Origin of the sequence: Pseudomonas asuensis (assembly GCF_014646755.1) — a bacterium.
Taxonomy (GTDB): Bacteria; Pseudomonadota; Gammaproteobacteria; order Pseudomonadales; family Pseudomonadaceae; genus Chryseomonas; species Chryseomonas asuensis.
The window spans coordinates 229,707-327,856 of record NZ_BMNW01000008.1 but is presented as its reverse complement, the minus strand read 5'-3'; the positions used below and the strand labels follow the sequence as shown (position 1 = coordinate 327,856).

The window sequence follows — 98,150 nt, the reverse complement described above, 5'->3', positions numbered from 1 at the left end:
CTTGACCATATAACACCCAAACAATCTGTTGTTTGGTAGACACAGCCGAAAGCTTGTTGAACCGCAAAACCAGATCACATACCCAATTCGGGGAAGCGACTAAATACCGATTCCCCACCTGAATTGCTTGACGATCATAGAGCGTTGGAACCACCTGATCCCTTTTCATCGTCAAGCACCTATACCCAAAACCCCCAGGCTCAATGGCCCGGGGGTTTTGCTTTTGGGCGCATAAAAAGGGCGTAGGCCAAGGTTTTTCCACCGTAGACTGCTTCTTACCTATATAACAGTAGGTAAAAAAGGGGGAAGTGTTGATAACACTTCCCCCTTTTCAAATAGAAATACTGAACCTATTGGTTTAATGAGCACATTATGAGCCTTGCTCTGTATCCTCATTGGTTACGCCATTGAAATTTAAGCCATGCTTTTTCAACTTATCTGAGAGCGTTTTACGTGGGAGTCCCAGAGCTTCTGCTACGCTACGAAGCGAGTTATGTGGCCGGCTTAGCTCCTGTGTAATTAGTACTCGCTCGAATGATTCGACTTGCTCACTTAGGTTGCTACCCAAGCCTGGAATTTCTACGACATGATTAGATGTTGTAGGTGTATGAGTATCATTGTTATCCAATGCTAACTCTAGCCCAAGCGCAAAGCGCTCAGCTGCATTTTGTAACTCTCTAACGTTACCTGGCCAGCGGTGGGCTATGAGTGCAGTACGTTGTAAACCGTCTAATTCTCGTAATGAGAGATGATGCCGAGCTGCCGCTGCTTCTGCGAAGTGGTGAAAAAGCGTGAGGATGTCTTCACTTCGCTCGCGAAGGGGCGGAATTCTTAGGCTGGCGACGTTTAACCGATAATAGAGATCTGCCCGAAAGCGACCTTGATCCGCTGCTTGCCTTAGATCTTCTTTAGTGGCCGCTATTACTCGAATATCTAATGGAATCTGCTGGTTAGAACCAAGCCGTTCGACAACACGCTCTTGGAGTAACCGTAATAGCTTGACCTGAATATCCAGGCTCATGCTTTCTATTTCATCTAGAAATACAGTTCCACCGTTAGCATATTCGAACTTTCCGATACGCCGCTTCTGCGCACCAGTGAATGCTCCCTGCTCGTGGCCAAAAAGTTCGCTTTCGACAACCGACTCAGCCAGTGCACCAGCATTGATAGCGACAAAAGGGCCATCTTTGCGTGCAGAAAGATCATGTAATGCCCGCGCCACTACTTCTTTACCAGCACCCGTTTCCCCTACGATAAGCACATCTGCATAGGTAGACGCCAACGCTCCGATTTGGTCGCGTAGGCGGCCCATGCTGGGGGCTTGGCCGATCAGTCGTGTTTGTAGCTCTTTGCGTTCGGCTAGTGCCAATCGAAGGCTACGGTTTTCCAAAACAAGGCGGCGAACCTCAAGCGCGCGGCGCACGCTGTCGAGCAGAGCGTCGTTAGCAAAAGGCTTTTCCAAAAAGTCGTAGGCTCCAGCACGCATGGCCTGAACAGCCAAAGGAACGTCTCCATGGCCTGTAATCAATACCACTGGTAGCTCAGCATCCTGGGTATGTAATTGCCCCAGTAGCTCAATGCCATCGATACCAGGCATACGAATATCACTGACAACGACTCCTGGCCAGTCGCGCGCAGACGCCATATCAAGCATACGCGCATCTGCTAGTGCTATAACCTTGAGGCCTGCCAAGTCCAATGTCTGACTTAAAGCCTGACGAAGGTGCGGGTCATCATCGATTAAAAGCACTTGGCTATTAGTATCGAAGGGCAAAGGGGAATTCATGGATAGCTTAAAACCTGATTTCTGTTAGACGCGAATAAGAGGCTCGCGTCTCTATAAGTTTTGCATAAACCGGGCAATCAGCCACGTACTTCCTCTTGTGGAACTGATGCTACGCCAGGTTTGCCATGCAGAAGGAACAGTCGTATTTCCGCGCCGCCTTCCACATGGTTGGACAAATGCAGGTGCCCACCCAGCGCGCGTAAGAGGGTGTCGCAGATGGCTAGGCCCAATCCAAGCCCTTGAGTCGTTGCCTTCGTCGTAAAGAACGGCTCGTGGGCTCTTGCTAGGGCCTCGGCTGAAAAGCCAGGGCCATTGTCGCGAATAATCAGTGTTACGCCTTTCTCATCTTGATTAGCAATTAGCCAAAGTCGGCGGGGCGGCCCTTTTTCAATTAGCGCATCTAAAGCATTAGTGAGGAGATTATTTATGATTTGACGCAGCCGCGTTTCGCCAGCCTGCACCCACAGCGGAGCATCAGGTAGATCTCGAATCAGTTCCACATTCATCGCGCGTCGACGTGCAGCCAGTAATGCTAATGCGTCTTCCAGCGCTGCTTGTAGTGCCACGCTTTCTGGTGCTCGTCGTGCACCACGTGCGTATGCCTTGAGATGAGAGATGATATTAGCCATACGCGTCGTCAGCTCGCCAATAAGCCTTAAATTACTCCGGGCGTCATCAACGCGACCATGATCCAACAGTACCGCTGCGTTTTCGGCATAACTGCGAATGGCTGCTAGCGGCTGGTTTAATTCATGGCTAATACTGGCTGACATGGTACCTAAAGCTGAAAGCTTTCCAGCCTGAACGACTTCATCTTGTGCTCGCATAAGCTCGCGCTGAGCTTGTTCACGATCATGTACCTCCTGCTGCAAGCGTTGGTTCAGTGTCTGAAGGTCCTGGGTGCGCTCTTGTACATTTAGTTCCAGATCGCGCTTGGCACGAGCATCTAGCGCGATTCGCTCAAGATAATGCCGGCGTCTTAACGTCATGACGGCCAATAGGAGAAGTAAGGCAAGAAGCGTAGCGCCACCAATGTAGAGGACGCTACGTACCTGACGTTCAAGCAAGTCACGAGGGGCTAGGATTTGCGCTGTCCAGCCAATTTCGTCCAGAAAGCGTTGCTGGATTAACCATTGGTTATCGCTGATTTCCAGTGGCTCAAGTGAGCCTCTGGGGTAGGGGAGGTTACGCGCAATGATTTCACGCTGTTGATCATTGAGCGGGCGGCTGGCCCGGAAGCGCCACTCATTGCGAGAGGTCAGAATCACTACCCCAAAGCTATCGGTAACTAAAAGTTGTTCAGGCGTCCGGCCCCATAGCTTTTCTGGTCCATCTAGGTCTACCTTGACCACGACCACGCCGATGACTTTTCCTCCATCATGTACTGGAGCTGCAAAGTAATAGCCTCGTTTACCTGAGGTGGTCCCAAGCCCAAAAAAACGACCGGACTTGTTTTGCATAGCTTCCTGATAATAGGGGCGAAAGGAAAAATCACGTCCAACAAAGCTATCCGACTCATTCCAGTTCGAGGTGGCTTGGCAGTATCCATCGGCTCGCATCAGGTAAATCACGTCTGCCCCAGTACGCTGCCGAATCCTTTCCAGCAGTTGATTGGCTGACTTTTGCACACCTGCATCGATTGGCTCATGCAGCGAGGCACGAAGCGCTGGCATATCACCCAGCAGATCCGGTAAGACCTCATAGCGCCGCAGCGTACCTAATAGGTTTGCCACATAGAGATCAAGTGTTTGCCGATTCTGCTCAGCCAACTGTCCGCTGTAATACCGCTGCGCTATGTAGTGCAACGGCCAAAGTAATGGGCCAAGAAGTAGGGCCAGTAAGGCGAGGGTGCGCCAGCGGGGACGTCTAAGAGGAGCGATCGAATAAGTCATTGATCTATATTACAGGTAGTAAGATATATCTGTAATATATACATATTGATAACTAGTCGTCTTACTAACAGGACTATCCCCAGGAGGGATAGTCCTGTCGATTAGGCGTATTTTATACCCACTCGCTTTGTCCAACTATTTGTATAAACCCTGCGCTTCCTTCCGTAATCAAGTGATTTTCAGTAGAATTAGTGAACTGGATCATCGCATCACCACGGGTCATTCCATGATCAAGTGCATTCGTCCAGGTTGCAAGTCCTGCAGTATCACCCTGTCGGCCTAAAATAATGTTGTATAACTGATTGGCAAAGCCATAATTGTCTACAGCATTATATCGGAGGGCAAATTCCTGCGATTGAGAAAAGCTGTTGGCGATTGTATTAAATGACATGCCATGTGAGCTAGCGTTCAGCCAGTTTTGTAAACCATTATAGTCAGGTGTACGATCAAATACAGTATACAAACGAGCTATTTGCGCCTGCTCTTCACTTAGCACATAAACATCCTTATCTTTGAAACTAAGCATGTTTATATCATTAAGATTAAAAGTTGCATTTGTAGTGTTATTGGTTAAATGCAGGACGCTAGAGTCTGAGTTATCGACTTGACGTAGGTAGTCAGTTGAAACTCCGTTTAGATGGAAAACATCTCCGCCTCTAGATGTACGGATGTCGCTAAAGTTTTGGTCGTTTAGGACGATTGAGCTTTCGTATAGGTGGTCAGCGTATGATGTTCCAAGGGCATAGCCTTTTTGTATGACGCTATCGGTGTCTGCCCAAGCATTGTTACCCACTATATTAATGAAGCCCGAAGGCCCTTCTGTAATAGCTTTGTTTTCAGCCGAATTAGTAAATTGAATCATCGCGTCACCACGGGTTAAACCGTTGTTAAGCGCATTGGTCCAATTGGCAATGCCTGCGTCGTCACCTTGGCGACCCAGGATTATACTATAAAGTTGGCCTGCAAAGCCTAAGTTATCGACTGCATTATAGCGAAGCGCAAACTCCTGCGACTGAGAAAAGCTATTGGCGATTGTATTAAACGATGTGCCATGTGCATAACTTGTCAGCCAATTATTTAGGCCGTCATAGTCAGGTGCTCGATCAAATACGGTATAGAGGCGAGCTATCTTTGCCTGTTCTTCAGTTAGCACATAAACAGTTTTATCTTGGTAAACAAGAGCGTTTATATCGTGTAGAGAAATAAAGGTTTCATTGTAAGTGTTAAACAGGATGACTGCGTTAGGATCGGTTCTATCCATGTAATACTGGTAATAACTTGAATCTAGACCCAGTTTAATAATATCTCCGCCATTGTAGCCGTATACTTCGCTTATTCCATTGTTGTCAAATGAAAGATTTAATTCGTAAAACAGATCACTATGCTCGCTTCCGCTTGTTATGCCTTGTCCAATAGGACGATACGCATTTTCGGAGAGATAAATGTCATTAGAGGCGGAGGTTTGGTTATACCAATTTTGTTTAAGCGCTCCAGAAAGGCCTGCATAATTTGAAAAATAGTCACTGCCAGTTGAGAGTACTCCACGAATAACAGGTGATCCGCCACCGCTATAGTCTAGTAAGGGGCCACCAGAGGCTCCCGCACCTAGTGCAACATTCAGTCGATAGACATCCAGACCATATAGCGAGTTATAGATAGATGATGCACTTCCAGTGTCTTCCATAAGACCTGTACCTTGGGCGGGATACCCCAGCACTGTGCCTTGGAAGTTGTTAATGCTTGTAAATGATGTATCAAGTATTCCTGTTAGAGAGCCTAAATTTACATTTAGACCAATGATGGCTAAGTCTACGCTGGCTTCTTCTAAGGTAAGTCTATGGTCACCTTCAGGATCCTGGCTACTTGTATAGCCAATCCAGTTACTCGCTGAATAAGTGCCAAAAGGTGCTGAAAAGCTATAAGTACTGTCATTGACAAAAGCGCCAGGAGTTACCATGACTTGGGAAGCCCATCCGCCATGAGCACTGTCGTAAACAGTATGCATCGCGGTCAGTACATCATTAGAGCCAACTACGCTGCCTGAGGCTCGACTTATATACCCATCAGCAAAATAGCTCTCTATATAGCAGACAGCTTTGTAAGGGGAGATTCTAGAAGTTATCTCGATCATTACTACTCGACCAGTTGGGTGAAAAATATTAAATATGATACGTGCGGCTTATCGTAAGACGAAGAAGTTAATACTACGCTCGTCCATCCAATAAGACCGTTTGGTTAGTCTATTAGTGATGCCGGCTCTCTCTAATGGGCTATAAAACATTTTGGATCATTCAGATTTTTCCCAAATGTAGTCAGGGAATAAAAAGCCGGATAGTTTATCGGCTGCACTTAACAGAGCTTGAGGTTGATACGAAGTAATAGAGCTAAGGGAGTTTTGCTCTATCGTTAAGAGAAACAATAACTGGCTTGTTTATTGCTGAGATATGCGTGTGCCATTTTTTTGGCTGTCTTTCATAGCAATATCAACTTATTCCATGTCTTCTTGTTGGTGTAACTGATGCAGTCCAAGCCCCTAACTGATCTTCAGCGCGTATTAATTGTCTGCAAAGGCAGTTTTTTGACGGTTGGTTTTTTTAGCCTTTTCATCAATCTGCTGCTGCTAGTGCCTTCTTTCTACATGCTGCAGGTCTACGATCGGGTGCTTACTAGCAGCAGCATTATGACGCTAAGCATGCTCTCGCTTATTATGATTCTGCTAATGGCGACTTATGGGGCGCTAGAGTGGGTTCGCTCGCGGATTTTGGTCAGAGTATCGACGCGTTTGGATTTGATGCTCAATGAACGGCTGTATGACGCTAGTTTTAAACAGGCTTTGTATAGTGGTGGTGCCAAGGCTTCGGCACAGCCTTTGAATGATCTGACGGGGCTTCGTCAGTTTTTGACCAGCAACGGCTTGTTTGCTTTTTTTGATGCGCCTTGGTTACCCATTTATGTCGGCGTGATGTTCTTCTTCCATCCTTGGTATGGCTGGCTGGCTGTACTGGGAGCTGCTGTATTGCTTGTATTGGCAATCATTAATGAAAGGCTTACCAGCAAGCCTTTGGCAGACGCCAACAGAGAAAATATTAGCGCTACAAGCTTTACCAGCAAGAGCCTACGTAATGCGGAAGTAGTGGCTTCTATGGGGATGCTTCCTAATCTGTTTTCCCTTTGGAGAAAGAAAAACAATACAGTACTGGCTTTGCAAGCTACTGCTAGCGAGCATGGTGGTGCATTTAGCAATGCCTCCAAGACACTCCGTATGCTGCTTCAGTCAGCTATTTTAGGAGTAGGTGCATATTTGGTGATTGATCACCAAATTACTCCAGGTCTCATGACTGCAGGTTCCTTGTTATTAGGGCGCGCTCTGGCGCCTATCGATATGCTGATTGGCAGTTGGAAAGGATTTGTTACTGCTAGAGATCAATACCTGCGTTTGAATGAGCTGCTTTATATCGTACAAACTGAGCCCGAGCGTATGGCATTACCTGCCCCTAAAGGCCAGGTTTCGTTGGAACAGGTGGTACTCGCACCCCCTGGTGCTTTTCAACCATCTTTAAAAGGTGTGTCTTTTAGCGTTGCCTCAGGAGCTTCAGTTGGCATCTTAGGGGCGAGCGCAGCAGGCAAATCTTCTTTGGCCCGGGCCCTATTAGGTATCTGGCCTGCCCAGAATGGCAAGGTTCGCCTTGATGGGGCTGACATTCTAACTTGGCGGCGTGAAGAGCTAGGTCCCTATCTAGGCTATTTACCGCAAGATATCGAACTCTTTGATGGAAGCATAAGTGAGAACATTGCCCGCTTTGGTGTGATTGACCCTGCAGCTGTAGTTGAGGCCGCGCAGCTGGCAGGCGTCCATGAAATGATTCTTCGCCTACCTCAGGGCTATGACACAGTAATTGGAGCTAATGGCTCTTTATCTGGCGGTCAGCGTCAGCGCATAGGATTGGCGCGAGCAGTCTATGGTAAGCCACGTCTTATTGTTCTGGATGAGCCTAACTCCAACCTTGATGAGCATGGCGAAAAAGCTCTGGGGGAAGCGCTGATGAAGATCAAAGCAACAGGGGCTACCTTGTTTATTATCTCCCATCGTCCGGGCATTCTTGCGTACGTAGATACCCTTGTAGTAATGAGCGAAGGGCAAGTGGTCGCAGTTGGGCCGCGTGATCAAGTTTTGATGCAATTACAGGCATCAGCACAGGGTAAGCGTCCAGACGCTACCTCTGCTTCTACCTCAACCGTTAACACTTCTTGGGCCCCACGTATGCCATCCAAAGTAGGGCGTTCGGAGGGCTATCGCTAATGAATACGCAATCGTTAGACCTTGGGAGCCAAGAACTCAAGGTTTCGGACACTTCTTTGCGCCGCTTAGGCTACCTGATTTTGATTGTTGTATTTGGGGTAGGTGGGCTCTGGGCAAGCCTAGCGCCTCTTGACAGTGCTGCCTTGGCTTCAGGCTATGTGGCTGTAAAAAGCTACCGCAAGACGGTACAGCATCTGGAAGGAGGAATCGTTAAAGAGCTGTACGTGCACGATGGTGACAGGGTGAAAGAGGGTGATCTTCTTCTGGCATTAGATGACACACAGGCCCGTGCCCAACTAGAGGCAGCACGTAGCCAACTCGTAGCGGCCCAAGCTTTGGAGGCTCGTTTGATCGCCGAGCGCGATGACAAGGATGAAATAGTGTTTGGCAGCGTCGACTTTCCTGAGGAGGACATACGTATACGGGAGGCTCGTAATAGTGAAAGGCATATTTTCGTGGCTCAAAGAAATACCCGACTAGGGGAGGTGGAGGTTTTAAAAAGCAAAAGTGCAGAGCTTGAGCAGCAGATACGTGGATTCAATGCGGTTATCCAAAGCAAGCTGCAGCTTTCTAAGTCTTATGACAATGAGATCAAGGATCTTAATGCTCTGCTTAAAGAGGGTTTTGTCAGTAATGAAAGATTGCGCGATCAGGAACGTAATCAGTCGCGCTTGCAGGCAGAAATTGTTGATCAGCAGTCTGCTGCTGCCCGTGCACGCGTTCAAATAGGGGAAAATAAGCTGCAAATCCTGCAGCTTAAGCAGAAATTCAAATCCGATGTGGCAGGTAAGTTAGCAGAAACACAGTCACGTATTTATGAGTTACGGGAGCGTCTAGGCGCAATACAGGACATGGTTAATCGCTTACTTGTCAGGGCTCCTGTTAACGGCATGATCATGGGTCTTTCTGTACATACGGTGGGAGGTGTAATTTCCCCAGGCACTCATTTACTGGATATCGTCCCGGCTGGCGATGATCTTATCGTTGAGGTGCAAATTCAGCCTAATGACATTAACCGCATTGAGATAGGTAAAAAAGCAGAAGTACGTTTTAGTGCCTTTAAAAATGCTACGACGCCTATCTTGGAAGGCGTCCTTGTCTACGTTTCCGCTGACCGGCTGGTGAATGAGAAAACCGGAGAGCCATATTACCTGGGGCGTGTCGCATTAACAGACAAAGGACAGTCTGAGCTAGGTTCTCGTGAGCTAGTGCCAGGCATGCCGGCAGAAGTATTGATCAATACTGGCTCTCGTACTTTTCTTAATTACTTACTTAAGCCTGCACAAAATGCCATGGCTCGCTCTATGATCGAGGAATAAGCCATGCGCTATGCCATTATTCTTTTAAGTTTGTTTGCTTATATTTCTTCTGCTGCTATGGCTCAAAGTCGTTTGGAGACAGAGGCCGCAATGGATTTATGGCAGTTATACCTACAGTCACGTCTTTCTGATCCTCGTATTTTGAGTGCAGAGGCGCAGATTCGTAGCGGAGCGGGAGAGCAACGCGCTGCCTTGGGTCAAATGCTGCCGCAACTGAGTGCTAACAGTGCTTATAGTAAGGTTCGGCGTGTTGAGCAGGGCTTACAAGGGCCTCGTCCCGATAACGAAGCGTTTAGCGGAGAGACCTATACTCTGAGCCTAAGCCAGGCTATCTATAATCCTGCGGCCTGGAGAAGCTTCAAGAAATATTCTGAACTTACGGAGCAATATCGTTCACAGTACGACGACGTCAAGATTCAGTCTGCCGTTGATTTGGTGCAACGTTATTTTGCTGCGTTGGCTGCTGAAGATGAGTTAGAGCTGGCTATTGCTGAACGGAAAACGACACAGCGAAACCTTGATCGGGCTAAGGCGCTATTTGATCGACAACTGGCTACTATTACGGATGTGCTTCAAATTTCTGCTCGCGTTGATAGTTTGAAAACAGCCGAAATAGAGGCCAAAAATCAAATTCAGGTCACTCGAGAGTCCCTTGCTGAATTGGTTGGGCGCGACGTTTATCAACCCTTCAAGCGAATTGACAGCAATGCTCGCTTTGAGATGCCTTCTAGCGACGAAGCTTCATGGGTAAACGCTGCACTAACTAATAATCCTGCTTTAAAGGCCAAGCAGAGGGCTGTAGATGCTAGTAACTATGCTATCGAAGAGGCCCGTGCGGGGCATTTGCCTACGCTTAGCTTTGGTCTTGGCGCACAGCGTAGTGACTTTGCTTATGAAAATGTTCCCTCCCCACGCACTGATACCTATTCCGCCAATATCTCTCTACAGATACCTATTTATAGCGGCGGCTCTACGCGTGCCCGAGTAGAGGGACTATATGGCTCCAGAGATGCTGCAGAGCAGGATTACGAATCCATTCGCAGACAGGTCATCAAAGAGACACGTACGGCCTATATGAAGAGCGCTTCTAATCTAAGCAAGATTGCTTCTTCTCACCGTGCCCTGGATTCAGCTATCAAGTCCCGAGAGGCTAATGAGCGATCCTTGTCGCTAGGGGTTGCAACTGCTGTAGACGTTCTGAATGCTGTGCAGCAAGAATACTCCTCCCGGCGAGACTACTTAAAAGCGCAGTATGACTTTATTACTAACCAGCTCGTTTTGCTTCGCTGGCGTGGTGATCTAGCTGATGCCGATATTCGTAAAATCAATGACTGGTTAAGCGTGCCCGTACCAGGAGAAACGCGCAGTACAGGCGTCAAGGAAGGCGAAGTACCAAAGAATGGATAACGCTGCCTCCAGGCGGCCTTGAGGCGATCCGGCCGCCTGGAAGTGTGGTTAACCTTTTCTGCTAAGTGCAGTATCCAGACGCCGCCATTGGCCCTGGTCTTTTACAAAGGTCACAACCCGGTTACCTCTCTCAACAACAGTTGCCTTGGTATATTCGGGCAGGTCGACCTGAAAGTCCTTGCCTTCCAGATAGACTCCACCGCAATTGCTGGGATCTCTTTGAAAGTCCACTGGCTGTGGGCGCAGCTCATAAACACCGCGATGGAAGAGCAGATTTGTATAGCCGCGAACGCTCATATCGGTAGATAACACAGCGCATTTTATATCCAGCTCCTGCTCGACCAGCGACGCCAGCTGCTTGTTTTGTTGATCGATCAAGGGCCATGCGGCATAGGTCGCAATGTCTTTCTTGTAGGTCATGCAGCCTTGTATTGCTGCCAGAGCGATCAGCCCAGCAAGTACTGCTCTGCCTTTAGTCCTGAAGTAAAGCAGGGATAATCCAAGTAGCAGGGCTGCAGGAAAGATGAACTTCAAGCGATCGAATGAAAATTGCGTGGCATGCTGAAGCATGACCAGGTTTTCCAGTAGCGGTACGCTGGCCGCGATGAGTACAACTAACGTGATTGATAGCGCTCTGTTCGGTGCTTTCTGACTTTTCCTCAGCCAGATGAGCGCTGCTCCTGTTATCACCAGGGCTGCGATGAAGTAGCCGTAAGAAAGCAGATAGGCATGTAGCAGGTCAGACAAGCTGCCAGCACCGGCACTACGGGCCAGAAAGCGTCTGGCGAAGGCTTTGAGCGTAGGCAGCAAGCCCGCAGCAAGGCTGTAATGCAAAATGGTAATGACGCCAGCCAGGATGGTGGCTATGCAGATCTTCTTTGATAGCCATCGGGAGCCATCAATCTTCAGGGTGTTGACCCACAGGATGCAGAAAAGCCCGAAATTAAAGAAGTAACCCGTCCATTCGGTGAGCGCGCCCAAAAAGGCCAGAACACACAGCGCCCAGGCATAGCGCTGGCGGCTTTGCGCACCTGTGGTTGAGCAGTATTTGAACAAGACAAAAAGGGAGGACAGCAGGATTAACTGGTAGAAGCTTTGTACCCAATAAATCACACCATGGGAAAGCAAAGCCTCGCGGCTGAAGATACCGATAGCACTCCCTAATAACGCACCGGAGACGGCTGACCAGGCGTTTAACCCATTGAAACGCAGGACCTTGAATAAAAAAGTAAACAGCAACAAGGTGATAACGGAGCCCAAGACAAAGTTGAAAAAGGCCAAGCTTTCCAAGGAGATAGGCTGGCCAGACACTTTCAATGCAAAGTAGGGCGCCAGGAATCCATAGGGTGTAAAGCTGGTATAGACGTAATCACCTGTTCGCGTAGGGATAGTTGCGCCCCAGGCAATGTGTTTGTCCTTTTCTTCGCCTAGCGAAATCGTAGGCAGATACCAATGACGTGCTACGTCAGATTCGTTGAGAGCATTTAATGTGATCAAGACATGGTAGCTAGCTTCCAGGTTCTGGGAGCCTGTTACTTTCTCAAAATCATGCAGTCTGAAAAAAAGAGAAATGGCCAGAAAGGCACAGACGATCAATATCCCCAAATAAAAAGGTTTCTGCTCCGAGTAGGTGGGCGTTTCCAACGAATAATCCAAGCTCTTCATCCTTACCTCCTTTGGCATAGCTGAAAGGTCTTCAAAAGGCCGGGCAAAATGAACAATTAATGAACAATTGAAGACAGCCCGGCAGGTAGCAGGCATTCCATGCATATGTCAGGACGGCAATAGCAGCAGGCCATAAACGTCAGGCGGAAGACGCGTCTGGAGCGGGCGCTCCGATGGCTACGCACACTGCTGTAAATCAGAGTTTCTCTGACGAAGTGGCGGGTCGATCCTAAAAGCAGTGACCCTTATAGATGGCACTAAACAATACAGACGATTTCAGAGCGCCATCGGCAAGTCTAGAAAGCCAAGGGTAGACGTCAAGTTGTAGTCGGGATTAACCATATCCAAGTCTTTAATATTTGAACTTGCCCATAAAACGGCCAAGCTTTTACATCAGACTTGAGAAATAAGGTAGAAACTATCGAAGCCGCTTATGTAGCAGGCTTTTTCTCTTGGGCGGAGCGCTTGCTATAGCGCTCAAATAAACCATATCGCCATTGTCGTACCGCCAGTACGGTCGTAGTGCCAAAACGTTGCTCTATCGGCAGGTCTGCTTCCTCCGCGCACAAGTTGTTGAACTTTCTTCCTAGGCGTTGAAGCTTTTGCTGCCATTGCCTATTTCCGGCCCGTGACAGCAGGCCGTTGAACACCAAAAGCTGTTCTGATTCGCCTTCAAAGCGTGAATGAAAGAAGTCCTTGGCAACCTGCTCCTGAAAAAGCTGCTGAATTGGTCCGCCTGGACGCCAGCGGAAGTTTCGGCTTATCAATAGCTTGATACGGTTATTGGGTAACAACTCGATGAGCTTCAAGCGATCCAGCCGTACCAGTAATCGGGTGCATTCGGCGGTTGTTAGCTGATACTGCTCAATAATGTTGGTAAAGCTATAGCCGTTGATTACGCATACGGCCACGAGCAGGAGCAGGCCATCACTGGCAATCTCCTGCTCCTGAGCCTCACTCAGTTCATCGGTTTGTCGCTGCTGCACGGACATAGCCTGGACGAGTTCAGTAATGTCCATGTTGATCACATTGCATACGAGCGCTAGGCGCTGCAGGGTAAAGCTCTCGTCGGCGAACAGGCGTTTGACCGAGGCTTCACTCAGGTCAAGTGCTGCTGCCACATCTGCATAGGTCTTGCCGTGTGCTTTAAGCTGTTTTTTAAGGGTATCGATCAGGGAAGAAACTTGGGCCATCTTGGCACCTCGAAAGGAGTAAGCAGTAACAGCTAAAAGTATCGAGAAATAATACCTTAAACATCCTTTAACGCTACGTTTTGCATTTTAGTTGTGGATTCTGAAGCGCCCCGGCAGTCTGCCTGCACTTCCATCCCGTTTCAGAGACTTGTTATGGACAAACTGCACCGGCTATCGGGCGCCTGGCCTTATCTGATCGCGATCTTTCTGAACGCATTCGTCGATCTGGGCCACAAAATCATTATTCAAAATACCGTCTTCAAAATTTATGACGGCTCTACTCAGGTGGTGCTGACGGCCTTGGTGAACGGGCTGATGCTTTTGCCATTCATTTTACTATTCAGTCCTTCCGGCTACGTCGCGGATACCTTTCGCAAGCTATCGGTCATGCGGATGTCTGCCTGGGCAGCTGTTGCTATCACCGGGCTGATCACCTGGTCGTATTATGCCGGTTGGTTCTGGCTGGCTTTTGCCATGACCCTGCTGTTGGCGGTGCAGGCTACCTTTTATTCGCCAGCCAAATACGGCTATATCAAGACCCTATTTGGAAAGGCGCGGCTCGCAGAGGCCAATGGTCTGGTTCAGGCCGTCTCGATTGTGGCAATTTTAGCCGGGACGTTTGTCTTTACAGCACTCTTTGAAAACAGTCTTTCTGCCGAATCGAAAACCGCTGATGAGATGCTACGGGATATCGCGCCGCTCGGATGGCTGCTGGTGATAAATAGCGTCATTGAGCTGGCACTGCTCTATTGCCTGCCTACCAAGGAAGCGCCAGCGTCTAGCCGCCCGTTCAATTGGCAGGATTACCTTCATGGTCGTGCCGCTGTAGCAAACCTGCAAACGGTCAAAGCGCAATCAGCTATTCGCCTGGCTATTGTTGGCTTGGCAACATTTTGGTCGGTAGGCCAAGTCATGCTGGCAGCGTTTCCGTCCTACGCCAAAGACAGTTTGGGCGTTGATAACGCTCTTGTTGTGCAGGGCATCCTGGCGTGTAGCGGCATCGGTATTGCGCTCGGGTCAGCTCTGGCGAGTGGCCTGTCACGCAACCGGATCGAGACAGGACTTGTTCCGCTAGGGGCACTGGGGATCGCCATAGGGCTAGGCGGCTTGCTGCTGTTGGATTCACCGCTTTCTCACGCACTTAACTTCATTTTTATCGGGGTCATGGGCGGGCTGTTCATCGTGCCACTCAACGCGTTGATTCAGTTCCATGCGCCTGAGAAAGAGCTGGGAACAGTATTGGCGGCCAGCAACTGGATCCAGAATCTGGCCATGCTGGGTTTCCTGATCCTGACAGCAGTCTTTGCACTGGCCGGTGTTGATAGTCGTTATCTGCTGGGGCTGATTGCTCTGGTTGCGCTAGTAGGGGGTGCTTATACCGTAGGCAAGCTGCCGCAAAGTCTGGTGCGCTTTCTGCTCGGCTTTTTCATGACCCGCCATTACAAGGTAGAGGTACATGGCCTGCAAAATCTGCCCGCACAGGGCGGCGTATTACTGCTGGGCAACCACATCAGCTGGATTGACTGGGCGATCGTACAGATTGCCTGCCCTCGACCTGTCCGCTTCGTGATGCTCAAGAATATTTATAACCTATGGTTCATGCGGTGGTTCTTCAAATCCCTGGGCTGTATTCCAATTCAGCCGGGTGCAGGGGCTGCCCAAGCATTGGAGCAGGTAGCAGAACTGCTTAACGCGGGCGAAGTGGTCTGCCTGTTCCCTGAGGGGGCTATCAGTCGCAATGGCCAGTTAGGTGAGTTCCGTAAAGGATATGAGCGGGCCTGCGAAAAAGCCAATGATGATGTTCTCATCGTTCCGTTCTACCTGCGTGGTTTGTGGGGCAGTCAGTTCTCTCGTTCCTCCAGCAAGCTGAAGGAATTACGCGACTCAGCGCTTCATCGCTCTGTAGTCGTCGCCTTTGGCAAGACCTTGCCCAAAGACACGCCTGCCGATGTTCTCAAGCGCCGGATATTCGACCAGACCATTCGCTCCTGGCAGATCTATATGGAAGACCTGCCAACCCTGGCCGATGCCTGGATCGAAACCGTCAAGCGCCGCAGCGGTCAGTTGGCGATTGCCGATAGCCTCGGTAAGCCAATGAAGGCGGCTCAGGCGTTAGCAGCCAGTAGTGCCATGGCGCGGCGTATCACCAAGCTCAGCCCCGAGCAGAACGTAGGGCTGTTGCTACCGACCAGTGCCGGTGGCGTATTGGCCAACATGGCAACCCTGCTGGCTGGCAAGACGCTGGTCAACCTCAACTATACGGCAAGTCAGGAAGCCCTACGCTCAGCGCTGGAGCAGGCTGGCATCCAGACGGTCTACAGTTCAAAACGATTTGTAGAAAAGCTCGAGCAGCGTGGCTTGCCAGTCAAGGCAGTGCTGGAAGGGCGCCGGGTTGTTTATCTGGAAGATATGCGGCAGGAGTTCAGTAAGACTGAGCTTATGGCAACTTGGCTAGCGATCCGTCTATTGCCGGCCTGGGCGCTACGCCCATTGCTTAGCCGCGCTCACAATCCTGAGGCAACAGCGGCCATTCTGTTCTCTAGCGGCAGTGAGGGAGCGCCTAAAGGGGTCATGCTCAGCCATCGCAATATCATGGCGAACCTGAAGCAGACATCCGATGTGCTTAACACTGAAAATGACGATGTTGTCATGGCCTCGCTGCCGCTGTTCCATGCGTTTGGTTTGACGGTTACACAATTCCTGCCATTGATCGAAGGGCTCCCCATGGTCTGCCATGCAGACCCGACCGATGTCATGGGCATTGCCAAGGCTGTCACGACATACCGTGCAACCATCATGTGCGGCACATCTACCTTCCTGCGGCTTTTTACGCGTAACCGCAAGGTGCACCCGCTCATGCTGGACAGCCTTCGTATTATCGTGGCGGGAGCTGAAAAGCTCAGTGATGACGTACGTGAGTCCTTCAAGCTCAAGTTCAACAAGGAGATCTATGAAGGCTACGGTGCAACTGAAACGGCTCCTGTAGCGTCGGTTAACCTGCCGGACGCCATCGATGTGGCCTACATGCAGGTGCAGTGCGGCGGTAAGCAGGGCACGGTAGGGATGCCGCTGCCAGGCACCAGTCTCAAGATTGTTGATCCAGAAAGCTTTGAAGAACTACCTACAGGCCAGGAGGGCATGATCCTTATCGGCGGCCCTCAAGTGATGCAGGGCTATCTGAATAACCCTGCCAAGACAGCGAGTGCCATTCATGAGCTTGACGGCGTGCGCTGGTACGTGACGGGTGACAAGGGCCGGTTAGATGAAGATGGTTTCCTGACTATCGTCGATCGTTACTCACGGTTTGCGAAAATTGGTGGTGAAATGGTTAGCTTGGGCTCTGTCGAACAGGCTCTTATCAAGCTGATCGATAACCCTGAAATTGAAGTCATGGCTGTCAACGTGCCGGATGCCAAGAAGGGCGAGCGCATTGTCATTCTTCATGAGCAGCCCTTAGAAACGGGCGTGCTGGAAAAACGCATGCTTGAAGCTGGTCATAACCCACTCATGCTGCCTTCGACCTGGGTACAGGTCGAAGCACTGCCCAAGCTAGGTTCCGGCAAGGCAGATATTGCCTCGGCCAAGAGGCTAGCGTTGACATCCCTAGTAGAAACCAGTGCCTCTGAATAGCCCAGGTACTCCCGTTAAGGCCTGCTTATGCGGGCCTTTTTGTTTTAGACGACGGCTGTCTATTAGACTCTAAAGGGTCCGTCCGAACATCGTGAGAGCTGTTGATGAACGAAAAAGAGCTGATTGCTATCGTTACCCGTGCGATTGATTCTGGCGAGTTACCGGATTTCAGCCCATCAATGACAGGCGCCTTACTCTTTGAAACGCTGATTGATGAGTGGGAGGTGCTAGGCGAAGAGAGCCGTGGAAACCTGTTGCTTGTCCTGAGCATTTTGGCTAAGGAGCTTTCGAGCGAGGCCAAGGCGGATAGAGAGACGCAAAAGATTCTGGATCGATTGCGTAAAAACTAACGTGGGAATGCCCCTTGTTATCACACGCTGACGCTAAACATTCTTGGTTTGCCTAATGGCTATAGAGATAACAAAGGCTCGTAATCTGCGAGCCGCGGCCGTTTCATTGGCTAGTTGAGTCGCTGCTGATCTTCCGCCTTCTTTATAGATGCACGTTCTGGAGCATGCAACAGGCAGAATTTGCCCGTTTCTGTTTAAAGAGAATCACGCTAGGTAGCCATGGTAAATAGCCTTAGAAACTAAATCTCGATGCAGATATTAATCAAGATGATGGCTTATTAATATCGTCTGGTTTCTTTGTATTAACCAATCCTGTCTCTTCCTATCAAGTTGAGTGACTTAGCTCCTTAGAAACTGTAATCATTATGGGATGTCTCTTGCGTCTAGTTCGTTGGGGGCTTAATGAGGTAATCCAATCCTCTATTCGCCGCTCCTGACGGGTTTAGATTAAAAGCATTATCATCTAGGCGGTTTGAGCTCTTCTCTGGCCTGTCCCGGTGACTGGACGGCCTTTATAAATCCAAGGTAATGGTTCTAATGAAATTAATTCCTGTCATCATGGCCGGAGGGGTGGGAAGCCGCCTGTGGCCTGTCTCTCGTGAAACCCATCCCAAACCATTCATGCCCCTCCCGGATGGTGAAAACCTTATACGTAAAACGTTTAAAAGAGCAGCAAGCCTTGGTGATGTTACCGAGGTGCTTACTGTCACCAATCGCGACCTCTTTTTCAAAACCGAAGACGAATACCGTCTTGTAGGCCGTAAAGAGCTTGCTCAAAGCTTTATTCTTGAGCCGTTTGGCCGTAATACCGCCGCCGCTGTAGCCGCTGCTGCCTTGCAGGTTGAGCAAGCCCATGGCGCTGAAGCGCTGATGCTGGTTCTGGCTGCCGATCATCTGATCCAGAACGAAGCTGCCTTCACTGCCGCCGTAGAAAAAGCCAAGATCCTGGCCGCCCAGGGATGGCTCGTGACATTTGGTATTCAGTCGCAATACCCCGAAACCGGTTATGGCTATATTGATGCCAATCCAGACAAGCCGCTTGAAGGCGGGTTGAAAGTTAATCGCTTCGTTGAGAAGCCAGATCTGGAAACCGCTAAGCAATATGTTGAAGCAGGCAACTATTTCTGGAACTCGGGCATGTTCTGTTTTGAGGTAGGCTCGCTGCTTAGCGAACTGCGTCGTTATGCTCCTGAGGTTATGGCAGAAGTTCACGCGACGCTAGATCAGTCTCGTGTCGCGGAAAGTGGTCAAAACCGCTATGTCACATTGGAAGCCGATGCTTTTGGCAGGGTGCCTGATATTTCTATCGACTATGCACTCATGGAGCGCTCTGAAAAGGTTGCTGTCATCCCATGTGATATTGGCTGGAGCGATATTGGTTCCTGGAATGCCATGAGCGAGCTGACACAGTCCAATAATGACGGCAATCGCTTCGAAGGTGAAGTGCTGGCGCACAAGGCTACCAATAACTATGTGAACAGCCCTGAGCGTTTGGCGGCACTGGTCGGCGTGCAGGACTTGCTGGTCATCGATACGCCTGATGCAGTCTTGATTGCACACAAGGACCATGCGCAGGACGTTAAGCACATTGTCAGCCAGCTCAAGAGTTCGGGTCACGAAGCGCATCTGCTGCATCGCACCGTGCACCGTCCCTGGGGCTCCTACACCACTTTGGAAGAGGGCGAACGCTTCAAGATTAAGCGGATCGTCGTCAAGCCAGGCGCATCCTTATCCCTACAGATGCATCATCACCGTAGCGAGCATTGGATTGTAGTTACTGGTATGGCTCGTGTCTTCAACGATGACCGTGAGTTCATGCTCAATACCAATGAGTCCACCTTTATCTCTGCTGGCCATAAGCATCGCTTGGAAAACCCTGGTGTTATCGATCTGGTGATGATCGAAGTGCAGAGCGGTGACTATCTCGGCGAAGATGACATTGTGCGCTTTCAAGATATTTATGGGCGTGCTGACGGTTAACCTGACTAACTAATAGTCATTCCATGAGCGGCTCTGTTAGACCGCTCATGACTAAGCAGAGGTATAAATGTTTGGTTTATTGAGAAGTCTTTGGGCTTATCGGGGATTTGTTATCTCCTCAATAAAAAACGAATTCGTTACCCGCTTTGCTCGTAGTCGACTCGGCGGGCTATGGATGATTATCCATCCATTGGCTCAGGTGGCGATCTATGCTGTCATCCTGTCCAATGTATTAGCTGCCAAGCTGCCAGGCATCGAGAGCAAGTACGCTTACGCCATTTACCTCATGGCAGGAATTCTCGCATGGAACCTATTCTCTGAAATCATTGGACGCTGTCTAACGGTTTTCATTGAACAAGGCAACCTGATGAAAAAAATGCGCTTTCCGCGCATTACATTGCCGGTGATAGTGGTCGGTTCCTGCTTACTTAACAATATGCTACTACTCGTCTCGATGCTGGTTGTATTCGCGATCCTTGGGCATATGCCGGGACTCGAAATGCTCTGGCTAGCCCCCCTAACATTAATCGTTGTTGCGCTTGGGGTTGGTATCGGACTTATTCTAGGTGTACTCAACGTCTTTGTGCGGGACATCGGTCAGGTCGTCCCTATCGTGCTGCAGGTATTGTTCTGGTTCACTCCAATCGTTTACCCGCTAAATATCATTCCTGTCGAGTTGAAAGGCGCTATCGAGAGCAACCCCATGTATCCCGTTGTGACGGCTTATCATGATGTGCTCGTTTATTCCACTTCGCCGGACTTACAACACATAGTCATTACTGGAGCCATTGCGATTGGTCTTTTACTTTTCGGACTGTTCCTGTTCCGTCGGGCTTCTCCAGAGATGGTGGACGCACTATGAGCCTTATGACTGTTACTCAGCTTGGTAAGGCCTATCGCCGTTATGCTTCTGAATGGCAACGCTTCGCTCGTTGGTTTGGTTTGTCGGTAAAGCCTAGTGAGGAGCATTGGGTTTTACGAAATATCGATTTTTCCATTGAGCCTGGAAAGGCTATTGGTATTGTTGGGCAGAATGGTGCCGGTAAATCGACCTTGCTCAAAATGATCACTGGTACGCTTCAGCCGACCGAGGGAAGCGTTCAAGTTAATGGCCGCATAGCGGCCATTCTCGAGCTTGGCATGGGCTTCAATCCAGAACTGACGGGGCGGCAAAATGCTTTGCATGCTGCAGGACTCATGGGGTACACCATGGAGCAGATACAGCAGGCCATGCCCGACATTGAGGAATTCGCAGAAATTGGCGAGTATTTCAATGAGGCGGTCCGTACTTATTCCAGCGGTATGCAAATGCGAGTGGCATTTGCTGTTGCAACTGCGTTCCGCCCAGAAATATTGATTGTGGACGAAGCGCTTTCTGTCGGTGACGCTTATTTCCAGCACAAGAGTTTTGATCGCATTAAAGCGTTTCAAAAAGAGGGGACCACACTCCTCATCGTTACTCACGATCGAAGCTCAATCCAGGCACTTTGTGACCGTGCAATTCTGCTTGAGGCCGGAAGCGTCATTAAAGACGGCAAACCTGAAGAAGTAATGGACTATTACAACGCCATTATTGCCGAAAAAGAAAACTCCACAGTTACTATCCGTAAACTGGATGATGGAACCGTTCAGACCAGTTCCGGGTCGGGCGAGGCTAGTATCGCCTCGGTCAGTCTGCATAACTCACGGGGTGAGATGATCGAATTTGCTTCTGTGGGCGAGCCGGTAAGTCTACGCGTAAAGATTGATATCAAGCAGGACATACCTGAGCTGGTAGTGGGTTACATGATAAAAGACCGGTTAGGACAATCGGTTTTTGGTACGAACACACATCACTTAGGATGCGTTCTAAAAGATCTAAAGGCCGGCGAGTCGCCCCAATACGATTTTAAATTTCTGGCTAATTTAGGGGTGGGGTCATTTTCAGTTGCAATTGCTTTGCATGCCCATGATACCCACCTTGTTTCTAATTACGAATGGCGTGATCTGGCATTGGTCTTCAACGTAATCAATGTTGCTAAAGATCAGTTTGTTGGCTTGACCTGGATGCCGCCGCAAGTGGAGTACAGCCGATGAGTGGTTCTTTTTACCGAGCTTTCGAAGATCGTTATCGTGGCTCGAGAGAGCTAATCAAAAATCGGCAAGAGGTCTACCTTCCATTCATCCAGCCGTTGAAGGAGCTCTATAAAGAATGTTCAGCGCTTGATATAGGATGTGGCCGGGGTGAATGGCTTGAACTTCTGATGGAAAAAGGTTTCCAGGCTCGAGGAATCGATCTTGATGAAGGGATGTTGGAGGCTTGCCGTGTATTAGAGCTACCTGCAGAACAAGGAGACGCTCTAGAGACACTAAAAGCCCTACCAGAGAGTAGTCAAGCTATTGTTTCGGGATTTCATGTTGCTGAACACATTCCTTTTCCTATTTTGCAGGACATCGTGACGGAGGCAGTGCGGGTGTTAAAGCCTGCGGGCTTGCTTATACTTGAGACGCCGAATGCAGAAAATATTGTTGTAGGGACAAACAACTTTTATCTTGACCCTACACATGAGCGGCCTATTCCGCATTTATTGCTTAGTTTTTTGACTGAATATAGTGGCTTTGCACGTACCAAACTATTGCGTTTGCAAGAAAATCTAGAAGAAGACTTAGCATCTGTTGGACTAAAAAGTGTTTTAGCTGGTGTGAGTCAGGACTATGCCGTTATTGCGCAAAAAGCAGGTGATGCGGAGAGCCTAGGTTTGTTTGACCATGTTTTTGCGGAGGAATATGGCGTTTCTTTGGATTTTCTTGCTCAGCAGTACGATGCTCGCATCAGGGAAACGATTCAAAGTATCGAAATCCGATTAAATGAGGGTTTAGAAAAAGAACTTTTGATAGGTGATAAGTTAAAGCAGCTTCAAGATGATTCGAGTCGTTTAGCAGAGGAAGTTAAGTCCGCAATTTTGAATGAATTTAATGTTAAATTTACTACTGTGGAAAAAAGGCTTGATGAGGTTCTGAGTAGTCAGAATGAATTTATAAACAAGCAGGTTTCCATCTATAAAAAGAGCATTGAAGACCTGCAGGTAGACTATAAAAAGAGCATTGAAGAGCTTCAGGCAGAGCTGCAGGCTGTTAGTAGTAGAAATAACTACCTTGAGGGTCTGAAAAATGAATTGCAGGCGCAAGAGGAGAAAAATAATTCTATTCAGCATCAGCTTAATGAGTCTTTAAGTAATGCGCACAATTGGTATTTAAGAGCTATAGATTATCAAGGGCAGATAGAGAAGCTTAAAGGGAGTTCTTCCTGGAAGGTTACTGCCCCGCTACGTTATATGGCGCTTAAGTTTGATACTGCAGGTGAGGCCGAGGTTTCTTTTCCAAGAAAATTCATAGTAATAACCAAGAAGCTAGCTCGCAATATTCTTGTAAAGACAATGCGCGGTGTTATTAATAATTCTGAATATAAGCGGCATGCTAAATCTTTTTTGGTTCGCTATCCAAGTTTATATAATAAACTAGTAAATATAGCTTATGGGGCAGGTTTGGTTGGCGGAAATAATTTTGTAAACAAGCCTTCCGTTACAGTTCCTTTTAATCCAAATTCATTTATTCAGGGCTTGGAACCTGATGATTCGGATTTGAGTGAAAGCGCAAAAATTTACTACCAGCGCTTGAAAAAAGCCATTCAGGAAAACAGTGAGGAAGCACGCTAATGCGTATTGTGCTTGACCTTCAAGGAGCTCAAACTGAAAGCCGCTTTAGAGGGATAGGCAGATATAGTCTATCTCTAGCGCAAGGTATTGTGCGTAATAAAGGTGAACATGAAGTAATCATTCTTTTGAACGGCCAGCTTCAGGACTCTATAGAGCCTATACGGGCAGCATTTGAAGATTTATTACCTCAAGAAAACATAGTAGTTTGGTACGGGCCTTCCTCTGTTGCTGAATGTATTACAGGAACCTCATGGCGCCGGCAAGCCGCTCAGCATCTTAGAGAAGCTTTTATAAAAAGCTTAAATCCTGATTTAGTGCATATAAGTACTTTGTTTGAAGGAGCTTACGATGACTGTGTTTGCTCTATCGGAGGCATAAGCAGAGAAATACCAACTGTCGTAACTCTTTATGACCTTATTCCTTTTATAAACTCAAATATCTATTTAGATCCATACCCTGTGTATAAAGAGTATTATCTAAATAGAATTGAGACTCTGAAGAAAGCTCAAGGCTGGTTAGCTATTTCAGAGTCATCCATGAAGGAAGCGATCGAGGTTTTATCACTTTCTAATTCATCCATATTTAACATATCGACAGCAGCGGATGAACGCTTAGCAGAGGTTAAGCTCTCTGATTTCGAAAAAAATCTGTTGCTTGAAAAGTACAGTATTCAGAAAGAGTTTGTTCTTTACACAGGAGGGGCGGACTCTCGAAAAAATCTAGATAGGCTTATAGAAGCCTATGCATTGTTGCCAAATAGTATTAGAGAACATCACCAGCTTGTATTGGCTGGTAAAATGCCTGCCGAAAATATTGCCAGTTTAAAGGCCCATGCAAAATCATATGGCCTGTTTGAGTCAGATCTAGTGTTTACTGGCTATATTACTGATGCTGAACTGGCTTCTTTATATGGTTGCTGCAAAACATTTATATTTCCTTCCTGGCATGAAGGGTTTGGCCTGCCAGCTCTAGAGGCGATGTGCTGTGGCGCGCCTGTTATTGGATCAAATACATCAAGTATTCCTGAAGTTATAGGCCTTGAGGAGGCTCTTTTTGATCCTTTGGATGCGAAGCAAATAAAGGCAAAGCTATATGAAGCGTTGTCTGATGGTGAGTTTCGTGCTCGTCTAAGAGCGCATGGCGTAGAGCAAATTAAAAAGTTCTCATGGGATCAAAGTGCAAAACTGGCTTTGGCTGCTTTTGAAGAGATTTCTCGTGCAAATGCCAAAGGTGAATCATTTTCTACTGATAAGGAAGATTTAATTCGGCTGGTTGAGCATGAAATATCCACAATAAAAGATGAGTTTCCCACTTATGATGATATAAAGCACTGCGCAGTAGCTATGGCAAGTAATTTTCGGGAAAGCAAAAAGAGAAGGCTCTTTATTGATATTTCCCAGCTTGTTCACGTTGATGCCAAGAGCGGTATACAGCGAGTAGTGAGAAGCATACTCAAAGAACTTTTAGATTCTCCGCCGGAAGGATTTGTCAGTGAACCTGTGTACGCAACGATGGATACACTAGGTTATAAATACGCACGAGAATTTATTGCTAGTCACTTTTCTGAGCATGCGGCTCTTGGCGGCGAAATTGATAGTTTTATTGAGTATGGTAATGGGGATGTATTTTTAGGTTTAGATCTACAGCATCATGTGGTTCTAAGGCAACAACCTACTTATAGCCTTATGCGTAATGCAGGTGTAAATGTCTACTTTGTTGTTTATGACTTATTGCCTGTATTGATGCCGGAGGTTTTTGTTGGCCCAATGGCGGACCTTCATAGCCGTTGGCTAAAGGCAATTTCTGAAAATAATGGCCTCTTGTGTATTTCACGTGCAGTTGCTAGTGAAATGGAGACTTGGCTTAAGCAGAATCCAGTAGAACGTCACCGCCCGCTTCATATTGACTGGTTCCATCTTGGTGCAGATGTAGAAAATTCTATACCGACTAAGGGGCTTCCCGATAATGCGGCGGAGGTTCTGGCCAAACTCAAGGAATGTCCGACATTCCTATCAGTGGGTACCATTGAGCCGCGTAAAGGGCACGATCAGACCTTAAAAGCCTTTGATCGACTCTGGCAGGAAGGTATTGAGGCCAACCTCGTATTGGTAGGTCAGGCTGGGTGGAATGTTGATGAACTTATCCATGACATCACGAGCCATAAGTTGCTTGGAAAAAGACTGTTCTGGCTGAAAGGCATCAGCGATGAGTATTTGGAAAAAATTTACCAGAACGCTACTTGTCTAGTATTCAGCTCCAAAGGCGAAGGGTTTGGCCTGCCTCTGATCGAAGCGGCCCAATTTGGACTGCCTATCATCGCCAGGGATATTCCTGTTTTTAGAGAGATCGCAGAGGATAACGCTCATTATTTTAAAGGAAGCAAAGCCGAAGATTTGAGTAAAGAGGTCAAGGCTTGGCTTGATTTAAGAAAGAGCGGCTTGCATCCATCGTCCAGTAATATGAAATGGCTGACATGGAAGCAGAGTGCAGAACAAATAAAAGCTAGGCTGACCTCAACGGCCTGATGCCAAAAGGTTGGTCTTGAAATAATGAGTTTAGTTTTTACCAAGGGAGCAGAAATGAAAGCGATCATTACCGGCATTACCGGCCAAGACGGAGCATATCTGGCAGAGCTGCTGCTGGAAAAAGGCTATACAGTTTACGGCACCTACCGTCGTACGAGTTCAGTGAATTTCTGGCGCATCGAAGAGCTGGGTATTGATAAGAATCCAAACCTGCACTTGGTTGAGTACGACCTAACCGACTTGGCTTCCAGTATCCGTCTGCTAGAGCGCACCGAGGCAACAGAAGTCTACAACTTGGCAGCGCAGAGCTTCGTGGGCGTGTCGTTTGATCAGCCGCTGACGACAGCAAATATCACTGGTCTGGGTGCGGTTAACCTGCTGGAAGCGATTCGTATCGTTAATCCGAAAATTCGCTTTTACCAAGCCTCTACTTCGGAGATGTTTGGCAAAGTCCAGGAAATTCCCCAAGTAGAAACCACACCATTCTACCCACGTAGTCCTTATGGTGTTGCTAAGCTGTACGCCCACTGGATGACTATCAACTACCGAGAGTCCTATGACATTTTCGGTACGAGCGGCATTCTGTTCAACCATGAGTCCCCGCTGCGTGGTCGCGAGTTTGTAACCCGTAAGATCACTGACTCGGTTGCCAAGATCAAGCTTGGTAAGCAGGAGGTTCTTGAGCTCGGCAATATGGACGCTAAGCGTGACTGGGGCTTTGCCAAGGAATACGTGGAAGGAATGTGGCACATGTTGCAAGCCAACCAACCAGATACGTTTGTTCTAGCTACAAATAGAACCGAAACGGTACGCGACTTCGTAAAGATGGCATTCAAAGCCGTCAATATCGAACTGCGCTTCCAAGGTAGTGATGAAAATGAAGTGGCTGTAGATGTCGAAACTGGCAAGACCATAGTGCGCATCAATCCTGCATTCTATCGTCCGGCCGAAGTAGAGTTGCTCATCGGTGATGCCAGCAAGGCCAAGGCTGTATTGGGCTGGGAACCTAAGACGACGCTTGAGCAGCTATGCCAGATGATGGTCGAAGCCGATCTGCGTCGTAACGAGATAGGATTCTCTTTCTGATGAACACAGCCAGTAAGCGTGTGCTTGTTACAGGAGTGAACGGTTTCACCGGGCGTTATATGCGGGCGGAGCTGGAAGCTAACGGATACGAGGTATTCGGTCTAGGAACGCATCCTAGTGATGATCCTAATTACCGCCAGGTAAGATTAACCGATGCCCAGGCGCTGCACACCGTACTGGCTGAAATCCAGCCGAACGCCGTGGTCCATTTGGCGGCCTTGGCGTTTGTAGCTCATGGCGATGCCAATGCATTTTACGAAACCAACTTGGTTGGTACTCGTAATCTATTGGAAGCAATTCATGCCTCGGGCTGTACGCCTGAGTGCGTGCTGCTTGCCAGTAGCGCCAATGTATACGGCAATGCCTCAGAAGGTGTACTGAATGAGCAAACAACACCTGCACCGGCTAATGACTATGCCGTAAGCAAGCTGGCTATGGAATATATGGCCAAGCTGTGGACGAACCGCCTACCTATTGTGATTGCAAGACCGTTTAACTATACCGGGCAGGGGCAGGCTCCCAGTTTTCTTCTCCCCAAGATTACCTCACATTTCATCCGCAAAGCTGAACGCATTGAGTTGGGTAATCTTGATGTATGGAGAGACTTTAGCGATGTACGTGCTGTAGTCCAAGCCTACCGTCGTTTGCTAGAGGTTAAGTCAGCTGGACTTACCGTTAATGTTTGTTCCGGTAATCTTTATTCGTTGAGAGAAGTGTTGTCGTTGTGTGAAACCATCACAGCTCATTCTCTAACTGTTGAAGTCAATCCCGCCTTTGTTCGAGCGAATGAGGTCAAAAAGTTGTGTGGCGACTCAACATTGCTTCGCTCTTTAATAGGCGAATGGAGCACGCCTTCGCTAGAGGAAACCCTACGTTGGATGTTGGCGGCACGTGAATGAAGGTTATTCTGTCTGTTGAGCCTGTGCGTTATCCGCTGACGGGTATAGGACGTTACACCTATGAACTGGCTCGACATCTACAAGCAAATGCAGCTATTGAGGACCTAAAGCTCTTTGCAGGGCGCTCTTTCCGATCGGAACTATCTGTGCCTCAGGCGACGCCGGGAGGAAGCCATCTCGTTAAACGTGCCATACAAAAAAATACCCTGTTTATCGAGGCCTATCGCGTCCTGAGCCAATATCTTAAAGGAAAAGCGCTCAAGGAGATGGGGGACTATCTTTATCACGGCCCCAATTTTTTCCTGCCACCTTTCCCAGGTCCTAGCGTAGTAACCTTCCATGACCTTTCACCATTTACCTGGAAAAATTGTCACCAGCCCCAGCTGCTTTCTTTTATGGAAAAAGGCATCAGCTACTCGCTTCGCACAGCCTCAGAGCTAATTACTGATTCTGAATACACACGACGCGAGTTGGCGAACTATTTCTCTTGGCCGCTTGATCGTATTCACGCTGTACCTTTGGCCAGTTCTGGCGAATTCAGCCCTAGAACCAACGCTGAAATAGAGCCCTTGCTAAGCAAGTACAGATTACAGTGGCAAGGTTATAGCCTGTTTGTCAGTACAATTGAGCCGCGCAAGAATATTGAAACGTTACTCGCCGCATATAGCCGCTTGCCCCAATCTTTACGGCTTCGTTATCCATTAATCCTAACGGGTTACGAAGGCTGGCAAAATGAAACCATCATGCAGCGGATCTCTGAGGCCGAGCGCGAGGGATGGGCACGTTATCTGGGGTTTCTGCCTAGTAGTGAACTCCCACTGTTATTCGCTGGGGCACGCCTGTTTACCTTTCCATCCCATTACGAAGGCTTCGGTTTGCCCGTACTTGAAGCAATGAGTTCTGGTATTCCAGTAGTTTGCTCAAACTCATCCTCATTGCCAGAGGTAGCAGGTGAGGCTGCCCTGATGTGTGAGCCAATGGATGTTGATGGCTTCACAGGCATACTCATGCGCGGTCTGGAAGATAATATATGGCGAGAGCAGTCAGTAATCGCAGGTCTTGCGCGCGCTGCTGAGTTCTCTTGGGCACGGTGCGCAAATGAAACCGTTCAGGTGTACGAGAAGGTTTTGTCTGTCAGATGATTAAAGTTCTTCATTTTTTCAAAACCTATCGTCCACAAACCTTTGGCGGTATTGAACAGGTTATTTATCAACTTGCAGAAGGTGGACTGCAATATGGTATTGAGTCGGAAGTTCTCTACTTAAGTTCTCAGGGCGCCACGCGTGATGAGAAGAATGGTCGGCATATCAGCCACCGCTCAAAGCTTGATTTTCATGTGGCCTCGACAGGCTTCTCATTGTCAGCTTTCCGTGATTTCGCTCAGTTGGCGAAGGCTGCTGACATTGTGCACTATCATTTTCCATGGCCGTTCATGGATGTGGCTCACTATGTTTCACGCATTGATAGGCCTACAGTAGTGAGTTATCACTCTGACATTGTTAAGCAAAAGACGCTGTTTAAACTATATCAACCTCTGATGAGGCGTTTTTTGGGAGATGTAGATAGTATTGTAGCGTCCTCTCCAGCCTATGCAGAGTCAAGCCCGGTGTTACGCCGGTATAGGGAAAAAGTATCTGTTATCCCTTATGGCTTAGATAAGGCTACTTATCCTGAACCTACTGTGGAGCGCCTAACCTATTGGCGCGGTGTTCTAAAAGAACCTTTTTTTCTTTTTGTAGGCGCCCTTAGGTATTACAAAGGGATTAACTTTCTCCTTCAAGCACTTCAAAGGACAGATATTACTTGTGTGATCGCGGGGGAGGGTTTCGAAGAGCAGGCACTTAAACAGCAGGCTAAACAGTTAGGTTTAAAGAAGGTTATATTTCCCGGCCTTTTGTCCGAAGAGGACAAAGCCGCTCTTCTGACATTGTGCTATGCCTTTGTATTTCCATCACATCTTCGCTCAGAGGCTTTTGGTATATCGTTGCTAGAAGCTGCAATGTATGGAAAACCTATGATTTCTTGTGAAATCAGTACTGGTACGAGTTTTATCAATTTGAATCAAGAGACTGGAATAGTGATTCCTCCAACTGACCCGCTCGCTTTACGGCAAGCTATGCTGACCTTATTGGGTAACCCTGAACAAGCAATCAGAATGGGTGAGAGAGCAGCAAAGCGTTATGAAGATGTTTTCTCAAGCGGCAAGATGTTGGAATCTTACGCTCAACTCTATAAGAGCCTACTCGCGAAGGATGCTCGCGGCTAGGGTGAGACTAGTTATAGTGTTGTGGCCTGCAAGCGCTTGACTGGGCTCCCTAGAGCTAGCTCGACCAGTTGCGCTATCGACGTTTCGAACGCGATCTTAGAAGTATCTAGCGTAAGATCGGGGCGAGTTGGCGGTTCATAAGGTGAGGAAAGTCCGGTGAACTCCTGAAGATTGCCCTTGCGTGCTTTGGCATATAGCCCCTTGGGGTCACGTGCTTCGCAAACTCTGAGCGGCGTACTGATATATACCTCACGAAAGCAATCTTTGCCAATAATAAGCCGGGCGCTTTCACGGTCTGCAATAAAGGGAGAAATGAAAGCTGTTATAACGATCAGGCCTGCCTCATTCATCAGCTTTGCAACTTCAGCGACGCGGCGAATATTCTCAGTGCGTGCCTGGACACTAAAGTTTAGATCTTTGTTAAGGCCATGACGGATATTGTCTCCGTCTAGCACAAAACATGCTTTACCCAAATCGATAAGCGCTTTCTCTAATGCAAAAGCAAGAGTGGATTTGCCCGCGGCGCTAAGGCCAGTCAACCACAAGGTTGAGGCATTCTGGCACAGCAGCTCCTCCCTTTCACGTTGACTAACCTTTCCTTGATGCCATACCACATCATGCTTGGCCTTGCTCATTCCTTCGGCACCTTCAGCGCTTTAAAAAAGATATCACTGGCCATGAATGTTACTCGACTGTAAGTTCGATATCGGCGAAAGCCTGGCTGTCGTCAAACCATGCGACACCTTCCTGTACCAGCGTCACTCGTAAAGTATAGACACCCTTTTGCTCCGGCGCCTGAACGTGCATTAGAGCAGTGATTGTTTGCTGCGGTCCCAGCGACTGAGGCAGAGGAGTCCGTAAGCCCTCGAACACCGTTATTGAGCCTTCAAAATCCAGCCAGTGATAGGACAGGTTAATCGGCGCGGGTGGTCGGCTGGCAATGGTGAAGCGGGAAATATTAAAGATATCGAGAGTGATGGTGAGGCTTTCGGAGGGAATTACCCTGTCAGGATATCCATTGATTTTAAGCTGAAAAAGGGCGCGGTCAGCTAAGGAGAGCGGCTTTTGCCAAGATGCTATACGGCTATTTGGGTTATGCAGGCAACGTTCGATTAATAAGAGTTCAATCATGTGCTTGAAACGGTGATCGAATTGCTGACATGCCCATTCATATAGCTCTTGATCGAGCGGAGTTAGCGCTTTTATCGCATCAATGACATCGGGCGAGATTTCTTTGTCAGCTGGCCGGTTGGCTGATGTGTTGAGCCGCTCTTTTGAAGTGCTTGGGTAGGTATTCAACGCATAAGACAATAACAGCATAGAGTCTTGCATTCGCTCGGTGATGCCGACGAAGTCGAAGACTTCGAGTCGTTGCTTGGCAAGCTCTAGAAGGCTACGGTCATCCCGTCTCTTAGCATACTGTTGAATAGCGGCTCTTCCATAGCCGACGGGGTCCTTCGACAAACGATCAAAGTCGAGATCAGCAGCCAAGAAGAGAGTTTGTGTATTGATCAGATCCCATTGGGTCTCTTTGTCTTGGATAAAATCCAGTAGAGACCAGTTTTCCTCTACTACTTGCTGATGCCGGTAGGCGTTAACCTCGCGTCTGACGTGGGCGTACCATGAAATGGTGCGCTGCACTGGGTCTCTCAGCATAGTAATGTAATTAAGCTTCCTATTTAGGTAGGTATCGAGTCCATACCAGAGATGGCCTCGGTAAAAGTTGTATTGCGACAGTTGCTCTTTGGGTATCGTAAAAAGCTCTGGCAGAAGCTGTGCAGGGCATATCTCGGCGGTCTCGAATTGATTGTCAAGGAATGAAATTAAAGAAGTTCCACCGGTTTTTGGAATATGCAAATAGTAAAAAGGCTTATTCATATTTTAGGGCTTCATGGCAGGGCTAGATTGAATAGTCCACTAAGGCCTTTAGAAACACAATCGGCGCTAAAATATCTTAAGGGAACGCTATAAGTACTCGGCTCATTACAAGTAGATATTAAGTGATTCTAAAAAGCCATATCTATTGGCAATAATCGAACTTGCAAGTCTGTAAGAGAGTATTGAAACTTCTATAATTTATTGAAAAAAGAGGGTTGTAGAAAAGTCGAGTCCGCTTTGCTGGGAGTCATTCTGTGTTTTGATTGGCATGGAGTTTGAATGTCAGTCAAGACAGAGACGAACATAGTCATTGTTCCGTCTACTTTTAACTCCTACCAGACGCCCTGACCTAATACAGGAGACGTCTTGTCGCTGGCAGCTTGGTGATAATGAACATATTTGATCGTTTGAGAAAAGCCTCGACGTTGACAGCCTTTTCAGTGTCGGTTTTCTTGACGCTTGGCTACTTGGGCGCTGCTCGGGCCGAGCAGGTTAATCTAGTCGGTTTGAATCTTTCGGGTGCGGGTTTTGCACCACAGATACTGCCTGGTATCAACGGAACCAACTACATCTTTCCAGTGGAGGCTTACTTTCAGCAATGGAGCGCCCGCGGTGTCAGACTGATACGATTCCCTATCATTTGGGAGCGTTTACAACCGACCTTGGGTAGTGCGCTAGACCCTGCCTATGCGGCATTGATTGATCGGACATTCAGTTATGCTAGTAAGCACAACATCCGAATCATTCTCGACCTGCATAACTATGCTCGCTATCGTGGACAAATCATTGGTGCCGGTAGCGTCACCTATGACCACTACCAAGATGTTATGACAAAGATTGCCCAGCGTTGGAGTGGGCAATCGTCTCTGTATGCTTATGACATCATGAATGAACCTAACGGTGCGTTGGCGTATTGGCCGACTGCTGCGCAGTACGGTATCAATGGCGTACGTGCCATTGATAAAGTCCGTCCAATTATTGTTGAAGGCAATGGTTGGGCAGAAGCGACCCGTTGGGCACAGTGGAATGAGCCTCTGCTCAAGCTGATCGACCCATCCAATAACATTATCTTTTCTGCACATACTTATTTCGATGCGAATGCGGGCGGTAATTACGATTCGATCGATGTGAGTACGCTTGACCCGATGTACGGTGTCCAACGGGTCAAGCCTTTTATTGAATGGCTCAAGAAGAACGGAAAGCGCGGTTATATTGGTGAATTTGGTGTGCCGGATAACGATCCACGCTGGTTCACTATGATGGATAACATGTTGGCTTACCTTCAGCAGAATTGCATACCGGCAACTTATTGGGCGGCAGGACCTGGTTGGGGCAATTACTTTATGTCCGTTGAGCCCATTAATGGGCAAGAGCGTCCTCAATGGCCAACGCTTAAGAAATACCTTAACGATACTAGTTGCACAAGTATTGGGCCATTGACTGGTGGACAGACTCAAGGCAGCAGAGCCACTGAAGCCCAACTCAATACTATCAAGCAGCTATATCTAACATATTTGGGACGCGAAGCAGACGTGGCAGGACTGACCAACTGGGCAGGCCAATTAGCTAATGGAACTATGACAGCCGAATCGATTGCCGCTGCGCTAATGCAAAGTAAAGAGTATCAAACACGTAATGCAGTTCAGCAGCTTTATCAGACTTATCTGGGACGTGATGCTGACGCGTCAGGACTTTCTACTTGGACAAGCCAAGTTATGGCGGGCAGCATGACAACTGACGCTGTCGCTGCGGCCCTGACTAAGAGTGCAGAATATCAATCGCGTGTTGTACAGCAACTTTATTACACGTATTTAGGGCGTGCCGCAGATGCAGCGGGCCTAGCCAGTTGGACCAGTCAGCTCACGAGTGGCAGTATGACGGTTGACTCGGTGGCCTCTGCTCTAAAGCAGAGCAGGGAATACCAGACCCGAGTAGCTGTGCAGCAGCTATACCATACCTACCTGAGGCGTGCGGCAGATGTGTCAGGTTTGGCACTTTGGACGGGGCAAATTTTGGCGGGCAACATGACAGTTGAGTCTGTGGCTGCCGCTTTTTCTAGCAGCGCCGAATATCGCAGTCTCAATGGTATTTGATTAGGGACTAACAATTTAAGTTTGAATGCAAAGACCAGGAGTAATAGTTACCATCCTGGTCTTTTGCTTTGGTACGTATGGATTGAAACACAAATAAGACTCGCAGGTGATAGCTATGTAGCTTTGATGAGCTTGCTCATTGTTACTCCAGCGGCCCTCCCTCAACTGTCTTTTCAATTCCTTTTAAAACTGCTTCTCCTGTTTCATAGGCCAATTCCCGATACCACGCCTGCGTTACCACAGGGTCATGTCCATGGGTGGTTTCGGCGCGTTTGCGGGCGCGGGTGACGATGGAGGCGACGCGCTCCAAGCGGGCCTCATCGTAGGCCTTGAGCGCTCTTGATAGGTCTTCGTGTTGGGTCAGAAGTTGGGCTAAGACCCAGGCATCTTCCATGGCTTGGCAGCCGCCTTGGCCAAGGTCTGGGGCCATGGCGTGTGCCGAGTCGCCTAAGAGAACCAGGCGATTGTTAATCAGAGAGGTGAGCGGCTCAATGTCATGAATTTCTACCCGCGCTATGGTGGCCGGATCGAGGCGCTCGACTAACCGGCGTACAGGCTCGGCCCAGCCTTGAAAGTGTTCGCTTAGCTCTTCTTTGTAGTGGCTGCGCTCATTTGGTGTGCCTGCTGGAAGGGGAACGTCAAAGAAGAAATAAAACAGACCGCCACCCATGGGCATCAGGGACACGCGTTTATGATCACCTACAAACTGTGCCCATTCAGTAAGCGGAGCGAGATCTGAAGTCGCTTCGATTCGACCGTTCCAATTGACGTAGCCGCAGTAACGGCGCTCGGTTTTCTGTCCTGTAACCAGATCACGTAATTTGGAATGTGTGCCATCGGCGGCTATCAGTAGATCGGCCGCAAGCTGGCTACCATCTGAAAAATGAGCGATAGTTTTTCCATCGCGTTGCTCGGCAAAGTCGCAGCTTATACCCAGTGTCACGTTATGCTCACCTGCTGTTGCTAACAGGATGCGTTGCAGTGCTGTACGGGCAATAGGGCGGGCAGTTTGATTAACGGTTTCGTACAAGGGTTGAAGGCTGAAACGGGTTAGAAGTTTGCCCTCTCGGTCGCTATAGCTCATCGTCTGCATATCACCACTGGCGGCAGCAATAGCATCGCCCAGGCCGAGGGCATTAAGAACTTTTACGCCGTTGGGCCATATCGAGATGGCTGAGCCTGCCGGAGTCAACTCTGGCTTGCGATCGAACAGGCGAACCCGATGTCCCTGTTGCTGTAACGCAATGGCTGCGGTAAGGCCGCCGATACCCGCTCCGATGATTATAATGTCCAGCGAATTCATGGCGTGCCCTCATGAAAGGCTTGTGGCGAGCCTTAGCACGCCATCCAAGTCGTTACGTCGGAGTATTACTTACTTTAAGGCGATCACCAAAGCACAGAATATCGCTCACGCTGTTGCCAAAACGGCATCAGGATTTAACTCATTTCTGTTTTAGTAGGCCTTCCCTATGGGTGATTTCTTCGCTTAGGGCGCGCACAAACGCATCGACGGCAACAGGAAGGTGGCGATTATTACGGACATACACGCCAAGATCGCTTTGTAGACCCCCATTGTCGCTTAAGGGGAGATGTATTAGGGTCTTGGCTGCTAAGTCAGCCTCTATTCCAATACGTGTCTGAAAAGCAATGCCAGCCCCTCGCCGTGCGAGTTGTCGTGCCAGCTCCAGAGAGCTGGTTTCCAAGGCGGGCTTATGGGGCAGGGCGGTTTTCCGAATTAACGTGCTTAGTAAATGATGGATTGAAAGATCTGGCTTGGCCAGGATCAGGCGGTGTTCGGCACAGGTTGCAAAACTGACCTCTGTTCTAGACGCCAGAGGATGATCAGGGGCCATAATCGCGCCAACGTGAAAATGCCCGACCCTCATCTGCTGTAGATCAGGATGGCGCTGCAGACCAAATGCCAATCCGATATCCACGGCACCGCTGGTAATGGCTTCCGGTACAGCCTGCGAGCCTAACGTCATAACACCTACCGTGACGCGCGGATAACGGGCATATAGCGCATCCAGTACACAAGGCAGTAAATCGCTTGTCAGTCCTTCAACGGTGGCAATCTCTACATGGCCGGTTCTAATGCCCGCCATGGCATCCAGCTCTGAGCTAACCCGTTCGACATCCTGCAGCACGACGGTAACATGACGAGCAAATACCTCGCCTGCGGAGGTCAGCTGAAGCCCACCCGGCAATCTTTCAAATAGCGGCGCGCCAAGTTCGTCTTCCAGTTTAAGTATTTGCCGGTTTACCGCGGATGACGCCACGTTCAGGCGGCGGGCGGCTTCGCGAATGGAGCGGCAGCGACGCACCATGTCGAAGTAATGAATAGCGGACGAGTGAACGCGAAGTTTACGGCTCATGGCAGAGGTTAACGGCAAGCGACAGGTGGTTGTATCACCTGAGCTTGCCATTGTCCTGCATTTTAACGAGGTAGCATCTAGTGGCCTACAGGCTGCTTACGGCGGAACAGCCTGCTGACGATTCCAACAAGAATCATGACCACTGCGCCAGCCAGAATACCGAAGATGATATTGAAAAGAGTAGGCGTCAGTGCGCCTAGAACGGGGCCGATTGCCGGCACGCCTGCGGCCGTATGTTCCAGGGCTTCGATCAGATGATGCAGGGCTGGGATGCCATGAGTCAGAATGCCACCGCCCACCATGAACATGGCGATCGTTCCGACAACGGACAGGCCCTTCATCAACATTGGGGCCGCACTAACAAGGCCTCGCCCTATCGCCTGTACAGCCGAGCCGCCGCGCTTGGATAAATAAAGTCCAAGATCGTCCAGCTTTACAATGCCAGCGACCAGACCATACACGCCAACAGTCATTGCTATCGCAATCAGGGACATGACCACAACTTGTTGCATGAGCGATGCTTCAGCCACAATACCCAAGGTAATGGCGATAATTTCTGCGCTCAGAATAAAGTCTGTCCGAACGGCCCCGCGGATTTTTTCTTTTTCGTAGGCCACAAGATCAATGTTCGGATCGGCAACGGCTTTTACGTGCTCTGAAGCGTCATGGTCGTGAGAGGGCAGAAATTTGTGCGCAAGCTTTTCAGTGCCCTCGAAGCAGAGGTACGCACCGCCAAGCATTAAAAGAGGCGTTACTAGCCAGGGCGCAAAGGCGCTGATGAGCAGCGCGGCGGGAACCAGAATGGCTTTGTTAATCAGAGAGCCTTTACCTACGGCCCAGACAACAGGCAGCTCTCGCTCTGCCTTAATGCCGGTAACCTGCTGCGCATTGAGTGCAAGATCATCACCCAATACGCCGGCTGTCTTTTTTGCAGCCACCTTGGACATGACAGCGACGTCATCTAGCACTGTGGCGATGTCGTCGAAAAGGGCAAAAAAACTACCTGCGGCCACAACAGTTTCCTTCTAAGTTGAATGTTCTTTCACTCTGCAACCAGCCAGCGATGGCTTTGGCGCTCACTTGATAGCGAGGCGGCGCCAGTATAAGTGAGCCGGGCAGTGGAGATACTCAAGAAACAGAAGCGGAGGAGTGAGGGCTGATCGGGTGAGGCACGGCTATTGCTACGTGCTGCTTACTCCCAATGCTTGAACAGCGCCTCGCTCAGTAGGAGCGTTATTCGTGGCGTCCTTCTATATCGCCTAACCAGTCGAATGCAGCATTATCGACAGGTGTTTTCAGGAACCTCAATATTGCTTTAAACATCGCTAACCTCTCTTCTTCTTGTATCTCAATACACCTGAGTGCGATACACAGGGCGAGGTTTCAATAGATAAGGACGTAGCGTCTGCAAGATGAAACAAAATGTTTCATCTATGAAAAAAAGCGGCCGAACCGAAATTTTTAAGTGGTTTGGCTTATTTAGACGCAAAATAAAAAGGCCCGCATTTCTGCGAGCCTTTGAATTTGATGGTGCCGGCACCAAGAGTCGAACTCGGGACCTACTGATTACAAGTCAGTTGCTCTACCAGCTGAGCTATACCGGCATCAATGGAGCGCATTATAAGGATTCTAAATCAGTTGTAAACCGGTGAATTTACTTTATTTTCTATTTTTTCGCTTTGAGCTGATGCTTGGCGTACTGGAGCACCGTTTGCCGTGTAGTAGGAGGCCGTACTACGGGCCAGTGGCTGGCGACCGCGAATATGATCTGCAATCTTTTCACCGATCATGATGGTAGTAGCGTTGAGGTTGCCGGTGATAATCAGCGGCATGATCGACGCATCCACCACGCGCAGGCCTTCAAGGCCATGTACACGGCCTTGCCCATCGACTACGGCCATGTCATCGGTACCCATCTTATTGGTACAGGAGGGGTGGTAGGCCGTTTCAGCGTGCTGACGCACAAATTCATCCAATTGGGCATCTGTTACACAATCTGCACCTGGGTTCAGCTCGCGGCCACGATAGGGATCGAGTGCCGGCTGGTGCATGATCTCGCGGGTGAGACGAATGCTGTCACGGAATTCCTGCCAGTCCTGCTCGCTGCTCATGTAGTTGAACAGGATGCTGGGGTGTTGGCGCGGATCGCGTGACTTCAGGTGGACGCGGCCACGGCTCGGCGAGCGCATGGAGCCAACGTGAGCCTGGAAGCCATGAGCCTCGATAGCATTGCTACCGTTGTAGTTAATGGCGATTGGCAGGAAGTGATACTGAATATTCGGCCACTCGAATTCATCACTGGAGCGAATAAAACCGCCTGCCTCGAAGTGGTTACTGGCGCCAATGCCTGTACCTTTGAGCATCCATTCCAGCCCAATCTGCGGCTGGTTGTACCACTTGAGCGCCGGGTACAAGGAAACGGGCTGCTTGCACTCGTATTGCAGATACATTTCCAGGTGGTCTTGCAGGTTTTGGCCAACTCCTGGCAAATCATGCACAAGCGGAATATCGAACTGGCGTAGCAGGTCGCTGGCGCCTACACCGGAGCGCTGGAGGATCTGCGGCGAGGCGATGGCGCCAGCGCAGAGCAATACCTCGCGGGTTGCATGGACGGTAGTGATCTCATTGCTGTTACCTTCCAGGAAGGCAACGCCGGTGGCGCGCTTGCCACTAAATAGAATACGGTCTGTAGTGGCATGAGTGATGATGGTCAGGTTCGGGCAGCCCTTCGCCTGATCCAGGTACCCACGTGCAGTACTGGCGCGACGGCCATTAGGCGTCACAGTGCGGTCCATTGGACCAAAGCCTTCCTGCTGATAACCGTTCAGGTCTTCTGTACGAGGATAGCCGGCCTGTACGCCAGCCTCGATCATGGCTTCGAATAGAGGATTCACGCCGGGCTTGGACGTCGTAACTGATACGGGGCCGTCGCCGCCGTGGTAGTCGTTGGGGCCGACATCACGGGTTTCCGCCTTGCGGAAATAGGGCAGGCAGTCGAGGTATGTCCAGTCTTCCAGGCCATCAAGCTTGGCCCAACCGTCGAAGTCCATCGCGTTGCCACGGATGTAACACATGCCGTTGATTAGCGAGGAGCCACCTAGACCTTTGCCACGGCCGCACTCCATCCGGCGATTGTTCATATACGGCTCGGGGTCAGTTTGGTATGCCCAATTGTACTGGGTCCCCTGCAGTGGATAAGCCAATGCGGCCGGCATCTGGGTGCGGAAATCGAGGCGATAGTCAGGGCCACCCGCTTCCAGCAGCAGGACGTTTACGTCCTTGTCTTCGGTCAGACGGGTTGCCAGGACATTACCAGCAGAACCAGCACCGATGATGATGTAGTCGAACTCTTTAGCCATGGTGGCATTCCTCCGTAAAGAGCGGCGAGATTGACTGCATGACGCAGCGGCTCGCTCGAAAACGGTGGGTTATGCCCTTGGGCCAACCCACCCTACGGGTAGCAATGATGCGGTTTAGAAGATCGAGGCGTAGTCGCCTAGCTCAACTTGTACGGACTTGATGCGGGTGTAGTTGCCTAGGGTAACAAGGCCATTCTCTCGGCCTACGCCGGAATGCTTGTAACCACCGACTGGCATCTCGGCTGGGGACTCGCCCCAGGTGTTGATCCAGCAGATACCGGCTTCCAGGCGATGAATGACGCGATGAGCACGGGCGAGGTCCTTGGTAACCAGGCCGGCCGCCAAGCCATATTCAGTATCGTTGGCGCGGCGGATCACTTCTTCCTCGGTGTCGTACGCCAGGATGCTCATGACGGGACCAAAGATTTCTTCACGAGCAATGGTCATGTCATCACGGCAGTCTGTGAAGACAGTTGGCGCGACGTAGCAGCCGTTGGCAAACTCGCCGGTGGTAACACGCTCACCACCACACAGCAAACGCGCACCTTCGCTGCGACCATGCTCGATATAACGCAGAACGTTTTCCATATGAGCGGTGCTGACCAGCGGGCCGAAGTTGGTGTTTGGGTCCTGCGGGTCGCCCAGACGAACGCGTTGTACACGCTCCAGGATCTTGGCCTCGAAACGCTCCTTGAGGGCGCTCGGCACAAAGACGCGGGTGCCGTTGGTGCATACCTGCCCAGTGCTGAAAAAATTGGCCATCATGGCAATGTCGGCCGCGCGATCGAGGTCGGCATCCTCGAAGATGATCAACGGCGACTTACCGCCCAGCTCCATGGTGACTTCCTTGAGCGTCGAGCCGGCAGCACTGGCCATGACCTTCTTGCCGGTGGATACGCCGCCGGTAAAGGAGATCTTCTCGATACCCGGGTGCTCGGTCAGGGCTACGCCTACTTCGGCGCCGGCACCATTAAGCACGTTGAATACACCATCGGGTACACCTGCTTCCGTGTAAATCTCAGCCAGCTTTAGCGCTGTCAGGGGCGTGACTTCGCTGGGCTTGAAGATCATGGCGTTGCCCGCGGCCAGGGCCGGGGCGGATTTCCACAGGGCGATCTGGATCGGGTAGTTCCAGGCGCCAATGCCTGCGACCACGCCCAGCGGCTCGCGGCGGGTATAGACGAATGAGGTATCGCGCAGCGGGATCTGTTCGCCTTCCAGTGCCGGGATCAGGCCCGCGTAGTATTCGAGTACATCGGCACCGGTCACGATGTCTACGGCTTGGGTTTCAGTCAGCGGCTTGCCGGTGTCCAGGGTTTCCAGAGCAGCCAGCTCGTCGTTGCGCTCGCGAAGGATATCCACAGCCTTGCGTAAGATGCGGGAACGCTGCATAGCCGTCATGGCGGCCCAGACCTTTTGGCCCTCGGCAGCACTGGCCACGGCACGATCAACGTCTTCCCGGCTGGCCTGTTGGACCTCGGCAATGATTTCGCCGTTAGCCGGATTGATAGCCTGGAAGGTTTTGCCGCTGGTGGCGTCGACGTAACCGCCACCGATATAGAGCTTTTGAGTGTCGAGCTGGGTCATGATGATTCTCTCCCTTTTCAGTCGGCCGTACGGGCCAGCTGCTGGTCTAGATAATCGAAGGCAATGCGTAGCGCTTCGTCGATATCGAACTTGCCGCCAGCCAGTGCGCCGCGCAGCCAAAGACCATCGATGATGGCGGCCAGGCCACGAGCGGCACGACGGGCTTCCCGGGCGGGGAGCGCCTTGTGGAATTCACAGCACAAGTTTGAATACAGCCGTGCATCGTTGATACGTTGCAGGCGATGCAGGGACGGCTGGTGCATGCTGCTGGCCCAGAAGGCCAACCAGGTTTTCATGGCTGGGCCGTTAACCTGGGTATCGTCGAAATTGCCTTCGATGATGGCGCGCAGGTGGGCGCGCGGGCTGTTATCGGTCAGCGTGGCGCGACGCTCGCGAACCGCAGTGCGCAATGCTGACATCAGATGGCGCATGGTCGCTTCGAGCAGGCCGTTCTTGTCCTGGAAGTAGTGACTGATGATCCCGTTGGATACACCGGCCTTCTTGGCAATGAGGGCGATGCTCGCCTCGCTCATTCCGACTTCGTCAACCGCTTCCAGCGTGGCAGCAATCAGCTGGGAACGACGGATAGGTTGCATGCCGACTTTTGGCATTGCGGTTATCTCCTCGCATTCACGCATCACCTGAGTTATTTTCAGTCTACTGTTTTTTAATTGAACGATCAATCAATAAAAACCTTGAGGCGTGCGTAGACTGACTTTGGGCCCTGTAGATACAAGGCCCAGAGTCATCGAAAAGCTTATGTCAGAAGGATTGAAGCCGCCCTGGCGAGCGGCAAATCAAGGGTCAGCCTGCTTGGGAAAAGGTGGTGGGTAGAGGAGTCACCTCGGACTCCTCATGACCTTTTTCCAGGTTTTTACCCAAGAGGGCATGATAGAGCTCGGTATCTCCAAGAATACCTACCACGCAGCCATTTTGTTGAAGGATCAGCTTGTTGCCGGTGTGGTAACGGATCTCCAGCGCATCACGCATCCGGATACTGGCGTCGACCAGGGTAGGCTGGCGCTTGAGCGCCTCGACTGGCTCGCCCGGCGTCCAGCGCTGCACGCTGACACTGTCGCCGCTGCGACGCAGTGATTTGACATTGCGCGCATCGCTCAGGCTGGCCCAATAGTCACGGGTGCTATCCAGGCAGAGTTCGTTACCCTCGCGACGGCACTGCTCGATCGGCTTCATAAGGCTGTAGCCACACAGCACGTTAAGCGGGTTGGTGTGGGCTACAAAGGTCCGCACGTAGTCGTCTGCCGGGTTGAGTACGATATCCTCGGGTCTGCCGTGCTGAATGATGCGTCCATCCTTCATGATGGCGATGTTGGTGCCGAGCTTGAGCGCTTCATCAAGGTCGTGGCTGACAAACACAATGGTTTTGTTGACCTTGCTTTGCAGGGCCAGCAGCTCATCCTGGAGTTGCTGACGAATCAGTGGGTCGAGTGCAGAGAAAGGCTCATCCATCAATAGGATGTCGGCATCCATGGCCAGGGCGCGTGCCAGTCCTACGCGCTGCTGCATGCCACCCGACAGGGCAGAGGGCTTGCTGTTGCGCCACTGGGAGAGGCCCACCAGCTCCAACTTTTCATCGATGATTTTCTTGCGCTCGGCATTGGAGCGGCCCTGCATTTCCAGACCGAATCCAACATTTTCCGCGACGGTCAGCCAGGGCATGAGGGCAAATTTCTGGAATACCATGGCAATGCGCGAGGTGCGCATTTCTTTAAGGGTTGAGGGCGAGCAGTTGGCGATGTCCACTTCATTGCCGTTGTGCTCGATGAGCAGGCGTCCGCGACTGACGGTATTAAGGCCGTTGATGCAGCGCAGCAGGCTGGATTTACCCGAGCCCGACAGCCCCATAAGGACGCAGATCTCACCTTTCTGAACCTCCAGACAGGCATTTTCTACACCTAGTACCTGACCGGTCTTCTCGAAGATCTCAGCTCGGCCAAGCCCCTTAGCCAGCAGTTCGACGGCCTGCTTGGGCTGCTTGCCGAAGATGACATCGACATTCTCGAAACGGATTGCGCTCATCAATGTTCTCCTCTGGCATTACGCTGCTTGCAGACACGGTCGAGCAGAATGGCCAGCAGTACGATGGCCAGGCCCGCTTCGAAGCCTAGGGCGATATCAGCGGTATTCAGGGCATTTACCACGGGTTTACCGAGGCCGTCAGCGCCCACGAGGGCCGCAATAACCACCATCGACAGTGACAGCATGATGCATTGCGTGATGCCTGCACCGATGCTGGGCATGGCGTAAGGCAGCTCGATGCGTGTCAGGAGCTGCCAGCGTGAGCAGCCAAAGGCCTTGCCGGCATCCATCAGCTCTTCGGGAACATCCTGAATGCCCAGGCAGGTCAGGCGGATCGGGGCGGCGATGGCGAAGATCACAGTAGAGATCAGGCCCGGTACGACGCCCAGACCAAATAGGGTCAGTGTTGGGATCAGGTACACGAAGGTCGGTACGGTCTGCATAAGGTCCAGCAATGGACGTATCGCGGCAGAGAACCAGGGTTTGTGGGCGGCTACGATGCCCAGCGGTACGCCAATGGCAATGCACACAAGCGTTGCGAAGATGACTTGCGACAGGGTTTCGATGGTTTCCTGCCAGTAGCCCAGGTTAATGATCAGGAGTAGTGAAGCGGCGGCAAACAGCGCGAGGGCAATGCTGCGTTGAATGAAATAGACCAGCGCCACGAGGATGGCGGTCAGGGCCAGGGGATTAAACCAGAGCAGGGCTCCCGTGGTGCTTGAGATGACGGTGGAAAGGGCATCGGAAATAAGATCGAAGAATCCCGAGAAGTTCATGATCAGCCAGTCGACAAAATCGGAAATGGCTTGCCCCAGCGGGAGCTTATGGTCGGTAAGGAACATAGATAGAATCCCTGGAGTTGAGTATCAACAATCCAGCGACCTGGATAGCCCGCCTTTAGCGGCCGGGCTGTCCAGGTCGTTGGGGTGGTTACTGCGTGAGCTTGGCCATGACGTCGGAGGCGGGCTTGCCGTCTCGAGTCGTTACCCCGGCCAGCCAGGTACTCACTACCTGGGCGTTTGCCTTTAGCCATGCTTTCGCGGCGGCATCTGGCTTCTTTCCTCCATTGAGTACGTCGTCCATGAGCTGGTTCTCCATATCCAGCGAGAAGTTAAGGTTGGTCAGTAGCTTGCCGACGTTCGGGCATTCCTGGACGTAACCCTTGCGCACATTGGTGTAAATCGTGGCGCCGCCCAGGTTTGGACCAAAGTATTCGTCACCGCCCTCCAGGTACTTCATGTTGAAGCGCGTATTCATGGGATGCGGCTCCCAGCCCAGGAAAACGACCCACTGCTTGCGTCGCTCGGCGCGCTGCACCTGGGAAAGCATGCCTGCTTCGCTGGACTCGACCATTTTGAACGTGCCCAGATCAAAGGCATTCTTTTCGATCATGCTTTGAATGAGGCGATTACCGTCATTGCCTGGTTCAATGCCATAGATCTTGCCGTCAAACTTGTCGGCATTCTTGGCGATATCGGCAAAGGTCTTTACACCGGCGTCGTACACGTACTGCGGTACTGCCAGGGTGTATTTGGCTCCTTCGAGGTTGGCGCGGAGGGTTTCGACACTGCCGTTGTCACTGTAGGGCTTGATATCGGCCGCCATGCTTGGCATCCAGTTACCCAGGAAGACATCGATATCCTTGTTTTGCATCGACTTGTAAGTGACAGGAACGGAGATCATGTTGGTCTTGGTCTTGTAGCCCAGCGACTGCAGGATTTCGGACGTTACAGCGGTGGTAACGGTAATGTCGGTCCAGCCGACATCGGCAAAGCGAACGGTGGCGCAAGACTCGGGCTCGGCCGCCTGGGCCAGAAGCGGGGCGCCTAAGCTCAGGGCCAGTAGTAACGCATTGCAACCTTTCATGGTGAATGTCTCCTTCCTGATGCTGCCGCGCATGCACAAGGCACAGGGCGGCAAATCATGGCAAACGGGCGTGGTTCGGCGCGGGTTGGGCCGATGTGCTCCGCTGCGTGATGGGTTATCTGTAACCGATCGTTCATCGACCGCCTACTAGTCACGTCGCATCCAGTGCAGGCGGCGTCGTAACCAGAGGTCGAGGCGTCGCAGCCAGCACAGTTGTGCCGTATGGCAGACCTTGACCGCGGCAATTTCACAATCGGAGCGTTCGTTAAAACAACAGGTGAAACAGGGCGGCCGGAAAGAGCCGTGCCTGAGGTGGCGGGAAGCGGTCCAGAGGTGAGGGCTTCCGCCTCCTGGGTGACCTCACGAATGAGAGAGAATCCATTCAGTGAGGGAGAGGGTCTACCGGTAAGCGGCAGGGCACCTGAGTGGCCTGCCTGATAAACACAGGTTTCACGCATCAAAGCGCGAGCGCTTCCCTGTGACCAAGGGAGCATGCCTGGGCGTTTCCGGTTTCTACCGGGAAAGCGACGGCGGCCTTTGCCCTGAAGCTGGCGCAAAGGTAAAGCGAGAGGGTCTCCGGTTCGGTGCCGAGTAGTTTTATCGTTTTAATAGCCATGGCAGCCAAGCTGTCTGGTTCATCCAGTTACATCGAGCCGGCAAGCCGTGCTCGAAACAGAGATAGCGTCTTGCGAGATGGCCGGTCGCCATGCTCAGTCATTCAGGTTACCCAACATCCAGGCAGCCGACAATGTTGCAACCTGTTGCTGCGCCTGTTATGTCCCAAACGCTTTTTTTGCCTCTACGCGTACCTGCTAAATACATGCAGACTATGGCTTATAGGCGCTGTAGGCGATAGGACAACCGATAGTTCTTTTTATTGATTGCCGGGGCGGCCGATGGCAATTAGATGTGCTTTTTGAGGGGTCTTTCACGTTAGATCACGGGCGCTCCCGTAATACGATCCGTGAGTCATCAGCCAATGCTGAACTGAATTTGCACACGTCGAGAAAGTTTTGCCACCTTTTGGCGCATCTTTCTGGAGGAAGCTAACTGACAGGGAGAGAAGTCGATCTGCCATCTGTTACTACAGAAAGCTTTTTCCGCGCACGCGGGCTCTTCGAATTGCTACAGATTTGCTCACGGATACAGCCTGTTATGACTCATCGGTCACTAATGGCTTTTGGCTTTATCTGCCTGGAAACGCTTTACCAAGCCACTTCCCGCTTTTTAATTGAATAGCTGTTCAAGGTAGGCATGACATTTGCGATGGCCTTTGTCAGGGTCATACGGCCTGGCGATGTTACATCCCGTGACAACGGGTGCTTCCGTCAGCAGCTGAACACGACTCACGACGATAAAAAGAGCCTCGATGAGGCCATACCGGGCTTAGCGTGAAGAGGGCGTTCCAATGTCATCGAATCAAAGTCAGCCACAACATCGTGTTCCGCAATCCATCGGGTTTCTGCTGCTAGACAACTTCACCCTGATCTCACTAGCGTCGGCGATAGAGCCGCTGCGGATGGCCAATCAGCTCTCGGGCCGTGAGTTGTTCCGATGGTCTACGCTCAGCCTGGATGGCCGTCCGGTCCGTGCCAGTGATGGTCTTCAGATCACGCCCGATAGTGCTGTCACTGCGGCACCGGCCATGGACATGGTCATTGTTTGTGGCGGGGTAGGCATCCAGCGAAGCATCATGCGCGAGCATTTGAGCTGGCTGCAGATACAGGCTCGGCAGGGGCGCAAGTTAGGTGCTGTGTGCACCGGCAGCTGGGCGCTAGCCAAGGCCGGGCTGCTCGATGGTTATGAGTGCAGTGTGCATTGGGAAATGCTGGCCTCGATGCAGGAAGCCTTCCCGCGTGTGTCGCTGACAACGCGACTGTTTTCCATTGACCGGAACCGCTTTACATCCTCCGGCGGCACTGCGCCCATGGACATGATGTTGCATCTGATCGGCCGCGAGCATGGTCGTGAGCTATGCGCCGCGATTTCCGAGATGTTTATCTACGAGCGCATCCGTAACGAGCAGGATCACCAGCGTGTGCCACTTAAGCATATGCTGGGCACTAATCAGCCAAAGCTTCAGGAAATCGTCGCATTGATGGAGGCGAACCTGGAGGAGCCCATCGATCTGGATGAGCTGGCTGTCTACGTAACTGTTTCGCGTCGACAGTTGGAGCGGCTGTTTCAGAAGTATCTACACTGCTCGCCGTCGCGCTATTACCTGAAGCTGCGCCTGATTCGAGCAAGGCAGCTGCTCAAGCAGACCACCATGTCCATTATTGAAGTGGCATCTGTATGCGGGTTCGTTTCCACGCCCCATTTCTCGAAGTGTTATCGGGAGTACTTTGGTATCCCTCCTCGTGACGAGCGGCAGGGTGTATCAATGGGGCAGCCTGTCATGCGGATGCCGATTCCCCAGGAGCTGACCTTGCTACCCACGTCGTCTGCCCTGTCGGCGTTAAGTCAGGCGCAAGGGGAGTCGACGTTTGCCAGTGTAAGGCTTAGCTGATATCAGGACCGTCCTGGCCTAATGGTGCTGGGCCAGGGCGGGCAGCAGTTGGCGGGCAATAGCCTCACGAACGGAGGGGAGCAGTGTTACACGACCCGACAAGAGTTCTTCTACTAGGTGCCGTAGCGCAGTAACCCGCTCCGGGCTCAGGCCGCACAAGGCTTGCTGGCAGGCTTGTTCGGGTGTGGTGCCCAATGGCATGGCGATACCTAGCGCAACCAGGCGGTCCCTGAAGTCATCTTGGTCGATCAAGTCTGCGTACATCATGGTAGATCCTCCCATAAGGTCTCATAGCGATTCTTGGCAGTAGCGGTTGGCAAGACAAGTCGGCAGGGCGGTACTGGATACGAGAGAGTCGCTTTTCGAAAAGCAGTGCGCTTGCGCTGTTACGTATTTGTAATAAAACGAAAGTCTAATCGCGTGAGGGAGGGCAATATGTCACAGGGTAGTTTTAGAGAGGTGCTGCTAAAGTAGCGCTTCTTGTCGAGTTGAGCCGCTTAGCTCCTCGAATATCTGGGAAAAGCGCCCTTACGCTTGGCCTAGAGGAAACACACTGAGGCCCAACAGGGCATTTTAACCCCGCGTGCTTATAGGCATTGTGGGGTTTTTTTTCGACATTTTTAGGCGTCTGCCCTTTTTATTCGACTCCCCATGAGTCGAGTGTCTGATTTAGTCTTCGTCGGAAGCCAAAGAGAAAACTTGCCGCCAGCCACTGACTGAACATGGCTTGACGCTTCTGGTGATACCCCTGTCGTTTTTGCACGATGGTGCAGAAATTCTGAGGGATATGCTCCTCTCAACGCGTCGATGACTGATTCGGCGCATCACAGCTGGGAGCGGCCCTGATGAATGCCACTGAACTGCATGCGGATAGCATCGTCATTGACGGACTGATCATTGCCAAATGGAACCGGGAGCTGTTTGAAGACATGCGTAAGGGCGGTCTGACAGCAGCCAACTGCACCGTGTCGGTCTGGGAAGGCTTCCAGGCCACCATGAACAGCATTGCGGCGCAAAAGAAATTGATGCGCGAAAACAGTGACCTGGTCATGCCGGTCTACACCATCGGCGACATTCGCCAAGCCAAGGCCCAAGGTAAAACCGGCATTATCTTCGGTTTTCAAAATGCCCATGCTTATGAGGACCAGATCGGGTACGTCGAGCTTTTCAAGCAGCTGGGCGTAGGCATCGTGCAGATGTGCTACAACACCCAGAATCTAGTGGGCACTGGCTGTTATGAGCGCGACGGTGGTTTATCCGGTTTTGGTCGGGAAATCGTTGGTGAGATGAACCGTGTGGGGGTCATGTGTGACTTGTCCCACGTGGGCAGCAAAACCTCTGAAGAGGTCATTCTCGAATCCAGAAAGCCGGTCTGCTATTCCCACTGCTTGCCGTCCGGCCTGAAAGAGCATCCCCGCAACAAGTCTGATGAAGAACTTAAGTTCATTGCCGACCATGGTGGTTTTGTTGGCGTGACCATGTTTGCCCCGTTTCTGGCCAAGGGCATCGAATCCACTATCGATGATTACGCCGAAGCCATCGAGTACGTCATGAACATCGTTGGCGAAGACGCTATCGGTATTGGCACTGACTTTACCCAGGGCCACGGGCAGGACTTTTTCGAATACCTCACCCATGACAAGGGCTACGCCCGCCGGCTGACTAACTTCGGCAAGATCGTGAATCCGTTGGGTATCCGCACGGTAGGCGAATTTCCCAACCTGACCGAGACGCTGCTAAGACGCGGCATGTCCGAGCGTACCGTGCGTAAGGTGATGGGAGAGAACTGGGTGAGAGTACTCAGCGATGTGTGGGGCGAATAGATCGGACGAGGCCTGCTGCGCTTCTTGAGAGCGATAGCAGGAACGCACAGTCGAGGCGCTTGCCGCCTTGATCGACCAAAGTCCCCCTTTCATGCAGGCCGAACGGCCTCTGGCAAACCTATCTGGAGCACCACCATGGCCACTCATGCCCCCGAAATGCCGATTCAGGTCGACGACGAAACTGGCGTCTGGACCACCGATGCGCTGCCGATGCTGTACGTGCCGCGGCACTTTTTCGTCAACAACCATATGGGTATCGAAGAGGTGCTTGGCGCAGAAAAGTACGCCGAGATTCTCTACAAGGCAGGCTACAAGTCTGCCTGGCATTGGTGCGAGAAGGAGGCCGAATGCCACGGGCTGGTCGGCGTCGAGGTATACGCACATTACATGAAGCGCCTCTCCCAGCGCGGCTGGGGACTGTTTGATATCGAACAGATCGATGTCGACGCAGGCACGGCCCAGGTCCGCCTGCGTCACTCGGCCTTTGTCTATGTGTACGGCAAGATCAACCGCAAGGTGGACTACATGTTTACCGGCTGGTTTGCCGGTGCGATGGACCAGATCCTGGCCGCCAAGGGCAGCGCGGTCCGTACCGTAGCCGAGCAGGTGTACAGCGGCGCGGAAGAAGGCCACGACGACGGCCTATTTGTGGTCAAGCCGCTGTAAAGCCTTGCCTTGCGTCGTTCATGGCGCAGTGGACGATAACAAGATTGTGCGTGATTCGCTGAGATGAGGTGCCGTGATGGCCTTTGAAGCAATGTTCCAACCAATCCAGATCGGCAAGCTGACTATTCGCAACCGCGTACTCAGCACCGCGCACGCCGAGGTGTATGCCACCGACGGCGGCATGACCACCGAGCGGTACGTCAAGTATTACGAGGAAAAGGCCAAGGGCGGTATCGGCCTCGCCATTTGTGGTGGTTCCTCGGTCGTGGCGATCGACAGCCCGCAGCACTGGTGGAGTTCGGTGAACCTTGCCACCGATCGCATCATTCCACATTTCCAGAATCTGGCCGATGCCATGCACAAGCACGGCGCCAAGATCATGATTCAGATTACCCACATGGGGCGGCGCTCCCGTTGGGATGGCGGCCATTGGCCGACCCTGATGTCGCCGTCGGGTATCCGCGAGCCTGTGCACCGGGCTACCTGCAAGACCATCGAGCCCGAAGAGATCCAGCGTATCATCAAAAATTTCGCCCAGGCCGCACGTCGGGCAAAGGCGGGTGGGCTGGACGGTGTAGAGTTGTCAGCGGTGCACCAGCACATGATCGACCAGTTCTGGTCGCCCCGTGTGAACAAGCGTACCGATGAGTGGGGTGGCAGTTTTGAAAACCGCATGCGCTTTGGCTTGGAAGTGCTCAAGGCCGTGCGGGCTGAGGTAGGCGATGACTTCTGCGTAGGCATGCGGATCTGTGGGGATGAATTCCATCCGGACGGCCTGACCCATGATGATATGAAACAGATCGCCAAGTATTACAACGACACCGGCATGGTGGACTTCTTTGGCGTGATCGGCTCCGGCTGCGACACTCACAATACCTTGGCCAACGTGATTCCGAACATGACCTACCCGCCGGAGCCGTTCCTGCATCTGGCGGCCGGTATCAAGGAGGTGGTCAGCGTGCCCGTGCTGCACGCGCAGAACATCAAGGACCCGAACCAGGCTACACGCATCCTTGAAGGTGGCTATGTAGACATGGTCGGTATGACCCGTGCCCACATCGCCGATCCGCATCTGATCGCCAAGATCAAGATGGGACAGGTGGACCAGATTCGCCAGTGCGTGGGCGCCAACTACTGTATCGACCGCCAGTATCAAGGTCTGGACGTGCTGTGCATTCAGAATGCCGCGACCAGCCGTGAGTACATGGGCGTACCCCATATCATCGAGAAATCCACCGGGCCCAAGCGCAAAATCGTAGTGGTTGGGGGTGGCCCGGCAGGAATGGAGGCGGCGCGCGTCTCAGCCGAGCGTGGACACGACGTGACCCTGTTCGAGAAGCAGGAGCAGCTGGGCGGACAGATTACCCTCGCCTCGAAAGCGCCGCAGCGTGATCAGATTGCGGGTATCACGCGGTGGTATCAACTGGAGCTGGCCCGCCTGAATATTGATCTGCGGCTGGGGACGGCAGCTGATCCTGACACCCTCATGGATTTGCGTCCGGACATCGTGGTCCTGGCCAATGGTGGCCATCCGTTCATGGAGCAGAACGAGCACTGGGGCGCGGCCGAAGGCCTGGTGGTGAGCAGCTGGGACATTCTTTCCGGTAAGGTCGAGCCGGGTAAGAACGTGCTGGTCTACGACACCATTTGCGAGTTTTCCGGTATGTCTGTGGCTGACTATCTGGCCGACAAGGGCGCCCAGGTGGAGATCGTCACCGATGACATCAAGCCGGGCGTAGCCATTGGCGGAACGACATTCCCAACCTATTACCGCAGCCTCTACCCCAAAGAGGTGATCATGACTGGCGATCTTATGCTGGAAAAGGTGTATCCCGAGGGCGACAAGAAGATTGCTGTGCTGGAAAACGAATACACCGGTGCCAAGGAGGAGCGAGTCGTCGATCAGATCGTCATTGAGAACGGCGTGCGCCCGGACGAAGCCTTGTATTACGCCCTGAAGGAAGGCGCGCGGAATAAAGGCCAAATCGACATTGAGGCTCTGTTCGCCATTGAGCCTCAGCCTGCCCTGGCGGAACAGGGGAGCGGTTATTTGCTGTACCGAATCGGCGACTGCGTAGCCCAGCGCAACACGCACGCTGCAATCTATGACGCGTTGCGGTTGTGCAAGGATTTTTAACGGCTGTACGCAGGAGCAGGGCATCGCTCTGCCCCACTGATCCCAAAGCGGGTTAGTCCCTTGGCGGATGGCCTCAGCGCCACGCATCGGCATGCAGGCATCAGTCCGCAGGATAGGTTGGGCAAAGCGCTATCCACAGGGCTGGATTCGATCTGTATCACTCGATCAGCCCCGCCGATGGCGGTCTGCTCTGCTTGAAACAACGTGGTGGTTTGCCTACGGCGGACCCACCCTACGAGGTTCCGGTATGTTGAACACTCTGCTCCCGATCCTACTCTTTACCGCCCTGGCACTGGCCGTACTGGGTGCCTGCCGGCGCGTCATGCTTTGGCGGCAGGGGCGACCTACGCACGTTGACCTGCTTCGAGGTTTGTTGGCCATGCCGCGCCGTTATCTGGTGGATCTGCACCATGTAGTCGAGCGTGACCGATACATGTCCAGGACTCACGTCGCGACGGCCGGCGGTTTTGTGCTGGCAGCAGTGCTGGCCGTGCTGGTTCACGGTTTCGGCCTGCATAATCGTCTTCTGGGTTGGGCGCTGTTGGCCGCAACCGCTTGCATGTTCATCGGTGCGCTGTTTGTGGCCAAGCGACGGCGCAACCCACCGGCACGTCTGTCCAAAGGGCCTTGGATGCGCTTGCCCAAAAGCCTGCTGATGTTCTCGGCAAGCTTTTTCATTGCCACATTACCCATCGCTGGCATTCTCCCGGACGACTTTGGCGGTTGGGTGCTGGCGGCTGTCCTGACCGTAGGTGTTGTCTGGGGCGTGTCTGAACTGTTCTTTGGCATGACCTGGGGCGGCCCAATGAAGCACGCGTTTGCTGGCGCGCTGCATCTGGCCTTTCACCGCCGCCCTGAGCGCTTCCGTACACCGTTCAACGCCAGCGCAGCACGGTCTAGTGGCTTGAAAGCACTGGACTTAGGTGATGCTACCGCTCCGCTGGGTGTAGAAAAACCAAAGGACTTTACTTGGAATCAGCTGCTCGGCTTTGACTCCTGTGTGCAGTGCGGCCGCTGCGAGGCCATGTGCCCCGCCTATGCGGCTGGTCAGCCACTCAACCCGAAAAAACTGATCCAGGACATGGTTATCGGCATGGCTGGGGGGACCGACGCGCGCTACTTTGGCTCTCCGTATCCGGGCAAACCAATTGGCGAGCACGGCGGTAATGCCCACTCGCCTATCGTGTCCTTCGAGGGTAAAGCGTTGGTAGATGCCGAGACGCTATGGTCCTGTACGACCTGCCGCGCCTGTGTCGAGGAATGCCCAATGATGATTGAGCACGTCGATGCCATTGTTGATATGCGCCGTCATCTAACCCTGGAAAAGGGAGCAACCCCAAACAAGGGCGCCGAGGTGCTGGACAACCTGATCGCCACCGACAACCCCAACGGCTTTAACCCCGTCAACCGGATGAACTGGGCAGCGGATCTGGATCTGCCTCTGATGGCTGAAAAACACCATGCAGACGTCCTGTTTTGGGTGGGCGATGGTGCGTTCGACATGCGTAATCAGCGGACTTTGCGAGCATTCGTTAAAGTCTTAAAGGCTGCCAAGGTGGACTTTGCCGTGCTTGGCCTGGAGGAGCGCGACAGTGGTGATGTGGCTCGGCGCTTGGGTGACGAGGCTACGTTCCAGCAACTGGCCCGTCGCAATATTGGTACGCTGTCACGGTATCGATTTAACCGCATCGTGACGTGCGATCCGCACAGCTTCCATGTGCTCAGGAACGAGTACGGCGCCCTGGGCGGTACGTACACAGTTTTCCATCACAGCACTTTTCTGGCTGAGCTGATAGACGCACAGATGCTCAAGCTCGGTCAGCACCCTCTGGCTCTCCAAACAAGCGGTGGGTTGACCTATCACGACCCATGCTACCTCGGTCGTTACAACGGCGAGTATGAAGCACCGCGCAAGGTACTCAAGGCCATTGGGATTGAGGTCAGGGAAATGGAGCGCTCCGGTTTTCGTGCGCGCTGTTGTGGCGGGGGCGGGGGCGCGCCAATTACCGATATTCCCGGAGTGCAGCGGATCCCGGATATGCGTATGGCGGATATCAAGACAACCGGCGTCGAGGTGGTGGCGGTGGGCTGCCCTCAATGTACCGCTATGCTGGAAGGCGTCGTTGCGCCGCGCCCGGAGGTAAGGGACATCGCCGAACTGGTCGCAGAGGTATTGATTGAGAGCTCTGTTGCTCCGGCAAAGCCATCGGCCACACCCAGGCGTAAAGCAGAGGAGGTGTTGTAATGAGCCTGTCTCAATCGCGCATGCTGCACAAGGGCAGTGGCTGGATATCACAGTGCTCTGCCAGGGCTGCGAAATCGTGCCTGCCCCTGACACGCGGTGTGGGATTGGGCAAAACGATACCTCGCACGACACCCGCGTTTTTCGGAGGAGCAAGGCATGGCTGACATTATCCGCCGCGATCCGCATGCTGAATGGATCGCTCGTAACCGGCTTCATCCTCTGCACGCCTTGATACAGACGAATATGCACGGTGAACACGCGCGCTGGATGGGACCCAACGGTATCATTCGCAAAAATCCCCATGCTGCGCTGGGCTTTAGCGGCCCTAATGGTCTGCGCCGCATTGATCGCAGCGGCAGCCAGCAGGGCGGTGCGGTTCGTCGGCAGGGTGAGCAACAGGCATCTCAGCTGCTGCTGCATCGAGTGGAGGAACCTGCCTTCATAATTGCCGTGGTGCCTGATCTCATTGGTGGGCGGCTTTCCAGTCATGACCGCGATCTCCTGGGGCTGGCGCGGCAATTGGCGGGCTCGTCAGGGGCTGTCCTGGCTGTTGTCTTTGGTGAACACAGGGAAACCGGGTTTGATATCGCCGGTGTTGATCGGTTGTTGCAACTGAGCGGTCATGAATACGAGGGATACTCACCAGAGCAGCGGGTCGTGGCTTTACGTGCAATAGAAGGCCAGTTCCTACCGCGTCACTGGTTGTTGCCGGACAGCCGGACCGGAGGCGGCGAGCTGGGACGTCGTTTCGCTGCTACGCTACATGAGCGGCCTGCAACACGTGTCTGGCAGGTGAAAGAGGGGCAGTGTATCGGCCGTGCGGGCGCTGGCAGCGAAGATCTGGCCCGGCCGCTACCCAAGGTAGTATTGGCCTGTGCTGAGTGTGCAGAGCCAGTCAGCGAAGCGCGTTACGAAGCGCGTGCTGTCACACTGGCTGACATCCACTCGCTGCGGGTATTGGCACGTATTGAGGACATGGGCGCTGTGGCAGTCGATCCGGCACGGGTTCCCATGGCCGAGGCTGAATTTATCCTGTCTGGCGGTAATGGTGTGCAGGATTGGGACCTCTTTCATCGAGCCGCTCAGGTGCTCGGGGCAACAGAGGGCGCTTCACGGGTAGCAGTAGATGAGGGGCATATGCCCCGCCATCGTCAGGTAGGTGCTACAGGAACATGGGTTACGGCGCGGGTTTATTTGGCTGTAGGGATTTCCGGTGCGGTACAGCACCTGCAGGGCATAAGCGCCTGCGACAAGGTCATTGCCATCAATCTGAACCCTGGTTGCGACATGGTCAAACGAGCAGACCTGTCGATAGTTGCAGATTCAAATGCCGTGCTGCAGGCTCTGATCGATCTGGTCGAGGCCTACCGCCGCGGTGAGCAGAGGGAAGCGGCCTGAAGCGGTCGTCCGCAGGACTACCGCCTCAGCAACGCAATGTGAGTCTTGAAGGAGATAAACGGTATGTCCGACGCCCTATTAGACGTTATTACATTAGTGTCAGTGGGGTCGCATCCGATGTCGGCCCGCGCCCGTCGCGCAGAGCAAGATGCCCGTGCCGTCGAATTGGGTCTGCACCTGGTGGGTGATCGACTCACGGTGCTTCATGCGGGTAATCCTTATGAGGAGTCGCTGCGGGCCTATCTGGGTATGGGGCTGCCCGCTCTGCATGTGCTTGAGCAGCCCAAGGGAGCCGATGCCTTGCCAGTGCTTGCCAACTATCTTCAGGAGGCTCACGTGCAGGTGGTATTGACCGGCACTCAGGCTGAGACAGGCGAGGGGTCGGGTATGCTGCCTTATCTTCTGGCTGAGGCATTGGGCTGGCCGCTGGTGGTTGGGCTGGCTGATGTCGAATCGGTAGAAGCCGGGTATGCCCAGGTGCTTCAGGCCTTGCCGCGTGGACAAAGGCGACGATTGAAAGTACGGCTGCCTTTTATCGGTAGTGTGGATAACGCTGCTCCAGCTGCCCGCCAGAGCGCCTTTGGGCCAGCCAGACGTGGGGAAATTACGCTCGAAGACGTGGAAGTCGTTGATGACCTTCTATGGCATGAGGCTGCCCTACAACCGGCTCGCCCACGTCCAAAGCGGCTAAAGGTCATCAAGGCTAAAACCGCTGCAGATCGTTTTCGTGCCGCCACGGCCAAGGCGACAGGGGAGGGCGGACAAATTCTAAGGGATGTCAGCCCACAGGCAGGTGCAGAAGCCATCTTTAAAGTGTTGTGCGAGGAAGGCGTCATCCGTTAAGGCCGCTTCTACCGGCCTGCTTCTTTTCTGCTTGTCGGAGGCATCCGGCTACCCGTCTTTTTGTCCTGGCAAACCCACAAATTGTGTGCACGAGCCTGTGGATAATCTGTTGGATAATTATTCAACCCTAGTAACCATGCGGCTTTAGCTGAGGTGATCACTTTTTGATCAAAACAACAGGTGTGGCTTTTCCTGTAATCACAACAACTTGTGGATAAGTTTGTGAGTAATATGTTTGGAAGAGGCTGTAAGCCTTGATTTTAAAGGGATAGAGGCAACTACTGTATTGTTGATCAGTGTTGACAAGGCTAATGAGCCCTCTATTTCAGCACCGTATGAAGAGCGTGCGCCTCACTGAGTTATCCACCCGATAAAAAGCTAAAAATGCCCTGAAAAGGTGAATGAGCCGTGGGAAGAGCTGTGGATAAGCTGTTGCTGAGGGTTGGTTAACTCATCTGTCAATGACTTGGATGACAAAACTCTGTCATCCAGAAAGGCCACTATTAAGCTATTACAGGTAAATTATAAGACGGTTTAGCCTGTCATTCAGGCAGAGCCCATCCGAAGGGCTCGCTCGCTCAAGCTACACCTAACCGCTTTCCCACAATTACTGTGCGTCTGGCTGTGGACAGCATGTTCGTTAATGTCGCCAGGCCTTGTGCTATGCGGCGCCCAGGCAGTTGCTCATTTATTGATCAATCAATTCAAGAGTGATTTTTCTACTCACTATTACTGTGGTTTCGCTTGTGGATACAGTGTTCATGATTGTCTGGAGGCCACGAGATACAAGGCCTCCAGAAGATTGATCAATTTTTGAACAGTTTTGTCGATCAGCGAAGCTTGATGGTAATGGCCTGAATAGCATCGTTGAGCTCGAAGCGTGTTTCCTCAAACGTGGCCTTACGCATCTTTAGTGGAGGATTCTGGCTGTAGCCATACTGCTCGATCGGCATCCCGATAAAGTTCGTATCGAGCCTCTGGTTGCCGTTGGCATCTCGAATGACCGATACCGCATAGGTGCTGGGCTTCAGATCCTTGAAGGTATGCTGCACCGTGGTCCCTGTAACCGGGATATGGGCGGATGCCACCAGCGGTTTGTCGTTATCCCACGCGTCGGCCGAGTCGAATACGGCTATCAGCAATTCACCTTTGGCCTCCTCGATATCGGTAAAGGTTACGTTAAGATCAGCAGCATGGGCATGGCCTAGTGTCCAGATAAGGCCGAAAACGCAAAGGGGCAAGCGCTTCATGCAAGCTCCGTTGTAGGGTGAGAGACAAGGGTGTAAGTGATAGCGTCGAGGCGCTCGAAAAAGCAGTCGGGTCCGGCTCTGCGTAACGCCTCCGGACTGGCATACCCCCAGCTGACCGCGCCGCAGGCAATGCCTGCCTTGCGCGCCGCCTGAATGTCCCGCAACTCATCGCCAATGCAGATCGTGGCATCGGGCGAGACATTACAGCGGGCAGCTACCTGTTTAAGGCGTGAGCTTTTACCCAGCAGGGGGGCGTTACACTCGACACGGTCCAGATAGCGAGCTGACGGGCCAAGAATGCGCTCGACATTTTCAAGTGAATTGGACGTGACCAGCGCCAACTGCATTCCGGCATGATGCAGGGCCTCCAGCATGGCCGGTACGCCTTCGAAGGGCTGTATGGTATGGCCGCCGTGCGCCATCAAGCGTTGAAAGTGGCGCGCGACACGTGGGATTTTCCACAAGGGAATACCAAAGTAACGCAGCAGCTGACGGGTGTCGTAGCTGCGGATGCGATCAAAGTCGGCCGGGTCGTACCGGTTGAAGCAATGTGCCTGAGCCAGCGTGTCGAGCGACTCGAGAAAAAATGGAAAGCTGTCGGCCAGGGTGCCATCAAAGTCGAAAATGACGAGTTGGTAGCGCATGGGCGGGGCGGCTGGCCGTGATAGGAAAAGAAGAGAGTAGCCGGGGCAGACGCCTGCGACAAATACAACCGGTGCCAAGTGTGATGGCACCGGTTGTATCAGGGTTACAGCGAGAAGCGACGCACCAGACCGTTGAGGTCTACGGCCAAACGAGAGAGTTCTTGTGTCGCAACGCTGGTTTGCTGCGCACCGGCTGCTGTTTGCACCGACAGGTCACGGATGCTGACCAGGCTGCGGTCCACTTCACGAGCCACCTGAGCCTGTTGCTCGGAAGCGCTGGCAATCAGCAGGTTACGGTCGTTGATGTCCGCCACGTTCGATGTGATGGTCGACAGGGCTTCGCCGGCCGCATTGGCTTTTTCCAGTGTGCTGCGCGCACGCTCGGCACTTGCTTGCAAGGCATCTACCGTTTGATCGGTACCCTGCTGGATATTACCGATCATGGACTCGATTTCACGCGTTGACTCACCGGTGCGATGGGCCAGAGCGCGGACCTCATCCGCCACAACCGCAAAGCCGCGGCCGGCATCGCCTGCGCGAGCAGCTTCAATGGCGGCGTTGAGCGCCAAGAGGTTGGTTTGCTCGGCTACAGCACGAATCACATCAAGCACCTTGCTGATGTTACGGGTCTGCTCGGCCAGTTCTTCAGCGCTCTGAGAGGCGCCCAGGACATCGCTGGTCAGTGCCTGAATAGAGTTGATGGCCTCGGTCAGTTGAGTGCGGCCTTGTGCAGCAGACTGGCTGGCAGCTCGGGAGGCTTCTGACGTCGAAACGGCATTGCCAGCAACATCTTCCACCGCAGCGGTCATCTCGTTCACCGCGGTGGCGGCTTGCTCGATCTCATCGTTCTGACGCTGCAGGCCTCGAGTGCTCTCGTCCATGACGGCGTTCATTTCTTCCGCAGCGCTGGAGAGTTGATGGGCAGAATCGTTGATCTGACCAATCGTGGAGCGCAGATTGCTCTGCATGGTGGAAAGGGCGCCCAGCAATTCGGCAGCCTCATCCTGGCCCTTCACTGTAATAACATTGTTCAGATTGCCTCCAGCGATGTGCTTGGCAACCCCAACCGCTTGGCGGATAGGCGTAACAATGCTACTGATCATGATCCAGGCCAATACGCCGGTAATAGCAAGGGCTGCCAGAATCACCAGAACCGATACCCACTGGACGTGCCCATACAGCGTACTGGCTACGGTGCCGGATTTGCCTGCTTCGTCGAGATTATATTGCTGCGCTTTTGACAGACTCTCAGCCAGACTACGGCCTGCAGTTATCATCTTTTCTGCTACGAGCTGACGCGCCTGTTCTATTTGCTGCTGTGCTACCAACCCCTGAAGGGTAACAACACCTGCCATGTAGTCCTTGTAGTGAGCTTGGACTTCATTGAACAACTGGCGATCTTCTTCAAGGAAAATGGTTTTTTCATAGGCTACTAACTGAACTTGCACATCAGCAGCCAGTTTTTCGATCAGGGTATTCGATGTTTTTAAGGTGGCCGGATCGCCATTGGTAATGAGCCGTAGCGCTTCAAGGCGAATGGTGCCGATATTGATTGCTATCTTATCAACACTGGCCAACCCCGGTAGCCAGCTCTGCTCGATTTCACCCCCTGCTTCGCGAATCTTGGACAGTTGGGTCAAGTTGAATGTACCCAATGCCAGCAGGAGCGCAGCGATGACGCCAAAGCAGAGCAAGGTTCGATGGGCGATCTTTAGATTTCTCATAACAAGCTCTCCTGACAGGCACAATCAACAACGTACCTAGACAGTGGGATAAGGGGGTATGACGAGACTTATCGGAGCGGTTTGTTATTTCTGGAGGCTCAGATGATCAACGGTTGGCATGAGGTTGCTACAAAAGATGAATCGGTTCATCTGTAACCGAGCCGAGCCCTTGAGAATGACAAGCCCTAGGCCCTGGGTGGCTGTCATGATCGTGTGGCTTAGCGTAGGGCGAAACTGCCCCTAGAGGCTTCAACAAGCAGTCAAGAAGTTTGCTTTAGTCGCGCAAGTCCGGGCGGTTTTTTCATGGGTGTTTGGTAATGCTTGCCCGCTTTTCTAGTTGATGAAGTGATTCGTGCCAGACTTATAAGCCTATGGCTATAGGCTCCGTGATAAGCCTTGGCATTGATAGCTAAACTCGTTTCTTTAATGAACGTGTATAGCTCTATTGATTGGCATCACAGACCTGTTTAGAGCTTCATATCGTGGTCACTCTACCCGCTAGTATTTGAGAGTGAACATTTGATGCAAAGGTCTACAAACATAGGCCTTTGCATGCTGTGTACTCATAACCACAGCGGCATTCGCCAGGGGCAGGCATGGATTGTTTAAGTCCCCAGACGTCACTCCGCAACGTTCAGCCATTCGCACCATGCCAAAAGGCGCTGATGCTTATCCCGCTTTACTGAGTAGACAACGAAACGGGATAGCGGAAAGAGGTTGGTTTGAAGCGAGGGAGCCGGGAACATCCGGCCCCCTTGTCATAATTACAGCGAGAAGCGGCGCACCAGACCCTTAAGGTCTACGGCAAGGCGGGAGAGTTCTTGTGTCGCAACGCTGGTCTGCTGTGCGCCGGCTGCCGTTTGCACCGACAGGTCACGGATGCTGACCAGGCTGCGGTCTACTTCACGAGCCACTTGAGCCTGTTGCTCGGAAGCGCTGGCAATCAGCAAGTTACGGTCGTTGATGTCAGCCACGTTCGATGTGATGGTCGACAGGGCTTCGCCGGCCGCATTGGCTTTTTCCAGTGTGCTGCGGGCACGCTCGGCACTTGCTTGCAAGGCATCTACCGTTTGATCGGTACCCTGCTGGATATTGCCGATCATGGACTCGATTTCACGCGTTGACTCACCGGTGCGATGGGCCAGAGCGCGGACTTCATCCGCCACAACCGCAAAGCCGCGACCGGCATCGCCTGCCCGAGCGGCTTCAATGGCGGCGTTGAGCGCTAGGAGGTTGGTTTGCTCGGCTACAGCACGAATCACGTCAAGCACCTTGCTGATGTTGCGGGTCTGCTCGGCCAGCTCTTCAGCGCTCTGAGAGGCGCCCAGGACATCGCTGGTCAGTGCCTGGATAGAGTTGATGGCCTCGCTCAGTTGGGCGCGGCCCTGTTGAGCTGAGTGACTGGATGCCTGCGATGCTTCGGAGGTGCTGATAGCATTGCTGGCAACGCCTTCTACTGCCGATGTCATCTCGTTCACCGCAGTGGCGGCTTGCTCGATCTCATCGTTCTGGCGCTGCAGGCCGCGAGTAGATTCCTCCATGACGGCGCTCATTTCATCAGCAGAGGAGGATAGCTGAGTAGCCGAGTCGCTGATCTGCCCAATGGTCTGACGTAGATTGGCCTGCATGGCGGCCAATGCCTGAAGCAGCTCTGCCGTTTCGTCCCGACCCTCAGCTTTTACGTTCTGGCTGAGGTCGCCACTGGCGATCTGCTTGGCAACGGTGACCGCCTGACTAACCGGCTTGACGATACTGGCGGTTAGCAATAGCGCCAACACGACCGTAACGACTACCCCCAGTACGATAATGCCAACTACGATCATCTGGGCATGCTGATAGCTTTCAGCTGCAGCCTGACCGGCTATGGCAGCCGACTCCTGATTGATCTTTTGCAGCAATAGATTCTGGTCGTTAACAATAGCACCACGGGGTGCCAGTTCAGCATTGATCAACTTGTTGGCTGAGGGTATGTCTTCTTTGGCCACAAACGTTTGAACACTCGCCAGGATGCTCATGTACTCCTGAAACGTTGTCTTGAGCGTATCGACTGCCTTACGCTCCTGGTCACTGGACAAGAGCGTTTCGTATTTCTGGAATGACTCCTTGATCTTTTCGCTCAGTGTAACGATGGTCTGGTTGCTCTTGGCTTGAACGGCCTTATCCGGATTTGCTACCAAGCGCAGTACTTCGACGCGAAGGCGTGTGATGTTCAAGGCAATTTCATCGGCCGTTGCAAGGCTCGGCATGGAATTGTTTTCGATGACTTGTCCGGCATGGCGGATTTCAGCCATTTGCATCAGGTTGGAGATGCCAAGGATGACTAGCAGCAGGGCTACCGCACCAAAACTCAAAAGGGTTCGGTAGGAAATCTTCAAATGTTTGAACATGATTGGTCCTGTTGAAAAGAGAAAGGCAGACGGTCCTTCGCTCTGTAAGGGATGCCTTCGTATCGGACACAATCACAAATGCTTAAGGGTAGCAGTCGACTGGAAACTGACTGTTTACAAAGAGATAGAAAGAAATAGCCGCTTGCAGCAGCCCTGGTACAGATCAGTGATCGCCTAGAACGCGCTGTACCAGTGCACTGTGGGCGGCCTCGTCTTTTCGGTCGGACAAGAGCTGGACAACGGCAACCCGGGCATCGGCTTCGGCAATAAAGGCGGTGCTGCGCATGGGCGTACCGTTCATGACTGACGTGGTATCCAGCTGCTGCACGGTCAGGCCATCGTGTTTGATTGTCTTTTCCTTGAGCACCTTGAATGTGCTCCCACTCAACTTTTGCCGCGCATAGAAATCAGCCTTGACCTTGGCAAGCAGGGCTCGGCTATTCGCCTTTTGATCGGTCGGGGCAGGGGTCTCAGCCATAACAATCAGTTGTTGGTTAGCCTTGTTGATGTACAACGCACCCCGTGCTGAGGGGTCTTTGGCAGCAGTGCTGGGCGGTAGAGCGCTGATCTCAAAGCCTTTGGGTAACGACAGTTTCAGCTGATCATTCAGCAGGGAGATACGGTGGCTAGGCGCTGCCTGGGAAGTCATGTTCTCGCTGGCTGCCTGGGCCGGTAGGGCTGTGAGGCCGAATAGAAGGGCGGCCGAAACCAGGGCTATTTTCAGGCTGTTGTTGTTCATGTCGTATCCTTGCTGGAGAGCGTTGAGTCCTTTAAAGGCCGAAAGGCTGTAGCCGGTACGGCCAACGACTGGCTGGATTATTTCATGGCAACAGGCCTGCATTGGGCTATGCCTTCCTGAAGCGTGCAGCGCTTGGCAGTTGAAATTGCAACGGATTTTGACCGGGCAAAAGAAACCCCGCCGAAGCGGGGTTAGGATAGAAACTTGCTCAGTCAGCCATCGGCGGCCACCTGTCGCAGATGGGATACAGGCTGCTGCTCCTCGCCCAGGTTGACCAGCAGGCGTTCGCTATACCAGTCAATGAAGTTAATGACGCCAAATTCGTAGGTCTGTGAATACGGGCCGGGCTGGTAGGCCTTGGAGTTGATGCCGCGCTGATTTTCCTCGGCAAGCATTCGGTCCTGTTGGTTGGTGGCATCCCAGACCTTGCGCAGATTTTCCACCTCATAATCGACGCCCTCTACCGCATCCTTGTGCACCAGCCACTTGGTGGTAACGACAGTCTGTTGAGCACTGATTGGCCAGACAGTGAACACGATCAGGTGATCTCCCATGGCATGATTCCAAGAGTGTGGAAGGTGCAGAATGCGCATGGAGCCAAGCTCCGGGTTCTTGATCCGCCCCATCAACTTCTTGCAGCCGGGCTTGCCGTCCAGGGTCATGGAAGCGGTGCCTTTGAGCAGCGGCATACGCACAATACGGTTACGCAGCCCAAAGCTTGCGTGAGCATACGGGATCTGTTCGGCCTCCCAGGCAGCTGCGCTTTCGGCTACGTGATCCTTGAATGCCTGGTTGGCGCGTGGATCGGTCACGTCGTCCCATTCCAGTAGGGTTTTAAGCAGCTCCGGGTGCGAGCCATTGCAGTGGTAGCACTCTCGGTTGTTTTCGAGCACCAGCTTCCAGTTGGCGGCTTCCATCAGGTCCGTACGGGCCACGACCTTGGTGTTCTCCATGTCGTACGGCTCCATGTAATGGTCGAGCGTACGCAGGAAGTCATCGATGGCGGGGGGCTCGTCGGCCAGGCAGATAAAGATATATCCGCCCGCGGTTTTCACATGCACCGGCTTCAGGTTGAAGTCCGCCATGTTGAAATCGGTCCCCATTTCTGTACCGGCAAACAGCAGGCGGCCGTCCAGCTCGTAGGTCCATTGATGATAGGGGCATACCAGCTTGGCGACCTTGCCTTTCTCGCTGACGCACAGGCGAGAACCGCGGTGGCGGCAAACATTATGGAAGGCATGGATCTTACCTTCGGCACCGCGCACCACCATGACAGGGTTATCACCAATTTGCAGGGTAAGGAAATTACCTTTGGCAGGAATTTCACACGTCATTCCGGCAATCAACCATTCCTTGCCGAAAATTTCCTGCATGTCGATCTGAAACAGCCGCTCATCGTTATAGAACGGCTGCGGCATTGAGTAAGTGCGTTCACGGGTACGCAGCATTTCAGCGGTAGCCTTGCGAGCCCACTCCAGCGGGTCGCCCAAACTCAGGGGGTAGGTAACGTCCATCGGTATCCTCATGCGACGGCTTACAGGCGCGTCGGCAAAAAAGTGGCTGACAGGGTTTAACGCAAGGCAATTCGGAGAGCCTGTCCGACGCTTTCCGTGTGGTTGGTGAAATCAGTGTGGGGCTGCGTCTGGACGAGACCTTATCTACGCGCGACATGACCGAATCATTTCCCGACGCGGCAAGTCCCGTGACCGCTGGGCTGGTCGCTCTAAGCATGCCGATGTCGCTGGCAGGTAAGTGCCGACGAAAGGGCCTCTCCACAATCGGCCCATCACCGCCTGATGATGCGGCGGGTTTCCATGCGTGAGGGCACGTGCATGAATAATTTCCTGAATCCGGTTACTACCCAGACCTGGGCCAACGGTCGCCATGCGGTACGTTGCGTTAAGGCGATTCAGGAAACATGGGATGTGCGAACCTTTTGCTTCATGGCTGATGTGCCCCTGATGTATTTTTTCAAACCCGGGCAGTTCGTGACGCTGGAGCTTGAGATCGACGGTCAGCAGGTGATGCGCTCCTATACGATTTCCAGCTCGCCCTCAGTGCCTTATAGCTTCTCGATTACGGTCAAGCGTGTCCCTGGCGGCAAGGTATCGAACTGGCTGCATGACAACCTGCGTGAAGGACAGGAGCTTGCGGTGCATGGACCGGTGGGGCTGTTCAACGCCATTGACTACCCGTCCGACAAGGTCCTGCTGCTCTCCGGTGGCGTAGGTATCACACCGGTGATGTCCATGGCCCGCTGGTTCTTCGACACGAACGCTAACGTGGACATGGTCTTCGTTCACAGTGCCCGTACGCCTAAGGACATCATCTATCACCGCGAGCTGGAGCATATGGCCTCGCGCGTCTCGAATTTCTCACTGCACCTGGTTTGCGAGCGGAGCGATTTGGGAGAGGCCTGGGCAGGGTATCGAGGGTTTTTCGACCGGCGCATGCTAGAGCTGATGGCCCCGGACTTTCGCGAGCGTGAGGTGTTTTGCTGTGGCCCGACACCGTATATGAATGCCGTAAAGATTATGCTGCGCGAGCTCGGCTACGACATGGCGCGCTATCACGAAGAGTCATTTGGCGCGACGCCGGCCGATGTGAAGGAAGAGGTGCTTGAACAGGCCGGCCTTGCAGCCGATACGCCTCCGGTCCCATTGGCGGATCAGTGTGAGGTCTCGTTCACTGGCAGTGGCATGAGTGTTCGTGTCGGGCCGGGAGAAACCGTGCATGGGGCTGCGGCCAAGCTGGGATTGCACATACCCAAGGCATGTGGCATGGGCATCTGTGGAACCTGCAAGGTCTTCAAGACCCGTGGCTCGGTTGTCATGGAGCATAACGGCGGCATTACAGAAGACGATGAGGCCGAAGGCTATATCCTGTCCTGTTGCAGCGTCCCGCAGGGCGATGTTGAAATCGATTTTTAATCATTCTACCGGTAGGGATGTCGACATGAAGCATGTCCGCTTCCCGCCTGTTGTCGATGATCGTGCTTACTTCCTTCCGGTTACTCATCGGTCCGTCAAAAAGGGATATCAACTTACCGTAGGCTGTGTCGATACAGGTGTATAAGACGTGTCCTATTGGGGGGTGCGTCAGCCACCAGACCGCTACCTGTCATGACTTTCGCTGCGCTCACTTCCGATAGAGAGTCTCAACTCCGAGGCCTGCTCGATGCTATACAAGAGTTCATTGTCCTCAAGGATGGAGAGGGACGCTGGCTGATCACAAACAAGATCGTGCTTGATACCTATCATCTGCAAGGCGTTGACTACGTTGGCAAGACCGATATGGAGCTGGCGTTGATTCGGCCAGAGCTGCATGACGCCTTTATCTACAACATACAGACCGACGAACAGGCCTGGCAAAAGAAGGCAACGCTGCGTATCCAGAAATCCTTTATGGGACTGGACGGCCGCATCAATACGTGGGAAGTGATCAAGACACCCACCTTTGATGAAGCGGGTAACCGGCATCAGCTGGTGATTGTCAGCCGAAACATTACTGAACGTCGTATTGCTGAACAGGCACTTGAAACCAGCGAACAGCGTTATCGGCTGATTGCTGACAACATGTTCGATATCATCGGTGTATTCAAGCCGGAGGTGGGCATTGAGTATGTCTCACCGTCCTTTGAGCATGTCTTGGGACATCGGGCTGCCACCTACCTGGGTAGCGACCTGTTCGAGCTGATTCATCCTGACGATAATGACCCTCTGCGACGCGCATTTCGGTTGCTTCTGGATGGCACTGCCTCGCATACGACCATTGAGTGCCGCTGTCTTCATGCACAGGGGCATTACATCTGGTTCGAAGCGAACCTCTCTAGTACCTACACGGCCGAAGGCAGGCTGGATAACGTCGTCTTTTCCTGCCGCGATATATCGACACGTAAGGCCTACAATGAGCACCTGCAAGCACTGGCCTATCATGACCCTCTGACGGGTGCCCCTAACAGACGATTCCTGATGGATCAGGCTCAGCTCATGATCGACCGGGTATCTGCCGGTTCAACGTTTGCCGTGCTGTATCTGGATCTCGACCGGTTCAAGCCCATCAATGATGAAATGGGCCACGAGGTGGGTGACGAGCTACTGACCCAGTTTGCGTGCAGGCTCAGGCAGCACTTGCGTACTGATGACGTGTACGCCCGTATCGGTGGGGATGAGTTTGTAATCGTGTTGGCTCATGTGAACGAAGCCCAGGCCGTAACAATAGCCGAACGGCTGTGCCTGGTCTTACAGGAACCATGGTCACTGCCTTGCGGGGAGCTCAAAACCACCTCATCCATTGGCGTGGCGCTCTATCCCGATGCAGGGCTGTCTGTACATACCCTGTTGCGCCATGCTGATGAGGCCCTGTATCAGGCCAAGCGGGCGGGGCGAGCCTGCATTATGGTTCATAAAAAGTAGGCGCAAAGGAGTGCGCGGCCTTCAAAGCCTGCAAGCAGTACGGGATAAAAAAGGATGGTAAAGCAGCAGGGCAGGCGTCGCTTGGCAAGGCCTGCCCTTAAACGGTTAAGCGTCGCAAAGGGCGCGCATACCGTTGACGGTCATTTCGAGGTGCTGCTCCAGACGTTCCAGCTCAGCCTGCAATGGCTCAGGAAACGGATGGCAATCCAGCGCCTGGGTAATCAGGGTGCTCATCAGGACGAAGAAGGCGAGTACTTCTTCCGGGTCGGAATTGGCATTCAGGCGCGAATAGCGGGCTTGTTCCGAGGCATAGTTGGTCTCAGCGACATCGAACTTGCGCAGTACTGCGCCTAGCCACTTGGTCGAATGCACACAGAACGGCGTGCCCTGATAGGCTTCCGGCTGGCGTTGCTCGTACTGCTGTTGGGTGTTGTGTGTATTCATGATGTGTATATGCTTCTAAAGGCTAACAAGGCTCAGCAAACTGGGTGACGCAAACTAACTGGACGGTATTAACGGTCCGTCGAATTCCTGCCACCTAAGGCTCATGCCTGAGCATTTTCAGTTGGCTTCATCAGCTCAATCAGCTTGATCGTTGTATCGGCGCCTCTAAAAAAAACATGAGTACGCAGGCGCAACTGGCGGATGGACGATCATCTGCCATTAGCCTTGCCGATTGATGGCTATTTGCCAATAAGAAGCGACGTAGGGTAGTGAAACGGTTGGCATCCTGCTACTGCTTTCTGATCACGTTATGTGACAGCGGCAAGAAAAACAGGCTAAACGGCTTGCGTTAGCAGGTGAGATGATTCAGCAAGAGGGAAAGGGTTTTGGCGGGCAACAAAAAACCCGCCTAAGCGGGTTTTCTGGCTGACCTTACTCAACATCCTGTCAAGCTGCCATCCTGGCCTGGTCACTCATCCTTGATCTACCTGAGCGCTTCCTGCGCTGCAGTCCGATGTGTGTAGATTACGCAGAAGATGCTTTTACTCATAGAGCCGATTACTGCACATACGTGTAAGCCTTTGGCTATACCTGTAGTACCCGTCGATATCTCAAGGGGTCACCTTAAACTCCGTCGCTTTCTGCCGATATGAAGACAAGGTTACTGCCTGTCCACCGCCTGCTTTCGATGAATGATCATGTCTCGATCCTCGTTTTCCCTGTGGCTTACCCAGCGCTCTCTCATATTGGTTTCCAGTGTGGCGGCCCTGGGGCTTACCGTGACGCTGTCGTCCTGGCACATCCTGCGGGGTTCGGAGCAGGAGGCTGCCCATGAGCGTTTTTCCCGTGGCGTCTTGGAAATCACCCGTGAACTCGATGGAGCCATGGCACGCTATGAGCGTCTGTTGCGCGCAGGAAGCAGTCTGTTCAATGCAGGTGACGATATTTCTCGCCAGGAGTGGCATCAGTTTGCTGAAAACATGCGGCTTGAAGAGGATTATCCGGGGATGCAGGGCTTTGGTTTTGCTCCGCTGATTAACGCTCACGATAAAGACATATTTGAGGCGCGCGTTCGCAAGGAGGGTTTCCAGGGCTATGAGATCAGGACGGAAGGCGCACGTGAGGCGTTTATTCCTGTCCTTTACATCGAGCCTTTTATGGGGCGCAACTTGAGAGCATTCGGGTTCGACATGTTTTCCGAGGCGAATCGACGAGCTGCTGCCGAGCAGGCCCGTGACTCAGGCCAGGTAAGCCTGAGTGGAAAGGTTGTACTCAAACAGGAAACCGAGAGCCCCCAGGCCGGTACCCTGATGTTCATACCGTCCTATCTCAATAACATGCCGACCGAGACGGTTGAGCAGCGGCGCAAGGCTCTGAGGGGGTTCGTTTTCGCGCCGTTCAGAATGGACGACTTGATGACGGCTGCCTTGAGAGATCATGCCGATGAGCTGGCATTTGAGATCTACGACGGTAAGGAGCCTTTGGCGGCTAATCGCTTATATTCAAGGCGTATGGAGCTGGTAAATGCCCTGCCTGGCTATGTACCTCACTTCGAAGCCGTCCGTCATATAGATGTAGCCGGGCGGCAGTGGACACTGCGTTTCGCTACCTTACCCGTCTTCGAGACAGCAGCTCCTGCCAGCCGCGCGCAGGTTGTGTTGTTCAGCGGCCTGGGGCTTACCTTGCTGCTCTGTATCCTGGTGGCGTCGCTGGCCACTATGCGTGTTCGTGCCGAACAACTGGCAGACCGCATGAGCCGTGCCTATCGCGAAAGCGAGGCGCGAATTCGCTCCATTATCGATGGCGCAGCCGAGGGCATTGTGATCACTGAAAGCGATCCGGCCATGACCATCCTGAAAATCAATTCGGCGGGTGAACAGATGCTGGGGCTGCCAGCGACCGAGGCCAACGGGCGCTCTTTGGCGCACCTGTTGAGCATGACTGGCAACAGCATTTTGCATGATCTACGCGAGGGGACAGCCAGCAGCGTATGGCTCGATACACAGTACGAGGCGGCGAAGGGGCAATGGCGCAGCCTGAGCGTTGCCATTACGGTTGCTGAGCAGGATAGCATTCAACGCCTGATCGTCCTTATCAGTGACCAGACCGCTCTGCATCAAGCGCGGCAACAGGCCTTGATGGCAGGTGCGCTGAACGAAGCGATTCTACTGCACTCGCCGTTCTGCATCTTCTCGACCGATCCGGAGGGCCGCCTGCGCACCGTCAATCCTGCCGGTGAGCGGTTGCTTGGCTACTCACGGACGGAGCTGGTCGATACGCAATACATCAGCGATCTGCTCGATACCAATGAGTATTCCATGAAGGCGGAGCAATTGAGCCAGGCGCTGGGCCGCACCGTGACCGAGTGGGAAAGCTTTGTCAGGCTGGCGCAGGAGCGGCCTGAAGAAGAGCATGAGTGCGGCTTTGTCTGCCGTGGCGGAGTACGGATACCCGTTAATCTCGCGGTTACCGCATTGCGTGATCAGGCAAATCAGATCACGGGTTACCTTGGCATTGCCTACGACATTACCGAACGCAAGCGGGCCGAGGAGCTGATGCGCTACCAGGCTCTGCATGACAGCTTGACCGGATTGCCCAACCGCACGCTGATGACCGACCGGATGAGCGTGGCCATTGAGCGGGCCAAGCGAAACCAGGAGGTCTTGGGCGTCATGTTGATGGACCTTGACCGCTTCAAGGAAATCAATGACACCCTGGGGCACGACGTGGGTGATGAAGTCCTCAAACAGGTTGCGCATCGCTTGAAGAACGCTGTTCGCCAGAGTGACACGGTGGTCCGCCTGGGTGGCGACGAGTTTGTCATACTGCTCGGTGATTTGAGGCGGATAGAGGATGCCAGTAATGTTGCTACAAAGATCCTGAAAGCCATTGAGGCCGACCTGATTATCGGGCCACACCGATTTTACTTGTCGACCAGTATTGGCATTGCGCTTTATCCCGAACAGGGCGCTGATCTGGATGAGCTACTCAAGAATGCCGATCGGGCCATGTATGAAGTCAAGCGGCGCGGCAAGAAAGGGTTTGCGCTGGCGCAGATCTCGTCAATGCCAAGAGATGAAATAAAGGGGCGGCTTGTCTAACGACCTTTGGCTATGATTGGAGCACAGCGGCGAGTCTAGTCGCCGCGACAAGAAGATCATAAGGATAGCAAGCATGCCAGACCCCCACGAGATATCGAGGAGGGCCAGTCGATGGCCATCGCAGCGTCTCGCGCTCGGCTTCGTGATTCTCGTCTGCCTATCCATCTTCTCCCTGGATATCTGGCAGGCCTTGCGGGGGCGAACCGAGCGGCTCCAGGAGGCTGAGGTCACAACCTCCAACCTGGCGCGTTCCTTGGCGCAACATGCCGATGATACGGTTGAAGAAGTCGATATCGTTCTGGCCGGCATCGCCGAGCGACTGGCCTGGGATGGCATCGAAGGTACTAACCGGGCCCGCATGAAGGCTTGGTTGCAGGATCGGATCCATGCACTGCCACAGCTACACGGATTGTTCATCTACGACCAGGACGGGCGCTGGATTGTTACCTCGAATGCTCAAGATCCGGTAAATATAAATAATGGTGATCGGGAATATTTCGCTTATCACCGTACCCACAAAGACCTGGGCCCACACATTGGGCCAGTCATTCGTAGCCGTACTACCAATGAACTGGTGATCCCTGTCTCCCGGCGGATCAACCGCCCGGATGGGCGCTTTGCTGGGGTCGCATTGGCGACGCTTAGGGTCGAGTATTTCAACCGTTTCTATGATGACTTCGACACCGATCAGCAGGGGGCTATCTTTCTTGCACTCCATGATGGAACCATTCTGATTCGCCGTCCCTTTGACGAAGCCCTGATCGGCAAGAGCCTGGCCAAGGGACGCATCTTTAGTGAACTGTTGCCGGCTTCATCTGCCGGGACGGGCATGGTGAAATCCATTGTGGATGGGGTCGAGCGGATGTCGGCCTACCGCAAGCTGGACAAATACCCCTTGGTCGTCATGGCGGCTGTCTCTAAGGAGGCGGCACTGGCGTCCTGGTATAAGGACATGAGTCGATCCTTCATCTCTGGCATCCTCCTCATTGCGGTTGCAGGGTTTGGTCTGGCCCTGATCAGGCAGATCCGAATCGACCTGGAGGCGGAGCGGGCGCTGCGTGAGTCACACCATGCATTAGAAAAAATGGCCATGGAGGATAGCCTCACGGGGCTTGCGAACCGGCGCCAGTTCGAGATGGCCCTCAAGGCCGAAATCAGCCGCGCTCGGCGCACGCAGTCACCGCTTGGCATCATCATGATCGATATCGATCACTTCAAGCGCTACAACGACTTGTATGGCCATCCGGCAGGGGACGAATGCCTCAAGGCTGTGGCCGAGGCGGTACTGTCCTGTACCCGGCGCGCCGTTGATCTGGCGGTGCGCTATGGCGGTGAGGAGATTACAGTGCTGCTCCCCGGTACGGACGATGCAGGCACTCATCGGGTAGCGGAAAACATGTTAAACGCCGTTCGTAATCTGGCAATCCTGCACGAGGGTAATGAAAATGGCCGTATCGTTACGATTAGTGCGGGTGTCTTCAGTTGTGTACCCAAGGGGCGCGGGGCGAGCAGCCAGCATCTGATCAAGTCGGCTGATGAGGCGCTTTATGCTGCGAAGGCCGCCGGACGCGACCGAGTCCATCCTCCGGCTTAGTACCCTTTCAAATCACTGAATGGGTAGCGGAGTGGAGTTGGAGCGCTACCCTTTGCTGTTGCAGTAGCCAGGCTTGCAGCGCTTACGGTTTCTGAGCTTTCCATGAGAGGAATACGCCTCGTGAAGAGAGCGGCTAGAGACAAGTCTCAGCCCTGCATCAAGACTGGGGTCTCAAGCAGGGCTGGCGAGCAGCAGATCAATCGATCGTCTTGCGGCCTACTTCTTCACGATCGATTTCTTCCTGAATGATGTTGCCGGTGCGTGGATCAGCGCGGAAACGATATTTCTCCGAATTGAGCTTGAGGCCCTTGCCTACCCATTCGCCATTTTCGGCATCCAGGCGGCTGACAGCGGTGTATCCGCTTTCGATGATCTTGGCCTCGACCTCTTTCTTGGGCATCCAGTCCGAACCGGGTTGATCGGCCCAGGCAAAGCCGGTGCCGGCAACCGACAGCAATAAACCTGCAATCATGTGTTTCGCTTTCATGGCACATACCTCAAAGGAATAGGGGGGATGGCCGCCGCACGGGCTGGCACGTCTTGTCCAGCATGCGTCATGCACTAAATGTTCTGAGCCGTGAACAATCAATCAGTTTTGCAAGATCAAAAAGGGGTATGCGCTATCGCCCCTTCACGTGCTAAACCGGAGATCGCGCTCTGAACACTAGCTTCGAAGCGCACCGATAAAGACAAGTTCCAAGCACAATTGAAGGAAATCTGCTCATTAATGTTGCGAAATTTGCAGAAGAGGGCAGGAGAGTGTCTAGCTCGGGCTAAAGCAGCTACTCGCTGCCTCGGCCCGATCGGAAGGGTTAACTCGATTATGCCGAGACTGGCTCAACCAGGTAGGGTAAGAGACCGGCTGGCTTATGCTTCTTGGCTTTTTTGGACTTTTCCGGTGCAGCCGTAACGTTCCACAGGTTTTCCCAGTGTTCCAATAGCGCAGCCGGTTTATCCACATAAATGCGCTGCCCCAGTTCCAGCGCCTTGGCCTGCAACTGAATCCGATGGGCAAGAATGCTTTCGTTAATAGCCTGGCGGGTGCTGAGTGCACCAAATAATTCAGGTTCCTGCTCAAGCAGGAGTTGCATGACGGCCAGGTCATGGTCATCGCCCAGGTAGGCGGAGAGTTTTTCCAGGCACTTCTGGCGTGACTTGAAGTGTTCCGGCCAGGCATCCATCAGCAGCTGGGTATGATACCAATGATCCTTCACACGCTTGCGCCACTCGTGCAGGGTTTCGTCGGTTGCATTGTTTTGGACAACCTTGAGTGCCGCCCGGCCATCTTTGTAGGTCTTGAGGATTCCGCTTTCCAGCAGGCTGAAATCTTTACCTTTCAACTTCCAACCGGAAACCTTGTGCTTGGCCTCTTCCAGCGCTACAACGAGGTCAGCGTGGGAGCCGGCCGTCTCACTCTGGGACGTCTTTTCAGCCCGCTCGACGAGACGGCCTCTGACACGCTTCATGGCCGGTGAGTTGAAGCGCTTGCGGTTTTCTTCCGTCAGCGCATCCCAACTTTCAATGACGGCGGTAGCATCACGCAGACTTGACAGGCCCTGGCCAAGATCACGGAAGCGAATATTCTGGGCTGTGAAAACTTTTTTGCCTAACGGCTCGCGTACCAGTCTAAGCACAGCGCGTATTTCCTTCAGCCGCTTACGGGCGTTATGCACACCCTTGGCCGAGCCTGCGTTCAAGGATTCCTGGGCTCTCTCTATCCGTTCAATCACTACACGGCGGATCTCATCATCAACCCGCTTACGCGCTTGAATACGAAACGACATTTCCCTCTCCTGTAAGGACTTAGGTGCTCAGCTGAGCATATCGCCTCCGAGAGTATCGGGGGCGTTGCTGGCGAACCAGTGGCGTCAATCAATCTTCATCAAATTGTCATATAAGCCTGACATTACTGAAACATTTGTCTGCGTGCTTCGCGCCAGCCAAGCGGTGGGTTCAGTAAAAGAGGAGTGGGAAAGAGAAGGATTAGTTCGGTCGTAGAGCGTGCGACAGATCAGGTTTCGTATGATCTGGCGCTTGGGCCAAAGCCTCGTAAAGCAGATACCAGCTAAGCGGGCGCCTGTTCTGATTCAGCATTCGAGGCGCCGTCGATTCATGCTTGAATAGTATTACTTTTCTTTGCTGGATACCTGCATATCGGTTGGCTGAATGGCGTTCAGCTCCTGGCGCAGGCCTCTTACTTCTTCGTGCAGCATGTCCACCTTTGCCATCAGGGTGCGCATCATCTCGCGGTCAGCATTCTGCTCGTGGGCGTCCTGCTCATCTTTGTCACTCAGAACCAGCGAGCCGATGTACGCCGCAAAACTACCAAACAAACCTACACCCCCCACCATCAGCATGACGGCCACGACGCGGCCCAGGGTGGTAACGGGATAAAAGTCGCCATAGCCCACGGTTGTGACCGTTACGAAGGCCCACCAAAGAGCCTCTTCAGCTGTATTGATGGAGCTTTCGGGGTTAGGCGCTTCGACCATGAGCATCGTAATGGCGCCAAAGGCCACCAGAAGCAATGTTGCCGTGGCTGCCGAAGCAACAATGCCTTCAGCACGATTACGGAACAGTAGCCGCCAGATCATGGCCAGCGATTTGATCGCGCGAAGGATGCGCAGGATCTGAACCACGCGAACCAGCTTGGCCCCCTGAAAGCCTGCTGCAGGAATACATGCCAGCAAATCCAACCAGCCCCAGCGCATGAAATGCCATTTATTAGGCGCTGCGTGAAAGCGTAAGCAGAAATCGATGAAGAAGAATACGCAGACCCCGTTATCCAGGTAGCCCAGCAACTCAGAGACTTCGGGGGGCAGGGCAAAAAACAGGTCCGCCACCAATGAGCCCAGTACATAGAATGACAGGACCAGTATCAGCAGTTGAAAAGGCGTGATGTGTTCTTTCATGGAGCGTCCGGTAATTACGGTGTCTTGGGGTATGAGTCGATAGACTCGTTAAAGTAGCATTCAATTGAGCCGAACGACCCGCATCGCTTGGGTTCCAATACAGAACAATTACTGTGCAATACGCGCTTGAAGGGCTGGGCTGACAGGGGAGAGCCGCATGTTTGAATCCGCCGAAACCGATCATGTTATTGACAAGGAAACCTACGAAGCGGCTGTGCCAAAGCTGCGTCAGGCGCTGTTGGACGCGCAGTATAAACTCAAGGAGCAGGGTCGGTTTCCGGTCATCCTGTTGATCAATGGTGTAGAAGGGGCGGGCAAGGGCGAAACGGTCAAGTTGTTGAGCGAATGGATGGACCCCCGCCTGATTCAGGTTGAGTCCTTTCTTGAACGCACTGAAGATGAGCATCTGCGTCCGCCTGCCTGGCGTTACTGGCAGCGCCTGCCACCCAAGGGACGGATCGGTATCTTCTTTGGCAACTGGTACAGCCAGCTCCTGCATGGGCGCGTGGAAAAGCGCATCAAGTCAGCCGAACTGGAGGAGGGCATCGGCGAGGCCGAGCGTCTGGAGCGCATGCTCAGCGATGAAGGCGCCCTGATCCTGAAGTTCTGGTTTCACCTGTCCAAAAAACAGCTCAAGCATCGTCTCAAGCTCCTCAAAGACGATCCGCTGCACAGCTGGCGGATCAGCCCTCTGGACTGGCAACAGTCCCGTACCTACGACAAGTTCGTTGAGCACGGTGAACACGTGTTGCGGCGCACCAGCCGTGATTACGCGCCTTGGTATGTAGTGGCCGGCTATGACGAGAATTACCGCAGCCTGATGGTAGGTAACATACTGCTGGAGGCACTAAACGCCGCGCTTGAGCGAGACGCAAAGCCGTCCCGCAGCTCGCATACCGCACCGCTGCCGCCCAACCTCGACGGGCGTGGGGTGTTGAGCAGCCTGGATATGTCCCAGTCGCTCAGTAAAGACGATTACAAGGAGCAGCTGATTGCCGAACAGGCGCGTCTGGCAGGGCTTGTGCGGGACAAGCGCTTCAAGCGTCATGCGCTGGTTGCCGTGTTCGAAGGGAATGATGCGGCCGGCAAAGGCAGTACGATCCGCCGGGTAACCGGCGCACTCGATCCTCGGCAATATCGCATTATTCCGATTGCCGCACCTTCCGAGGAGGAGCGTGCACAACCCTATTTATGGCGCTTCTGGCGGCACATTCCACGGTTGGGAGGCTTTACGGTCTTTGATCGATCCTGGTATGGCCGTGTGCTGGTGGAGCGAGTAGAAGGGTTTGCCAGCGAAGCGGACTGGCTCAGGGCCTATAGCGAGATCAATGATTTCGAAGAGCAGCTGACAGATGCCGGTATTGTGCTCGTCAAGTTTTGGCTGGCCATTGACTCGGACACGCAGCTCAAGCGTTTCAAAGAGCGGGAAGAAACGCCTTTCAAGCGCTTTAAGATCACTGAGGAAGACTGGCGCAATCGTGATAAGTGGGACCTGTATAGCGCAGCCGTCGAGGACATGGTGGCGCGTAACAGTACCGAAATTGCGCCTTGGACCCTTATCGAAGCCAACGACAAGCGCTTCGCTCGGGTTAAGGTATTGCGTACCATCAACGATGCGCTGGAAGCGGCGTTTAAACGAGACCGTTGATTGAACCGGACAACACCATGACCTTGCCTGATGAACTCGAAAAGATCACTGCCCTGACGCTGGTGGACTATGATCAGACGGCCGAGCGTTTTCGCGAGGGCACACGCGATCATGATGTCAGCCAGAATATCGAGGCGCTACTCAGGCATTTGGAGGGTGAAGCACCGCAGCGTATTCTGGATTTTGGCTGCGGTCCCGGCCGGGACTTGAAGACTTTTACACAGCTAGGGCATTCCCCTGTCGGGATCGATGGATCCGCCGAGTTCGTGGCCATGGCCCGCGCTGATTCGGGATGCGAGGTCTGGCATCAGAACTTTCTTGCCCTGGATCTTCCTCTAGGGCATTTCGATGGGGTATTTGCCAACGCCACGCTATTTCATGTCCCGTTCAGCGAGTTGCCACGCATACTCAAGGCGTTGCATACCACACTCAAGCCGCGTGGCGTGTTGTTCAGCTCCAATCCGCGAGGTGACAACCGCGAAGGCTGGAATGGTCGACGCTATGGTGCATACCACGACTTCGAAAGCTGGAAGCGTTATCTGACTGACGCAGGATTCGCCGAACTGGAGCATTATTACCGGCCTGCCGGCTTGCCTCGGGACCAGCAGCCCTGGCTGGCGTCGGTCTGGCGCAAGGTATAAACGTAACGTAACGAATTGAGTCTGCCACCGACCCAACGGAGGCTCCCTGCGGTCTACCGTCCTGTAATGCGGTCTGCTTCTCGCAGACTGGCCTGACTGCAGAAAGACGTAAGGCGGATGGAATGACTCAACATAAATGGCTGCTTCGATCGCTCGTCCTCATCGTCTGTGCGGCACTGGTCGCCTCCGGCATCGCACCCTATGACCGCACGACATGGCTGATGGAAATCTTTCCAGTGCTAATTGTGCTGCCGCTCCTGATCACAACGCATGAGCGTTTCAGCCTTACGCCGCTGCTGTACATCCTGATTACCATTCACGCGCTGGGCCTGATCGCGGGCGGCGCCTACAGCTACGCCCGCGTACCCTTGGGCGGTTGGATTCAGGACTGGCTCGACATGGACCGCAACCCCTACGACAAACTCGGCCACTTCATGCAAGGTTTTGTGCCTTGTCTGCTGGCTCGGGAAATCCTGATCCGTGGGCGGCATGTGTCTGGCTATAAGATGTTGGCGTTTCTTTCCGGCTGTGTAGCCGTGGCGGTAAGCGCCGTCTACGAGATGATCGAGTGGTGGGCCGCGCTGGCGCTGGGCCAGGGCGCGGAAGAGTTTCTGGGGACGCAAGGCTATGAATGGGATACCCAGTCCGACATGTTTTATGCACTGATCGGCGCCACCGTGGCCCTCGTAACCTGCTCGCGGTTGCAGGATCGTCAGATCAGCCAGCTCAACGCCCAAGGGCAAGCCTCATCCACCAGTCGTCCACCCCTTGAGCATCCTGCTCATCAACACAAGCAGGCCCCCTAGGCCTGTTGGCTATCGTATCGGCAGTAACGTAGGCCCCATTAAAAGATGTCTTGTTATGGGCAATGGCCGCATCCGTTTCTTGTATGCATCCGGACGTCCCTAGCGATCTTAAGAGCCCACCTGAATATCCTTTGTTGAGGCTTAGGAGAAGGGCGCTTTAGCTCCGGTGGTGTGATCAATGTTGACCTATAAATCGGATGGCGCCCTAACGGCAATTTGAAAGCGATCAGCGCCTTTCAAATCATGAACATAAAGGCAATGTCGCAAACGCACCGTCTTGTGGCGTGAACAGGCATTCCGCTGTACAGCCCCAGCCCTACCATCATCTCTAGGGAACAGCCATTGATGGCCATATCGGCCTTCCGCTGCGCTGCAGGAGAGACACGATGTTTACCAAGCAAGACCGCATCCAGGGTTACGACGACGCCTTGTTCGCCGCGATGAGTGAGGAAGAGCGCCGCCAGGAAGCCCACATCGAATTGATCGCCTCAGAGAACTACACCAGCCAGCGGGTGATGGAAGCGCAGGGCAGCGGGCTGACCAACAAATATGCCGAAGGCTACCCGGGCAAGCGCTACTACGGTGGTTGCGAGTTCGTCGATAAGGTCGAGCAGTTGGCCATCGAGCGGGCCAAGCAGCTCTTTGGTGCCGACTATGCCAATGTTCAGCCGCACTCTGGCTCCCAGGCCAACGCGGCGGTCTTCCTGGCTTTGCTGCAAGCGGGTGACACAGTGCTGGGCATGAGTCTGGCTCATGGGGGACACCTGACCCATGGTGCCAAGGTCAGCTTTTCCGGAAAGCTCTATAACGCGGTGCAATACGGACTGAATCCCGCCACAGGCCTGATCGATTATGACGAGATTGAGCGCCTGGCCGTCGAGCATCAGCCGAAAATGATCATTGCCGGTTTTTCCGCCTACTCGAAAACGCTCGATTTTCCACGTTTCCGTGAGATTGCCGATAAGGTCGGTGCCTATCTGTTCGTTGACATGGCTCATGTGGCGGGGCTGGTTGCGGCGGGCCTGTACCCTAATCCCATCCCGTTTGCCGATGTGGTCACCACTACAACCCACAAGACCCTGCGTGGCCCTCGCGGTGGGCTGATTCTGGCGAAAGCCAACGAGGAGCTGGAGAAAAAATTCAATTCCGCCGTCTTCCCGGGAGGCCAGGGCGGCCCGCTGATGCATGTGATCGCAGCCAAAGCGGTGTGCTTCAAGGAGGCGCTGGAGCCTGGGTTCAAGGCCTATCAGCAGCAGGTCATCCACAATGCCCAGGCCATGGCCGCGGTGTTTATCAAGCGCGGCTATGACGTGGTCTCCGGCGGGACGGATAATCATCTGTTCCTGGTCAGCCTGATCAAGCAGGGCATGACAGGCAAGGATGCCGACGCCGCCCTGGGGCGCGCCGGTATCACGGTCAACAAGAACGCCGTGCCCAATGATCCTCAGTCGCCCTTCGTGACCTCCGGCCTGCGAATCGGCACCCCGGCCGTGACCACACGTGGACTGGGTGTGGCCCAGTGCCAGGAGCTGGCTGGGTGGATCTGCGACATCCTCGATCACCTGGGCGATGCCGATGTGGAGGCGCATGTGGCTGAGCGTGTAGCCGGGCTCTGCGCGGATTATCCCGTCTACCGCTAATTAGCCCTTCATAAGGTAGGTTGGCAGGCGCGTAACCCACCCCTGTTCGATTGAGTCAGCTAGCCATAGGCCACCCTACGAAAATCCTCATTCATGCGTGGGGACAGGTTCAGGAGTCAAACAGATGCAGCGCTATTCCGGTTTCGGCCTTCTCAAGCATTCCCTCAGCCATCATGAAAACTGGCAACGCATGTGGCGCACGCCAACCCCCAAGCCGGTGTATGACGTAATTGTCGTAGGCGGCGGTGGTCATGGTCTGGCAACGGCCTATTATCTGGCCAAGGAACATGGCGTCAAAAACGTTGCGGTGATCGAAAAGGGCTGGCTGGGCGGCGGCAATACCGCGCGCAACACCACCATCGTACGGTCCAACTACCTGTGGGACGAATCGGCTCACTTGTATGAGCATGCGATGAAGCTATGGGAAGGGCTCTCGCAGGACCTGAACTATAACGTCATGTTTTCGCAGCGCGGCGTCTACAACCTGTGCCATACGTTGCAGGACATGCGCGAGGCCGAGCGCCGCGTCAGTGCCAACCGCCTGAATGGCGTAGACGGTGAACTGCTCGACGCCAAACAGGTGGCTGAAGAAGTGCCTTACCTCGACTGCAGCAAGAACACCCGTTACCCAATCATGGGCGCGACGGTACAACGCCGGGGCGGGGTGGCCCGTCACGATGCGGTGGCCTGGGGTTTTGCCCGCGCAGCTGATGCACTGGGCGTAGACCTGATCCAGAACACCGAGGTCATTGGCTTTCGTAAGGAAAATGGCGCAGTTATTGGCGTCGAGACCAATAAGGGCTTCATTGGCGCCAAGCGTGTTGGCGTCGTTACAGCCGGCAACTCCGGGCACATGGCCAAGCTAGCCGGTTTTCGTCTGCCGGTAGAATCCCATCCCTTGCAGGCACTAGTGTCCGAGCCGCTCAAGCCGGTGATCGACAGCGTGATCATGTCCAATGCAGTCCATGGCTATATCAGTCAGTCGGACAAGGGCGATCTGGTGATCGGCGCCGGTATCGATAGCTATGTCGGCTATGGTCAGCGCGGCTCATATCCGGTCATCGAACACACCCTGCAAGCCATCGTCGAGATGTTCCCAATCCTCTCCCGTGTGCGGATGAATCGCCAGTGGGGAGGCATCGTCGACACCACGCCTGATGCCTGTCCGATCATCTCCAAGACGCCGGTAGAAAACCTGTTTTTCAACTGTGGCTGGGGCACTGGTGGGTTCAAGGCTACCCCCGGCTCCGGCAACGTCTTCGCCGCTTCGCTCGCCAAAGGGGACATGCACCCGTTGGCGGTTCCGTTCTCCATCGACCGTTTCCATACCGGCGCGCTCATCGATGAGCATGGCGCGGCGGCTGTCGCGCATTAAGGAGCCCTGATCATGTTGCACATCCAATGCCCTCACTGTGGGGAACTGCGCTCCGAAGAGGAATTTCATGCGGCAGGCCAGGCGCATATCCCGCGCCCGCTGGACCCGGACAATTGCACCGATGCGGAGTGGGGCGACTACATGTTTTTCCGCGACAACCCACGCGGTATCCACCATGAACTGTGGGTTCACGCTACCGGGTGCCGCCGCTATTTCAACGTGACCCGCAATACGGAAACCTACGAGATTCTCGAAACGTACAAGATTGGCGAGCAACCACAGGTAAACGGCAAGCCGGTCGTGGTGGCCAAGGCTATCGAAGGAGAAACCGTATGAGTCAGGTCAATCGCCTTACCCACGGTGGCCGGATCGATCGTCGCCAGCCGTTGACCTTTACCTTCAATGGCCAGCGCTACCAGGGCTTTGCTGGCGATACGCTGGCGTCGGCCCTGTTGGCCAATGGTGTCGACGTCATCGGGCGCAGTTTCAAATATTCCCGCCCGCGCGGCATCGTGGCCGCCGGGGCTGAAGAGCCCAATGCCATCATGCAGATCGGCTCTACCGAGGCCACCCAAATCCCTAATGTGCGCGCAACCCAGCAACCTCTCTACGCGGGACTGGTAGCCGCCAGCACCAATGGCTGGCCGAGCGTGAACAATGACCTGATGGGCATTCTTGGCAAGGTCGGCGGCAAGATGATGCCGCCCGGTTTCTACTACAAGACGTTCATGTACCCGCAAAACCTGTGGCTGACGTATGAGAAGTACATCCGCAAGGCGGCGGGGCTGGGTCGTGTGCCGACCGAAATCGACCCGGACAGCTATGACCACATGAACCAGCATTGTGACGTACTGGTGGTCGGTGCCGGACCTGCCGGTCTGGCCGCAGCGTTGGCCGCTGCACGTAGCGGAGCCCGCGTCATCCTCGCTGACGAGCAGGAAGAGTTTGGCGGCAGCCTGCTCGACACGCGCGAGCTACTGGATGGCCAGCCCGCCGCCGATTGGGTTGCTAAGGCCATCGCAGAGCTGGACGCCACCCCCGACGTGACCCTGCTATCACGGGCAACCGTCAACGGCTATCACGATCATAATTTTCTAACCATTCACCAGCGTCTCACAGATCATCTGGGCGAAAAGGCCCCGATGGGACAGGTGCGCCATCGAGTGCACCGGGTCCGCGCCAAGCGTGTCGTTCTGGCGAGTGGTGCCCATGAGCGTCCATTGGTATACGCCAACAATGACCTGCCCGGAAACCTGGTGGCAGGTGCCGTCTCCACGTATGTACGTCGCTATGGCGTCGCGCCGGGACAAAAGCTGGTGCTGTCCACCAACAATGATTATGCCTACCGTGTCGCGCTGGACTGGCTGGAAGCAGGGCGCGAAGTCGTTGCTATCGCCGATGCACGCCAGAATCCGCGTGGAGCCTGGGTCGAAGAAGCGAGGGCGAAGGGGATTCGCGTCCTGACCGGCGCCGCGGTTACCGAGGCCCGAGGCTCAACGCGCGTGAGCGGCGCGCGCGTCGCCGCTATCGACATCAAGGGGTTCCGTACCACCAGCCCGGGTGAATGGCTGAACTGCGACCTGATTGCCACATCCGGTGGTTACAGCCCTGTGGTGCACCTGGCATCCCACTTGGGCGGGCGCCCTCTATGGCGCGAGGATATCCAGGCGTTCGTGCCGGGCCCGGCTCCGCAAAAACGCGTCTGTGCTGGCGCAGTGAATGGCGTGTTCGCCTTGGGCGACGTGCTGGCTGATGGCTTTGAAGCAGGCGCTACGGCTGCCGGCGAGGCGGGTTTGAAGCCGGTAGCCGGTGAAGTGCCCCGGGCGGAGCACCGCTTCGAAGAGCCCTCGCTGGCACTCTTCCAGGTGCCTCACGAAAAATCCACGGCCCGCGCACCCAAGCAGTTCGTCGATCTGCAAAATGACGTGACGGCAGCGGGTATCGAGCTGGCGTGCCGTGAGGGTTTCGAGTCCATCGAGCACGTCAAGCGCTACACCGCCCTGGGTTTTGGCACCGACCAGGGCAAGCTAGGCAACATCAACGGCCTCGCTATCGCCGCGCGCGTACAAAACAAGGCGATTCCCGAAGTCGGCACTACCATGTTTCGCCCTAACTACACACCGGTCACGTTCGGTGCCGTCGCTGGTCGCCACTGCGGCCATCTCATGGAGCCGGTACGTTTCACCGCCCTTCATGGCTGGCACGTCAAGCAGGGTGCCTTGTTTGAAGATGTTGGTCAGTGGAAGCGTCCCTGGTACTTCCCCAAGGCCGGAGAGGATCTGCATGCCGCTGTGGCCCGTGAATGCAAGGCAGTACGTGAAAAGGTCGGCATCCTTGATGCCTCGACCCTCGGCAAGATCGATATTCAAGGGCCGGACGCCCGTGAATTTCTTAACCGCGTCTATACCAATGCCTGGACCAAGCTGGAGGTCGGCAAGGCCCGTTACGGCCTGATGTGCAAGGAAGATGGCATGGTCATGGACGATGGCGTCACGGCCTGTCTGGCCGACAACCACTTCCTGATGACCACCACGACCGGCGGCGCCGCGCGTATCCTCGAATGGCTGGAGCTCTACCACCAGACCGAATGGCCGGACCTAAAAGTGTATTTCACCTCCGTGACTGACCATTGGGCGACCATGACCCTGTCTGGTCCGGAAAGCCGTAACCTGCTCGCTGAGCTGACCGACATCGACCTTGACAAGGATGCGTTCCCCTTCATGAGCTGGAGGGAAGGCACCGTGGGCGGCGTACCGGCTCGGGTGTTCCGCATCTCCTTTACCGGCGAGCTGTCCTACGAAATTAACGTCCAGGCCGATTATGCAATGGGCGTATGGGAGCAGCTGATAGAGGCTGGCAAGAAGTACGGCCTAACACCCTACGGTACCGAAACCATGCACGTGCTGCGGGCCGAGAAGGGGTTCATTATCGTGGGTCAGGATACTGATGGCTCCGTCACCCCACAGGACTTGGGCATGGGCTGGGCCGTCAGCATGAACAAGCCGTTCTCCTTTATCGGTAAGCGCGGCATGAATAGGCAGGATTGCCTCAAGGCAGACCGCAAGCAGCTGGTGGGCCTCAAGCCGGTCAATCCCAAGGCGGTTCTGCCGGAAGGCGCACAGCTGGTGTTCAACACCCAGCAGCCGATTCCAATGACCATGATAGGACACGTCACCTCCAGCTACTACAGCGCCTCGATGGGCTTTGGCTTCGCCTTGGCGGTCGTAAAGGGCGGCCTGGGCAAGATGGGACAAAAGGTCTACGCCGCGCTCAGGGATGGCACCTTCGTCGAAGCCGAAATTGTTTCTTCCGTGTTCTACGATCCGAAAGGGGAGCGTCAGCATGTCTAACGTGAACGTTTACCAGCAGCGTCCCACCAGCGCTGCACGCGCCGAATCCCCCTTGTTCCATGCTGAGCTCGACAAGCTGGCGGGCCGGAGCGTCGGCAGCGCAGGTGTAACCTTGCGCGAGAAAAAGCTGCGGGGCCATTTGGTCCTGCGGGGAGAAGCCAGCGATACCGGTTTTACCGGGGCGGTCGAATCCGTTCTGGGGTTGAAGCTGCCCGTCGCCTTGGGCCTGACCGTAAAAGGCGAAACCTCCCTGCAATGGTTGGGGCCGGACGAGTGGCTGCTGATCGTTCCGCAGGACGAGGAGTACACCGCCGAGCTGAGCCTTCGTGAGGCCATCGGCGATCGGCATATTTCCATCGTCAATGTCAGCGGTGGCCAGACCTTATATGAACTGACAGGGCCGGGTGTACGCAGCGTGTTGATGAAGTCTACATCCTACGATGTTCATCCCAGCAATTTCCCGGTGGGTAAAGCCGTCGGGACGGTATTTGCCAAATCTCAGCTGGTCATCAGGCACACCGGTGAGGAGACGTGGGAACTGGTCGTTCGACGCAGCTTCGCCGACTACATCTGGCTCTGGTTACAGGACGCCAGCGCCGAATACGGGCTGGCCATCGCCAGCTGACAGGGTACGGACGCAGGATGGGTTGTGCGTATCGATCCCATCCTTCCGTGAACTAACCATTTGGCTGGATACCACAGGTTAAACGTATACATTTGATCAGTAAGGTGCGTGGGGCGCAGCGATACCTGCGTTCCTGGCCCCAGGTTATTCAACCCACAACATCCAACCTATTCGGTAGCTATCCATGAGCCGCACCCCTGATACCTGGATTCTCACTGCCCAGAGCCCAAGCCGACTGGGGACCGTGGACGTCGTGACCCGCTTTCTGTTCGAACAGCAGTGCTACGTCACCGAACATCACTCCTTTGATGACCGCTTGGCGGCGCGCTTTTTTATCCGCGTGGAGTTCAAAGCGCCGGCCGCCTTCGACGAGAACGCCTTTCGTGCCGGTCTTGCCGATGCCCTGGGCCCGTTCGATATGCAGATGGAGCTGACCGCGCCGGGCTACCGCCCAAAGGTGGTGATCATGGTGTCCAAGGCCGATCATTGCCTGAACGACTTGCTCTATCGCCAGCGGATCGGCCAATTGCCGATGGATGTGGCCGCGGTGATTTCCAACCACCCGGACCTTGAACCCCTGGCCCGCTGGCATGGCATTCCCTACCACCACTTTCCGCTGGATCCCCACGACAAGCCCGCCCAGGAAGCCCGCGTCTGGCAGGTGTTGCAGGATACCCAGGCGGAGCTGGTCGTGCTTGCACGCTATATGCAGGTGCTTTCACCCGAGCTGTGCCGCCGTCTCGATGGCTGGGCAATCAACATCCATCACTCCCTACTGCCGGGCTTCAAGGGCGCCAAGCCCTATCACCAAGCCTATCAGAAGGGGGTAAAGCTGGTGGGTGCCACCGCCCATTACGTCAATAACGATCTCGACGAAGGGCCGATCATCGCCCAGGGTGTAGAGAGCGTTGATCATGCATATTACCCGGAAGACCTTGTGGCCAAAGGCCGAGATATTGAATGCCTGACCTTGGCCCAGGCCGTGGGGTATCACCTGGAACGCCGCGTCTTCCTGAATGCCAACCGGACGGTGGTGCTATAGCCTGCCACCTTTCATGTCACTACGAACGCTTTTCTCACAAGGATAGGTTGAGCCTTGTAGGTCGGCTCTGGCAGCGCGATGAATTAAGACGTGCAGGATGGGTTGAGCAACGCGCGATACCCATCAAGAGCAGTCCAAACGATAACCCGTACAAAAGTAGAAGTTGCCGCTTTCCGTGCGCTCACCGCACGCTTTCATTGACGTTCGGCTCGCGTTTTCTACGCTCAAGATACCCGCCGCAGAAGGGCTTAAGCGTAGCGCTACCCATAGCATTCACTGTTGTACCGCTTTTTATGAACCAACGCCCGCTCATGGGCTTACTACAACAACAAGAGGAACCGCGTATGTCAGGCAATCGAGGCGTCGTCTACCTGGGCGCTGGAAAAGTCGAAGTACAGAATATTCCCTTCCCCAAAATGGAAACGCCGCAGGGGCGTCAAATTGATCACGGTGTGATCCTGCGGGTAGTCTCTACCAATATCTGCGGCTCCGACCAGCACATGGTGCGCGGCCGTACTACAGCGCCCGAAGGGCTCGTACTAGGCCACGAAATTACTGGCGAAGTGATCGAAGCAGGCAGGGGCGTGGAAACCCTTAAAGTAGGTGATCTCGTCTCGGTCCCCTTCAACGTAGCCTGTGGCCGTTGCCGCACTTGCAAGGAACAGCACACCGGCGTCTGCCTTTCGGTAAACCCCTCCCGTGCTGGCGGCGCCTACGGCTATGTGGATATGGGCGGCTGGGTAGGTGGCCAAGCGGAATATGTCATGGTGCCCTACGCCGATTTCAATCTACTCAAACTCCCTTACCGTGATCGGGCCATGGAAAAGATCCGTGATCTAACCTGCCTCTCGGATATTCTGCCTACCGGCTATCACGGGGCAGTCACTGCAGGCGTTGGGCCAGGCAGCACAGTTTATGTTGCGGGCGCAGGTCCTGTCGGGCTCGCCGCCGCTGCTTCAGCGCGCCTGTTAGGGGCTGCGGTCGTCATCGTGGGTGACGTCAATCCGGTACGTCTGGCTCATGCCAAAGCACAAGGCTTCGAAATCGCTGACCTGTCTCAGGATACTCCACTACACGAGCAGATCGCTGCGCTCTTGGGCGAGCCGGAGGTGGATTGTGCCGTGGACGCGGTTGGCTTCGAGGCCCGCGGGCACGGCCATTCAGGGTCGCAGCACGAGGCGCCGGCCACAGTCCTCAACTCACTGATGGGTGTTACACGTGTGGCTGGCAAGATCGGTATTCCAGGCCTCTACGTGACAGAAGATCCCGGCGCAGCTGACCAGGCGGCCAAACAAGGTAGCCTGAGCATTCGCTTCGGCCTCGGCTGGGCTAAATCCCACAGCTTCCATACCGGGCAAACGCCTGTCATGAAATACAACCGGCAGTTAATGCAAGCCATCATGTGGGACCGTATCAAGATTGCAGACATCGTAGGTGTCGAGGTAATTACTCTGGATGACGCACCCAAGGGCTATAGCGAATTTGATGCAGGCGTACCCAAGAAGTTTGTGATTGATCCGCACGCTTTGTTCCGCGCGGCATAACACGGTTGGCGAGGCATAAGGACATGCCTCTTTGATCGATACGCTTTACTCAGGGCTTGGTCATGCAGGTATGCTAGGGAGACGCTATCAACCAAGGAAAACGCCATGCCTTTTTTGATCGAAACCTGGGATAAACCGGATACTGCTCAATTACGCCAGGATAATCGTCCTGCGCATCTGGATTTCCTCCGTGAAAATGCCGCCAAGCTTCTCGCCTGTGGAGCCAAGCTTGATGATGAGGGTACAAACGCCAGCGGAAGTGTCTACATCGTAGATGTCGAGACCCGTGAAGAGGCTGAAGCCTTTTTGGCACAGGATCCCTTCAGTCAGGTCGGTCTGCCGGAAAAGGTCAATATCGTACGTTGGCGCAAAGCAGTCCTGGATGGGAAAGCCTTTGTTTAACGCTTGATGCCCATAGCGTGTCTGCAGTTACGGTTGGTTAAAAAGTAATCTGACTGCAGATGCGTGCCGCTGAAAAGTAGGACCGTTTATCTTTTGTAATGAGTTTCACTCAAAAAAATTAGATAACTCCGAACGATATGAATATTGATCTGTCCTTATCCTGCCTTAACTCACTAAAAAATTGATATCATTACGATATCGTTTCTGTCGTTTAGTTTGATAGTTGGCAAATAAGTACTGCTAAGCGGCCTGACAGAGCGCTATTTCACGGGTTTTCAAGTAACTACAGTAATATCCATTGAAAACGGCTGTGTCCTTTCAAGCTTGAAAGCTGTGCGTTAGTCAGCTTAGGGCACTTAGAAAGTGATTCAGTTCAAATACAAGTCAAGTATTGAGTGAATATAAAAACCGGAGGGCTTTTAGTGGCCTATTCTCTCGGGTCAGTGGATTAATAGTGGCTGATATCCAGGCGATATCATATGTATTGATTTAAGGAAGGGCGCCTAATGAGCATTACTAAACCCGAAAAAGATTTAAGGATCGAAACTATCAGGGGGTTGGCGCTATTTTTAATGGTAGCCGGTCACGTCATTGGCAGTTCGGGCGACCAAGGCATGAAAGTCGCAGATGATTCACTTCTCCGCTATCTCTACGACTCGCTTGTTTATATTCGCATGCCGCTCTTCACCGCCATCTCGGGCTACGTGTATGCCCTGAGGCCTGTCACCTCTGCAAGCTCCCTACCTCGTTTCTATCAGGGTAAATTTCGCAGAATCCTGATTCCGATGATCGTTGTCTCAACGCTCTTCTTCATATCGCAGGCGGTGGTACCCAATACCAACACGAAGCCAGAATGGAGCGACATATTCAGCATCTATTTCTTCAGCTATGCCCATTTCTGGTTTTTGCAGTCGATTTTCTGCATCTTTGTCATGATTGCTCTGATGGAGAAATTCAGCCTGCTGTCTTCTTTCAGGAATTACCTGATCATCCTTTGCATAGCGCTGGTGGGCTCCTTGCACTATGAAGTGTTCCCTGATTTCTTCTGCTTGTACAAAGCTATCCAGTTGCTTCCCTTCTTCCTTCTGGGACTCGGGCTTTATCGCTTCGCGGATCAACTGAATACTGCCCCCAAGCAATTGGTTATTGCCGTAATACTGGCTGTACTGGTTGTTGTTGATCAGGCTTACCTATGGAATCAGCTCTCTATCAGCGACCGTGGGATGGATTATGTCGGGACTGCTTTAGGGCTTACCGCTATCTACATGATCATCACTCGCCGGGTTTATTTCAAACCGTTAGCGTGGTTGGGCTATTTCTCTTTCGAGATTTACTTATTCCATGTATTCGGAACGGCAGGTAGCCGTATCGTACTTAACAAATTAGCTATCCATGATGTATGGATTACTTTTGCAGTAAGTATGGTGTTGGGGCTTATCCTACCGGTGGCACTCAAGAAAGCAGTAGGTCGCTTCAGTCTTCTTAATTTGGCATTCTTTGGTGCACAGACGAAGAAGAAGCCAACAATAAAGATGCAAGAAAAAGTTTCTTTGGGTTAAATTCCCCTGTTAACTAAAAAGCCCAACTTTAACGTTGGGCTTTTTAGTGTCTGCTACATGCTTATTTCAATAAAGCCAAAGAGCATATCCTGGATATCTTGAGCTCTTTTTTAATAGTTTAAGAAGTCTAGAGTTCTAGTCTACTCTTTTGTATGGAGCAGATGTAGAGGCACAAATCATACCGTGCGTTGACGTATTAATGATCAAAGCTATATGTGCTAAGTTCTGTACGAAAAGTATCTGCGCATCGGTGATGCTTCGTTAAAAATCGATTCGGAATGCTCATTTACAACACATTCCGCTTACTTACCGATTTTTGCCTCGCCTGACCTTCGCTCGAAGACTTTTCGTATAGAACCTAGCTAAGACATCGTCCTTTACGGATGAAGGTGTTTTATGGAGGCATAAAAAAGCCCTTCAAACGAAGGGCTTCTTGATCATCCAGAAAGCTTCTTTATTTGAGGCTCTGGTTGAGGTTTGCAGTAGAGCTAAGAACGTTCGAGGAGCCCAGTAGCTGGCTGACGAAGCGGTTCCAACGGGTGATTCCGGCAGGCCCTACGAATACAACGTCTTGCGGTTGCAACGCAAAGTGCTGTGCCAGAACAAAAGCCGTGGGAGAAGAGGCGCTCAGGTGGAACACTTGAGCTTTTGCCGATGGGGAAGAGTTGAAGTTCTCCGGACCGCGGATGACATAAACTTCATCCGCATCGGCAGTTTCCTGGTTCAAACCGCCTGCTTGGCCAAGTGCATCCATCAGCGTCAGGCTGGTGGTCTTGAAGCTGGTTGCCAGCGGACTTCTTACTTCACCCATCACGTAAACCTTGCGGTTGTCGTTATAGGGCAGGTGGATGCTATCGCCATCCTTGAGGTATACACCGTATAGCTTGGAGTCCTTACGGTTCAGTGTATCGGCATCCAGGCGGTATTCCTTGCCGTCACGTACCAGCGTCAGGCCACTAAGGTCGGCTGTTTGGGTATCAACGCTTGCCTGACCGAGCGCTTCGACCAGGGTCAGCGGAACAGTTGTCAGCGGGATGGCGTCAGCTTTGGTAAATGCACCTGATAGCGTCACCTTCTGGCTACCAAAGCGCAGCACGCTCACATCGACCTGAGGATTATCGATAAAGGTGGCCAGACGAGTCGAGATAACCTTACGAATCTCTTCGAGTGTCTTGCCTTCCGCTGTCAGCGTGCCTACATACGGATAGAAAATAGTGCCGTCAGGACGTACCAGGCGACCGTTGGCCTCGATCTGCTGCTGGGAGCCAGACGGAGCAGTCAGCTCAGGGTGATCCCATACAGTGATGTAAAGCAGATCTGCTTTGCCTACGCGATAGGCAGATGGCTGATACTTGAGTAGTTCCTGCCAGTTTCCAGTGTTTACAGTCGTCGAATTAACAGAATCCTGGTTTTTCAAATAAGCTGATGTGATAGGAATCAGCTCAACCTTTGTCCCCTCAATGGAGCCGTTGGTCTTCAAGTCATCCCGGTGCAGGTATTGGCCTGGAGACCATACGCAGCCCTGCAGAAGCAGGGTAGAAAGGAGTGCAAGGGTAAAGGTACGTTTCATCTATTTTCTTCCTTGATCGCTGTAAAAAAGTTATTAAAACTTTGTACCGATCGATTTATAAGCGTCAGAACGTGTTTGGGCATAAGAAACTTTATGAATCATGTAGGCCTGTGGCGCGCCTGGCGCTGGATAATTCGGGGCAGCTCCGTATCCAACCAAACCATACATATCAGCGCAGGCTGTGACAGAGACTTAAAAAATTAGTTCACTTTTGCTGAAACACTCTTTCCGAAGGTAAATCGATCAGATTTTTAGGTTTATCTTACTGATATATGTCAATAAGCTACTAGCTGATTTTTCGTGACATAACTTCCAGAGCGATAAAGTCAACGGCTACTCTTATTGACCATGCAATAGCTGCTCCCTGGATAGAGAATAACTGTATGCACACTACTAGCAAGCCTATGTAAGGCAGAAGTTCAGCCATATGGATAAAGGCTGTAATTTTCGAATGCCCCTTGGCCTGGATTTTGGCAAATGGAATTTGTGCCAGTGCGTTAAAAATAAACCCAATCAGAAGGATGCGCAGTACTTGTGCACCTTCCTGTCCATACTCTGGCCCCATCCATAAGGTCATGACCATGGGTGCAAGTATGAATAAAGGTAGCACCATGACTATACAGGCAGCGAGCAGTGCCCAGAATGCTCGGTTAGCTTGAGCTGTGGCATCAGCCGAGCGTTTGCTGAGTAGCGGAAAAATAACCCGAGCAACAGCATTGGGAATGATCAGCATACGAGAGATGGCTTCAGAGGGCGCTGTGTAAAAAGAAACACGTTGAGCGCCAATCATGTTGGACAGGATGAAGCGGTCAAAGTAGACCATGACAGGACTGATGATGTTGCTCACAGTCATCCAGCTGCCAAACGCAAAAAGCTCTTTGAAGATACTTTTTTCAAACTTGTAAAAGCCAGGGGGAAACTCTCGCCAACAAGGAATAAACGCTACGGCCATAGAAATAAGACGAGCTATGACAAGCCCTATTGCCGTCGCGGTAAAGGACTCATCAATGAGTACGGCTATTAAAGGAGAAATAGCCAGAATTGAATTGGTGATGGTTCGCAGTAGGTTGAACTCTGCAAACCGCTCATTACCTTCCAGGTAGGAAAACCAAATCATGGTTAGCAAAAAGGGTGGAATTGAAAGGCTTAGCCACTTGAAGCCAGCCACTGCTACATCAACATTTTCTGCTGAAACGTGGAGTACAGAAACAAGCTCTCCAGCACCTAGCCATAACAGGAGCACCGCAAGGATGCTTAGCCCTATCACGGCATAGGTCGCCGTCGCGATAACCGACTTGTTTTTTTCAACATTGCCATGGTGCATGGCCACTGCCCGGATAACGGCTCGTGTCAGTCCTGCGTCGAAAATGGTGGCGTAACCTACGATGGCAAACGCCAGAGTAAACAGGCCGAATTGCTCAATACCTAACTTCCGAGAAAGAACGCCCATGGTAGGGAGTGCAATGAGACTTGGAATGACTACACCCAGAATGTTCCAGGTGCTGTTTTTCAGCATTGTCATGGAGAAGGCTCTTTTGTACAGAAAGCCTGTCTGCCCTGGTTAGGCAGACAGGCGGGGGAGGGGAGCAGTGCGGTCTATCTAAAGCTGGGCTGCATTAGAGGATGTTCTTCAACGTAAGGATCCAGCGCAGGACTTTCTGTGTTTCGATGGAAAGCCTTTAATGCTTGAATCACCAGCAGGAAAGCAATAGTTGCCTGCATGTACTCGAAAATACCCTGAAGCGGCCAGATCACCATATACGCCAGCAGGGCAGTAATGGTGAAGCTGGTATCAGGGTGCAGGCGCTTGGCAAAGTAGTAGTAGCAGAACAGGGTCAGCGGAATGATCAGGAAGGCCAGGAAGCCAAATCTGAACAGTGTGCCAAATATCCCAACGTCGGAAAGGAAGAAGTACTCACCGAAATGGGGAATAAAGCCATTGTTCCACATCAAAGACAAAGAACCGCTGGGTAACCAATTATTCGCATGCAAATGACCAAAGATATAACCGATCGTTTGTTCGCGGACATTATCGGAAGGGCCGTTTTCGAGCGATTCGGCATAGAAATCGAGATTGAGTCCAAGCTCCTTTAACAGGTCCGGGAACAGGTAAAGAGGAGAAATCAAAATACCTGATACCACAATCCAGATGACCGACTTGCTCTTCAGGCACAGCAACGTGAAGCAGAGAGAGAGGAAGATCAGCTGGCGAGTTTGTGTTGCAAAGACCAATGTCAGCAAAATAAAGCAGGCGAACACAATATAAGGCGTCTTGGATCTAGGGGAGCCATCGATCGGAGACATGCCTTTGTTCCATACCTGGATGCAGTAGAAGTAGGTCATGCACTGAGCTAACGCACCGATTGAGGAGCGATCCGGCCGGTCAAAAGACGCTACTTTATCTCGCAGATCTGGCAATACGGAAAACTTGAACATCCACGCCAGAATGCACGCCATGAAACCTACAAACAGGAATGCCTTTTCAAATTGAGCAGCACTCATGTTCCGGGCAAGGTAAAGCATGACGGAAAAAGTGAAGCAATACAGTATGCGACGCTCTTCGATAATCCCGTATATCAATGGTTGCCCATAGTAGAGATTCGAGAAAATCGCTGGCAGCAGAATGAAGATAACCGACGAGTAAGCGCAGTATGTCAAAAGGATTTTCAAGTCCTTTTGCTCTTTTCCTACAGAGGCCAGTAGATAAACTGCTGTAAACGCTAAACAAATAACCAGATACAACTCGCTGACATACAGGATGCCAATCGGGTTATGAGGTGTTTCTTCGAAAATACCAAAATGTAATACGAAGACGAAAATTAATAATATGAAGTAGGCACCGCTTTTGCTTACTGCTCTCATATTGCTTCCCATCCAGCATAACGTTGCATTCCATTCAGCATGGCTGTCTTCCCTGTCCTCAGACTGGCCAAAAAATGCAGTCGCAATCGATTAATTTACTTCTTCACTACTGCTTCTTCTTCCTGATCTTTCTTTCAAATAGATAGGAAGAATATGGGTGGCGTCATGAATGTAACGACGTACCAAGCGCTGAGGCTCCGATAGCATTCTGTGCAACCATTCGATACGGGCTTTTTGCATCCAGACAGGCGCACGTTTCAGGCTGCCGGTAGCAAACAGGATCGACGCTCCGATACAAAGGCCAACACCTGTGCGTTTAGTGGCATCAACCATGCTAGCCAGCATTTCCTGCCGTGGTGCACCCACAGCGTAGAAAATGAGATCTGAAGGGTTGGCATAGATAAAGTCGAGGCACTTCTGCACTTCATCAGGCTTGTTGATAAAACCCATTGGAGGGTTGTAGTGATTCAGCTGGACGCCGGGATACAGCGTCTTGAGCTTTGCTACATCCTTCTCTTCCGAGCCAATCAGCGTAATGGATAAGTTTTCCTGGTCAGCCTTTTTCAGAAGCGAGACAGTAAGATCGCTGCCTGTGATGACTTCCTTGATCTCAATGCCCAGCGATTTAAGCAAGGGCGACAAGATACGGCTATCGCAAACGCGCTTGTCAGCGGTGCGATATGCTTTTTGCAGGTTCTCGTTTTCCTGAAATTGAACGACGTGATCAATATTTGGAGTAACGATGTAGGTGTAAGGTTTTTTCAGGCTGGCTGAAATATCTTTCAGCAGCTCATCCTTGGTGCCCAGGAAAAAGTCGATACCAAATGCCTGGCTTACTACTCCATTAGACATGCATTGTTGCCCCTTTGAATGCGCCTTTGATACCCGACCAGGCTAGCTTTGGACTCTTGTATTCCTTCAGTACGGTTATGCCGGATAGGAAAACCGCAGACATAAGTGCATACGGTGAGCCATAGAATTTCTTGTTGAAGCGAGTAGCGGCGCGGTTACGGAAGTAATAGTAAAACTCTGACTTCCCGCCTGAACTCATGGAGCCATAGTGATAGAGCTGGCTATCTGGCGCGACATACAGTGCAATGCCGTGCTTTTTCGCTTGATGCTGCCAATCTACTTCCTCGGAATACATGAAGTAAGACTCATCCATGTAACCAACTTCATCCAGCATCGCAGCATTAAAGGCCAAGCTGCAGCCCATGATGTAATCCGGCTCACGGTTAAGCTGGCCGATCTCATCTATGGACAATCCTTTGCCAAGCAATTTGGACTTGCCTAACAGGGGATACATGATCCCGCCGCCATAGCATTCAATCTTTCCTGTCTGTGAGCTCAGGATGACTGAACCGGCAATGGTTCTTTTATCAGCGGTGATTTTTTCCAGCAGCGGCTTGAAAGCGTCGTCTTTAACATAGGCATCGTTGTTGAGAATCCAGAAGTTCTCAACCTTGAAATGTTCACGTGCCCATTTCATGCCAAAGTTGTTGCCGCCTGCGTAGCCACTGTTAACAGGGCTGGCAATGACAGAAACCCGATCTATGTTTTGGGTTTCTTTCCATTCCTTCATTGCTTCGTAGGAGCCATCCTTGGAGTCGTTATCTATAAGAACAACATGATCAATTGTCTTACAGAAACCAAGAATGCTTTCAGCGCAGGAAATACTTTCTTGCGGAGCCTTGTAGTTCAGCACCATTGCAATGTTCATATCGATATCCCTTTAGCTTAGAAAATCAATTTACTGATCTGAAACAGTCAAAAGCCTTGAAATAACGTAGGAGCTCAAAGAGCTCCTACCTGTGGACTTTTATGCTTCATTGTTCAATTGAAGCTTTCTCATGCTATGCATGGTGCTTTTCAGTCCCATTCCATGTCTGCAAGCGATGCCTATGACAGGCTTCAGCTCTTGCTTGGTCTCTCATAGGCGTACTGATAGTTGCCGTAAGAGGAATAGTTGGAAGCTTTACGTTCTACGGCGTTCAGAATCACACCCTTGAGCGGTATACCATTGAGGTCGAAGCGACGCTTGGTTGCTTCAAGCTCCTTAGCGCTGTTCATGCCAAAGCGGGCTACGATCAAGCTGGTACCTACATGAGCACCAATGATGGCGGCTTCGGTCACGGCTAGGATCGGCGGTGTATCGATAATCACGATGTCATACAGGTCGCCCAGTTGCTTCAGAACGGTGGTGAAGCGATGGCTCATCAACAGTTCGGAAGGGTTAGGCGGGAACTGGCCACAAGACATGAAATCAAGCATGTCGACTTCAGTTTTCTTGATGGCATCATTGATCGCGATACGGTTGCTCAACAGGTCAGACAGGCCGTCCTTCTGCTTCACATTGAAGACCTTGTGCATATAGCCTTTGCGCATGTCCCCGTCGATCAGCAGAACGCGCTGACCAGACTCAGCAATGACAGCTGCCAGGTTGGACGAGACGAAAGACTTACCCACATCAGGGCTTGGGCCCGAGATCATCAGAATGTTGTTTTTGGCTTCGATCATGGCGAAGTGCAGACTGGTACGCAGACTACGCAATGCCTCGGTGCTCAGATCTGTAGGATGAGCAATGGACAGCAGCGCCGACTCGCCAATCTTGCGGGAGCCTCGGCCAAAAAGCTTCTCGGATTCAGACTGGTTGCGGCTATACGGAATCGATGCGTAGACCGGTAGGCCCAGTTGTTCAATGGCTTCAGGTGTTTCGATACCGCGCTTGAGGGTATGACGGGTATAGATAACGGCGAGGCCCAACAGGCAGCCCAGAACCAACGCAGCAACAACGATCAGCGGCTTATTGGGGCTTGCAGGATCATCGATGTTTGCGTTTGCGTTATCGATGATACGGACGCTACCAACGGTACCCGCACGAATAACATCAAGCTCCTGCACCTTATTCATCATAAGGGTGTAGGTCTGGCTCGTTACATCGACATCGCGTCGCAGGCGCAGCAGTTCCTGCTGAGTAGAAGGCAGGTTGCCTACGCGCTTTTCAAGCTTGTCCTTTTCAACCTCCAGCTGGCGTAGCTGGCCAAGTACTGCCTGGAACGCCGGG

71 protein-coding genes, 1 tRNA gene and 2 pseudogenes (1 of these 74 only partly in view) are annotated in these 98,150 nt (G+C 52.8%); 38 read left to right on the top strand and 36 right to left on the bottom strand.

Annotation, left to right across the window (positions count from 1 at the left end; genetic code table 11):
* Positions 1 to 370: 370 nt before the first annotated feature.
* From IEX86_RS18135 to IEX86_RS18125, 3 genes are all read right to left on the bottom strand, one after another.
* Positions 371 to 1,786: a sigma-54-dependent transcriptional regulator gene (locus IEX86_RS18135; RefSeq protein ID WP_188867542.1), complete on the bottom strand. Its 1,416-nt coding sequence runs from the start codon at positions 1,784 to 1,786 to the stop codon at positions 371 to 373.
* A gap of 77 nt (positions 1,787 to 1,863) precedes the next feature.
* A complete protein-coding gene (locus tag IEX86_RS18130; RefSeq protein WP_188867541.1) occupies positions 1,864 to 3,678 on the bottom strand; it encodes a sensor histidine kinase in 1,815 nt (604 codons plus the stop codon).
* A 112-nt stretch (positions 3,679 to 3,790) separates the two neighbouring features.
* A complete protein-coding gene (locus tag IEX86_RS18125) occupies positions 3,791 to 5,809 on the bottom strand; it encodes a DUF4214 domain-containing protein (RefSeq protein ID WP_188867540.1) in 2,019 nt (672 codons plus the stop codon).
* 387 nt (positions 5,810 to 6,196) lie between these two features.
* On the opposite strand from IEX86_RS18125, the gene IEX86_RS18120 reads away from it, so the two are divergent.
* The 3 genes from IEX86_RS18120 to IEX86_RS18110 are packed head-to-tail and all read left to right on the top strand — an operon-like array spanning position 6,197 to position 10,704.
* Positions 6,197 to 7,978 carry a type I secretion system permease/ATPase gene (locus tag IEX86_RS18120; RefSeq protein WP_188867539.1) on the top strand — a complete coding sequence of 594 codons (1,782 nt, stop codon included), beginning with the start codon at positions 6,197 to 6,199 and terminating at the stop codon, positions 7,976 to 7,978.
* Complete coding sequence (locus IEX86_RS18115) at positions 7,978 to 9,297, top strand: HlyD family type I secretion periplasmic adaptor subunit (protein WP_188867538.1); 1,320 nt, start codon at positions 7,978 to 7,980, stop codon at positions 9,295 to 9,297. Before IEX86_RS18120 ends, IEX86_RS18115 begins: the two co-directional genes overlap by 1 nt.
* A gap of 3 nt (positions 9,298 to 9,300) precedes the next feature.
* Positions 9,301 to 10,704 (top strand): TolC family outer membrane protein, encoded by a 1,404-nt coding sequence (locus IEX86_RS18110; RefSeq protein WP_188867537.1) that lies wholly within the window; start codon positions 9,301 to 9,303, stop codon positions 10,702 to 10,704.
* Positions 10,705 to 10,752: 48 nt separating this feature from the next.
* Here the strand turns inward: IEX86_RS18110 and IEX86_RS18105 are convergent, their stop codons facing one another.
* Together IEX86_RS18105 and IEX86_RS18100 are read right to left on the bottom strand one after the other, a co-directional pair.
* On the bottom strand, positions 10,753 to 12,369 hold the full coding sequence (locus tag IEX86_RS18105; protein ID WP_188867536.1) for a hypothetical protein: 1,617 nt from the start codon (positions 12,367 to 12,369) through the stop codon (positions 10,753 to 10,755).
* A 431-nt stretch (positions 12,370 to 12,800) separates the two neighbouring features.
* Positions 12,801 to 13,562: a helix-turn-helix domain-containing protein gene (locus tag IEX86_RS18100; RefSeq protein WP_188867535.1), complete on the bottom strand. Its 762-nt coding sequence runs from the start codon at positions 13,560 to 13,562 to the stop codon at positions 12,801 to 12,803.
* 153 nt (positions 13,563 to 13,715) lie between these two features.
* Here IEX86_RS18100 and IEX86_RS18095 point away from each other — a divergent pair, with 153 nt between their 5' ends.
* The 11 genes from IEX86_RS18095 to IEX86_RS18045 all read left to right on the top strand — a co-directional run bounded on the left by IEX86_RS18095 (position 13,716) and on the right by IEX86_RS18045 (position 29,993).
* A complete protein-coding gene (locus tag IEX86_RS18095) occupies positions 13,716 to 17,192 on the top strand; it encodes an acyl-[ACP]--phospholipid O-acyltransferase (RefSeq protein ID WP_188867534.1) in 3,477 nt (1,158 codons plus the stop codon).
* Between the two features lie 104 nt (positions 17,193 to 17,296).
* A complete protein-coding gene (locus tag IEX86_RS18090; RefSeq protein ID WP_188867533.1) occupies positions 17,297 to 17,542 on the top strand; it encodes a hypothetical protein in 246 nt (81 codons plus the stop codon).
* A gap of 537 nt (positions 17,543 to 18,079) precedes the next feature.
* Positions 18,080 to 19,522 carry a mannose-1-phosphate guanylyltransferase/mannose-6-phosphate isomerase gene (locus tag IEX86_RS18085; RefSeq protein ID WP_188867532.1) on the top strand — a complete coding sequence of 481 codons (1,443 nt, stop codon included), beginning with the start codon at positions 18,080 to 18,082 and terminating at the stop codon, positions 19,520 to 19,522.
* A 67-nt stretch (positions 19,523 to 19,589) separates the two neighbouring features.
* Complete coding sequence (locus IEX86_RS18080) at positions 19,590 to 20,384, top strand: ABC transporter permease (RefSeq protein WP_188867531.1); 795 nt, start codon at positions 19,590 to 19,592, stop codon at positions 20,382 to 20,384.
* Entirely contained in the window at positions 20,381 to 21,598 is a 1,218-nt protein-coding gene (locus IEX86_RS18075) for an ABC transporter ATP-binding protein (RefSeq protein WP_188867530.1), read from the top strand. Before IEX86_RS18080 ends, IEX86_RS18075 begins: the two co-directional genes overlap by 4 nt.
* Positions 21,595 to 23,217: a class I SAM-dependent methyltransferase gene (locus IEX86_RS18070; protein ID WP_188867529.1), complete on the top strand. Its 1,623-nt coding sequence runs from the start codon at positions 21,595 to 21,597 to the stop codon at positions 23,215 to 23,217. Before IEX86_RS18075 ends, IEX86_RS18070 begins: the two co-directional genes overlap by 4 nt.
* Positions 23,217 to 25,742, top strand: a complete 2,526-nt coding sequence (locus tag IEX86_RS18065) for a glycosyltransferase family 4 protein (RefSeq protein WP_188867528.1) — start codon at positions 23,217 to 23,219, stop codon at positions 25,740 to 25,742. Before IEX86_RS18070 ends, IEX86_RS18065 begins: the two co-directional genes overlap by 1 nt.
* A 54-nt stretch (positions 25,743 to 25,796) precedes the next feature.
* Complete coding sequence (gene gmd, locus IEX86_RS18060; protein ID WP_188867527.1) at positions 25,797 to 26,828, top strand: GDP-mannose 4,6-dehydratase; 1,032 nt, start codon at positions 25,797 to 25,799, stop codon at positions 26,826 to 26,828.
* Positions 26,828 to 27,727, top strand: coding sequence for a GDP-mannose 4,6-dehydratase (locus tag IEX86_RS18055; protein WP_188867526.1), 900 nt, complete (start codon positions 26,828 to 26,830; stop codon positions 27,725 to 27,727). The genes gmd and IEX86_RS18055 overlap by 1 nt, the downstream gene beginning before the upstream one ends.
* Positions 27,724 to 28,869, top strand: coding sequence for a glycosyltransferase family 4 protein (locus tag IEX86_RS18050; protein ID WP_188867525.1), 1,146 nt, complete (start codon positions 27,724 to 27,726; stop codon positions 28,867 to 28,869). Before IEX86_RS18055 ends, IEX86_RS18050 begins: the two co-directional genes overlap by 4 nt.
* Entirely contained in the window at positions 28,866 to 29,993 is a 1,128-nt protein-coding gene (locus IEX86_RS18045; RefSeq protein ID WP_188867524.1) for a glycosyltransferase family 4 protein, read from the top strand. The genes IEX86_RS18050 and IEX86_RS18045 overlap by 4 nt, the downstream gene beginning before the upstream one ends.
* Positions 29,994 to 30,004: 11 nt before the next feature.
* Here the strand turns inward: IEX86_RS18045 and cysC are convergent, their stop codons facing one another.
* Entirely contained in the window at positions 30,005 to 30,628 is a 624-nt protein-coding gene (gene cysC, locus IEX86_RS18040; RefSeq protein WP_188867523.1) for an adenylyl-sulfate kinase, read from the bottom strand.
* Between the two features lie 49 nt (positions 30,629 to 30,677).
* Positions 30,678 to 31,871 carry a sulfotransferase family 2 domain-containing protein gene (locus IEX86_RS18035; RefSeq protein ID WP_188867522.1) on the bottom strand — a complete coding sequence of 398 codons (1,194 nt, stop codon included), beginning with the start codon at positions 31,869 to 31,871 and terminating at the stop codon, positions 30,678 to 30,680.
* Between the two features lie 389 nt (positions 31,872 to 32,260).
* Here IEX86_RS18035 and IEX86_RS18030 point away from each other — a divergent pair, with 389 nt between their 5' ends.
* Complete coding sequence (locus tag IEX86_RS18030) at positions 32,261 to 33,964, top strand: cellulase family glycosylhydrolase (RefSeq protein WP_188867521.1); 1,704 nt, start codon at positions 32,261 to 32,263, stop codon at positions 33,962 to 33,964.
* Positions 33,965 to 34,106: 142 nt separating this feature from the next.
* Here the strand turns inward: IEX86_RS18030 and hpxO are convergent, their stop codons facing one another.
* The 10 genes from hpxO to IEX86_RS17980 form a co-directional block, all read right to left on the bottom strand.
* Positions 34,107 to 35,267: an FAD-dependent urate hydroxylase HpxO gene (hpxO, locus tag IEX86_RS18025; protein ID WP_188867520.1), complete on the bottom strand. Its 1,161-nt coding sequence runs from the start codon at positions 35,265 to 35,267 to the stop codon at positions 34,107 to 34,109.
* A 139-nt stretch (positions 35,268 to 35,406) separates the two neighbouring features.
* Positions 35,407 to 36,339: a LysR family transcriptional regulator gene (locus tag IEX86_RS18020; protein WP_188867519.1), complete on the bottom strand. Its 933-nt coding sequence runs from the start codon at positions 36,337 to 36,339 to the stop codon at positions 35,407 to 35,409.
* Between the two features lie 77 nt (positions 36,340 to 36,416).
* Positions 36,417 to 37,352, bottom strand: a complete 936-nt coding sequence (locus IEX86_RS18015; RefSeq protein ID WP_188867518.1) for a DUF808 domain-containing protein — start codon at positions 37,350 to 37,352, stop codon at positions 36,417 to 36,419.
* A 515-nt stretch (positions 37,353 to 37,867) separates the two neighbouring features.
* Positions 37,868 to 37,943, bottom strand: a tRNA-Thr gene (locus IEX86_RS18010).
* Positions 37,944 to 37,973: 30 nt separating this feature from the next.
* Complete coding sequence (betA, locus tag IEX86_RS18005) at positions 37,974 to 39,698, bottom strand: choline dehydrogenase (RefSeq protein WP_188867517.1); 1,725 nt, start codon at positions 39,696 to 39,698, stop codon at positions 37,974 to 37,976.
* Positions 39,699 to 39,812: 114 nt separating this feature from the next.
* Positions 39,813 to 41,285, bottom strand: coding sequence for a betaine-aldehyde dehydrogenase (gene betB, locus IEX86_RS18000; protein ID WP_188867516.1), 1,473 nt, complete (start codon positions 41,283 to 41,285; stop codon positions 39,813 to 39,815).
* A gap of 17 nt (positions 41,286 to 41,302) precedes the next feature.
* Positions 41,303 to 41,896, bottom strand: coding sequence for a transcriptional regulator BetI (gene betI / locus IEX86_RS17995; protein ID WP_188867515.1), 594 nt, complete (start codon positions 41,894 to 41,896; stop codon positions 41,303 to 41,305).
* Between the two features lie 193 nt (positions 41,897 to 42,089).
* Positions 42,090 to 43,325 carry a choline ABC transporter ATP-binding protein gene (choV, locus tag IEX86_RS17990; RefSeq protein ID WP_188867514.1) on the bottom strand — a complete coding sequence of 412 codons (1,236 nt, stop codon included), beginning with the start codon at positions 43,323 to 43,325 and terminating at the stop codon, positions 42,090 to 42,092.
* Positions 43,325 to 44,167 (bottom strand): choline ABC transporter permease subunit, encoded by an 843-nt coding sequence (gene choW / locus IEX86_RS17985; RefSeq protein ID WP_188867513.1) that lies wholly within the window; start codon positions 44,165 to 44,167, stop codon positions 43,325 to 43,327. The genes choV and choW overlap by 1 nt, the downstream gene beginning before the upstream one ends.
* 88 nt (positions 44,168 to 44,255) lie before the next feature.
* Positions 44,256 to 45,191: a choline ABC transporter substrate-binding protein gene (locus IEX86_RS17980; RefSeq protein WP_188867512.1), complete on the bottom strand. Its 936-nt coding sequence runs from the start codon at positions 45,189 to 45,191 to the stop codon at positions 44,256 to 44,258.
* Between the two features lie 1,408 nt (positions 45,192 to 46,599).
* Here IEX86_RS17980 and gbdR point away from each other — a divergent pair.
* Positions 46,600 to 47,700, top strand: coding sequence for a choline metabolism transcriptional regulator GbdR (gene gbdR / locus IEX86_RS17975; protein ID WP_188867511.1), 1,101 nt, complete (start codon positions 46,600 to 46,602; stop codon positions 47,698 to 47,700).
* A gap of 18 nt (positions 47,701 to 47,718) precedes the next feature.
* On the opposite strand, the gene IEX86_RS17970 is transcribed toward gbdR, so the two are convergent.
* A complete protein-coding gene (locus IEX86_RS17970) occupies positions 47,719 to 47,967 on the bottom strand; it encodes a hypothetical protein (protein ID WP_188867510.1) in 249 nt (82 codons plus the stop codon).
* 578 nt (positions 47,968 to 48,545) lie between these two features.
* Between IEX86_RS17970 and IEX86_RS17965 the strand changes: the two genes are divergently transcribed.
* From IEX86_RS17965 to etfB, 6 genes are all read left to right on the top strand, one after another.
* Entirely contained in the window at positions 48,546 to 49,523 is a 978-nt protein-coding gene (locus IEX86_RS17965) for a dipeptidase (protein ID WP_188867509.1), read from the top strand.
* Positions 49,524 to 49,658: 135 nt separating this feature from the next.
* Positions 49,659 to 50,189 (top strand): DUF5943 domain-containing protein, encoded by a 531-nt coding sequence (locus tag IEX86_RS17960; RefSeq protein ID WP_188867508.1) that lies wholly within the window; start codon positions 49,659 to 49,661, stop codon positions 50,187 to 50,189.
* A 76-nt stretch (positions 50,190 to 50,265) separates the two neighbouring features.
* On the top strand, positions 50,266 to 52,326 hold the full coding sequence (dgcA, locus tag IEX86_RS17955; RefSeq protein ID WP_188867507.1) for a dimethylglycine demethylation protein DgcA: 2,061 nt from the start codon (positions 50,266 to 50,268) through the stop codon (positions 52,324 to 52,326).
* Positions 52,327 to 52,573: 247 nt separating this feature from the next.
* A complete protein-coding gene (gene dgcB / locus IEX86_RS17950) occupies positions 52,574 to 54,571 on the top strand; it encodes a dimethylglycine demethylation protein DgcB (protein WP_188867506.1) in 1,998 nt (665 codons plus the stop codon).
* Positions 54,572 to 54,727: 156 nt separating this feature from the next.
* A complete protein-coding gene (etfA, locus tag IEX86_RS17945; protein ID WP_188867505.1) occupies positions 54,728 to 55,969 on the top strand; it encodes an electron transfer flavoprotein subunit alpha in 1,242 nt (413 codons plus the stop codon).
* 63 nt (positions 55,970 to 56,032) lie between these two features.
* Complete coding sequence (gene etfB, locus IEX86_RS17940; RefSeq protein ID WP_188867504.1) at positions 56,033 to 56,812, top strand: electron transfer flavoprotein subunit beta; 780 nt, start codon at positions 56,033 to 56,035, stop codon at positions 56,810 to 56,812.
* An 830-nt stretch (positions 56,813 to 57,642) separates the two neighbouring features.
* Here the strand turns inward: etfB and IEX86_RS17935 are convergent.
* The 8 genes and pseudogenes from IEX86_RS17935 to gbca all read right to left on the bottom strand — a co-directional run bounded on the left by IEX86_RS17935 (position 57,643) and on the right by gbca (position 65,070).
* Positions 57,643 to 58,062: a DUF2141 domain-containing protein gene (locus tag IEX86_RS17935; RefSeq protein ID WP_188867503.1), complete on the bottom strand. Its 420-nt coding sequence runs from the start codon at positions 58,060 to 58,062 to the stop codon at positions 57,643 to 57,645.
* Complete coding sequence (locus tag IEX86_RS17930; RefSeq protein ID WP_188867502.1) at positions 58,059 to 58,706, bottom strand: HAD-IA family hydrolase; 648 nt, start codon at positions 58,704 to 58,706, stop codon at positions 58,059 to 58,061. Before IEX86_RS17930 ends, IEX86_RS17935 begins: the two co-directional genes overlap by 4 nt.
* 104 nt (positions 58,707 to 58,810) lie before the next feature.
* Positions 58,811 to 59,587 carry a methyl-accepting chemotaxis protein gene (locus IEX86_RS25935; protein ID WP_444544331.1) on the bottom strand — a complete coding sequence of 259 codons (777 nt, stop codon included), beginning with the start codon at positions 59,585 to 59,587 and terminating at the stop codon, positions 58,811 to 58,813.
* 81 nt (positions 59,588 to 59,668) lie between these two features.
* A pseudogene (locus IEX86_RS25930) lies at positions 59,669 to 60,430 on the bottom strand (MCP four helix bundle domain-containing protein); the annotation flags it as partial.
* A 764-nt stretch (positions 60,431 to 61,194) separates the two neighbouring features.
* Positions 61,195 to 61,971, bottom strand: a complete 777-nt coding sequence (locus tag IEX86_RS25800) for a methyl-accepting chemotaxis protein (RefSeq protein ID WP_373290463.1) — start codon at positions 61,969 to 61,971, stop codon at positions 61,195 to 61,197.
* A gap of 78 nt (positions 61,972 to 62,049) precedes the next feature.
* Positions 62,050 to 62,817 (bottom strand): annotated as a pseudogene (locus tag IEX86_RS25795) (MCP four helix bundle domain-containing protein); the annotation flags it as partial.
* Positions 62,818 to 62,980: 163 nt separating this feature from the next.
* A complete protein-coding gene (locus tag IEX86_RS17915) occupies positions 62,981 to 63,556 on the bottom strand; it encodes a DcrB/PsbP domain-containing protein (protein ID WP_188867500.1) in 576 nt (191 codons plus the stop codon).
* Positions 63,557 to 63,768: 212 nt separating this feature from the next.
* Positions 63,769 to 65,070, bottom strand: coding sequence for a glycine betaine monooxygenase oxygenase subunit (gene gbca / locus IEX86_RS17910; RefSeq protein WP_188867499.1), 1,302 nt, complete (start codon positions 65,068 to 65,070; stop codon positions 63,769 to 63,771).
* A gap of 318 nt (positions 65,071 to 65,388) precedes the next feature.
* Here gbca and gbcB point away from each other — a divergent pair, with 318 nt between their 5' ends.
* Positions 65,389 to 66,486: a glycine betaine monooxygenase reductase subunit gene (gbcB, locus tag IEX86_RS17905; RefSeq protein ID WP_188867498.1), complete on the top strand. Its 1,098-nt coding sequence runs from the start codon at positions 65,389 to 65,391 to the stop codon at positions 66,484 to 66,486.
* 192 nt (positions 66,487 to 66,678) lie between these two features.
* Positions 66,679 to 67,971, top strand: a complete 1,293-nt coding sequence (locus IEX86_RS17900) for a sensor domain-containing diguanylate cyclase (RefSeq protein WP_188867497.1) — start codon at positions 66,679 to 66,681, stop codon at positions 67,969 to 67,971.
* A gap of 105 nt (positions 67,972 to 68,076) precedes the next feature.
* On the opposite strand, the gene IEX86_RS17895 is transcribed toward IEX86_RS17900, so the two are convergent.
* Complete coding sequence (locus IEX86_RS17895; protein ID WP_188867496.1) at positions 68,077 to 68,415, bottom strand: hypothetical protein; 339 nt, start codon at positions 68,413 to 68,415, stop codon at positions 68,077 to 68,079.
* Positions 68,416 to 69,113: 698 nt separating this feature from the next.
* On the opposite strand from IEX86_RS17895, the gene IEX86_RS17890 reads away from it, so the two are divergent.
* Together IEX86_RS17890 and IEX86_RS17885 are read left to right on the top strand one after the other, a co-directional pair.
* On the top strand, positions 69,114 to 71,516 hold the full coding sequence (locus tag IEX86_RS17890) for a sensor domain-containing diguanylate cyclase (RefSeq protein ID WP_188867495.1): 2,403 nt from the start codon (positions 69,114 to 69,116) through the stop codon (positions 71,514 to 71,516).
* 73 nt (positions 71,517 to 71,589) lie between these two features.
* A complete protein-coding gene (locus IEX86_RS17885; RefSeq protein WP_188867494.1) occupies positions 71,590 to 73,110 on the top strand; it encodes a sensor domain-containing diguanylate cyclase in 1,521 nt (506 codons plus the stop codon).
* 196 nt (positions 73,111 to 73,306) lie between these two features.
* Here the strand turns inward: IEX86_RS17885 and IEX86_RS17880 are convergent, their stop codons facing one another.
* From IEX86_RS17880 to IEX86_RS17870, 3 genes are all read right to left on the bottom strand, one after another.
* A complete protein-coding gene (locus IEX86_RS17880) occupies positions 73,307 to 73,597 on the bottom strand; it encodes a PepSY domain-containing protein (RefSeq protein WP_188867493.1) in 291 nt (96 codons plus the stop codon).
* 334 nt (positions 73,598 to 73,931) lie between these two features.
* Positions 73,932 to 74,894 (bottom strand): CHAD domain-containing protein, encoded by a 963-nt coding sequence (locus IEX86_RS17875; RefSeq protein ID WP_188867492.1) that lies wholly within the window; start codon positions 74,892 to 74,894, stop codon positions 73,932 to 73,934.
* Positions 74,895 to 75,236: 342 nt separating this feature from the next.
* Positions 75,237 to 76,022, bottom strand: coding sequence for an ion transporter (locus IEX86_RS17870; protein ID WP_188867491.1), 786 nt, complete (start codon positions 76,020 to 76,022; stop codon positions 75,237 to 75,239).
* 157 nt (positions 76,023 to 76,179) lie between these two features.
* Here IEX86_RS17870 and pap point away from each other — a divergent pair, with 157 nt between their 5' ends.
* The 12 genes from pap (at position 76,180) to IEX86_RS17810 (ending at position 90,654) form a co-directional block, all read left to right on the top strand.
* Positions 76,180 to 77,670 carry a polyphosphate:AMP phosphotransferase gene (pap, locus tag IEX86_RS17865; RefSeq protein WP_188867490.1) on the top strand — a complete coding sequence of 497 codons (1,491 nt, stop codon included), beginning with the start codon at positions 76,180 to 76,182 and terminating at the stop codon, positions 77,668 to 77,670.
* A 17-nt stretch (positions 77,671 to 77,687) separates the two neighbouring features.
* Positions 77,688 to 78,311, top strand: coding sequence for a class I SAM-dependent methyltransferase (locus IEX86_RS17860; protein WP_188867489.1), 624 nt, complete (start codon positions 77,688 to 77,690; stop codon positions 78,309 to 78,311).
* Between the two features lie 122 nt (positions 78,312 to 78,433).
* Positions 78,434 to 79,117 carry a DUF2238 domain-containing protein gene (locus tag IEX86_RS17855; RefSeq protein WP_188867488.1) on the top strand — a complete coding sequence of 228 codons (684 nt, stop codon included), beginning with the start codon at positions 78,434 to 78,436 and terminating at the stop codon, positions 79,115 to 79,117.
* Positions 79,118 to 79,503: 386 nt separating this feature from the next.
* Positions 79,504 to 80,757: a serine hydroxymethyltransferase gene (gene glyA, locus IEX86_RS17850; RefSeq protein WP_188867487.1), complete on the top strand. Its 1,254-nt coding sequence runs from the start codon at positions 79,504 to 79,506 to the stop codon at positions 80,755 to 80,757.
* 124 nt (positions 80,758 to 80,881) lie between these two features.
* Positions 80,882 to 82,132, top strand: a complete 1,251-nt coding sequence (locus IEX86_RS17845; protein WP_188867486.1) for a sarcosine oxidase subunit beta family protein — start codon at positions 80,882 to 80,884, stop codon at positions 82,130 to 82,132.
* Between the two features lie 12 nt (positions 82,133 to 82,144).
* The gene (locus IEX86_RS17840; protein WP_188867485.1) at positions 82,145 to 82,468 is read left to right on the top strand and encodes a sarcosine oxidase subunit delta; all 324 of its coding nucleotides are present in this window, start codon (positions 82,145 to 82,147) and stop codon (positions 82,466 to 82,468) included.
* Positions 82,465 to 85,482, top strand: coding sequence for a sarcosine oxidase subunit alpha (locus tag IEX86_RS17835; RefSeq protein ID WP_188867484.1), 3,018 nt, complete (start codon positions 82,465 to 82,467; stop codon positions 85,480 to 85,482). Before IEX86_RS17840 ends, IEX86_RS17835 begins: the two co-directional genes overlap by 4 nt.
* Positions 85,475 to 86,107 (top strand): sarcosine oxidase subunit gamma, encoded by a 633-nt coding sequence (locus IEX86_RS17830; protein WP_188867483.1) that lies wholly within the window; start codon positions 85,475 to 85,477, stop codon positions 86,105 to 86,107. The genes IEX86_RS17835 and IEX86_RS17830 overlap by 8 nt, the downstream gene beginning before the upstream one ends.
* Positions 86,108 to 86,291: 184 nt before the next feature.
* On the top strand, positions 86,292 to 87,149 hold the full coding sequence (purU, locus tag IEX86_RS17825; RefSeq protein ID WP_188867482.1) for a formyltetrahydrofolate deformylase: 858 nt from the start codon (positions 86,292 to 86,294) through the stop codon (positions 87,147 to 87,149).
* Positions 87,150 to 87,493: 344 nt separating this feature from the next.
* Entirely contained in the window at positions 87,494 to 88,693 is a 1,200-nt protein-coding gene (gene fdhA, locus IEX86_RS17820) for a formaldehyde dehydrogenase, glutathione-independent (RefSeq protein ID WP_188867481.1), read from the top strand.
* Positions 88,694 to 88,798: 105 nt separating this feature from the next.
* Positions 88,799 to 89,095, top strand: coding sequence for a YciI family protein (locus IEX86_RS17815; RefSeq protein WP_188867480.1), 297 nt, complete (start codon positions 88,799 to 88,801; stop codon positions 89,093 to 89,095).
* A 506-nt stretch (positions 89,096 to 89,601) separates the two neighbouring features.
* Positions 89,602 to 90,654, top strand: a complete 1,053-nt coding sequence (locus tag IEX86_RS17810; protein ID WP_188867479.1) for an acyltransferase family protein — start codon at positions 89,602 to 89,604, stop codon at positions 90,652 to 90,654.
* A gap of 454 nt (positions 90,655 to 91,108) precedes the next feature.
* On the opposite strand, the gene IEX86_RS17805 is transcribed toward IEX86_RS17810, so the two are convergent.
* The 6 genes from IEX86_RS17805 to IEX86_RS17780 all read right to left on the bottom strand — a co-directional run.
* On the bottom strand, positions 91,109 to 92,224 hold the full coding sequence (locus tag IEX86_RS17805; RefSeq protein WP_188867478.1) for a polysaccharide biosynthesis/export family protein: 1,116 nt from the start codon (positions 92,222 to 92,224) through the stop codon (positions 91,109 to 91,111).
* Between the two features lie 286 nt (positions 92,225 to 92,510).
* Positions 92,511 to 93,746, bottom strand: coding sequence for a flippase (locus IEX86_RS17800; protein ID WP_188867477.1), 1,236 nt, complete (start codon positions 93,744 to 93,746; stop codon positions 92,511 to 92,513).
* Positions 93,747 to 93,820: 74 nt separating this feature from the next.
* A complete protein-coding gene (locus tag IEX86_RS17795) occupies positions 93,821 to 95,086 on the bottom strand; it encodes a hypothetical protein (protein ID WP_229685403.1) in 1,266 nt (421 codons plus the stop codon).
* 90 nt (positions 95,087 to 95,176) lie between these two features.
* On the bottom strand, positions 95,177 to 95,938 hold the full coding sequence (locus IEX86_RS17790; RefSeq protein WP_188867475.1) for a WecB/TagA/CpsF family glycosyltransferase: 762 nt from the start codon (positions 95,936 to 95,938) through the stop codon (positions 95,177 to 95,179).
* Positions 95,931 to 96,806 (bottom strand): glycosyltransferase family 2 protein, encoded by an 876-nt coding sequence (locus IEX86_RS17785; RefSeq protein ID WP_188867474.1) that lies wholly within the window; start codon positions 96,804 to 96,806, stop codon positions 95,931 to 95,933. The genes IEX86_RS17790 and IEX86_RS17785 overlap by 8 nt, the downstream gene beginning before the upstream one ends.
* 191 nt (positions 96,807 to 96,997) lie before the next feature.
* Positions 96,998 to 98,150, bottom strand: the 3' portion of a protein-coding gene (locus tag IEX86_RS17780; RefSeq protein ID WP_188867473.1) for a polysaccharide biosynthesis tyrosine autokinase. Its footprint extends 1,070 nt past the window's final position; the window shows 1,153 of its 2,223 coding nt (coding positions 1,071-2,223); the start codon falls outside the window, past its right edge — the gene reads right to left on this strand; its stop codon occupies positions 96,998 to 97,000.

Coding starts and splice junctions, on each gene's coding strand:
- IEX86_RS18135 (WP_188867542.1), bottom strand. CDS start 1,786: ATGAATTCCCCTTTGCCCTTCGATACTAATAGCCAAGTGCTTTTAATC.
- IEX86_RS18130 (WP_188867541.1), bottom strand. CDS start 3,678: ATGACTTATTCGATCGCTCCTCTTAGACGTCCCCGCTGGCGCACCCTC.
- IEX86_RS18125 (WP_188867540.1), bottom strand. CDS start 5,809: ATGATCGAGATAACTTCTAGAATCTCCCCTTACAAAGCTGTCTGCTAT.
- IEX86_RS18120 (WP_188867539.1), top strand. CDS start 6,197: ATGCAGTCCAAGCCCCTAACTGATCTTCAGCGCGTATTAATTGTCTGC.
- IEX86_RS18115 (WP_188867538.1), top strand. CDS start 7,978: ATGAATACGCAATCGTTAGACCTTGGGAGCCAAGAACTCAAGGTTTCG.
- IEX86_RS18110 (WP_188867537.1), top strand. CDS start 9,301: ATGCGCTATGCCATTATTCTTTTAAGTTTGTTTGCTTATATTTCTTCT.
- IEX86_RS18105 (WP_188867536.1), bottom strand. CDS start 12,369: ATGAAGAGCTTGGATTATTCGTTGGAAACGCCCACCTACTCGGAGCAG.
- IEX86_RS18100 (WP_188867535.1), bottom strand. CDS start 13,562: ATGGCCCAAGTTTCTTCCCTGATCGATACCCTTAAAAAACAGCTTAAA.
- IEX86_RS18095 (WP_188867534.1), top strand. CDS start 13,716: ATGGACAAACTGCACCGGCTATCGGGCGCCTGGCCTTATCTGATCGCG.
- IEX86_RS18090 (WP_188867533.1), top strand. CDS start 17,297: ATGAACGAAAAAGAGCTGATTGCTATCGTTACCCGTGCGATTGATTCT.
- IEX86_RS18085 (WP_188867532.1), top strand. CDS start 18,080: ATGAAATTAATTCCTGTCATCATGGCCGGAGGGGTGGGAAGCCGCCTG.
- IEX86_RS18080 (WP_188867531.1), top strand. CDS start 19,590: ATGTTTGGTTTATTGAGAAGTCTTTGGGCTTATCGGGGATTTGTTATC.
- IEX86_RS18075 (WP_188867530.1), top strand. CDS start 20,381: ATGAGCCTTATGACTGTTACTCAGCTTGGTAAGGCCTATCGCCGTTAT.
- IEX86_RS18070 (WP_188867529.1), top strand. CDS start 21,595: ATGAGTGGTTCTTTTTACCGAGCTTTCGAAGATCGTTATCGTGGCTCG.
- IEX86_RS18065 (WP_188867528.1), top strand. CDS start 23,217: ATGCGTATTGTGCTTGACCTTCAAGGAGCTCAAACTGAAAGCCGCTTT.
- gmd (WP_188867527.1), top strand. CDS start 25,797: ATGAAAGCGATCATTACCGGCATTACCGGCCAAGACGGAGCATATCTG.
- IEX86_RS18055 (WP_188867526.1), top strand. CDS start 26,828: ATGAACACAGCCAGTAAGCGTGTGCTTGTTACAGGAGTGAACGGTTTC.
- IEX86_RS18050 (WP_188867525.1), top strand. CDS start 27,724: ATGAAGGTTATTCTGTCTGTTGAGCCTGTGCGTTATCCGCTGACGGGT.
- IEX86_RS18045 (WP_188867524.1), top strand. CDS start 28,866: ATGATTAAAGTTCTTCATTTTTTCAAAACCTATCGTCCACAAACCTTT.
- cysC (WP_188867523.1), bottom strand. CDS start 30,628: ATGAGCAAGGCCAAGCATGATGTGGTATGGCATCAAGGAAAGGTTAGT.
- IEX86_RS18035 (WP_188867522.1), bottom strand. CDS start 31,871: ATGAATAAGCCTTTTTACTATTTGCATATTCCAAAAACCGGTGGAACT.
- IEX86_RS18030 (WP_188867521.1), top strand. CDS start 32,261: ATGAACATATTTGATCGTTTGAGAAAAGCCTCGACGTTGACAGCCTTT.
- hpxO (WP_188867520.1), bottom strand. CDS start 35,267: ATGAATTCGCTGGACATTATAATCATCGGAGCGGGTATCGGCGGCCTT.
- IEX86_RS18020 (WP_188867519.1), bottom strand. CDS start 36,339: ATGAGCCGTAAACTTCGCGTTCACTCGTCCGCTATTCATTACTTCGAC.
- betA (WP_188867517.1), bottom strand. CDS start 39,698: ATGGCTAAAGAGTTCGACTACATCATCATCGGTGCTGGTTCTGCTGGT.
- betB (WP_188867516.1), bottom strand. CDS start 41,285: ATGACCCAGCTCGACACTCAAAAGCTCTATATCGGTGGCGGTTACGTC.
- betI (WP_188867515.1), bottom strand. CDS start 41,896: ATGCCAAAAGTCGGCATGCAACCTATCCGTCGTTCCCAGCTGATTGCT.
- choV (WP_188867514.1), bottom strand. CDS start 43,325: ATGAGCGCAATCCGTTTCGAGAATGTCGATGTCATCTTCGGCAAGCAG.
- choW (WP_188867513.1), bottom strand. CDS start 44,167: ATGTTCCTTACCGACCATAAGCTCCCGCTGGGGCAAGCCATTTCCGAT.
- IEX86_RS17980 (WP_188867512.1), bottom strand. CDS start 45,191: ATGAAAGGTTGCAATGCGTTACTACTGGCCCTGAGCTTAGGCGCCCCG.
- gbdR (WP_188867511.1), top strand. CDS start 46,600: ATGTCATCGAATCAAAGTCAGCCACAACATCGTGTTCCGCAATCCATC.
- IEX86_RS17970 (WP_188867510.1), bottom strand. CDS start 47,967: ATGATGTACGCAGACTTGATCGACCAAGATGACTTCAGGGACCGCCTG.
- IEX86_RS17965 (WP_188867509.1), top strand. CDS start 48,546: ATGAATGCCACTGAACTGCATGCGGATAGCATCGTCATTGACGGACTG.
- IEX86_RS17960 (WP_188867508.1), top strand. CDS start 49,659: ATGGCCACTCATGCCCCCGAAATGCCGATTCAGGTCGACGACGAAACT.
- dgcA (WP_188867507.1), top strand. CDS start 50,266: ATGGCCTTTGAAGCAATGTTCCAACCAATCCAGATCGGCAAGCTGACT.
- dgcB (WP_188867506.1), top strand. CDS start 52,574: ATGTTGAACACTCTGCTCCCGATCCTACTCTTTACCGCCCTGGCACTG.
- etfA (WP_188867505.1), top strand. CDS start 54,728: ATGGCTGACATTATCCGCCGCGATCCGCATGCTGAATGGATCGCTCGT.
- etfB (WP_188867504.1), top strand. CDS start 56,033: ATGTCCGACGCCCTATTAGACGTTATTACATTAGTGTCAGTGGGGTCG.
- IEX86_RS17935 (WP_188867503.1), bottom strand. CDS start 58,062: ATGAAGCGCTTGCCCCTTTGCGTTTTCGGCCTTATCTGGACACTAGGC.
- IEX86_RS17930 (WP_188867502.1), bottom strand. CDS start 58,706: ATGCGCTACCAACTCGTCATTTTCGACTTTGATGGCACCCTGGCCGAC.
- IEX86_RS25935 (WP_444544331.1), bottom strand. CDS start 59,587: ATGGACGAGAGCACTCGAGGCCTGCAGCGTCAGAACGATGAGATCGAG.
- IEX86_RS25800 (WP_373290463.1), bottom strand. CDS start 61,971: ATGGAGGAATCTACTCGCGGCCTGCAGCGCCAGAACGATGAGATCGAG.
- IEX86_RS17915 (WP_188867500.1), bottom strand. CDS start 63,556: ATGAACAACAACAGCCTGAAAATAGCCCTGGTTTCGGCCGCCCTTCTA.
- gbca (WP_188867499.1), bottom strand. CDS start 65,070: ATGGACGTTACCTACCCCCTGAGTTTGGGCGACCCGCTGGAGTGGGCT.
- gbcB (WP_188867498.1), top strand. CDS start 65,389: ATGAATAATTTCCTGAATCCGGTTACTACCCAGACCTGGGCCAACGGT.
- IEX86_RS17900 (WP_188867497.1), top strand. CDS start 66,679: ATGACTTTCGCTGCGCTCACTTCCGATAGAGAGTCTCAACTCCGAGGC.
- IEX86_RS17895 (WP_188867496.1), bottom strand. CDS start 68,415: ATGAATACACACAACACCCAACAGCAGTACGAGCAACGCCAGCCGGAA.
- IEX86_RS17890 (WP_188867495.1), top strand. CDS start 69,114: ATGTCTCGATCCTCGTTTTCCCTGTGGCTTACCCAGCGCTCTCTCATA.
- IEX86_RS17885 (WP_188867494.1), top strand. CDS start 71,590: ATGCCAGACCCCCACGAGATATCGAGGAGGGCCAGTCGATGGCCATCG.
- IEX86_RS17880 (WP_188867493.1), bottom strand. CDS start 73,597: ATGAAAGCGAAACACATGATTGCAGGTTTATTGCTGTCGGTTGCCGGC.
- IEX86_RS17875 (WP_188867492.1), bottom strand. CDS start 74,894: ATGTCGTTTCGTATTCAAGCGCGTAAGCGGGTTGATGATGAGATCCGC.
- IEX86_RS17870 (WP_188867491.1), bottom strand. CDS start 76,022: ATGAAAGAACACATCACGCCTTTTCAACTGCTGATACTGGTCCTGTCA.
- pap (WP_188867490.1), top strand. CDS start 76,180: ATGTTTGAATCCGCCGAAACCGATCATGTTATTGACAAGGAAACCTAC.
- IEX86_RS17860 (WP_188867489.1), top strand. CDS start 77,688: ATGACCTTGCCTGATGAACTCGAAAAGATCACTGCCCTGACGCTGGTG.
- IEX86_RS17855 (WP_188867488.1), top strand. CDS start 78,434: ATGACTCAACATAAATGGCTGCTTCGATCGCTCGTCCTCATCGTCTGT.
- glyA (WP_188867487.1), top strand. CDS start 79,504: ATGTTTACCAAGCAAGACCGCATCCAGGGTTACGACGACGCCTTGTTC.
- IEX86_RS17845 (WP_188867486.1), top strand. CDS start 80,882: ATGCAGCGCTATTCCGGTTTCGGCCTTCTCAAGCATTCCCTCAGCCAT.
- IEX86_RS17840 (WP_188867485.1), top strand. CDS start 82,145: ATGTTGCACATCCAATGCCCTCACTGTGGGGAACTGCGCTCCGAAGAG.
- IEX86_RS17835 (WP_188867484.1), top strand. CDS start 82,465: ATGAGTCAGGTCAATCGCCTTACCCACGGTGGCCGGATCGATCGTCGC.
- IEX86_RS17830 (WP_188867483.1), top strand. CDS start 85,475: ATGTCTAACGTGAACGTTTACCAGCAGCGTCCCACCAGCGCTGCACGC.
- purU (WP_188867482.1), top strand. CDS start 86,292: ATGAGCCGCACCCCTGATACCTGGATTCTCACTGCCCAGAGCCCAAGC.
- fdhA (WP_188867481.1), top strand. CDS start 87,494: ATGTCAGGCAATCGAGGCGTCGTCTACCTGGGCGCTGGAAAAGTCGAA.
- IEX86_RS17815 (WP_188867480.1), top strand. CDS start 88,799: ATGCCTTTTTTGATCGAAACCTGGGATAAACCGGATACTGCTCAATTA.
- IEX86_RS17810 (WP_188867479.1), top strand. CDS start 89,602: ATGAGCATTACTAAACCCGAAAAAGATTTAAGGATCGAAACTATCAGG.
- IEX86_RS17805 (WP_188867478.1), bottom strand. CDS start 92,224: ATGAAACGTACCTTTACCCTTGCACTCCTTTCTACCCTGCTTCTGCAG.
- IEX86_RS17800 (WP_188867477.1), bottom strand. CDS start 93,746: ATGACAATGCTGAAAAACAGCACCTGGAACATTCTGGGTGTAGTCATT.
- IEX86_RS17795 (WP_229685403.1), bottom strand. CDS start 95,086: ATGAGAGCAGTAAGCAAAAGCGGTGCCTACTTCATATTATTAATTTTC.
- IEX86_RS17790 (WP_188867475.1), bottom strand. CDS start 95,938: ATGTCTAATGGAGTAGTAAGCCAGGCATTTGGTATCGACTTTTTCCTG.
- IEX86_RS17785 (WP_188867474.1), bottom strand. CDS start 96,806: ATGAACATTGCAATGGTGCTGAACTACAAGGCTCCGCAAGAAAGTATT.